The 115343-nt window shown below is 59.9% G+C and carries 91 protein-coding genes, 2 tRNA genes and 1 riboswitch (2 of these 94 cut by a window edge); of the genes, 66 read left to right on the top strand and 27 right to left on the bottom strand.

Annotated elements, in window-relative coordinates:
- The 4 genes from HNR03_RS31980 to HNR03_RS21715 form a co-directional block, all read left to right on the top strand.
- Window positions 1-1084, top strand: partial view of an RHS repeat-associated core domain-containing protein gene (locus tag HNR03_RS31980; RefSeq protein WP_405046071.1) — the 3' end only. The gene continues 3578 nt to the left of window position 1, outside the view; only the last 1084 of its 4662 coding nucleotides appear in the window; the start codon falls outside the window, past its left edge; it ends in the stop codon at window positions 1082-1084.
- On the top strand, window positions 1081-1500 hold the full coding sequence (locus HNR03_RS31975) for a DUF6896 domain-containing protein (protein WP_405046070.1): 420 nt from the start codon (window positions 1081-1083) through the stop codon (window positions 1498-1500). Before HNR03_RS31980 ends, HNR03_RS31975 begins: the two co-directional genes overlap by 4 nt.
- A gap of 432 nt (window positions 1501-1932) precedes the next feature.
- Window positions 1933-2256: a hypothetical protein gene (locus HNR03_RS21720; protein ID WP_259155677.1), complete on the top strand. Its 324-nt coding sequence runs from the start codon at window positions 1933-1935 to the stop codon at window positions 2254-2256.
- 233 nt (window positions 2257-2489) lie between these two features.
- On the top strand, window positions 2490-3329 hold the full coding sequence (locus tag HNR03_RS21715) for a 23S rRNA (adenine(2030)-N(6))-methyltransferase RlmJ (protein ID WP_259155676.1): 840 nt from the start codon (window positions 2490-2492) through the stop codon (window positions 3327-3329).
- 128 nt (window positions 3330-3457) lie between these two features.
- On the opposite strand, the gene msrA is transcribed toward HNR03_RS21715, so the two are convergent.
- From msrA to aceE, 5 genes are all read right to left on the bottom strand, one after another.
- A complete protein-coding gene (gene msrA, locus HNR03_RS21710; RefSeq protein WP_259155675.1) occupies window positions 3458-4105 on the bottom strand; it encodes a peptide-methionine (S)-S-oxide reductase MsrA in 648 nt (215 codons plus the stop codon).
- A gap of 202 nt (window positions 4106-4307) precedes the next feature.
- Window positions 4308-7001: an EAL domain-containing protein gene (locus tag HNR03_RS21705; protein WP_259155672.1), complete on the bottom strand. Its 2694-nt coding sequence runs from the start codon at window positions 6999-7001 to the stop codon at window positions 4308-4310.
- Window positions 7002-7233: 232 nt separating this feature from the next.
- Entirely contained in the window at window positions 7234-8628 is a 1395-nt protein-coding gene (locus HNR03_RS21700) for an alkaline phosphatase D family protein (RefSeq protein WP_259155670.1), read from the bottom strand.
- A gap of 270 nt (window positions 8629-8898) precedes the next feature.
- The gene (gene aceF / locus HNR03_RS21695; RefSeq protein WP_222589485.1) at window positions 8899-10872 is read right to left on the bottom strand and encodes a dihydrolipoyllysine-residue acetyltransferase; all 1974 of its coding nucleotides are present in this window, start codon (window positions 10870-10872) and stop codon (window positions 8899-8901) included.
- 11 nt (window positions 10873-10883) lie between these two features.
- Window positions 10884-13529, bottom strand: a complete 2646-nt coding sequence (gene aceE / locus HNR03_RS21690) for a pyruvate dehydrogenase (acetyl-transferring), homodimeric type (RefSeq protein ID WP_090176415.1) — start codon at window positions 13527-13529, stop codon at window positions 10884-10886.
- Here aceE and HNR03_RS21685 point away from each other — a divergent pair.
- The 17 genes from HNR03_RS21685 (at window position 13524) to HNR03_RS21605 (ending at window position 33160) form a co-directional block, all read left to right on the top strand.
- On the top strand, window positions 13524-13916 hold the full coding sequence (locus tag HNR03_RS21685) for a hypothetical protein (protein WP_090176413.1): 393 nt from the start codon (window positions 13524-13526) through the stop codon (window positions 13914-13916). The genes aceE and HNR03_RS21685 overlap by 6 nt on opposite strands.
- Window positions 13913-16852: a bifunctional [glutamate--ammonia ligase]-adenylyl-L-tyrosine phosphorylase/[glutamate--ammonia-ligase] adenylyltransferase gene (gene glnE, locus HNR03_RS21680; RefSeq protein WP_259155667.1), complete on the top strand. Its 2940-nt coding sequence runs from the start codon at window positions 13913-13915 to the stop codon at window positions 16850-16852. The genes HNR03_RS21685 and glnE overlap by 4 nt, the downstream gene beginning before the upstream one ends.
- A 283-nt stretch (window positions 16853-17135) precedes the next feature.
- Entirely contained in the window at window positions 17136-18170 is a 1035-nt protein-coding gene (gene waaF, locus HNR03_RS21675) for a lipopolysaccharide heptosyltransferase II (RefSeq protein ID WP_259155666.1), read from the top strand.
- Window position 18171: 1 nt separating this feature from the next.
- Window positions 18172-19233: a lipopolysaccharide heptosyltransferase I gene (gene waaC / locus HNR03_RS21670; RefSeq protein ID WP_259155664.1), complete on the top strand. Its 1062-nt coding sequence runs from the start codon at window positions 18172-18174 to the stop codon at window positions 19231-19233.
- Entirely contained in the window at window positions 19233-20354 is a 1122-nt protein-coding gene (locus tag HNR03_RS21665) for a glycosyltransferase family 4 protein (protein ID WP_259155663.1), read from the top strand. Before waaC ends, HNR03_RS21665 begins: the two co-directional genes overlap by 1 nt.
- Window positions 20354-21160: a lipopolysaccharide core heptose(I) kinase RfaP gene (gene rfaP, locus HNR03_RS21660; RefSeq protein WP_090176398.1), complete on the top strand. Its 807-nt coding sequence runs from the start codon at window positions 20354-20356 to the stop codon at window positions 21158-21160. Before HNR03_RS21665 ends, rfaP begins: the two co-directional genes overlap by 1 nt.
- Window positions 21160-21894 carry a lipopolysaccharide kinase InaA family protein gene (locus HNR03_RS21655; protein WP_259155660.1) on the top strand — a complete coding sequence of 245 codons (735 nt, stop codon included), beginning with the start codon at window positions 21160-21162 and terminating at the stop codon, window positions 21892-21894. Before rfaP ends, HNR03_RS21655 begins: the two co-directional genes overlap by 1 nt.
- Complete coding sequence (locus HNR03_RS21650) at window positions 21891-22643, top strand: lipopolysaccharide kinase InaA family protein (RefSeq protein ID WP_222589491.1); 753 nt, start codon at window positions 21891-21893, stop codon at window positions 22641-22643. Before HNR03_RS21655 ends, HNR03_RS21650 begins: the two co-directional genes overlap by 4 nt.
- Window positions 22643-24094, top strand: a complete 1452-nt coding sequence (locus HNR03_RS21645; RefSeq protein WP_259155658.1) for a lipopolysaccharide kinase InaA family protein — start codon at window positions 22643-22645, stop codon at window positions 24092-24094. The genes HNR03_RS21650 and HNR03_RS21645 overlap by 1 nt, the downstream gene beginning before the upstream one ends.
- Before the next feature lie 240 nt (window positions 24095-24334).
- Complete coding sequence (locus HNR03_RS21640; RefSeq protein WP_259155657.1) at window positions 24335-24670, top strand: YceK/YidQ family lipoprotein; 336 nt, start codon at window positions 24335-24337, stop codon at window positions 24668-24670.
- A 310-nt stretch (window positions 24671-24980) separates the two neighbouring features.
- Window positions 24981-26738 (top strand): carbamoyltransferase, encoded by a 1758-nt coding sequence (locus HNR03_RS21635; RefSeq protein WP_090176383.1) that lies wholly within the window; start codon window positions 24981-24983, stop codon window positions 26736-26738.
- Window positions 26722-27852: a glycosyltransferase gene (locus tag HNR03_RS21630; RefSeq protein ID WP_222589495.1), complete on the top strand. Its 1131-nt coding sequence runs from the start codon at window positions 26722-26724 to the stop codon at window positions 27850-27852. Before HNR03_RS21635 ends, HNR03_RS21630 begins: the two co-directional genes overlap by 17 nt.
- Window positions 27852-28748 carry an antimicrobial resistance protein Mig-14 gene (locus HNR03_RS21625; RefSeq protein WP_259155651.1) on the top strand — a complete coding sequence of 299 codons (897 nt, stop codon included), beginning with the start codon at window positions 27852-27854 and terminating at the stop codon, window positions 28746-28748. Before HNR03_RS21630 ends, HNR03_RS21625 begins: the two co-directional genes overlap by 1 nt.
- Window positions 28749-28756: 8 nt before the next feature.
- Window positions 28757-30190, top strand: coding sequence for a PIG-L deacetylase family protein (locus HNR03_RS21620; RefSeq protein WP_259155650.1), 1434 nt, complete (start codon window positions 28757-28759; stop codon window positions 30188-30190).
- Between the two features lie 53 nt (window positions 30191-30243).
- Window positions 30244-31128, top strand: a complete 885-nt coding sequence (locus HNR03_RS21615) for a DUF6625 family protein (RefSeq protein ID WP_259155649.1) — start codon at window positions 30244-30246, stop codon at window positions 31126-31128.
- Window positions 31125-32279, top strand: a complete 1155-nt coding sequence (locus HNR03_RS21610; protein ID WP_259155648.1) for a glycosyltransferase family 4 protein — start codon at window positions 31125-31127, stop codon at window positions 32277-32279. Before HNR03_RS21615 ends, HNR03_RS21610 begins: the two co-directional genes overlap by 4 nt.
- Window positions 32276-33160 carry a glycosyltransferase gene (locus tag HNR03_RS21605; RefSeq protein WP_222589500.1) on the top strand — a complete coding sequence of 295 codons (885 nt, stop codon included), beginning with the start codon at window positions 32276-32278 and terminating at the stop codon, window positions 33158-33160. The genes HNR03_RS21610 and HNR03_RS21605 overlap by 4 nt, the downstream gene beginning before the upstream one ends.
- 74 nt (window positions 33161-33234) lie before the next feature.
- Here the strand turns inward: HNR03_RS21605 and HNR03_RS21600 are convergent, their stop codons facing one another.
- Together HNR03_RS21600 and HNR03_RS21595 are read right to left on the bottom strand one after the other, a co-directional pair.
- Entirely contained in the window at window positions 33235-34458 is a 1224-nt protein-coding gene (locus HNR03_RS21600; RefSeq protein WP_222589501.1) for an acyltransferase, read from the bottom strand.
- Entirely contained in the window at window positions 34458-36320 is a 1863-nt protein-coding gene (locus HNR03_RS21595; RefSeq protein ID WP_259155646.1) for an O-antigen ligase family protein, read from the bottom strand. Before HNR03_RS21595 ends, HNR03_RS21600 begins: the two co-directional genes overlap by 1 nt.
- A gap of 156 nt (window positions 36321-36476) precedes the next feature.
- Here HNR03_RS21595 and msbA point away from each other — a divergent pair, with 156 nt between their 5' ends.
- From msbA to hldE, 4 genes are all read left to right on the top strand, one after another.
- On the top strand, window positions 36477-38279 hold the full coding sequence (msbA, locus tag HNR03_RS21590) for a lipid A export permease/ATP-binding protein MsbA (RefSeq protein ID WP_259155645.1): 1803 nt from the start codon (window positions 36477-36479) through the stop codon (window positions 38277-38279).
- 157 nt (window positions 38280-38436) lie between these two features.
- Complete coding sequence (locus tag HNR03_RS21585; RefSeq protein ID WP_259155644.1) at window positions 38437-39141, top strand: sulfotransferase family protein; 705 nt, start codon at window positions 38437-38439, stop codon at window positions 39139-39141.
- Entirely contained in the window at window positions 39134-39739 is a 606-nt protein-coding gene (gene cysC, locus HNR03_RS21580) for an adenylyl-sulfate kinase (RefSeq protein ID WP_259155643.1), read from the top strand. Before HNR03_RS21585 ends, cysC begins: the two co-directional genes overlap by 8 nt.
- A 102-nt stretch (window positions 39740-39841) precedes the next feature.
- On the top strand, window positions 39842-41266 hold the full coding sequence (gene hldE, locus HNR03_RS21575) for a bifunctional D-glycero-beta-D-manno-heptose-7-phosphate kinase/D-glycero-beta-D-manno-heptose 1-phosphate adenylyltransferase HldE (protein ID WP_259155642.1): 1425 nt from the start codon (window positions 39842-39844) through the stop codon (window positions 41264-41266).
- 125 nt (window positions 41267-41391) lie between these two features.
- Here the strand turns inward: hldE and HNR03_RS21570 are convergent, their stop codons facing one another.
- The 4 genes from HNR03_RS21570 to HNR03_RS21555 form a co-directional block, all read right to left on the bottom strand.
- Complete coding sequence (locus HNR03_RS21570; protein ID WP_259155641.1) at window positions 41392-42360, bottom strand: metal ABC transporter ATPase; 969 nt, start codon at window positions 42358-42360, stop codon at window positions 41392-41394.
- 32 nt (window positions 42361-42392) lie between these two features.
- On the bottom strand, window positions 42393-43205 hold the full coding sequence (locus HNR03_RS21565) for an aldo/keto reductase (RefSeq protein ID WP_090176347.1): 813 nt from the start codon (window positions 43203-43205) through the stop codon (window positions 42393-42395).
- Entirely contained in the window at window positions 43202-44377 is a 1176-nt protein-coding gene (locus tag HNR03_RS21560) for an FAD-binding oxidoreductase (protein WP_259155640.1), read from the bottom strand. Before HNR03_RS21560 ends, HNR03_RS21565 begins: the two co-directional genes overlap by 4 nt.
- Before the next feature lie 202 nt (window positions 44378-44579).
- Entirely contained in the window at window positions 44580-44912 is a 333-nt protein-coding gene (locus tag HNR03_RS21555; RefSeq protein ID WP_008027887.1) for a multidrug efflux SMR transporter, read from the bottom strand.
- A 103-nt stretch (window positions 44913-45015) separates the two neighbouring features.
- On the opposite strand from HNR03_RS21555, the gene HNR03_RS21550 reads away from it, so the two are divergent.
- Together HNR03_RS21550 and waaA are read left to right on the top strand one after the other, a co-directional pair.
- Window positions 45016-45918: a LysR family transcriptional regulator gene (locus HNR03_RS21550; RefSeq protein WP_259155636.1), complete on the top strand. Its 903-nt coding sequence runs from the start codon at window positions 45016-45018 to the stop codon at window positions 45916-45918.
- An 11-nt stretch (window positions 45919-45929) separates the two neighbouring features.
- Complete coding sequence (gene waaA / locus HNR03_RS21545; protein WP_259155635.1) at window positions 45930-47204, top strand: lipid IV(A) 3-deoxy-D-manno-octulosonic acid transferase; 1275 nt, start codon at window positions 45930-45932, stop codon at window positions 47202-47204.
- Between the two features lie 119 nt (window positions 47205-47323).
- Here waaA and HNR03_RS21540 read toward each other — a convergent pair whose 3' ends face one another.
- On the bottom strand, window positions 47324-48763 hold the full coding sequence (locus HNR03_RS21540) for a TolC family outer membrane protein (protein ID WP_222589510.1): 1440 nt from the start codon (window positions 48761-48763) through the stop codon (window positions 47324-47326).
- A 192-nt stretch (window positions 48764-48955) separates the two neighbouring features.
- Window positions 48956-49061, top strand: a riboswitch (TPP riboswitch).
- A gap of 164 nt (window positions 49062-49225) precedes the next feature.
- On the opposite strand from HNR03_RS21540, the gene thiC reads away from it, so the two are divergent.
- Together thiC and cytX are read left to right on the top strand one after the other, a co-directional pair.
- On the top strand, window positions 49226-51115 hold the full coding sequence (thiC, locus tag HNR03_RS21535) for a phosphomethylpyrimidine synthase ThiC (protein WP_259155633.1): 1890 nt from the start codon (window positions 49226-49228) through the stop codon (window positions 51113-51115).
- Window positions 51116-51222: 107 nt separating this feature from the next.
- Window positions 51223-52515 carry a putative hydroxymethylpyrimidine transporter CytX gene (gene cytX, locus HNR03_RS21530; protein ID WP_208670353.1) on the top strand — a complete coding sequence of 431 codons (1293 nt, stop codon included), beginning with the start codon at window positions 51223-51225 and terminating at the stop codon, window positions 52513-52515.
- Here the strand turns inward: cytX and HNR03_RS21525 are convergent.
- On the bottom strand, window positions 52484-53227 hold the full coding sequence (locus HNR03_RS21525) for an RsiV family protein (protein ID WP_259155631.1): 744 nt from the start codon (window positions 53225-53227) through the stop codon (window positions 52484-52486). The genes cytX and HNR03_RS21525 overlap by 32 nt on opposite strands.
- A 227-nt stretch (window positions 53228-53454) precedes the next feature.
- On the opposite strand from HNR03_RS21525, the gene HNR03_RS21520 reads away from it, so the two are divergent.
- From HNR03_RS21520 to HNR03_RS21480, 9 genes are all read left to right on the top strand, one after another.
- Window positions 53455-54072 carry an NUDIX domain-containing protein gene (locus HNR03_RS21520; protein ID WP_090176327.1) on the top strand — a complete coding sequence of 206 codons (618 nt, stop codon included), beginning with the start codon at window positions 53455-53457 and terminating at the stop codon, window positions 54070-54072.
- A complete protein-coding gene (locus tag HNR03_RS21515) occupies window positions 54063-54515 on the top strand; it encodes a DUF1249 domain-containing protein (protein ID WP_090176324.1) in 453 nt (150 codons plus the stop codon). Before HNR03_RS21520 ends, HNR03_RS21515 begins: the two co-directional genes overlap by 10 nt.
- Window positions 54516-54619: 104 nt before the next feature.
- Window positions 54620-55435 carry a 3',5'-cyclic-AMP phosphodiesterase gene (cpdA, locus tag HNR03_RS21510; RefSeq protein ID WP_259155630.1) on the top strand — a complete coding sequence of 272 codons (816 nt, stop codon included), beginning with the start codon at window positions 54620-54622 and terminating at the stop codon, window positions 55433-55435.
- Window positions 55436-56691: 1256 nt separating this feature from the next.
- The gene (locus tag HNR03_RS21505) at window positions 56692-57300 is read left to right on the top strand and encodes a YqiA/YcfP family alpha/beta fold hydrolase (RefSeq protein ID WP_259155629.1); all 609 of its coding nucleotides are present in this window, start codon (window positions 56692-56694) and stop codon (window positions 57298-57300) included.
- Window positions 57301-57354: 54 nt separating this feature from the next.
- A complete protein-coding gene (gene parE, locus HNR03_RS21500) occupies window positions 57355-59259 on the top strand; it encodes a DNA topoisomerase IV subunit B (protein WP_222589517.1) in 1905 nt (634 codons plus the stop codon).
- Window positions 59259-60248 (top strand): esterase-like activity of phytase family protein, encoded by a 990-nt coding sequence (locus HNR03_RS21495; RefSeq protein ID WP_259155626.1) that lies wholly within the window; start codon window positions 59259-59261, stop codon window positions 60246-60248. The genes parE and HNR03_RS21495 overlap by 1 nt, the downstream gene beginning before the upstream one ends.
- A complete protein-coding gene (locus HNR03_RS21490; RefSeq protein WP_090176311.1) occupies window positions 60245-60766 on the top strand; it encodes a TIGR02281 family clan AA aspartic protease in 522 nt (173 codons plus the stop codon). The genes HNR03_RS21495 and HNR03_RS21490 overlap by 4 nt, the downstream gene beginning before the upstream one ends.
- Window positions 60767-60776: 10 nt before the next feature.
- A complete protein-coding gene (gene parC / locus HNR03_RS21485) occupies window positions 60777-63044 on the top strand; it encodes a DNA topoisomerase IV subunit A (protein ID WP_222589520.1) in 2268 nt (755 codons plus the stop codon).
- A gap of 176 nt (window positions 63045-63220) precedes the next feature.
- A complete protein-coding gene (locus tag HNR03_RS21480; protein WP_222589521.1) occupies window positions 63221-63934 on the top strand; it encodes a membrane integrity-associated transporter subunit PqiC in 714 nt (237 codons plus the stop codon).
- Window positions 63935-64171: 237 nt separating this feature from the next.
- On the opposite strand, the gene HNR03_RS21475 is transcribed toward HNR03_RS21480, so the two are convergent.
- Window positions 64172-65704, bottom strand: a complete 1533-nt coding sequence (locus HNR03_RS21475; RefSeq protein ID WP_222589522.1) for an AhpA/YtjB family protein — start codon at window positions 65702-65704, stop codon at window positions 64172-64174.
- A gap of 135 nt (window positions 65705-65839) precedes the next feature.
- On the opposite strand from HNR03_RS21475, the gene serB reads away from it, so the two are divergent.
- Complete coding sequence (gene serB, locus HNR03_RS21470; RefSeq protein ID WP_027922002.1) at window positions 65840-67054, top strand: phosphoserine phosphatase SerB; 1215 nt, start codon at window positions 65840-65842, stop codon at window positions 67052-67054.
- A 93-nt stretch (window positions 67055-67147) separates the two neighbouring features.
- On the opposite strand, the gene HNR03_RS21465 is transcribed toward serB, so the two are convergent.
- From HNR03_RS21465 to HNR03_RS21450, 4 genes are all read right to left on the bottom strand, one after another.
- The gene (locus HNR03_RS21465; protein WP_259155624.1) at window positions 67148-68929 is read right to left on the bottom strand and encodes a molecular chaperone; all 1782 of its coding nucleotides are present in this window, start codon (window positions 68927-68929) and stop codon (window positions 67148-67150) included.
- Window positions 68930-69106: 177 nt separating this feature from the next.
- Complete coding sequence (gene asd, locus HNR03_RS21460; protein ID WP_259155623.1) at window positions 69107-69967, bottom strand: archaetidylserine decarboxylase; 861 nt, start codon at window positions 69965-69967, stop codon at window positions 69107-69109.
- A 9-nt stretch (window positions 69968-69976) separates the two neighbouring features.
- Window positions 69977-70801, bottom strand: a complete 825-nt coding sequence (locus HNR03_RS21455; protein ID WP_259155622.1) for a rhodanese-like domain-containing protein — start codon at window positions 70799-70801, stop codon at window positions 69977-69979.
- 43 nt (window positions 70802-70844) lie between these two features.
- Window positions 70845-72383, bottom strand: coding sequence for an HDOD domain-containing protein (locus HNR03_RS21450; RefSeq protein ID WP_259155621.1), 1539 nt, complete (start codon window positions 72381-72383; stop codon window positions 70845-70847).
- A gap of 166 nt (window positions 72384-72549) precedes the next feature.
- Between HNR03_RS21450 and motA the strand changes: the two genes are divergently transcribed.
- Together motA and motB are read left to right on the top strand one after the other, a co-directional pair.
- Window positions 72550-73401, top strand: a complete 852-nt coding sequence (gene motA / locus HNR03_RS21445; protein ID WP_259155620.1) for a flagellar motor stator protein MotA — start codon at window positions 72550-72552, stop codon at window positions 73399-73401.
- A 3-nt stretch (window positions 73402-73404) separates the two neighbouring features.
- Window positions 73405-74436, top strand: coding sequence for a flagellar motor protein MotB (gene motB, locus HNR03_RS21440; RefSeq protein ID WP_259155619.1), 1032 nt, complete (start codon window positions 73405-73407; stop codon window positions 74434-74436).
- Window positions 74437-74855: 419 nt separating this feature from the next.
- Here the strand turns inward: motB and HNR03_RS21435 are convergent, their stop codons facing one another.
- The 4 genes from HNR03_RS21435 to rsgA all read right to left on the bottom strand — a co-directional run bounded on the left by HNR03_RS21435 (window position 74856) and on the right by rsgA (window position 77954).
- The gene (locus tag HNR03_RS21435) at window positions 74856-75341 is read right to left on the bottom strand and encodes a toll/interleukin-1 receptor domain-containing protein (RefSeq protein WP_259155618.1); all 486 of its coding nucleotides are present in this window, start codon (window positions 75339-75341) and stop codon (window positions 74856-74858) included.
- Window positions 75341-76300, bottom strand: a complete 960-nt coding sequence (locus tag HNR03_RS21430; protein WP_259155617.1) for a caspase family protein — start codon at window positions 76298-76300, stop codon at window positions 75341-75343. The genes HNR03_RS21435 and HNR03_RS21430 overlap by 1 nt, the downstream gene beginning before the upstream one ends.
- A gap of 3 nt (window positions 76301-76303) precedes the next feature.
- Entirely contained in the window at window positions 76304-76711 is a 408-nt protein-coding gene (locus HNR03_RS21425; RefSeq protein ID WP_259155616.1) for a TIR domain-containing protein, read from the bottom strand.
- Between the two features lie 211 nt (window positions 76712-76922).
- Entirely contained in the window at window positions 76923-77954 is a 1032-nt protein-coding gene (rsgA, locus tag HNR03_RS21420) for a small ribosomal subunit biogenesis GTPase RsgA (RefSeq protein ID WP_222589531.1), read from the bottom strand.
- A gap of 107 nt (window positions 77955-78061) precedes the next feature.
- Here rsgA and orn point away from each other — a divergent pair, with 107 nt between their 5' ends.
- A complete protein-coding gene (orn, locus tag HNR03_RS21415; protein ID WP_090176271.1) occupies window positions 78062-78604 on the top strand; it encodes an oligoribonuclease in 543 nt (180 codons plus the stop codon).
- Window positions 78605-78797: 193 nt separating this feature from the next.
- Entirely contained in the window at window positions 78798-79409 is a 612-nt protein-coding gene (locus tag HNR03_RS21410) for a trimeric intracellular cation channel family protein (protein ID WP_007945604.1), read from the top strand.
- Between the two features lie 97 nt (window positions 79410-79506).
- Here the strand turns inward: HNR03_RS21410 and queG are convergent, their stop codons facing one another.
- Complete coding sequence (gene queG, locus HNR03_RS21405; protein WP_259155614.1) at window positions 79507-80571, bottom strand: tRNA epoxyqueuosine(34) reductase QueG; 1065 nt, start codon at window positions 80569-80571, stop codon at window positions 79507-79509.
- Window positions 80572-80634: 63 nt separating this feature from the next.
- Between queG and HNR03_RS21400 the strand changes: the two genes are divergently transcribed.
- The 12 genes from HNR03_RS21400 (at window position 80635) to HNR03_RS21345 (ending at window position 95625) form a co-directional block, all read left to right on the top strand.
- Entirely contained in the window at window positions 80635-82134 is a 1500-nt protein-coding gene (locus HNR03_RS21400) for an NAD(P)H-hydrate dehydratase (protein ID WP_259155613.1), read from the top strand.
- Window positions 82122-82592 (top strand): tRNA (adenosine(37)-N6)-threonylcarbamoyltransferase complex ATPase subunit type 1 TsaE, encoded by a 471-nt coding sequence (tsaE, locus tag HNR03_RS21395; protein WP_222589534.1) that lies wholly within the window; start codon window positions 82122-82124, stop codon window positions 82590-82592. Before HNR03_RS21400 ends, tsaE begins: the two co-directional genes overlap by 13 nt.
- Entirely contained in the window at window positions 82593-84029 is a 1437-nt protein-coding gene (locus tag HNR03_RS21390; RefSeq protein WP_405046069.1) for an N-acetylmuramoyl-L-alanine amidase, read from the top strand.
- 8 nt (window positions 84030-84037) lie between these two features.
- The gene (mutL, locus tag HNR03_RS21385) at window positions 84038-85936 is read left to right on the top strand and encodes a DNA mismatch repair endonuclease MutL (RefSeq protein ID WP_222589535.1); all 1899 of its coding nucleotides are present in this window, start codon (window positions 84038-84040) and stop codon (window positions 85934-85936) included.
- Window positions 85936-86907 (top strand): tRNA (adenosine(37)-N6)-dimethylallyltransferase MiaA, encoded by a 972-nt coding sequence (gene miaA / locus HNR03_RS21380; RefSeq protein WP_222590327.1) that lies wholly within the window; start codon window positions 85936-85938, stop codon window positions 86905-86907. Before mutL ends, miaA begins: the two co-directional genes overlap by 1 nt.
- A gap of 94 nt (window positions 86908-87001) precedes the next feature.
- Window positions 87002-87262 carry an RNA chaperone Hfq gene (gene hfq, locus HNR03_RS21375; RefSeq protein ID WP_007902656.1) on the top strand — a complete coding sequence of 87 codons (261 nt, stop codon included), beginning with the start codon at window positions 87002-87004 and terminating at the stop codon, window positions 87260-87262.
- A 12-nt stretch (window positions 87263-87274) separates the two neighbouring features.
- Window positions 87275-88576, top strand: coding sequence for a ribosome rescue GTPase HflX (gene hflX, locus HNR03_RS21370; RefSeq protein ID WP_259155611.1), 1302 nt, complete (start codon window positions 87275-87277; stop codon window positions 88574-88576).
- 96 nt (window positions 88577-88672) lie between these two features.
- Window positions 88673-89842, top strand: a complete 1170-nt coding sequence (hflK, locus tag HNR03_RS21365) for an FtsH protease activity modulator HflK (protein ID WP_222589537.1) — start codon at window positions 88673-88675, stop codon at window positions 89840-89842.
- Window positions 89842-90711 (top strand): protease modulator HflC, encoded by an 870-nt coding sequence (gene hflC, locus HNR03_RS21360; RefSeq protein ID WP_059405812.1) that lies wholly within the window; start codon window positions 89842-89844, stop codon window positions 90709-90711. Before hflK ends, hflC begins: the two co-directional genes overlap by 1 nt.
- A gap of 304 nt (window positions 90712-91015) precedes the next feature.
- Entirely contained in the window at window positions 91016-92203 is a 1188-nt protein-coding gene (locus HNR03_RS21355) for an ATP phosphoribosyltransferase regulatory subunit (RefSeq protein WP_090176247.1), read from the top strand.
- Between the two features lie 55 nt (window positions 92204-92258).
- Window positions 92259-93551 (top strand): adenylosuccinate synthase, encoded by a 1293-nt coding sequence (locus HNR03_RS21350; protein ID WP_010464193.1) that lies wholly within the window; start codon window positions 92259-92261, stop codon window positions 93549-93551.
- Window positions 93552-93690: 139 nt separating this feature from the next.
- Window positions 93691-95625, top strand: coding sequence for a methyl-accepting chemotaxis protein (locus tag HNR03_RS21345; RefSeq protein ID WP_222589538.1), 1935 nt, complete (start codon window positions 93691-93693; stop codon window positions 95623-95625).
- A gap of 96 nt (window positions 95626-95721) precedes the next feature.
- Here the strand turns inward: HNR03_RS21345 and HNR03_RS21340 are convergent, their stop codons facing one another.
- The 4 genes from HNR03_RS21340 to HNR03_RS21325 form a co-directional block, all read right to left on the bottom strand.
- On the bottom strand, window positions 95722-97287 hold the full coding sequence (locus tag HNR03_RS21340; RefSeq protein WP_259155609.1) for an iron ABC transporter permease: 1566 nt from the start codon (window positions 97285-97287) through the stop codon (window positions 95722-95724).
- The gene (locus HNR03_RS21335) at window positions 97287-98297 is read right to left on the bottom strand and encodes an extracellular solute-binding protein (protein ID WP_259155608.1); all 1011 of its coding nucleotides are present in this window, start codon (window positions 98295-98297) and stop codon (window positions 97287-97289) included. The genes HNR03_RS21340 and HNR03_RS21335 overlap by 1 nt, the downstream gene beginning before the upstream one ends.
- A 191-nt stretch (window positions 98298-98488) precedes the next feature.
- A tRNA-Leu gene (locus HNR03_RS21330) sits at window positions 98489-98575 on the bottom strand.
- Window positions 98576-98741: 166 nt separating this feature from the next.
- A tRNA-Leu gene (locus HNR03_RS21325) sits at window positions 98742-98828 on the bottom strand.
- A 226-nt stretch (window positions 98829-99054) separates the two neighbouring features.
- On the opposite strand from HNR03_RS21325, the gene rnr reads away from it, so the two are divergent.
- The 11 genes from rnr to HNR03_RS21270 all read left to right on the top strand — a co-directional run.
- Window positions 99055-101685, top strand: coding sequence for a ribonuclease R (gene rnr / locus HNR03_RS21320; RefSeq protein WP_259155606.1), 2631 nt, complete (start codon window positions 99055-99057; stop codon window positions 101683-101685).
- Complete coding sequence (rlmB, locus tag HNR03_RS21315; protein WP_027921975.1) at window positions 101682-102449, top strand: 23S rRNA (guanosine(2251)-2'-O)-methyltransferase RlmB; 768 nt, start codon at window positions 101682-101684, stop codon at window positions 102447-102449. The genes rnr and rlmB overlap by 4 nt, the downstream gene beginning before the upstream one ends.
- Window positions 102450-102763: 314 nt before the next feature.
- A complete protein-coding gene (gene rpsF / locus HNR03_RS21310) occupies window positions 102764-103186 on the top strand; it encodes a 30S ribosomal protein S6 (protein ID WP_003217491.1) in 423 nt (140 codons plus the stop codon).
- 28 nt (window positions 103187-103214) lie between these two features.
- Window positions 103215-103445: a 30S ribosomal protein S18 gene (rpsR, locus tag HNR03_RS21305; RefSeq protein ID WP_002551829.1), complete on the top strand. Its 231-nt coding sequence runs from the start codon at window positions 103215-103217 to the stop codon at window positions 103443-103445.
- A gap of 36 nt (window positions 103446-103481) precedes the next feature.
- The gene (locus HNR03_RS21300; RefSeq protein WP_090176231.1) at window positions 103482-104375 is read left to right on the top strand and encodes a hypothetical protein; all 894 of its coding nucleotides are present in this window, start codon (window positions 103482-103484) and stop codon (window positions 104373-104375) included.
- A 19-nt stretch (window positions 104376-104394) separates the two neighbouring features.
- Window positions 104395-104841 (top strand): 50S ribosomal protein L9, encoded by a 447-nt coding sequence (gene rplI / locus HNR03_RS21295; RefSeq protein WP_033055552.1) that lies wholly within the window; start codon window positions 104395-104397, stop codon window positions 104839-104841.
- Between the two features lie 119 nt (window positions 104842-104960).
- Window positions 104961-106355, top strand: coding sequence for a replicative DNA helicase (dnaB, locus tag HNR03_RS21290; protein WP_007902695.1), 1395 nt, complete (start codon window positions 104961-104963; stop codon window positions 106353-106355).
- Window positions 106356-106539: 184 nt separating this feature from the next.
- A complete protein-coding gene (locus HNR03_RS21285; protein ID WP_259155603.1) occupies window positions 106540-108843 on the top strand; it encodes a YgiQ family radical SAM protein in 2304 nt (767 codons plus the stop codon).
- A gap of 308 nt (window positions 108844-109151) precedes the next feature.
- Window positions 109152-112427, top strand: a complete 3276-nt coding sequence (locus HNR03_RS21280; RefSeq protein WP_259155602.1) for a DUF2126 domain-containing protein — start codon at window positions 109152-109154, stop codon at window positions 112425-112427.
- Window positions 112428-112515: 88 nt separating this feature from the next.
- Window positions 112516-115002: a circularly permuted type 2 ATP-grasp protein gene (locus HNR03_RS21275; protein ID WP_259155601.1), complete on the top strand. Its 2487-nt coding sequence runs from the start codon at window positions 112516-112518 to the stop codon at window positions 115000-115002.
- On the top strand, window positions 115002-115343 hold the beginning of the coding sequence (locus HNR03_RS21270; RefSeq protein WP_259155600.1) for a transglutaminase family protein. The gene runs 549 nt beyond the window's last position; 342 of the gene's 891 nt are visible here — the first part of the coding sequence; its start codon is at window positions 115002-115004; its stop codon lies beyond the right edge, outside the window. The genes HNR03_RS21275 and HNR03_RS21270 overlap by 1 nt, the downstream gene beginning before the upstream one ends.

The following is a 115343-nucleotide window of genomic DNA, read 5'->3' as shown; positions in this document are numbered from 1 at the left end:
AGGCGACCGCCATTACGACTACGACGCCTTCGGCAACCTGATCCGCGAACGCCGCGGCACCGGACAAAAACTCGTCACCGAATACCGCTACGACTGCCAGCACCGACTCATCGGCGTCACCACCCCGGACGGTCGCACCGCCAGCTACCGCTACGACGCCTTCGGCCGCCGCATCGCCAAAACCGTCGACGGCAAAACCACCGAGTTCTTCTGGCAAGGCGACAACCTCATCGCCGAAAGCAGCCGCGAACACTACCGCAGCTACCTCTACGAACCCGGCACCTTCCGCCCACTGGCCATGCTCGACGGCAAAGGCCCGAGAAAAGCCTGTCCGTTCTACTACCAACTCGACCACCTGGGTACGCCACAGGAACTGACCGATTTTGGTGGCGAGATAGTCTGGTCAGCGAAGTACAACGCCTACGGCAAAGTCATTCGCCAAACGTTCGGCGGGGGCGAGCAACTTGAACAACCGTTGCGGTTTCAGGGGCAATATTTCGATGCCGAGACGGGCCTGCATTACAACCGGCATCGGTATTACAACCCGGATGTGGGGCGATATCTGACGCCGGATCCGAGTGGATTGGCAGGTGGGTTAAACGGGTATCAGTACACAAGGAACCCGACGGGGTGGGTTGATCCGTTGGGGTTGAGTGATTGTCCTGGGGGAGATGGGTGTCGCAAGCCTTCGTTTGGGGATGAGGATCCGGTTGCGAAGGTGAAGGTTGATAAGCGGGAGCCGAATCTGCCTTCCCTAATATATGACGTTGACCCGAGCAGTTTAAATCGAACGCATGCGTTATCAGGTAAAGGCTCTACAAAGCGTGTAGAAAATATCGCAAAAGACATGCGCGAAGGTGGTTTCCATTCTAACTTCCCTATTGATGTCGCAGAAAATGACGGAAAACTGTATATCCTCGATGGGCATCACCGTGCGTCGGCAGCTAGACAGACATCGACTAAAGTAATAATAAATCTTGTGGCCGACATAGCGGGACATAAAGGAAACCTGAACAGCATTGAAGAGGTTTTAAAGTCTGCAAGCAACACTGGACATGACAGACTGGAGCATCGAAGACGATGAATTGCAGTAACGAGAGCCTTGATCAGCTTATATTCGACTACCTTTTTATGGTGGACAAAGCAACCGCACTACTCGAAGAGAAATTTGGCAGCCGATGTATTTTAAGGCTGTGGCGGACGAATAAGATCGAGCGATGCGGAACAATTATCGGCGACATTACTTATGAACTTCATGGCGTAGGCTGCGCCGTGTATTTTCCTGATCTATGCGTAGACTTTGACTACGGCCCGGACGGCAGGACAGATGGATTTGATGTTTGGAGGCTCTACATCTTTGCTTGCGAGTTACCGACCAAGTATAAAAAATATGCTGACAAAAAAGTGCTAGAGACGGACTTCAACGGATATTTGACATTAGGTAAATTTGAAAGAATGTCAAAGTCCCCGGGCGAACTATACTGTTTGAGGACTGACTAGTTTTAGGCCGATAAATTGGCCATGCAATTGCTACAGATCAAGTCGGACAGCAAAGGGACGGATTTGTTTTTGCTGCCAGCTTCGAAGGTGTTGTTATAGAACAACAAATAAATCCGTCCCCTTTTTGGTCAGTCGTATCGGTTTCCATGAACTGGTTTGAAATGCATTCCATCGATAGTCTCTGGTGGTCACTGAAAATTCAGTGGCGGGGTGTAGGAGCCCTTCAAAGTCGTTGGAATGTATTGGCGTCGAAGCTTGGTTTGCGGCCGTTAACGTGCGTCCGTAAGATCAGTTGCGGCGGTTGTGCGCGGGCACGCTTCGGCGTGGTCGAGTTTTCCAAAGGCCTCGATACTCCTACCCCGCGCATAACTGCCACCCCAGCCTGTAGGAGGGTTGATGGCAGTTCCTATTTACTGCCTCTGGAACTTGAAAATGAAAAATCTTCACCCCGACCCACCCTACGAAAAACCAATCCCCCACCCCAAAAGCCGCTTCATGGCCCTCACCAGCAATTGCACCGACATGCCCACGCTGTTCGTCGATACCCACGCGCCGCTCGATGTTTTATACGACGCCGCCAACTATCGAATCCGAGCCGTTACCCAAGTGCTGGAGAACATGTCGATGCGCGGCTCCGTCGAGTGTGAGTCGTTCATTCTTAGTGATTTTGCGTTGCTCTGCGCCATTCCATTGCGCGATGGCTGTGATGTGTTGGACGTGATTGGGCGGCGGTTGCGGGCTCGGTCTTCGGAGTAGCGCCGCAGAGTGATCGTTCCCACGCTCCTGCGTGGGAATGCAGCCCGTGACGCTCTGCGTCACATTCGATGCCCGACTCGACACCGGCGGCGCGACTGGAACGCGGAGCGTCCCTTGAGGCGTTCCCACGCGGGAGCGTGGGAACGATCAGCGTGTGGAGTGGCCGCTCGGCTGTGAGGCCCTGACGTTCGGCGCCGTACAAGGTAAACTTCCCGGCCTTCGCAGGAGCAATCATGAATTATCGTCACGCCTTCCATGCCGGCAATCACGCCGATGTGTTCAAACACCTGACTTTGACCCGCCTCATCGCCTTGATGTCGCGCAAGGAGCAGCCGTTTGCCTATCTCGATACTCACGCCGGCATTGGTCTGTATGACCTGCAGGGTGATCAGGCGAGCCGTACCGGTGAGTACCTGGAAGGTATTGCGCGTTTGTGGGATCAGCCGGATTTGCCGGCGTTGACCGCCGACTATATGAAAGTGCTGCACGACATGAACCCGGATGGCCAGTTGCGCTATTACCCGGGATCGCCTGAGTTGGCGCGGCGCCTGACGCGGCCGCAGGATCGGGTGATGCTCAACGAGAAGCACCCCGAGGACGGTGTGTTGCTCAAGGACAACATGGCCGGCGACCGTCGGGTGAAGGTGCATCTGGGCGAAGGCTGGCATGTGCCTCGCGCGATGTTGCCGGTGCAGGAGAAGCGGGCGGTGATGTTGATTGATCCGCCGTTTGAACAACTCGATGAGATGCAGCGCTGCGCGGCTTCGCTGAAAGAGGCGATTGGCCGGATGCGGCAGACGGTGGCGGCGATCTGGTACCCGGTGAAGGACCAGCGCTTGTTGCGGCGTTTTTATCAGGACCTGGCCGGTACGGGCGCGCCGAAGTTGTTGCGTGTGGAGTTGTTGGTGCATCCGCTGGATACGCCGAACAGTTTGAATGGTTCCGGGTTGGCGATTGCGAATCCGCCGTGGGGCCTGGAAGAGGAATTGCGTGAGTTGCTGCCGTGGTTGTCCAAGAAGCTTGGGCAGACCCAGGGTGGGTGGCAGATGGATTGGTTAATCGCCGAGAGTTGATGCCCGACCGATCGTTCCCACGCTCCGCGTGGGAATGCAGCCCGGGACGCTCCGCGTCCCAGCCGAAGCGGACGCAGAGCGTCCATTGAGGCATTCCCACGCAGAGCGTGGGAACGATCAGTACGAGGTCAGATCGGGCAGGTCACGCCTGTACCGCCAATCCCGCAATACCCTTCAGGGTTTTTGGCCAGGTATTGCTGGTGATAGGCCTCGGCGAAGTAGACCGTCGGCGCTTCGTCGATTTCAGTGGTGATTTCGCCTTTTCCAGCCTTGGTCAGTTCGGCCTGGAACACGCCCTTGCTGTGCTGGGCGGCGGCCAGTTGCGCCGGGTTGGTGGCGTAGATCACCGAGCGGTACTGGGTGCCGATGTCGTTGCCCTGGCGCATGCCCTGGGTGGGGTTGTGCAATTCCCAGAACATCTTCAGCAGTGCTTCGTAGCTGACTTTTGCCGGCTCGTAGACCACCAATACCACTTCGCTGTGGCCAGTCAGGCCCGAGCAGACTTCTTCATATGTCGGGTTCGGGGTAAAGCCGCCGGCGTAACCCACCGCCGTGCTGACCACGCCTTCGCGCTGCCAGAACTTGCGCTCGGCGCCCCAGAAGCAACCCAGGCCGAAGATCGCAAAATCCACGTCCATCGCGAACGGGCCCAGCAGTGGGGCGTCGTGGACGAAGTGTTTTTCCGGCACGGTCATTGGGGTTTCACGGCCGGGCAGAGCTTGTTCTTTGGTAGGGAGCACGTTTTTGTTCACCAGGATTTCCGAGCGCAAGACCATTAGCAGTCCCCTCAGTCAGGTTGAGTTGTAAATAAACAGGCTGCCAGTGTGCCCAATGCTGCCAAGTTACGCACTACCCCTGTAGGAGTGAGCCTGCTCGCGATGGCGGTGTGTCAGTCAGAATCCACGTCACTGACACACCGCCATCGCGAGCAGGCTCACTCCTACAGGGGATTGGGGTGTCACACGAGGATGTGGGCTGTCAGACGAGCGGGCCGCGCGGGTAGCGCTTGAGCTTTTCGATCAGCTCGGAGCCCGGGATAGGGCGGTCGAATAGGTAGCCCTGGCCGACGTCGCAGCGGTGGCGGCGCAAGAAGGCCAGTTGTTCGGCGGTCTCGATGCCTTCAGCCACGACCTTGAGTTTCAGGTTGTGGGCCATGGCGATCACGGCGGAGGTGATTTCCATGTCGTCCTGGTTGTCCGGGATTTCATGGATGAAGCTTCGATCGATCTTGATGATGTCGATCGGGAATTTTTTCAGGTAGCTGAGCGATGAGTAACCGGTGCCGAAGTCATCCATGGCCAGGGTCAGGCCCAGGCGCTTGAGCTGATCGAGCTGCAAGTGGGTGTCTTCGGTGGCTTCCAGCAGCAGGCCTTCGGTCAGTTCCAGCTCCAGAAGGTTCGCCGGCAGCGCTTCCTCCTTGAGGATGTTGGCAATCGACGACACCAGGTCCGGGTCGGAAAATTGCTTGGGCGACAGGTTGATCGCCACTTGCAGATTGCCCAGGCCCGCGGCGGTCAGGTCTTTGCTCATGCGACAGGCCTGGCGGGCGATCCACTTGCCGATCGGAATGATCAGCCCGGTCTCTTCGGCGACGCTGATGAACTGGTCCGGGCGGATCATGCCTTTTTCCGGATGGTTCCAGCGCAGCAGCGCTTCCATGCCCAGCAAGCGGCCGCTGCGCAGGCAGAGTTTGGGCTGGTAGAACACGTCCAGCTCATTCTGGGTCAGGGCGCGGCGCAGGTTGTTCTCGACGAACAGTTTGTAGCTGGCTTCGGCGTTCAGCGCTTCGGTGAACACCTGGACCTGATGTTTGCCGTTGGCCTTGGCCTTGTGCAGCGCCAGGCCGGCGTTACGCATCAGGGTCTGTGGATCGCGACCGTGCAGCGGCGCGCAGGCCAGGCCGACGGAGCCGGTGACGCTGATCAGTTGGTTATCGACGAACATCGGCTTGTCGAGGGTCGCGAGCAATTGGTTGGCGACTTGCTGGCCCATCGAAAGGTCGGTGTTGTCCAGCAACACGGCGAACTCGTTACTGGCAAAACGCGCCAAGCTGCCACTCGGGCTCAGGCTGTTGCGCAGACGTCGGGCCAGGCTGATCAACAACTTGTCGCCGGTCTGGTGGCCAAGGCTGTCGTTGATCCGCTTGAAGTTGTCGATGTCCACCAGCAACAGGCTGATCGGGGTATCGCTGTCTCGGGCGAAGCGTTCATCGAGGTTGCGGATGAACGCCGGGCGGTTACCGAGGTTGGTCAGGTTGTCCGTGTAGGCCAGGCGCTCGATGCGCTGCTGGGCGAGTTTGGTCTGGGTGATGTCTTCGTAGATGCCGATGTAATGCGTCAGCTCGCGGTTGTCGCCGTAGACCTTGGAAATCGACAACTGGCCCCAGTAGGGTTCGAGGTTTTTACGCCGGCTCTTGAACTCGCCCTGCCAGCTGTTGCTCTTGGCCAGCGCCGAGGGCGCGTCGAACAGCAGCTCGCTGAGGTTTTCCAGCGCCGGCAGTTCCGACAGCCGCTGGCCGTGGACTTCTTCGGTGCTGTACTGGGTGATCGCCGTGAAACTCGGGTTGACGTATTCCACCACGCCGTCGCAATTGACCAGCAAAAAGGCGTTGGCGCTTTGCTCGACGGCACGCTGGAACAGGTGCAAGGCGCTGGTGGCGGTGCGGCGATTATGGTTGTTGATGACCTGGGCGAACTGGTCCGCCAGCTCGCCGGCGAAGGCGATTTCGTCCGACTGCCAGGCACGGGTCACGCCGGTCTGCTCCAGACAGAGCACGCCAACCACCTGGCCATCCACACGGATACTGGCGTCGAGCATGGCGTTCACATTGCGCGGGCGCAGGCTTTCGGCCATTTCCCGGGTACGCGGATCGCGCATGGCGTTGTGCGCGTCGATGGCGCGGCTGCTGTGCAAGGCCTCGAGGTAATCCGGGAAACCGCTGACATCGATCGGCTCGGGCAATTGATACTCCCCGGAGGCGCGGTGATAGGCTGAGATCGGCACCAGCAGCGAACCTTCGAGGTTCCACAGGCTGGCGCAGTCGATTTCGTAGATATCACAGGCGCTGCGGGTGATCAGCTCGGCGGCTTCTTGCAGGGAATTGTTGCTGCTGTAGCGCTGGCGAGTCAGCAGCAGGATCAGGTCTTGCTGGGCGCGCACCCGATCCAGATGCTGCAGTTGTTCAAGTTGGGCGCGCTGATTGAGTTCGAGGGCGATTTGCAGGCGCGAGTTCTGGGTTTCCAGGTCCAGCGTCGGCAGCAGTTGTCCGTCCTCGAACAATCCGTCCACGACCATCAGGTAGCCGCGCAGCAGGTGTCGATTGTGTTGTCGGTAGGCTTCGCCGAGTTCGAGCAGGCTCAGGGAGCCCTTGGCGGTGTGCAGTTTGTAGCGGATCAGGTAATTGGGGCCGTCGCTGAGTTGCTGCTGAATCGCGTCGTGCAGTTGATAGCGCGCTTCGGGCTCCATCAGGCTGGCGTAGGGTGAGTCGACCAGGGCGCAGAGCTCCACGGCCGGCACACCAAACTGTCTTTCGCAATTGGGATCGAGAAACAGGAGCGCCCAGCTAGCTTCATTCAGCCGTTCGAAACGCAGCATGCCGAGCCGCGAGGGCACAGGCAATTGCGTCACTACCTCGGCCACCATACGGCTGGCGGCATCGGGTTGGCTTTTCATTGAGGGAAACTCGCTTCGAATGTGCTGATCGCGCCGGGCTCTCGCCCTCTTAACTGTTGCCTGCGGCAAGGTTGCATCATTGCGACACTGACTGACAAGAGACATGAAGGCCAAGTGCTATAAGAATATGTCGGCAGCGGTGCGGATTTCTCCAGCCAGCGACCGAAACTAATGCTTTTGCGCAAGAAATCGCAGCCACAGGCGTCGCCCAAGGCTGCGATTTTTTTTGCGGTTAACGCAAAGGGATCGTGACCGATTGCAGTGGCTTGCCATCGCGGTCGTGATAATTGACCCGTATCTGCGCCTGCTCAATGATCAGGTGGGCAAAGTTGTCCTGGCTGATCACGTCGCTGGTCAGTTGATGCCGATAGTCTCCGGCGGCGGTTTGCGCCAGTGGCTGATCAAGCATGAAGGTCGACGCCTTGGCATACGGCAGCAATTTACTGTTGCACAGCGGCGAAGACACGATGGTGTGCACTTCGAAGTCTGGATCTTCGCTGTGGCTCAGGCGACTGGTGAGGGAGCCATGGACATCGCCGGAAATGAACAGGACGTTTTTGATGCGCTGTGTACGAATGGTCTCCAGCAGTCGTAGTCGTTGTTCCGGAAACGCTTTCCAGGCGTCATCGCCGTGCGATTTGCGGTCGGGGTAGAACATCACGCTGGTGACCACGCATTTGACCCTGGCCGGGCTGTGGACCAGCCATTTGCGCAGTGCCTGCTCCTGCTCCTCATCGAGTATCCGTCGATCATCGGCCGACAGATTGCGTCGGGTGCGGCTGTCAGTGACAAACCATTCAATGTCACCTTCGGTGAACTGATACCAATACTGTTCCAGTTTTTTGCTCGGTTGTCCGCTGGGCAGAAGTTCATGTGCCGGGCTGTGGCTGGCTTGATACAGCTCATAGGCGGCCATGGCATTTTTATATAAATAGTCGTCTGCCTTGCTTTTGTTGGCGGGCCAGTTGTCTTCTATTTCATGGTCGTCGAGGATCATGTAAGTCGGCGTGCCGGACATTAACTTTGCGATATGCGGCTGGGCAAACGCCGTTCGATACTTGCTGAGTATTTCCTTGTACTCCCGGTCAGGCGCAATAACGTTCAAGTCGTCGACGTAGATTTGGTCGCCGGTCATCAGCATGGCGCTGATGGGCGGTTCAGCCTGCTGCGCGAGCCGGGTGATCGAACCGAAGATCCTGTCTCCCAGATGCGGCGTCGATGGTACTCCTGCGGTCATTCGCAGATAGCGACACGAGCCAACGATATACGCCCGCGGTGTTGTGGTTTTGCTGGACTGTGTACGGAAACGATACGTCACCCGAGGCCATTGCAGTGGTAACTCCTGAACCGTTTCGACGGTGTGCACCGGGCTCATGGGGCTCAACCATCCGGCTTGATATTCGTACTCGGTGTCGCTGGATAAATCATTGAGAGCGATCACATCGGACATGTCGCGCAGGATGGACAATTTGGAAAAAACACCTTGGGACCAACGCACTTCTCCTTCACGCCGGTAGCGGATGCCGGCAAAGACCAGTGAGTCATCTTGATGTTCACCGCGCAGAAAAATACGCACGTGATTAGTTGTGGTGTGGCCAATGATTGGGCCAACAGTCGGTTTGAACATGTTCGAATCCATTCGAAATAACGCTAACTAAGTAAAGGAAGTTCTTGGGATTTATTAGAAGTTCCTGTTGAACTAAGCCTAGTTATTGGACGAAGAAAAATATCGCGCGAAAGTGGACCGGAGTTGTGGGCGGGGTCAGCTGGGGCCGTAGGAAAATGCTTTATTCCAGGCAAAAAAAGCCCCGCCAAATTGGCGGGGTTGAGGTACGAGCGTGGCGCTCGGAAAACGTGGAACGCGAAAGGCCCTCCGATGAAGGAGGGCCGGTCGTTGTTACAGCAGGATGGTGCGGATGTCCGCCAGCAGGCTACTCAGACGCTGGGTGAAGCGTGCAGCAGCGGCGCCGTTGATCACACGGTGATCGTAGGACAGCGACAGCGGCAGCATCAGTTTCGGCTGGAAGGCTTTGCCGTCCCAGACTGGCTGGATGGTTGCCTTGGAGACACCGAGGATCGCCACTTCCGGCGCGTTGACGATCGGCGTGAAGCCGGTGCCGCCAATGTGGCCGAGGCTGGAAATGGTGAAGCAGGCGCCTTGCATGTCGTCGGCGGTGAGCTTTTTGTCGCGGGCCTTGGCAGCCAGTGCGGCGGCTTCGGCAGCCAGTTGCAACAGGCTCTTCTGGTCGACGTTCTTGATGACCGGTACCAGCAGGCCTTCAGGAGTGTCGACGGCGAAGCCGATGTTGACGTACTTCTTGCGGATGATCGCTTTGCCGCTTGGTGCCAGCGAACTGTTGAAGTCCGGCAGTTCCTTGAGCAGGTGCGCGCAGGATTTAAGCAGCAGCGGCAGGATGGTCAGCTTGACGCCAGCCTTCTCTGCAACGGCTTTCTGGGCGATACGGAACGCTTCCAGCTCGGTGATATCAGCCGAGTCGAACTGAGTCACGTGCGGAATGTTCAGCCAGCTGCGATGCAGGCTCGACGCGCCGATTTGCATCAGGCGAGTCATCGGCACTTCTTCGGTTTCACCGAAGCGGCTGAAGTCTACGACCGGAATCGGCGGGATGCCCGCGCCGCCGGTTGCGCCAGCAGCGGCTGCCGGTGCTTCCTTGGCCTTCTGCATCATGGCTTTGACGTAAACCTGCACGTCTTCTTTCAGGATGCGACCGTGCGGACCGCTGGCGCCGACGGCGCTCAGCTCGACACCGAACTCACGGGCCAGTTGGCGTACAGCCGGGCCTGCGTGAACCTTGGCGCCCGGCTTGGCCGGTGCAGCCGCCGGTGCGGCAGGCGCAGCGGCAGCAGCAGGAGCCGCTTCAGCCTTGGCCGCCGCAGGAGCAGCAGCAGGCGCGGCAGCTGGTGCCGGAGCCGCGGCCGGAGCAGCGCCTTTGACTTTCAGCTTGAGGATCAGATCGCCGGTTCCGACTTCGTCGTCCAGCTTGACGGAAACGCTTTCCACCACGCCAGCGGCTGGCGATGGAATTTCCATGCTCGCCTTGTCGGATTCCAGGGTGATCAGCGACTGGTCGGCTTCAACGGTGTCGCCGGCCTTGACCAGGACTTCGATGATCTTGGCCTTGCCCGACGAACCGATGTCCGGGACGTGAATGTCCTGAACGCTGTCCGCAACCGGTGCAGCCGGGGCCGCAGCGGCAGGTGCCGGAGCAGCGGCGGCCGGTGCCGCCGCCTGAGCTGGAGCGGCCGCAGCCGGTGCCGCAGCACCCGCCACTTCCAGGTCCAGGATCAGGTCGCCAGTGCCGACTTCGTCGTTGAGCTTGACGCTGATGGCCTTGACCACGCCAGCGGCAGGCGACGGGATTTCCATGCTCGCCTTATCGGATTCCAGGGTGATCAACGATTGATCAGCTGCGACGGTGTCGCCGACCTTGACCTGAATCTCGATGATCTGGGCCTTGCCCGACGAACCGATGTCCGGCACGTGCACTTGCTGAACCGAAGCGGCAGCAGGTGCGGCAGCTGGAGCAGGAGCGGCGGCAGCGGCAGGCGCCGCAGCAGGTGCAGCTTCAGCCTTGGCAGCCGGCGCAGCGGCAGCCGTCGGGGCCGCAGCAGCGGCACCTTCGACTTCCAGCTCCAGCAGTTCGTCGCCTTCTTTCAGGCGATCGCCCAGCTTCACTTTCAGGCTCTTGATGATGCCGGCCTTTGGCGCAGGCACTTCCATGCTCGCCTTGTCCGACTCAAGTGTCAGGATGCTCTGATCGGCTTCGATACGGTCGCCGACCTTCACAAACAGTTCAATTACTTCACCTTCACCGCTGCCGATGTCAGGTACGCGAATGAGTTCGCTCACAGAGTGTCTCCTCAGCAGTCCAGTGGGTTGCGTTTTTCCGGGTTGATACCGAACTTGACGATGGCTTCAGCCACCACCTTGGGTTCGATGTCACCACGGTCAGCCAAGGCTTCCAGGGCTGCCAACACCACGAAATGACGGTCGACTTCGAAGAAGTGACGCAGCTTCTTGCGGCTGTCACTGCGGCCGAAACCATCGGTGCCCAGGACTTTGAATTCCTTGGACGGGACCCACTGACGAATTTGTTCAGCGAACAGCTTCATGTAGTCGGTAGAGGCGATGACCGGACCTTTACGGCCGTTCAGGCACTCTTCGACGTAGCTCAGCTTAGGCTTCTGGCCAGGGTGCAGACGGTTGGTACGCTCAACGGCCAGGCCATCGCGACGCAGTTCGTTGAAGCTGGTAACGCTCCACACATCGGCGCCGACGTTGAACTGTTCACGCAGGATTTTCGCCGCTTCGCGGACTTCACGCAGGATGGTGCCGGAGCCCATCAGCTGTACGTGGTGCGCCGCTTCGCGGGTGTCTTCCTCGAGCAGGTACATGCCCTTGATGATGCCTTCCTCGACACCGGCCGGCATGGCGGGCTGCTGGTAGGACTCGTTCATCACGGTGATGTAGTAGAAAACGTCCTGCTGCTCTTCGGTCATCTTCTTCATGCCGTCCTGGATGATCACCGCCAGCTCGTAGCCGTAGGTTGGATCAAAGGTGCGGCAGTTCGGGATGGTGGCAGCCAGGATGTGGCTGTGACCGTCTTCGTGTTGCAGGCCTTCGCCGTTCAGCGTGGTCCGGCCGGCGGTGCCGCCGATCAGGAAGCCACGGGTACGGCTGTCGCCAGCGGCCCAGGCGAGGTCGCCGATACGCTGGAAGCCGAACATCGAGTAGAAGATGTAGAACGGCAGCATTGGCTGGTTGTGGCTGGAGTACGAAGTACCGGCAGCGATGAAGGAGCTCATGGCGCCCGCTTCGTTGATGCCTTCTTCGAGGATCTGGCCCTTCTTGTCTTCCTTGTAGAACATCACCTGGTCTTTATCGACTGGCTCGTAGAGCTGGCCGACGGACGAGTAGATGCCCAACTGACGGAACATGCCTTCCATACCAAAGGTACGGGCTTCGTCCGGGATGATCGGGACGATGCGCGGGCCGATTTCCTTGTCCTTGACCAGTTGCGCCAGGATGCGCACGAAGGCCATGGTGGTGGAGATTTCACGGTCGCCCGAACCATCAAGAATGGCCTTGAGGGTGTCCAGCGATGGCGTCGGAACGCTGAAGCTCTGCGCGCGGCGCTGTGGCACGAAACCGCCCAGTGCAGTGCGGCGCTCGCTCAGGTAACGGGCTTCGGCGCTGTTTGGCTCAGGCTTGAAGAACGGCAGGTTTTCCAGCTCTTCGTCGCGCACTGGAATGTCGAAACGATCGCGGAACAGCTTCAGGCTTTCAACATCCACTTTCTTGGTGTTGTGCGCTGTGTTCTTCGCTTCGCCGGCACCGGTGCCATAACCTTTGATGGTCTTGGCCAGGATAACGGTCGGTTGTTCTTTGTGGTTGACCGCTTCGTGGTACGCCGCGTAGACCTTGTACGGGTCGTGGCCGCCACGGTTGAGTTTCCAGATCTCGTCGTCGGACAAGTCTGCAACCATCGCCTTGAGTTCTGGCGAGTTGAAGAAGTGTTCACGCACGAACGCGCCGTCTTTGGCTTTGTAGTTCTGGTACTCGCCGTCGATGACTTCGTCCATGCGACGTTGCAGGATACCGTCGACGTCTTTGGCCAGCAGCGGGTCCCAGAAACGGCCCCAGATGACTTTGGTCACGTTCCACTGGGCACCGCGGAACACGCCTTCGAGTTCCTGGATGATCTTGCCGTTGCCGCGAACCGGGCCGTCGAGGCGCTGCAGGTTGCAGTTGATGACGAAGATCAGGTTGTCGAGCTTCTCGCGGCCAGCCAGCGAGATCGCGCCCAGGGATTCCGGCTCGTCGCACTCGCCGTCGCCCAGGAAGCACCAGACTTTCTGCTTGCCTTCAGGAATGAAGCCACGGGCTTCCAGGTACTTCATGAAGCGTGCCTGGTAGATCGCCTGGATCGGGCCCAGACCCATGGATACCGTCGGGAACTGCCAGAAGTCAGGCATCAGCCAAGGGTGCGGGTAGGACGACAGGCCCTGACCGTCCACTTCCTGGCGGAAGTTGTTCATCTGGTCTTCGGAGATGCGGCCTTCCATGAACGCACGGGCGTAAACGCCTGGCGAGGTGTGACCCTGGAAGTAGATCAGGTCGCCGCCGTGTTCGTCGGTCGGGGCCTGGAAGAAATAGTTGAAGCCGATGTCATACAGCGTGGCGCTGGAGGCGAAGCTGGAAATGTGACCGCCCAGGTCCGAATCTTTCAGGTTCGTACGCATCACCATGGCCATCGCGTTCCAGCGTACCAACGAGCGAATGCGGCGTTCCATGAACAGGTCGCCAGGCATGCGTGCTTCGTGGGTAACGGGAATGGTGTTGCGGTATGGCGTGGTGATGGCGTAAGGCAGCTGCGAGCCACTGCGGGTCGCCAGTTCGCCCATACGGGTCATTAGATAGTGAGCGCGGTCTTCGCCTTCTTTGTCGAGAACCGATTCCAGGGCGTCCAACCATTCCTGGGTTTCGACGGGATCGAGGTCTTGCATGGCTTGCTCCAGGGCGGAAAGGCTTCCAGAATCGGTTGCCTGAGTTTGCGACTGGCCTTGTGGGCAGACGATATAAATTCTTGGATTGCCGAGAGGTTGTTCCGGCGGCGTGTAGTTTTACTACAAATCATCGGGCATTTCAGCCTTTCGAATGTATATACGAGTAGTAAAACTACAGATGAGCGGCTTGTGGCCTCCAGCTGCGTTGTGAGAATAATCGTTAAGGTTGGTCTTTTGCCAACCGAAAAAGGTGAAAGCTTGATGCTGTCTGCCAAAAATAAAGAAATTTCAGCTATTTCTAACCTTTGTTCGACAGTCGATCACGTAGTGCATTTCGCAAAATCACTACATGCAGCCCTTTACACGCCGATCAAGGATAGACCATGAGCCTTCCCACGCTTGCTGAACTGCCCGACATTCTCCTGCCGTTTGTCACCCGTGCCGAGCAGTCGTTCCGTACCGCCGTCGCGGCGCTGGACGACGATCATGGTCTTTCCTCCTGGACCCCCGATCGCTGGGCACAATTTGCCCGCGTCACGGCCGCCAGCGACTTCGTGATTGAACAATCTGTTCGTGACCCTTTGATGTTGCTGACGCTGGTGCAGTCCGGCGAGCTGGACCGCAGCTTCGCGCCCGGCGAGCTGTGCGGGCAGGTTGCTGGCGCAGTCAACGCCGCCGAGACCGAAGACGAACTCGGCCGCGCCTTGCGCCGCCAGCGCGCTCGTCATCAAGTGCGGATCGTCTGGCGTGACCTGACCCGTCAGGCTGATCTGATCCAGACCTGTCGCGACCTCTCGGACATGGCCGATGCCAGCATCGATCAGGCTTATCAATGGTTGTACTCGCGCCATTGCCAGCAGTTCGGCGTGCCCACCGGTCGGCGTAGCGGCGAGCCGCAACAGATGGTCATCCTGGGCATGGGCAAGCTCGGCGCCGTCGAGCTCAACCTGTCGTCGGACATCGACCTGATCTTCGCCTATCCCGAGGGCGGCGAAACCGTCGGGGTGAAGCGCCCGCTGGACAACCAGGAATTTTTCATCCGCCTTGGCCAGCGCCTGATCAAGGCGCTGGACCCGATGACCGTGGACGGTTTTGTATTTCGCGTCGACATGCGCCTGCGCCCTTATGGTTCGGCAGGTGCGCTGGTCTTGAGCTTCAACGCTCTGGAGCAGTATTACCAGGATCAGGGGCGCGACTGGGAACGCTACGCGATGATCAAGTCGCGGGTGGTGGCCGGCGATCAAGTGGCCGGCGCGCAGTTGCAGGAAATGCTGCGCCCGTTCGTTTACCGGCGTTACCTGGACTTCTCGGCCATCGAAGCGCTGCGCACCATGAAGCAGCTGATCCAGCAGGAAGTGCGGCGCAAGGGCATGGCCGACAACATCAAGCTTGGCTCCGGCGGCATTCGTGAAGTCGAGTTTATCGCCCAGGCTTTCCAGCTGATTCACGGTGGTCGCGACCTGAGTCTGCAGCAGCGTCCTTTATTAAAAGTACTGAGCACGCTGGAAGGTCAGGGTTACCTGCCGCCCGCGGTGATCAGTGAGTTGCGCGAAGGTTACGAGTTTCTGCGTTACACCGAGCATGCGATCCAGGCCATCGCCGACCGCCAGACCCAAATGCTGCCGGACGGCGCACAGGATCAGGCGCGCATTGCCTTTATGATGGGATTTGCCGATTGGGCGGCGTTCCAAGAGCAACTGATGCATTGGCGTGGGCGTGTGGCCTGGCATTTTGGCCAGGTGATCGCCGATCCCGATGAAGAAGAAGGCACCGAAAGCGAAGTGGTGGTTGGCGGCGAATGGCTGCCGCTGTGGGAAGAAGCCCAGGATGAAGAGGCCGCTTGCCGTCAGTTGGAAGAGGGCGGTTTTGCCGATGCCACCAAAGCCTTGAAAGCGCTGGCCAGTTTGCGCAGCAGCCCGCAATTGCGCGCGATGCAACGTCTGGGGCGCGAGCGCCTCGATGCCTTTATTCCACGGTTGCTGGCCCAGGCGGTCGAGCATGCCAACCCGGACCTGGTGCTGGAACGCGTGCTGCCGCTGGTCGAGGCCGTGGCCCGCCGTTCCGCCTATCTGGTGTTACTGACCGAAAATCCCGGCGCGCTGCGGCGTTTGCTGACCTTGTGCGCGGCGAGCCCGTGGATCGCCGAGCAGATCACCCGCTTCCCGCTGTTGCTGGATGAATTGCTCAATGAAGGCCGGCTGTTCAAACCGCCCCTGGCGCCGGAACTGGCGGCCGAGTTGCGCGAGCGCCTGACGCGGATTCCCGAAGACGACCTCGAACAGCAAATGGAAGCCTTGCGCCATTTCAAACTGGCGCACCGCTTGCGGGTCGCCGCTTCGGAGATCGCCGGCAGCCTGCCATTGATGAAAGTCAGCGATTACCTGACCTGGCTGGCCGAAGCGATCCTCGAACAAGTGCTGGCCCTGGCCTGGCGCCAGACCGTGGCCAAATATGGCACGCCGCTGCGCACCGACGGCACGTTGTGCGATCCCGGCTTCATCATTGTCGGTTATGGGAAAGTCGGTGGTCTGGAACTGGGGCATGGTTCGGACCTGGACCTGGTGTTCATCCATGATGGCGATCCGCAGGCCGAGACTGACGGGGCGAAACCCATCGACGGCGCGCAATTTTTTACCCGGCTGGGGCAGCGGATCATTCATTTGATTACGACGCAGACCAACTCCGGTCAGCTGTATGAAGTCGATATGCGGCTGCGGCCGTCGGGCGCGTCGGGGTTGCTGGTGAGTTCGGTAGGGGCGTTTGCCCGTTATCAGGAAAATGAAGCCTGGACCTGGGAACATCAGGCGCTGGTACGGGCGCGGGTGCTGGTGGGCAGCAAGGATGTCGGCCAGGCTTTCGAGAAAGTCCGCGCCGCGGTATTGGGTAAATCGCGCGACCTGGCGACCTTGCGTCAGGAGGTCAGCGAGATGCGCGCCAAGATGCGCGATAACCTCGGCAGCAAGAGCACGGCGGCCGGCACCGGGGCAAATGCCTTCGAGGCCACGGCGCCATTCGACCTCAAGCAGGACGCCGGAGGTATCGTCGATATTGAATTTATGGTGCAATACGCGGCCTTGGCGTGGTCCGAAACACATCCGCCATTGCTGCGCTGGACGGACAATATCCGCATTCTGGAAGAGCTGGAACACGAAGGGCTGATGCCTGCCGAAGACGCCAGCCTGCTGCGAGAGGCCTATAAAGCCTACCGTTCCGCCGCTCATCGGCAGGCCTTGCAGAAGGACCCGGGAGTGATACCGGGTGATCAGTTCGTGGACGAACGACGCCAGGTGATGCGGATCTGGCGTGAGCTGGGATTGAGTTAAGCGACACGATTCAAATGTGGGAGCGGGCTTGCTCGCGAAAGCGGTGTGTCAGATGACATTGTTGGTGACTGACACACCGCTTTCGCGAGCAAGCACGTTCCCACAGTAGGTCTGTGTTGTTTTGTAAAGTGAGGCAGCTAAGCTGCACCGCACTGGATGTGCACAAAATTGATCCGACGAGCCCCAACCGGCTCGTCCAAATGACCTGGCAGCCAAGGCTGCGGGTGCTGGATTCTCGAGGCGGGGAGGCGTATGCCTCCCCGGTTTCGTTTTTGGAAACCACATGAAAATTCTGATCGTTGGGCCCAGCTGGGTCGGTGACATGGTGATGGCGCAGACACTGTTTCAGTGCCTCAAGCAACGCCACCCGCAGTGCGAAATCGACGTCCTGGCCCCCGAGTGGAGCCGGCCGATACTTGAGCGTATGCCCGAAGTCCGTCAGGCCTTGAGCTTTCCGCTCGGCCATGGCGCCCTGGAACTGGCGACGCGTCGACGCATCGGCAAATCCCTGGCCGGTCAGTACGACCAGGCGATCCTGTTGCCCAACTCCCTGAAGTCGGCGCTGGTGCCATTCTTCGCCGGCATCCCGAAACGCACGGGCTGGCGTGGCGAGTTCCGCTACGGCTTGCTCAATGATGTGCGCACCCTGGATAAAGAACGTTACCCGCTGATGATCGAGCGCTTTATGGCGCTGGCCTTCGAGCCCGGTGTCGAGCTGCCGAAACCGTATCCGCGGCCGAGCTTGCGGATCGACCCGGTCACTCGCGAGGCGGCACTGGCCAAGTTCGGCCTGACCCTGGACCGCCCGGTGTTGGCGCTGTGCCCCGGTGCCGAGTTCGGCGAGTCCAAGCGCTGGCCGTCCGAGCATTACGCCAAGGTCGCCGAAGCGAAGATCCGCGAAGGCTGGCAAGTCTGGTTGTTCGGCTCGAAAAACGATCACGCGGTCGGCGAAGACATTCGCGCGCGGCTGATTCCGGGCCTGCGTGAAGAATCGGTGAACCTCAGCGGCGGCACCTCCCTGGCTGAAGCCATTGATCTGATGTCCTGTGCTGACTCGGTGGTGTCCAACGACTCCGGCCTGATGCACGTTGCTGCGGCGCTGAACCGCCCGCTGGTCGCGGTCTACGGCTCGACATCGCCGGGTTTCACGCCACCGTTGGCCGAGCATGTCGAGATTGTGCGCCTGGGCCTGGAATGCAGCCCTTGCTTCGATCGCACCTGCCGTTTCGGTCATTACAACTGTCTGCGCCAGCTCATGCCGCAAGCCGTGAACGAAGCTTTGCAGCGGTTGCAGGGCACTGTGATCGAGGTCAAATAGTTTGCGCGTTCTGCTGATCAAGACTTCATCGCTAGGCGACGTGATTCACGCGTTGCCGGCGCTGACCGACGCGGCGCGGGCGATCCCCGGCATCCAGTTCGACTGGGTGGTGGAAGAAGGCTTCGCCGAAATCCCGACCTGGCACCCGGCCGTGAGCAAGGTGATTCCGGTGGCGATCCGTCGCTGGCGCAAGAACCTCTGGCAAACCATCAAAAGCGGCGAGTGGAAGCGCTTCAAACAAAGCGTTCGCGCTTCGAAATACGATCTGGTGATTGATGCTCAGGGCCTGCTGAAAAGCGCCTGGCTGACCCGCTATGTCAAAGCACCGGTCGCCGGGCTCGACAAGGAATCGGCACGCGAACCGATTGCCGCGCGCTTTTATTCCCGTCGCCTGGCGGTGGGACGTGGGCAACACGCGGTTGAGCGGGTGCGTCAGTTGTTCGCCCTGGCATTGGGCTACGACTTGCCCAAAGGGCTGGGCGATTACGGCCTGAATGTCGAGCGCCTTGTGGAACTGCCGCGCAAGAATCCTTACGTGCTGTTCCTGCATGGCACCACGTGGGACACCAAACACTGGCCGGAAGCCTATTGGCGTGAATTGGCCGAGCGGGTCGGTTACCTCGGTGTCGCGGTGAAGCTACCGTGGGGCAATCCGGTCGAGAAGGCCCGGGCCGAGCGCATCGCCGCCGGGTTCCGTCATGTCGAAGTGTTGCCCAAGCTGAATCTGGCCGGCGTCGGCAAAGTATTGGCCGGCGCCCAGGCCTGTGTGGCCGTGGACACTGGCCTCGGTCATCTGGCGGCCGCGCTCGACGTGCCAACCTTGTCGCTGTTCGGGCCGACCAATCCGGGCCTGACCGGCGCCTACGGCAAGGCGCAGATTCACATCGCCAGCGATTTCCCCTGCGCGCCGTGCCTGCAAAAGAAATGCACCTATCAACCGACGGCCGATGATGCCCGTCGGTTCGACCTGAAGCGTGAGTGGCCGCTGTGCTTCACGCGCCTGAACCCCGAGCGTGTCGCGACTCGACTGAGCACGTTGTTACTGGCTGAGGAGCTGCGCTGATGCAATTGGCATTCGTCTTGTACAAGTACTTTCCATTCGGGGGCTTGCAGCGCGATTTCATGCGCATCGCCCTGGAATGCCAGAAGCGCGGCCATCAGATTCGTGTGTATACGCTGATCTGGGAGGGCGACGTGCCGCCGGGTTTTGAAGTGCTGGTCGCGCCGGTCAAAGCGTTCTTTAACCATCGCCGTAACGAAAAGCTCAGCGAATGGATGGAAGCGGATCTGGCCAAGCGCCCCGTGGATCGGCTGATCGGTTTCAACAAGATGCCGGGCCTGGACGTTTACTACGCCGCCGACGGCTGCTTCGAAGACAAGGCGCAAAACCTGCGCAACTCGCTGTACCGTCGCTGGGGTCGCTACCGGCACTTCGCCGAGTACGAGCGCGCGGTGTTCGCCAAGGACGCAAAGACCGAAGTGCTGATGATCTCCGAGGTCCAGCAGCCGCTGTTCATCAAGTATTACGACACGCCGCTGGAACGCTTTCATTTGCTGCCACCGGGCATCTCCCAGGATCGTCGCGCGCCGGCCAATGCGGCCGAGATACGCGCCGAATTCCGTCGCGAATTCAACCTCAAGGACGATGAATTGCTGCTGGTGCAGATCGGCTCCGGGTTCAAGACCAAGGGTGTCGATCGCAGCCTCAAGGCGCTGGCCGCATTGCCCGCTGATCTGAAGAAACGCACCAGGCTGTTTGTAATTGGCCAGGATGACCCCAAATTGTTCCAGATGCAGAGCGCCACTTTGGGGCTCGGCGACAACGTGACGTTCCTCAAGGGTCGCAGCGATATTCCGCGTTTCCTGCTCGGCGCCGATCTGTTGATCCACCCGGCGTACAACGAAAACACCGGGACCGTGTTGCTCGAAGCCGTGGTGGCCGGGTTGCCGGTATTGGTAAGCGCAGTCTGTGGTTACGCCCATTACATTGCCGAGGCCGACGCCGGTCTGGTGCTGGACGAACCATTCGATCAGGCGCAACTGACGCAGTACCTGACCGGCATGTTGAACGACCCTCAGGCACGGGCGGCCTGGAGCCGCAACGGTCTGGCTTTCGCCGAGACGGCCGACCTCTATAGCATGCCGCAGCACGCGGCCGATGTGATTCTGGCGGAGCACGCTTAATGAAGTTGATGCTGGCTGAACCGTTCAAGAGCCTGTGGGCCGGACGGGATGCGTTCACTGAAGTCGAAGGCCTGCAGGGTGAGGTTTACCGTGAGCTGGAAGCACGCCGGACGTTGCGCACTGAAGTGAACGGCAATGGTTTCTTCGTGAAGATTCACCGTGGCATTGGCTGGGGTGAGATTTTCAAGAACCTGCTGACCGCCAAATTGCCGGTCCTCGGCGCAGGCCAGGAATGGAAAGCCATTCAGCGCCTCAAAGAAGTCGGCGTACCCACCATGACCGCCGTGGCTTATGGCGAGAAGGGCAGCAACCCGGCGGACCAGCACTCGTTCATCGTCACCGAAGAGCTGGCGCCCACCGTCAGCCTCGAAGACTTCAGCATCGATTGGGTCAAACAACCGCCCGAGCCCAGGCTCAAGCGCGCGCTGATCGCCGAAGTCGCCCGCATGACGGGCATGATGCACCGCGCCGGGGTCAACCACCGCGACTGCTACATCTGCCACTTCCTGCTGCACACCGATAAACCGGTGACGGCCGATGACTTCAAACTCTCGGTGATTGATCTGCACCGCGCCCAGACCCGCCCGGCAATTACCCGGCGCTGGCGCGACAAAGACCTGGCAGCGCTGTATTTCTCAGCGCTGGACATCGGCCTGACCCGGCGCGACAAGCTGCGCTTCCTCAAAGGCTACTTCCAGCAGCCATTGCGCCAGATTCTGGCCGAAGAAGCCCCGTTGCTTGCCTGGCTTGAAGGCAAAGCCAACAAGCTTTACGACCGTAAACAGCGATACGGAGACGCGCTCTGATGCCGGGCTGGAAACTGGGGTCTGCTTACAGCGATCTGGCGCAAGATTTTGGCAGCCTGGACGCGGTGTTCGCGCTTCAGGGCGAGAGCGTGACCCTCGACCCGTTGTCCGAGGTCATCCGCGTTAATCGCAATGGCGTCAATTATTACGTCAAGCGCTACGTGGGTGCCGGCAAAGGTCTGCGCCGCTATCTGGGCAAACCCCGGGTCAAGTCCGAATGGCAGAACCTCAAACGTTTCGCCAAGTGGGGTATTCCCACCGCTGAAGTCGTGGCCTGGGGCCTGGAGCGGCGCGGTGCGGCGTATGCCCGGGGTGCGATGATTACCCGCGAACTGCCCAACACCGAAGACTTGTCAGCCCTTGCTGGCCGGCACGACCCCAGGCTCGCGGATCGCGATTGGGTGGATACCGTCAGTCGTCAACTGGCCGGGTACACCCGGATCATGCACGACAAGCGCTTTACCCATAACGATTTGAAGTGGCGCAACCTGTTGGTCGACGATGAACCCAAGCTGTTTCTGATCGATTGCCCCAACGGCGATTTCTGGCGCGGCTTCTGGCTCAAATACCGAATTACCAAAGACCTGGCCTGTCTCGACAAGGTGGCCAAATATCACCTGTCGGCAACCCAGCGTCTGCGTTTTTATCTGCAATACCGCCAGTGTGATCGGCTCGATGCCGACGACAAAAAACGCATCCGGCACGTAGTGAGATTTTTTAAGGGGCGTGAATGACCGATTTTCTGGCCGCCGAAGACCGTGCGCTCCTTGAGCATCACGGCCTCGGCACCTTCGACGAACTTTGGGCCAAGCAGCTCGATGCAGTGGATGAACCCAATACCGTTAGTGATGGCTGGAGCAGTGTGTTTCGGCTGGACCTGGAAGGTCATGGCTATTACCTCAAGCGCCAAAGCAACTACCTGACCCGCACCTTGCGCGCGCCCTTCGGCGAGCCGAGTTTCGCTCGTGAGTTTCGCAACATCAGTCTCTATCAGAAGCTGGGCATTCCGGCACTGCAGGCGGCGTTTTTTGGTGAGCGAAAATTTGATGGCGAAGTCCGTGCGGTGCTGCTGACTCGCGCCCTGGATGGCTGGGATGATCTGGATTCGCTGTTGCAGTTCTGGTCGGAGCTGAGCGAGGAGCAACACTTGGCCATTATGAAAGCCTGTGGCGAACTGGCGCGGCAGCTGCACGGCGTGCGCCAGGTTCACGGGTGTTTCTACCCCAAGCATATTTTTTTACGACCCACGGAAGACGGTTATGAGGCGCAGCTGATCGACCTGGAGAAAACCCGGCCGTTACTGTTTGGCCAGCGTGACCGGATCAAGGACCTGGAACCGTTGCTGCGCCGCGCCCCGGAATGGACCGATGCGCAGTTGCGCGAGTTTTTGGCGGTCTATCTCGAACAGCCTCAGGACAGTTCGTTGGTGGACAGTTGGATGTCGCGCCTGACTGCCCGGCGCAGTCATAAGGAGACACGTTGATGCGTTTGTCCGAGCTGAAAAACGCCGGCCGCAGCCCGAGCCTGCCGATGAGTATTTCCCTGGCCGATGCTGCCGGCCCCGGCCAATTGCAGTTGTTGAGTTTGCTACGCGTATTGCCGGGACAGCGTTATGTTGGTGCCGGCGTCTGGCGTGGCCGGCCGGTGCTGGCAAAGTTGTTGGTTGGCAGCAAGGCGGCCCGGCATTTTCAGCGTGAACTGGCCGGTGTTCGCTTACTGGCCGATCAAGGCCTGACCACGCCGCAACTGCTGGCGGATGGTTTGAAAGAAGGCGAAGGCGGCTGGCTGTTGTTTGACTTCCTCGAAGGCGCCGAGAGCCTGGGGGATACCTGGAAACAGGTCGAGCACTTGCCGGTGCTGGCCGATATGCAAGGGGCCGTGCTGGCCGAGGCGTTGGGCGCTATCGGCCAAATGCATCGCAAGGGGCTCTGGCAGGAAGACCTGCATCTGGACAACCTTTTGCGTCAGCGCGGTCGGCTGTATCTGATCGATGGCGGTGGCGTTTGCGCCGAGACCCCCGGCCAACCGCTGTCACGGCAGAAAGTCCTGGAGAACCTCGGTGTGTTTTTCGCCCAGCTACCTAAATCGCTGGAGCCATTCACCGAAGAGTTGCTGGTGTATTACCTGTTGAGCAATGGCGAACACGCCTTGCCAATGGAAGCGTTGCAGAAGCAGATCGACAAGGTTCGCAGCTGGCGCTTGAAGGACTACCTGATCAAGGTGGGCCGCGATTGCACGCTGTTCAGCGTTCAGCGCGGGCCGTTCGGCCTGCGGGCTATTCGTCGCGAGGAAGAAACGGCGATGCTGCCGGTGCTGGATAAGGCCGATGCATTGCTCGATCAGGGGCATCTGTACAAGACCGGCGGTGCGGCGAGCGTAGGAAAAGTCGATGTAGCGGGTCGGACGTTGGTGATCAAACGCTACAACATCAAAGGCTTTGCGCATTGGCTCAAACGCTTCTGGCGCCCGAGCCGTGCATGGCACTCGTGGCGCGAAGGCAATCGCCTGGCATTTCTGGGCATCGCTACGCCCAAGCCGTTGGCGTTGCTGGAAAAGCGGTTTCTCTGGTTGCGCAGTCGGGCTTACCTGATTACGGAATACCTGCCGGGACCGGACATCATCGAGCGCTTTGCACCCTACGTTGAGAGCGGTGATGCGCCCGAGGCAGAACTGGCGGCACTGGATCATTTGTTTGCCGAGCTGATTCGCGAGCGCATCAGCCATGGCGACTTCAAGGGTCACAACCTGTTCTGGCAGCAGGATCGCTGGGCGCTGATCGACCTGGATTCGATGTGCCAGCATGGCTCGATGGGCAGCTTTGCCCCGGCTTATGCGCGGGATCGGGCGCGGTTCATGCGTAACTGGCCTGAAGAAAGCGCCCTCTACAATGTCATCGATCAGCGGCTTCCCAAAGACATCTCTGGCGCTGCCTGAATCGGGTCTTCGACCCTTCGCGAGCAAGCCCGCTCCCACGGTAACTCTGCGCCGCACACATATTTTGTGTGTGGCGCAGATCCCCTGCGGGCGCGGGCTTGCTCGCGATGAGGCCAGAACAGTCAGCCGAGATTAAGGGGACAAGTTCTTGTGAACTGTCCTACATGATCCACAGACTCCATGAACTGTGCCCTGAATAGCCACGATGCTAGTTTGCCTGACGTTCACGGAGGGCAGATTTTGACGATAAAAATGGCTGTTGCGATGGGGGCTTTTTCACTGGCTTTAACGGGCTGCGGAACAGCGCTAACAGTGCTGCAAGACGACGAAGACGCCGCCCGCGGCCTGCGAAAACACAAGACTTACTGCCAATCCATCCCCCGTGTTTACAGCGGTCTGGCCTATAACTTCTGCATCCTGCATGCTCCGCCGGATCCCACGGGCGTCCTGGTGCCCTTGGTACTGCTCGATCTGACGCTCTCGGGCGTCTGCGACACGGTGTCCTTGCCCTATACGATTTTCCGCCAGGCTACTGACGGCAATCTGGGTATTTACTGGCGGGCAGGGCGTGGATAGCTCTTTCGTATTCCGGCGTCATGTGTCTAGTGCAGAAACAGGTTTTCCCTGTTTCAGAAAGCGAAAAGCCCCGATGAAACTCACCGAGGCCATAGCGCCGACCGGGATCTCCCAGTCCATTAGAGTGCGAGCCTATGACGACATTTTTCTGCTGTCAACGCGTGGGCTGCGGCTCACCAGTTCCCGCTAGAGGCTTGCCGTCGCTTTTAAGCTATAATCCCGCCCTTTAGCTGTCTCTCGCCCCTTGCGAGGGCACATTAATTTTTGAGGCGCTTGTCGCCTGCATGCAGACTAAAGAGGCTAGACCCCTGTGGCATTGACGATTCTTGGCCTGTCCGGCGCCCTTAGCCATGATCCTTCCGCAGCCTTGTACATCGACGGCAAGCTGGTCGCTGCGGCTGAAGAAGAGCGCTTCGTGCGCGATAAACATGCAAAGAACCGCATGCCTTACGAATCGGCGAAGTTCTGCCTCGAACAGGCGGGTATCAAGCCGTCCGACGTTGACGTGGTCGCGATCCCATTCGCCCCGATCAGCATTTTCGGCAAGGCTCGCTGGCAGTACGCCAAGCGTTACTGGTACGCCCCGGACCGCGCGCTCGACGCGATCCTGATGGGCAACCGTCGCTACAAGCGCTATCGCAACAAGATCGTCTGGTGCCTCGAGCAACTGGGCTTCGATCCGAAGAAAATCAAGATCGAGCCGGTCGAGCACCACCTGGCCCACGCCTCCAGCGCTTACCACTGCTCCGGTTTCAAAGAGAAAACCGCGATCCTGGGGATCGATGGCAAGGGTGAGTACGCCACGACCTTTTTCGGTTACGGCGAAAACGGCAAGATCCACAAGATCAAGGAATTCTTCGATCCGGACTCACTTGGCGGCCTGTATGGCGCGATCACCGAGTTCCTCGGTTTCGACATGCTCGATGGTGAGTTCAAGGTCATGGGCATGGCGCCCTACGGCGACGCCAGCAAATACGATTTCTCGCGCCTGGCGTCGTTCGAAAACGGCGAACTGGTGATCAACACCGACTACGCCAACGTCATCGGGCTGCGTCGCTACAAAGAGAAGGGCAAAGGCTACTACTTCTCGCCGAAGCTGATCGAGTGGCTGGGGCCCAAGCGTGAAGGCGACATCGCTGACGAGCCGTACATCCACTACGCGGCGAGCATTCAAGCGCTGTTCGAAAAGATCGCGCTGCAGATGATCGACCACTACCTGGGCGACGTGCTCAAGGAAACCGGCAAGCTGGCCTACGCCGGCGGCTGTGCGTTGAACGTCAAGCTCAACCAGAAAATCATCGCTCGCGATGACGTAAAAGAATTGTTCGTGCAACCTGCGTCCGGCGATGCCGGCACCGCGGTGGGCGCTGCAGCTTACGTGTCCAACGCCCGTGGCGTTCCGGTCGAGAAGATGGAACACGTCTACCTCGGCCCGTCCTACACCAACGAAGACGTGCTCGCTGCCTGTGCTCGTCACCCGAGCAAGCCGGTCTGGCGCAAGCTTGAGAACATGCCGGAAAACATCGCCAAGATCATGGTCGATGGCAACCCGGTGGCCTGGTTCCAGGGACGCATGGAGTTCGGTCCGCGTGCCTTGGGCGGTCGTTCGATCATCGGTTGCCCAAGTGCCGTTGGCGTCGCTGACCGTATCAACCACCAAATCAAGTTCCGCGAGCGCTGGAGGCCTTTCTGCCCGTCGATGCTCGACACCGTCGCGCCGCAGATGATCAAGATCGATCACCCTGCGCCGTTCATGACCTTCACCTTCGAAGTGGCTGAAGAGTGGAAGACCCGCGTGCCGGAAGTTGTCCACGAAGATGGCACTTCCCGGGCCCAGGTGCTCAAGCGCGAATACAACCCGCGCTACTACGACATGATGAAGGCGCTGGAAGTATTGACCGGCAACGGCGTGTCGCTGAACACCTCGCTCAACCGTCGCGGCGAACCGATGATCTGCTCACCCACCGACGCCCTGAACATGTTCTTCGGCTCGGACCTGCAGTACCTGATCATGGAAGACATTCTGGTGGTCAAAGAGGGTGCGAACGCTTATGACACGCTCGGCTGAACGCCATGTGCTGCAGTTCTGTCACGGCTATGACGGGCCGTTTCTGGACTGCGCCCGGCAGTACGCCAGCCTGTTCGCCGGGACTGGATATCGCGTGACAACGGTGTTCCTCACCGGGGCCGCCGACAGCGACGTCGCTGCAGGCTGCGCTTCCGATGAAGTGCTGTTCATGGAGTACAGCTCAAAGGCCATCCGTGGCCTGAAGCTGGGCGCCATCAGCGATCTGCGCAAGATCGCCGCCTCACGCAATTTCAGTTTCTGCATCGCTCACCGGTTCAAGCCGATCTACATCGCCTTGCTCGGCACCTCGCTGCCGGTGATCGGTGTGCACCACGCGTTTGGCGATTACAAACGCGGCACCCGCAAACTTTTCGCCAATCTTTTCCGCAAGCGCCTGAGCCTGCTCGGGGTTTCCGATGCGGTGCGTGATGACATGCGCAGTTGCCTGCCGAAATGGCCCGCCGAGCGGATTCAGACACTCTATAACCGCATCGATGTGCCGGCGTTGCAGACCAGCCAGGTGTCGGTCCGCGAGGCGCGGGAAACCCTCGGCCTGTCGGCGGATGCCTGGATTGTCGGCAACGTCGGGCGGCTGCATCCGGACAAGGACCAGACCACGCTGCTGCACGGTTTCGCCGCAGCGTTGCCGGGCTTGCCGGCCAACAGTCAGTTGGTGATCCTCGGTAGCGGTCGACTCGAACAGGACCTCAAGGCCCTGGCCCGTGAATTGGGTATCGGCGACCGCGTGCTGTTTCTCGGTCAGGTACCGGATGCGCGCCGCTATTTCCGCGCATTCAACGTGTTTGCCTTGAGCTCCGATCACGAACCCTTCGGCATGGTGCTGCTGGAAGCCATGGCTGCCGGCGTTCCGTTGCTCGCCACTGCGTGCGGTGGGGCGAAGGAAATCGTTGAAGGGGTGGGCATTCTGTTCCCGCTGGGCGATGCCGAACACTTGGCCCAAGGGCTGCAACATCTGGCCGCGATGGACGACCAGCAACGTCACCAGTGCGCCGAACTGATGCTCGATCGCTTGCGTGAGCATTTCTCCGACCGCGCGGTACGTGATGCTTTCTGGCATTTGCCACAGGTCACAGAACTGGCGCAGAGGGGCTGATGCTCAACCGATTTCAAGGCTGGCGCGAACGTGGCTGGGCGGTGGTCGATGCCTCGACTTATGCCCAGGCCTGGCAGCGTTTTGGCGGCAGCGTCGCGACTCATCCCCTGGTGGTTGAACGCCTGGCGCAGTTGGCCGAGATCCCGGTGCGGTACCTGGCCTGGGAGCAAAACGGTGAAGTCAAAGCTTCGATTCCGACCTGGGGGCGCGACCTTGCGCTGTCCAAGGATGTGCTCAAGCGCCGCGGTAAAAAGGGCCTGTTCGACCTCGGTAATGCCGAGCTGATCTTGCCGGCCGCCGCAGATGCTCAAGCACCTCTGCGCCATCGCGGGCGATATTTGTCAGCCTTGAGCGAAGGCCGCTTCACCGACATCAAGTTGCAGGCCGAACAACTGGCGATGGCCCGTACACCCGAAGAGTTGTCGAAAAAATTTCGCTACAACCAGCGCCGTGAATTGCGCCTGCTGGAAGAGGCGGGCGGGGTGGTGCGTCCGGTCGCCGATTTCTCCAGCGCTGAGCTGGCAGCGATCTACTGCGACCTGTTCCAGCGGCGCTGGGGCTTCCCGGCCACCGGGGCCGAGCGCATGGGCGAGGTGATCGAGCTGCTGCGCGACTTCCTGATAGGCTCGGTGATTTTCCTCAACGATGCACCGATTGCGATTCAGCTGGTGTATCGCGTCGAGGCGCCGCAGTGGATCAGCGTTGAATACATCAACGGGGGCGTCGACCCTCAAACGCGTGAGTTCAGCCCCGGCAGTGTGCTGAGTTTTCTCAACACTCAAAGTGCCTGGGAGCATGCGCGGGCCCTGGATAAGCCCTTGCGGTTTTCCTTCGGGCGCGCCGATCGTGAATACAAGGACCGCTGGTGCAATCCCGTGCCGGTCTTCACCGTGTGAGACAGCCCATGAGCCGCAAACAGCAACTGCTCAAACGCCATCGTCGCAACAAGCGCATCGGTCTGTTGATCGCACTGGTGCTGCTGATTGCCATCGGCGTGTGGGTGGCCTGGTGGTTGCCGCCGGTGTTGGCGGTGTTGGGCTGGATTGCTCACGAAGCCTGGTTCGCCGACCATTTGTTCTATTCGCCCAAAGACGATTACCAATACAGTTTTGCGCCGTACACCCAGCAGCCCAAGGTTCATCTGGACGGTGAGCGTCTACGGCTGGACGAAGGCGTCATGCTGGTCGATGACGCGACTCTGGTGCTGGCGCTGCGGATAAAGAGCACGTGGCTGGGACGCTTTATCGATCCGGTGGTTGAGTTGGCGGGCGGCGAGAGTCCCGACCGGCAAACCTTCGAACGGGGCGTCAACGGTCTGCGTTACCTGAACCTCAGCGGTCAGGCGCAGGTGCTGTCGCGAGGCGAGTTACGTCTGCGTGGGCGGTTCTGCCGATTGTTCGGCGAGCCCGTACTCTGGGCATTCGAACAACCCGATTATCGACGCCAGCGCGTGATGGTGATTGCGCCCCACGCTGACGATGCAGAGTTGGCGGCCTATGGTTTATACAGTCAGGCCGATGAAGCCTGGATTGTCACGCTCACCGCCGGTGAAATCGAAGCTGAACACTATCGACAACTGGGCCTGAACAAGGTCGAGGCAGCACGCCTCAAAGGGCGTTTGCGCGCCTGGGACAGCATCGCGGTACCGCGTTGGGCCGGTGTGCCTGAAGCGCATTGCGTTCAGTTGGGTTATTTCTGTCTGCAATTGGCGGCGATGCAGGCCACGCCAGCTCAACCGGTGGGTTCGCGGGAAGCGGATCTGAGCGACACCCGAGTGTTTCGCCAGTTGAACCCATTCGCCCTGCCAGGCGATGTCGACGGCGCTGCGACCTGGAACAATCTGCTGGCCGATCTGCGCGAGCTCTTGCTGCGCGCGCGGCCCGAAGTGATTGTGTTGCCACACCCGATACTCGATCCGCACCCTGATCATATCTGCGCCCAGCAAGCGGTCCTCGAAGCCTTGCAGGGGCTGGAGTGGCAGCCGACGACACTGCTCGGCTATGCCAACCATTTGCACGACAACGACCGTTGGCCAATGGGCGATGCAGGCCACGGCATCGCACTGCCTCCTGCCTTTGACTCGGTCGCGCCGATGGAGCCGTACTGCCTGCCGCTGTCGCAGGACTTGCAGAGAGATAAAGCCATGGCGCTGGGCATGATGCATGACCTGCAACCGCCCATGCCCTTCAAGCGCCGTGTGCGTCGGTTGATACAGCGACTGCTGGCCCGTAGAGCACTGCCGCTGTATGGCGAAAACGAATTTTTTCGTAAGGCGATCAGGCGTCACGAGTTGCTATGGCTTTTGAAGCATACTGAAACACCTAGGCAGCAGAAATGAAGTTCTGCGCGGCCTAGCATGGCTGCGACTCAAACTACTGTAGTGATTCTTCTGTGATCAACCCATGCCCACGAATAGTTTTTTTGATTCCGTATTTCGGCTGTTGGCCGTTCTGGATGCCGTTCTTTCTGGAGAGTTGTCGTCGTAACCCCGATATCGACTGGTTGCTGTTCAGCGACTGCGGTATCCCGGAGCATCTGCCGCCCAACGTCACGGTCGAATGCATGAAATTCAGTGAGTACTGTGGGCTGGTGTCTGATCGGCTCGATATCGACTTTGCACCGGATGCGCCTTACAAACTCTGTGATATCAAACCGGCGCTGGGGCATATTCATGCCGACCGCCTGCAAGGCTATGATTTCTGGGGGTTCGGCGATATTGATCTGGTGTATGGTGACCTTCGTGGTTATTTCACCTCGGAGCGACTGGCCGGTCATGACCTGTTCTCGACTCACGAGCGGCGGGTCGCGGGCCATCTTTGCCTGATGCGTAACAACACCCGAAAGCGCGAGTTGTTCATGAAGATGAAGGACTGGCGAAAGCGCTTTACCGACCAAGTGCACCACGCGCTGGACGAGGGCGCATTCAGCCGAATCTTCCACTGGCGCAAAAATTTTCCCGAGCCCTTGTTCACCTGGGTGGGCAAGCTCAATCCGTCTCGACGACGCAGTGAATTCACCGAGGCGTTCAGCACCCCGGGAGGCTGCATCAAGTGGCACGACGGCACGGATGATTTTCCGCGCCACTGGTATTGGCGCAATGGCTGTTTGAGCAACGATCGCGATGGCGATCGCCGGTTTCCGTATTTCCACTTCGTCTGCTGGAAGCGCAATGAGTGGTCACGGTTGCCTTCACCCGATCCAGGCGAGGTCCGGCGTATTGCCGCCGACGCGACCTGGGTCATCGATGCGACTGGTTTTCACCGGGGAGAGTTATGAGTCAACGGTCAAAGGTTCTGCAGTTGCAGCCTGACTACAACGTCAAAGCCCATGATTTTGCCGACCTGGCGGAGCAGATCGTCAAGGCTTTGCCGAGCGAGCGCTATGAAGTGACCGCCGCGTTCCTGCGTGGCAAGCCCGGGCCAGGCGAGGCCGTGAGCCGGGCTGACCGTTCGGTGTATTTCGAGTTCTCCGACAAGTCCCTCAAGGGCATGCGCCTGCGGGCGATGTGGCAGCTGTACAAGTTTTGCCGCGCGGAAAAATTCGACGTGGTGATCTGCAACCGCTTCAAACCCGTGAACATGATGCTGACCCTCAACCGTTGGTTGAAAGTGCCGCTGTGCATTGGCATCTCCCACGGCTTTGGCGAGTACGACCGGTTTTACCGGCGTCGCCAGACCCAGCGCCTGATCGATCGGCACTGGCGTTTTGTCGGCGTATCGCCGGCCGTCAAACAGTACCTGCTGGACTGCGACTGTGGTTTCACCGACCAGAACACCTACGCGATCACCAATGCGATCGACATCGAACAGGCCGAAGGCTTACAGCACAGTCGTGAGCGCGCCCGCGAGTTGCTGGGCATCGATCCGTCGGTGCGCTTGATCGGCGCGTTGGGTCGTCTGGTGCCGGTCAAGGGCCACACCTATCTGCTGCAGGCGTTTGCCGCGCTCAAAGACAAATACCCGAACACCCAATTGGCGATCATCGGGGCCGGCCGCGAAGAGTCGAAACTGGCAGCCGAGATCGAGCGCCTGGGCCTGACCGGTCGCGCACACCTTTTGGGCTTCAAGGAAATCGCCTTGCAGTACATTCGTGCGTTCGATATCTGGACCATGCCGTCCCTGGCTGAAGGCCTGGGCCTGGCGCTGCTGGAAGGCATGAGCGGACACCTGCCGGTTATCGCCTCCAATGTGCCGGCAATGCTGCCGCTGATCCAAGGGGCTGGCGGGTTGGCGATTACGCCGAAGGATGTGCCGAGCCTGGTCACGGCGCTGGATAACTACCTTGCCCTGTCGGATGGCGAACTCAAGGCCAAAGGTGAGCAGGCGTTCCTTTATCTGCAAAAAGAACATGACATCGAGGTGTTCCGCCAGGAATACCTGAACCTGATCGAATCCGGCCTTGAACAGGCTCGCAAGGAACAACCATGAGCGACGCGCAACCTCTCGTAACGGTCATCATCGCGTCGTATAACCACGCTCGCTACATCGAGGAAAGTATCCTCAGCGTTCTCAATCAGACCTATAAGAACATCGAGCTGTTGGTGGTCGATGATGGTTCCAGTGACGACAGTGTCGAGCGCATCAAGGTATTGCAGGAAAAGTACGGCTTCGATTTCCGGGTTCAACAGAACCAGGGCCTGACGAATACCCTCAATGCCGCCATTGCCCGCTCAAAGGGCAGCCTGATCGTGCCATTCGGTTCCGACGACATCATGCTCCCGGAACGTATTGCGACGCAGGTGGCCTACATGGATGGCAAGCCTGAGGTCGGTATCTGCGCCGGTAACATCGAGCTGATCGATGCCGACGGCAATCTGTTTCCCGAGAAGCGCCAGCGCCGCGATGTGCCGTTTCGGCGCCTGGACTTCGATGACATGTTCCTGGAGCGCAAACCCTATCCGCCCGCGCCGACCCTGATGATCCGTCGGGAAGCGCTGGACAAGGTGGGTGGGTTCGATCCGAACATTCGGCTGGAAGACTTGCTGATCGAATTGAAGGTGACCCGTGCCGGGTACTTCATCGATGGCCTGAATGTATTGATGGCGCGCTATCGCAAGCACCCCACCAATTCCTACAAGAACCACCGCTTCATGGTCGACAATATCCTGCGCTCCTACGCGCTGTTCAGCGATCATCCGCTGTACGACGAGGTGCGCTACAAGTTCCTCAGTTCAATGTTTCTCAAAACCTCCAACCGCGATCGCAAGTTGGCTCGCGAGCTGCTGGCACAGATCCCGTTCAAAGCCTGGAACAAGAAGACCTGGCGTGGTCTCGGGCGGCTGTACTTCTCGCCGCTGGAAAAAGACTAAGGTCTTGACGCAATATTCTTAACAGCTGGCGAAGCCTGCATTCGGCTGCGCCAGCTGCTAGAGGGTATGTGAGATCAGCGAGCGATCTTTTCCGTCAGGCCCTTGTCGACCTTCCTGCTCCTGCTTTGCCGCAACCACTGCAAGACTTTCTTGCCTGCGTTGATGCCCGGCTGTTCGATGTACAGGAACGTCAGGCTGCTGATGACTATCAACAGGCAGCTGCACACGGCCAGCAGCGTCAGAAAGGTCGAAGTGTCGCGAGCATCCAGCTCCAGCATGGGCGGCAGTCGCTGCACCAATAACCAAAGCACGAACCCGTGCAGCAAATAGGTGCTGTAGCTGATTTCCCCGAGCCAGCGGATGCTGCGCGGTTTCAACAGGCCGAACAGGTTGTTTCCGGACGCCACGATCACGAAAAACAACGACATGAGCAACAATGGCCTAAGGCTGAAGGCGCGGTTGAATGCCGTGAATGCAATGGCCAATGCCAGCAATGCGACAATGCCCGCCATTCGTGTCTGACTCCAGGCCATCAGTTGTGGCCGGCGAATCCAGTACGCGGCTCCGATGCCGCCGAGGAAGCTCGCCAGGAAGTGTTTTTTCAACGAATGTTCCCAGCCGACCACCTGGTAAAGGGCATAGATGCCGATCAGGCACAGCACCACTTGCATCCAGGTTGTGCGATAGATAAACACCATGGCGGCGAGCGGCAGGGCGAGGTAGAAAAACATCTCATAGCCCAAGGTCCAGGTGACGTTGGAGATCAACATGCCGGTGCGGTGGTACTGGTTGACGTCCGGTAGGGCGAAGGTCAGCCAGGCCAGAATCTGTCCGAGCAGACGGATGCCAGGTTCCTTGAGTTCCCAGTTCTGCAGATAAAACACCGTGACAAATACGATCAGCATCAGCGGCAGGTACAACGGGTAGAGGCGAAACAGGCGAGACACGGCAAAGGCAAGCCAGTCGTGTTGACGTCCTTGGGTGAGCAATCGGTTCCAGAACAGGAAGCCGGTGATCATGAAAAACAGCGCGACGCTGCCCTGGCCGAGTTGTGCGTAAAAATTGCTCGGCGGAAAATCGATCACGCCGGTGCGCAGGAAGATCCAGGTAATGATCGAGTGATGCACAAACACGCCGAACGCCAGATAGCCGCGCAACCCGTCAATGCTGGCGTAACGGCTTTCGCCGGAATGCTTCAGGTGACGAGCTATTTTCGGGACGGCGCGCAACAACAGGGCGGCGGTCAGGATGGCCAGCAGATAGGCTGCCGGCGCAATGAGTGGGTTGGTTTCGGTCATCAATGAGACCGAGCCGGGAGACTCCCGGCCAGCACTTGCCTGTGCAGATTATCGACAGCGGATTTTGACGCCGTCATGGCATATCCCTGGAGCAACGCTTCGAAGTGATCTTCGAACAACCAGCGTCGATCTACCGTGTAGCGTTGCATGTGGCGCAGATTACGCTGACGCAGCGACAGGCTCAGGGATGAAGGGTAGATGCGCATGTCGGCCACGTCGATCAAGCCGAACTCGCCATCTTCAAGCACCAACACGTTGCCCAGGTGCAGCGAGCGGAAATACACACCTTGCTCATGCAGTTGAGCCATGAACTTGCCGAATCGCTCCACCAGAGCCTGACGCACTGCCGGAGCTGTAATGCCTTGCATCACCTGGCGCAAGGTGTTGCCCGGGAGTGGCATATAGTGCACGGCGCTGCTGCCATCGTGGAGCCGGTACAGTTCAAGAATTTTCGGGGTGGGAACCCCCATGTCGCGCAATTGTTCGCTGTTGACGGCAAAGCGTTCGGAGTACGGGTTGAAGCTGCCCGAGGTGTACCAGCGGCGGCGACGGAACAGCTTGAGGAAGCTGCCATCAACCAGACGCAGGACTTTAGGGCCCAGGCCATCTTCTTCGATTACCTGCGCATTGGCCGTCAGCGCTTGCAGGTCTGTCGGCTTCAGTGCCTTGACCGGCATTGCCAACAGGCGTCTGGCGCGCAGGTTGATGCTTAGGGCTGCGACCAGTGCCAACGGAATCCATAGCAGAAACCAGTGCTCTTTAGGTCGCGAGATAATGCCGCCACCTTCGGTCAGGCCCGCACCAATCCCGAATATCAACCACGTCGAGGCAATGATAAACAGCGGTTGCACGCGATTACGCCAGCTGCTCAGCAACGCCCAGGCCTGAAAGAACAACCACGGGAGCAGGCCTATAATGCCGACGTAATACAGAACGCCCAAGGCAAAGCTATGAGGCTCCTGGAAGTTCGTTCCGACCCCCGGGTCTATGGCCAGATCAGCGTTGTAGCCATGACCGATCCACGGGTGTTCAGCAATTTTGTTCAGCGCCAACTGCCAGATTTCGAAACGATAAGAGTCGCCGCGCTCGATGATCATCCGTGAGAACAGCACTGCTACGGTTGCCCCGCTGGCGAGCAGCACGCCAAGCAAGACTATGGACCGGCGACCCCAGCAGATGAAACTCAGCCAAAACGAGGCGATGGTCAGCGCAACCAGCGGGGTTCTGGAGCCGGTCGCAATGACGGCGGCGAACATCACGGCCATCGCCGGGATGCTCAGCCAGAGCACCTGCTTGCGCTTGCAAGTCATGCTCAAACTTAACCAATACGCGCAGAAAAATCCGAATACGTGAGAGCTGAGCAAGGGATTGTCGAACGCACCGCCACCGATCAGGCGTAGCCCAGGCTCGTAGATACGAGAAAACATGAATAAGTAGTAGGCCGTGCAGATCAGACCCACGATTGCGGCGGTGAGCAACAGTGGTTGAATGATTTCACTGCGATAACGCACCAGCAAATAACACCCTGCGAACAACAACAACGTATGCAGCGGTGGCTTGAATTCGCCGAAGAAGCTTTTGCTGTCAGGGGTCCAGCATAAACTCACCATAGCCCAGGCGACGAACACCAGCGCTGCAATGAAGATCGGTTGGCGTAGCAGCTCCTTTAGTGCACGAGGCCGCAGGCAAAGGGCAACCAATGCCGGAATGCTGAACAGTCCATAAAAAAGCTTGTGGTGCAAACTTCGGCCCGGCAGGAAAAACATCGCGCACAAGAGCAGAAAATAGCCAACGGGAAGAATCCAGAGGCAAATGAAATCGAAAACTCGATTGGACACGTTGTTTAAACCGCTTAGCTGCATGCTGAAAGATTCAATCCTGAAGTTGATCGGCCATTTCGGGGTGATGGCTATTTGATGCTGAACAATACGTCTAACAATAACAGCCTTTGTGCGATTGCCAGAACCCTGAGGAAGCTGTGCTAAAGTCAGCGTCCTTTTTATCGACATTCGCGTGATATGACCGACTCCAGTCTCTCCGCAAGCCCTTCGAGCTTGAAAATCTACTTCCGCCTGCTCGGTTATGTCCGGCCGTACATCAGTCTGTTTCTGATCAGCATCGTCGGTTTTCTGATTTTCGCTTCGACGCAGCCGATGCTTGGCTACATCCTCAAGTATTTCGTCGACGGTTTGTCCAACCCCGAGGCGGCACTGTTTCCAAACGTGCCTTACCTGCGTGATCTGCAACTGCTGCAGGCCGTGCCGTTGCTGATCATCCTGATTGCCGCATGGCAGGGATTGGGATCTTATCTGGGCAACTACTTTCTGGCCAAGGTTTCCCTCGGGCTGGTGCATGACTTGCGTGTGCAGCTGTTCAATAACCTGCTGGTCTTGCCCAATCGATATTTCGACAAGCATAACTCGGGTCATTTGATTTCGCGTATCACCTTCAACGTGACAATGGTCACCGGGGCGGCCACAGATGCGATCAAGGTCGTAATCCGTGAAGGCATGACGGTGATCTTCCTGTTCGCTTCGCTGCTGTTCATGAACTGGCGCCTGACGCTGGTCATGGTTGCCATCCTGCCGCTGATCGCTGTCATGGTGCGCACCGCGAGCAAGAAATTCCGCAAGCAGAGCAAGAAAATCCAGTTGGCCATGGGTGACGTGACGCATGTGGCGTCGGAGACCATTCAGGGTTATCGCGTGGTGCGCAGCTTTGGCGGCGAAGTCTACGAAGAAAAGCGTTTCTTCGAAGCCAGTCAGGGCAACACCGACAAGCAACTGCGAATGACCCGTACCGGCGCCATCTACACGCCGTTGCTGCAATTGGTGATCTACACCGCGATGGCGGTACTGATGTTCCTGGTGCTTTACCTGCGCGGTGATTCGTCGGCGGGCGACATGGTTGCCTACATCACTCTGGCCGGTCTGCTGCCCAAACCGATTCGCCAATTGTCCGAAGTCAGCTCGACCATCCAGAAAGGCGTGGCCGGTGCCGAGAGCATCTTCGAGCAACTGGACGTCGCGCCTGAAGTCGATACCGGTACCGTCGAGCGTGATGCCGTCAGCGGCCGTCTGGACGTGCGCCACCTGAGCTTCACCTACCCCGACACCGAGCGCCAGGTGCTCGATGACATCAGCTTCTCGGTCGAGCCGGGGCAAATGGTGGCGTTGGTCGGTCGATCAGGTAGCGGCAAGTCGACGCTGGCCAACCTGATTCCGCGCTTCTATCACCACGACAAGGGCGAGATCCTGATCGACGGTGTCGAAGTGGAGCAGTACAAACTGCTGAACCTGCGCAAGCACATCGCCCAGGTGACCCAGCACGTCACGCTGTTCAGTGACACCGTGGCCAACAACATTGCCTATGGCGATCTGGCCGGCGCGCCCCGTGAAGACATTGAAAAAGCAGCTCGGGATGCTTATGCGATGGACTTTATCGCGCAACTGCCCGAAGGCCTGGACACCCAGGTCGGCGAGAACGGCGTGCTGCTTTCCGGCGGTCAGCGCCAGCGTCTGGCAATTGCCCGGGCGCTGTTGAAGAACGCGCCCCTGCTGATTCTGGACGAGGCCACGTCGGCCCTCGATACAGAGTCGGAGCGTCACATTCAGGCAGCGCTGGATCAGGTCATGAAAGGCCGGACCACCCTGGTGATCGCGCATCGCTTGTCGACCATCGAGAAGGCGGACCTGATTCTGGTGATGGACCAGGGGCGGATCGTCGAGCGCGGCACCCATGCCGAACTCCTGGCGCACAATGGTTACTACGCCCGACTCAATGCCATGGGCCTCGATGCCCCGGCCGAAGACATCGCCTGACAAATGGTCACCGGGCGTGCAATGCGCCCGGTGATTTGTATCCAGACCTTTACCCTTCTTGACCAAACCTGAATAAAACTGCGTGCCGCGCTTGCTAAGGTTCCTGAACGAATCTTGACTTCAACGAGAGGGTCATCCCTTTCGCGCGGGTAATGCCATGTTTCAACGTTATCTCTGGAAAATCCTGCCCAAGCCGCAACGGGCCTTCCTGCTGGGGCGCCTGTCGGTGGTGGACCGTCAGGCAGTGAACAAGTCGATGTCGGGCAACCTGCGTTTCCCTCGGGCCTTCGAGCAGCATGCCTGTCTGTTCATCCACGTCCCTAAATGCGCCGGGAGCAGCATCTGTGCGGCGATATTCGATAACTGGAGCCCTGGGCACTTGCCGTTGTACTGGTACGAGCAGCAGTTTCCCCAGCAGTATGCCGCCAGTTTCAAGTTCGCCTTCGTTCGTGATCCACTGGAAAGGGCCTACTCGGCCTACGCTTTTTTACGGGGCAACGTGTTGGGGCAGCGTGATCACGCAGCGCAGCAACTGGTCAGTCACTACCGCGACTTCGATGACTTCGTCAGGCGCTGGCTGCACCCGGAAACCATCAACCGGCAATTGCACTTCGCCGCGCAGACAGACTTTGTCACCGACTCCCTGGGGCATCTGGCCCTGGATTTCGTTGGTTATCAGGAACACCTGGAACGTGACTTCCAGCTGGTTTGCGAGCGGTTGGGTCAGTCGGTGGCATTGCCTCACCTCAACGCCTCCCGGCAACGACTTGCAACGCCGGCCCGGGATTTCTGCACGGCGCGCACACGCCGGCTGGTGCGGCGAGCGTATCAACGTGACTACGAGATGCTCGGTTATGAATGAGTCGCTGTCGATGCCCGTTTCCGGCATCAGGCCCTACCATTTGTCGCTGACCCGAGAGGCCCGCGCTTCAATCAAATGCCAGCGCCCGCGTTGTCTATGGCTGACGGGGTTGTCCGGGGCGGGAAAGTCGACGTTGGCCAATGCCCTTGAACTACAGCTCAATCAGCATGGGCTGCACACGTTTCTGCTCGATGGCGACAACCTGCGCAATGGCCTGTGCCGTGATCTGGGGATGGGCGCTGACTGTCGTCGGGAAAACATCCGGCGCATGGCCGAGGTGGCACGGCTGATGGTCGACGCCGGCCTGATTGTGATCGTCGCAGCCATTTCGCCGTTTCGCGCCGAACGCGAGGCCGCGCGGCAATTGTTCGCCAAGGGCGATTTCATTGAGGTGTATGTGAGCACGCCGTTTGCGGTGTGTGCGCAACGTGATCCTAAAGGGCTGTATCAAGCGGCACGGGAGGGCCGAATCAAGGATTTCACCGGTATCGATAGTCCATACGAGGCGCCGCTGTCTGCCGAGTGCGAGATCGACACCGAAAAACGGGCGCTGGCAGCTGCTTGCAGGCAGTTATCGTCATTTCTGCTCAATAAATGACCAGATTTTAGTGTCGAATCATCCGGTTGCAGCCGTCGCGCAAGCCAGTGCCCACCCTGTGGTAATATCGCGCCCCTGTTCATTTTGTATGTGGGTTGCTCCATGAAGTTGTCCATGCCGCGATTCGATCAAGCCCCTGTCTTGGTGGTCGGCGATGTCATGCTCGACCGTTACTGGCATGGTGGTACCTCACGGATTTCCCCTGAGGCACCGGTGCCGGTGGTCAAGGTCGAGCAAATCGAGGACCGCCCGGGCGGTGCCGCCAACGTTGCGTTGAACATCGCCGCCCTCGGTGCTCCGGCCTCGCTGGTCGGCGTGACCGGCGACGACGAAGCCGCCGACAGTCTGGCCAACAGTCTCAAGGGTGCTGGCGTTCGCGCCTTGTTCCAGCGCATCGCGCACCAGCCGACCATCGTCAAGCTGCGGGTCATGAGCCGTCACCAGCAATTGCTGCGTATCGACTTTGAAGAACCGTTCGCTACCGATGCACTGGCGCTGGGCGAGCAAGTCGACGAGTTACTCGAAGGCATCAAGGTGCTGGTGTTGTCCGACTACGGCAAAGGCGCGCTGAAAAACCATCAGGTGCTGATCCAGGCCGCCCGTGCCCGTGGCATTCCGGTGCTGGCCGATCCCAAGGGCAAGGACTTCTCGATCTATCGGGGCGCGAGCCTGATCACCCCGAACCTCAGCGAATTCGAAACCATCGTCGGCGGTTGCGCCGATGAGCACGAGCTGGTGAGCAAGGGCGCGCAGCTGATGCACGACCTCGATCTCGGCGCATTGCTGGTGACCCGTGGCGAACATGGCATGACCTTGCTGCGTCCGGACCATCCGGCGCTGCACTTGCCGGCCCGTGCCCGTGAAGTGTTCGACGTGACCGGTGCCGGCGACACGGTGATTTCCACCCTGGCGGCAGCGATTGCAGCGGGCGAAGAATTGCCTCACGCGGTGGCCCTGGCCAACCTGGCGGCGGGCATCGTGGTCGGCAAACTCGGTACGGCGGCCATCAGCGCGCCGGAGTTGCGTCGTGCTATCCAGCGTGAAGAAGGTTCCGAGCGCGGTGTGCTGGGCCTGGAGCAGTTGCTGCTGGCGGTCGCCGATGCGCGTGCGCATAAAGAGAAGATCGTGTTCACCAACGGTTGTTTCGACATCCTGCATGCCGGCCACGTGACTTATCTTGAGCAGGCTCGGGCCCAGGGCGATCGTCTGATCGTCGCGGTCAACGACGATGCGTCAGTGAGCCGCTTGAAAGGGCCCGGTCGTCCGATCAACAGCGTTGACCGTCGCATGGCCGTACTGGCTGGTCTCGGCGCGGTGGACTGGGTTATCAGCTTCCCTGAAGGCACCCCGGAAAACCTGCTGCGCGAGGTCAAGCCGGATGTGTTGGTCAAGGGCGGTGATTACGGAATCGACCAGGTGGTCGGCGCGGGCATCGTGACCGCTTACGGCGGGACGGTGAAAGTGCTGGGGCTGGTTGCGAACAGCTCGACGACTGCAATAGTCGAGAAAATCCGCAAGTCCGAGTGACACGTTGATCGTTCCCACGCTCTGCGTGGGAATGCAGCCCGGGACGCTCTGCGTCCCAGAGCGGACGCCGAGCGTCCATTGAAGACTTCCACGCCGACGGTTCGACCGGTTCGACGTGAGAACGATCAAGAGCTGACTTTCTTGCGCGGCACAATCTTCTTCAGTAATAGCTTCGCTTTCCCACGCAGCCGCGCCAAACCGGAAGCTTTCCCCGGCGGGCTCAATCCCTGCTGTCGCATCCAGTCCTTCCAGCGAATCCGCTCATCGCGCACCAGCCAACCTTCCTGCTGGGCAAAACTCTCTGCCAGATACAACCCACGCGTACTCGCCGGGTATAGCTGATCCTTTTTCAAGGTATACAGCTCGGCCATCGGCTGGCCGTCCTGCAGAGGCATCAGGTACAAATCGGGGCGCTTGCGATCGAGCCGGGCCACCAGCTGATCACCCTCCAGTCGTTCGTCGACATGGAACAGGCTCAGGGATTTGACTTCCTTGGGCACCTCCAGACGCAGGTCATAGATCAATTGCAACGAAGCCGTCGGCAGATGCACATAGGCATGCGGACGTTCGATCAACTGCATCTTGGCGCAACGCACCGGCCGCGCAGAGCCGGACAACGGTGTCAGGCGAAAGGGCAATGCCTCGCGGTAATGCAGCGCGGACGAGTAGGGCGCCGGCAACCAGGTGTCATTGAAGCGTCCACCGAGCCAGCCTTCCGGGGTTTCGAGCAGACACTCTTCGGCTATCTCCTGGATCGCGGTGTGCAGCGGCAGGTTCAGTTCGTGGGCCGGCACGTAACCAGAGATCAACTTGAGTACCACGTCGCCACGGTCCTGCCGACGCTGACGCACCAATACCCAGTAATCGCGATTTTGCCAATGCAGGGTCAGGCGCACCGAGACCCCGAGGTTGGCCAGTTCCAGGGCAAAGCGCTGAGGGTCGGCCACCGCCACCGGGCGGCGACGTTGCAGGGTCTGGGAAAAATTGAGCGGCATCCCGACGCTCTGATAGCTCAGGCCTTCGGGAGTCGCTTCGACGTATAACGGCAGGGTCTTGAAGTTGCTCGGGTTCTTTCTTATGAGCGTACGCGGCATGTCGGCTCCTGCTTAAGGCCGCGTCGGCGGCATCAGTTTCTACGAAGGACCTGGGCAACGGTCGCGACGTTGTGGGCGAGGTGCAGCGGATTAATGGTCCCGACAATAGCACTGGCAACGCCGGGATGTTCAAACAACAGCTCGAAGCTGGCGCGCACCGGGTCTACACCCGGGCTCAGGCAGACGTGACCGCTGGCGAGGGCTTTCTTGACCAGAATGGCTTTACCGTGAGCAGCAGCATAGTCAATGACCGGCTTCTCGTTCTGATCGTTCAGATTGTAGGTGACCATGGCGCAATCACCTTGTTCCAGAGCCTTCAAACCGCCTTCTACGGTTTTGCCGGAAAAGCCGAAGCCGCGAATCTTGCCTTCGGCCTTGAGTGCGGCGAGGGTCGCATAGACCTCGCTGTCATTGAGGATCGCCAGGTCGTTGCCGTCGGAGTGCACCAGCACCAGGTCGATGAAGTCTGTTTCCAGGCGTTGCAGGCTGCGCTCCACTGACAGTCGGGTATGCGCGGCGCTGAAGTCATGGCTCGACTGGCCGTCGCTAAACTCTTCACCGACCTTGCTGACGATCACCCAATCCTGACGCTGGCCACGCAACAACGGCCCGAGACGTTCTTCGCTGCGGCCATAGGCCGGGGCTGTGTCGATCAGGTTGATGCCCATGTTGTGCGCAAGCTTGAGCAACATCCGCGCTTCGTCGTCATCGGGAATCTGGAACCCGCTAGGGTATTTCACCCCTTGATCGCGGCCGAGCTTGACCGTGCCCAGGCCCAGCGGCGAAACCAGCAGGCCGGTGCTGCCCAGTGGGCGATGCAGTTCGTGCAGGGTCGGTTGGCTCATGGCAACAGTTGCTCCCAGGCGGGGATGCCAATCGGTGGTTTTGGCAGATCGGGTAGCGGCGTCGTAGGGCCGGGTTGAATGCCGTCACGCGCAAGGCTTGCGATCACCCGGTCGGCGAAGTCTGGCGCCAGTGCCAATTTGGTCGGCCAGCCGACCAGCAGTCGACCTTCTTCGGCCAAAAATGCATTGTCAGGACGGGTCAGCCCCGATTGCAGCGGCTCGGCGCGGTCCACGCGCAGGGTCGCCCATTGCACCGTGCTCAGATCAATCCATGGCAGCAACTGGCCAAGTTCTTTCTGCGCGGTGGCGATTTGTTCGGCGGGTTCGCGAGCAACACCTTCGGCTTCAGCGATATCGCCGCCCAGGTACCAGACCCATTGGCCATCGGCCGCCGGGTGGGTGGTCACGGTGATGCGCGGCTTGGTGCCGCCGCCCAGGCAATGGGCGTACAGCGGTTTGAGGCTAGGGCCTTTGGCGATGATCATGTGCAGCGGCCGGCGCTGCATGGCGGGCTGGCTCAGGCCGAGTGCTTCGAGCAGCGCTGCCGTGCCGCCACCGGCGCTGAGCACGATGCGCTGCGCACGGATCTCGCGCCCGTCGACCTTCAGGCCCACCAGAACGCCATCCTCCAGCAACGGTTCAATCTTCTGGCCGGCGAGCAAGCCGTCCCCCGCCAGGTCGGCGAGGCGCTGGATCAGGCTCGGTACGTCGACCACCAATTCTGCCAGTCGATAGACTTTGCCCTTGAAGCGCTTGTTTTGCAGGGCCGGCGGTAGTTGGTCGCCCTTGACCTGATCGACGCGGCCGCGCACGGCTTTGCTGGCGAAGAAACTGGTGAGGTTGCCGGCGAGGGTGCCGGGGGACCAGAGATAGTGGGCTTCGGACAACAGGCGCACGCCGGACAGGTCCAGCTCGCCGTCGCCGGCCAACGCCTCACGCCAACGGCGCGGCATGTCGGCGATGGCTTCCGAGGCGCCGGTCAGGGCGCCATGCAGCGCGTATTTGGCGCCGCCGTGGATGATGCCCTGAGACTTCACGCTCTGTCCGCCGCCGAGGCTGGCGCTTTCCACCAGCACGGTCGAAAAACCCTGACGGCGCAGGCGCGCATTCAGCCAGAGGCCGGCGACACCAGCGCCGACAATCAGAACGTCGGTGGAAATAACGGATGGCATGCAGCGACCTCAATGTTCAAGACGAGGGCGCAGTATACAGACTCGAAGATTGGAGGTTTTGCTGGCGATCAATCGATGGCAGCACACAAACCCTGTGGGAGTGAGCCTGCTCGCGATAGCGTCATGCCAGTCGACATTTATGTAAGCTGACACACCGCTATCGCGAGCAGGCTCACTCCCACAATGGATTGCGCTTCGAACCTTAATGGCCGGCGGTTTTGGAGAAGAGCTGGATCACGACAACACCCAGTACGATCAGCGCCATCCCCAGCATCGCCGGCACATCCAGCTTCTGGCCGTAGATAAACAGCGCCGCCACGCTGACCATCACGATTCCCATGCCGGCCCATACCGCGTAGGCAACACCCACCGGAACGCTGCGCACCACCAGGGTCAACATCCAGAAGGCAATGCCGTAGCCGACAATCACCAGAATCAGCGGCAACGGGGTGCTGAAGCCTTTGACGGCTTTCATCGAAACGGTTGCGATCACTTCGGCGCAGATGGCAATGGCCAGATAGTAGTAAGCGGTCATGGGTGCATCCTCGTGTGAAGTGTTGCTTTGTGTGGTCGGCATTCTAGAGATTCCTCAGATGCGGTAAAGTCATTACCTATCTGTTCTGACGATGGGTTGCCTCATGAGCATGCAATGGAATCTGGAGCATCTGCGGCTGTTTGTCAGCGTAGCGGAGCAGCGTTCGTTTTCGGCGGTTGCGCGGGATCAACGCAAGGCGCAATCGGCGGTGAGCAGTTCGATTGCCCAGCTGGAGGACGACCTCGGCGTGAGCCTGTTCGACCGCAGCAGTGGTCGTCAGCCCAAACTTACCGAAGCCGGCAACGCCTTGCTGGAGGAGGCGCGCGAAGTGCTGCGTCAATGTGAACGCCTCAATGGGCGGGCGTTGGCGATGATGCGCGGCCAGGAGGCACGCCTGCGTGTGGCTCAGGATGAGGCGATGCCCTATCAGCCGATCATCGAGAGCTTTGAAGCCCTGGCGGAAAAATTTCCCAGCCTTGAAGTGCAACTGACCAGCGCCGCCCAAGGCGATGTGGCGCGCAAGCTGGTGGAGCGCCGGGCCGATCTGGGCTTGCTGTTCTATCACGATCAGATTCCCGAAGCCCTTGAGCGGCGAGTGCTGGGCAGCGTCGAGATGGTGACCGTGTGCGGTGTCGGACATCCGTTGGCCAGGCAGATGCAGATTGATTGTCAGCAAATGGCGCAGCATCGACAGCTGCTGATGTCCACACAGTCCAGCGTCTACCCCGGCAGTGAGCCGGCCAGCCCGCAGGTCTGGCGGGCCGACAGCTTCTACGTCATGGCGGAATGGCTGGTGCGCGGCCTCGGCTGGGCCTGGCTGCCGCGGCACGTAGTGCAATATCCGGCGTATCAGGGCCTGATGGTCGAACTGGACAGCGAATGGACTCCACCGGCGCTGGTGGTGGAGCTGGTCTGGCGCCGTGATGAACCCCTAGGTCCGGCGGCGCGTTGGTTGGCGGAACGTTTTACGGTGCACTTGCAGGCGATCGGTCAAAAAAGCCGATAAACTCCGCCGCCATGAATAGAACTCTCTACACCGCGCTGTTTTACCTGGGGCTGCCACTGGTAGCGATTCGGCTGTGGCTGCGCTCGCGCAAGGCACCGGCGTATGCCAAACGGATTGGCGAGCGATTCTCCCTTGGCCTGCCGGCGATGAAACCGGGCGGCATTTGGGTGCACGCGGTGTCCGTGGGTGAAAGCATTGCGGCGGCGCCGATGATTCGCGCCTTGCTGCAACGTTATCCACAGCTGCCGATTACCGTGACCTGCATGACCCCGACCGGGTCCGAGCGCATCCACGCACTGTTCGCCAACGAGCCGCGCATCCAGCACTGCTATTTGCCTTACGACTTGCCGTGCGCCGCCAAGCGATTTCTCGATCGGGTCCGGCCGACACTGGCGGTGATCATGGAAACCGAGCTGTGGCCAAACCATATACACCAATGCGCCAAGCGCGGCATTCCGGTGGCGCTGGCCAACGCGCGACTGTCCGAGCGTTCGGCCAGGGGCTATGGCCGCTTCAACAAGCTGACTCAACCGATGCTTGCCGAGATGAGCCTGTTCGCGGTGCAGACCGAAGCCGAGGCCCAGCGCTTCCGTGACTTGGGCGCGCGTGCAGAAACTGTCGAGGTCACCGGTTCGATCAAGTTCGACCTGACCATCGACCCTGCACTGCTTCAGCGCGCTGCCGAACTGCGGGCGCAATGGCAGGCTCAGGAACGTCCGGTGTGGATCGCTGCGAGCACTCACGAAGGCGAAGACGAAGTGGTGCTGGCGGCTCATCGTCGGTTGTTGGCCAATCATCCCGATGCGCTGCTGATTTTGGTGCCACGTCATCCAGAGCGATTCAATTCAGTGTTCGAGTTGTGCCGGCAACAGGGGTTTGCCACGGTGCGTCGTTCCGCTGGCGAACCGGTCACCGCCGGCACGTCGGTGTTGCTGGGCGACACCATGGGCGAGCTGCTGTTTCTGTATGCGCTGGCGGACAGCGCATTTGTCGGCGGCAGTCTGGTGGCAAACGGCGGGCATAATCTGCTGGAGCCGGCGGCACTGGCCAAGCCGGTGCTGAGTGGGCCGCACCTGTTCAACTTCCTCGAAATCGCCGCGCAATTGCGCAGCGCCGGGGCGTTACAGGAAGTGGAAGATGCCGAAGGTCTGGCGCTGGCCGTGCAGCGGCTGTTCGAATTGCCGCGCGATGCGCAGCGGATGGCGGAGGCGGGGTTGAAGGTGATGCGCACCAATCAGGGGGCGTTGCAGCGATTGCTGGATGGGTTGGGGCGGCTGATCGATTGATCGATCGGGTCGTCTGAAACAAAAAGATCGCAGCCTCGTTTCACTCGACAGCTCCTACAGGATTGATGCAAATCCGGTGTAGGAGCTGTCGAGTGAAACGAGGCTGCGATCTTTTGTTTTTACTGCGTCGGATTAGCCTTCAACTGCGCCGCCGCAGCCTTGGCCAGGTCCGGTGGCAGGAAGTCTTTATCCGGGTTGTAGTCGGCCTTCAGATAACGCCCCAGGTCCTGCAAATCCCCGGGATTCAACGTGCCCGCCGCCTGCTTCAAGCGCAGGTTGTCGAGAATGTAGTCGTAACGGGTATTGTTGTAATTGCGCACCGAGGTGTACAGCTGACGCTGCGCATCCAGCACGTCGACAATGTTTCGCGTGCCCACCTGATAACCGATTTCGGTGGCTTCAACCGCACTCTGGTTGGAAATGATCGACTGCTTGCGCGCCGCCACCTGCTCAACGTCGGTGTTCACCGCGCGGTGCAGGTTGCGGGTGCTTTCCACGATCTGCCGACGCAGGGATTCGCGCTGCTGCTCGGACTGATCCAGTTGCGCATACGATTGGCGCACCTGGGAACTGGTCAAGCCGCCGCTGTAGATCGGGATGTTCAGTTGCAGGCCCACTGTCGTTTGCGAGACGTTGCCACCATACGGTTGGGGGAAGGCGTTCGGGTTGCTGAAACCCAGGGCGTCGTTGTCACCTTTCTCGTATTTCGCCACGGCGTCGAGGGTAGGCGCATGGCCGGCCTTGCGTTGCTTGAGGGTTTCTTCGGCCGCGCTGACGGCGTAGTTGCTGGCCAGCAGATTGAGGTTCTGCTTCGCCGCCGTATCGACCCAGGCCTTGGCGTCGTTCGGCGCGGGCGGCAGGATCGGCAACGTATGGGAAATACCCCAGATCGAGTTGTACTGACGGTTGGTCAGGGTGATCAGAGCTTCGAAAGCATCATCCACCTGACGCTGCGCGAGGATCCGGTTGGCGCGCGCGGTGTCGTAGCTCGCTTGCGATTGCAACACGTCAGTCTTATCCGACAGGCCGACGTCAAAGCGTTCGTTGGACTGATCGAGCTGGCGTTTGAACGCGGCTTCCTCGGCCTTGGTCGAGGCCAGGTTGTCCTGGGTGCGCAAGACGTTGAAGTAACTGTTGGCGGTTTGCAGGATCAGATTTTGCTCGGTTGCCGAGAGTTGCAGTGCAGCCTGCTCGTTGACGTCTTTGGCGGCCTGGAACTGGAACCAGCGATCAGCGCGGAACAGCGGTTGAGCCAACGTCGCCTGGTAGGAGTGGGCGTTGCGGTTGGCGGTCGCCGAAGGCTGATCGATGACAGTGCGCACGTTGGCCATTTCTGCGCCGCCCGAGATATTGGGCAGCAGCCCGGCGCGAGCCTGAGGCACGACTTCTTTCTGTGCGCCATATTGAGCAACGGCGGCGGCGAGGTCGGCGTTGTTATCCTTCGCTTCCTGATACACGCTGACCAGATCGTTTTTGGTCGATAAGGGCGCTTCTGCTGCCCAGGCCATTCCATTGGACGCACAAGACACGGCAAGGGCCAGTGAGAGTTTGCGCAGCATGAGGCCATCCCTAAAAAAATTATGCTGATAATTTGAGCGCCAAGGCTACGGCGCGGCCCACACAGCGTCAAGGTGCGGCATGGCTTGCGAGTGTAGTGGTGGCCACGTTCGGCAACAATCCGTTAATTGCGCCATTCATCATGGTGTTTACCGCGGTGTTGGCGTTCTTTGCTGGTTGTGTCTAGACTGGCCGGGTTCTTGTCGGGGTGCCTTGCTATGAGGCTGAGATCGAATAATTTCGGATCCCGTTGAACCTGATCAGGTTAGCGCCTGCGTAGGGAACAAGATTTCTCGTCACCCGGCGAGTCCTCTTGTGCTTCGTCCGGGATGTTGTTCGACAATCGAACACCCCTCGAGCACTGAGCACAGCACAGCTGGTTTTCCCAGCGCACGTGCGTCCATTCGTTTACAGGTTCGCTCCGACAAAAAATCCACTGCCTGGATGTGTTCGGAGAGCCCGTGATGACGATAAAACTAAAAGACCATACGAACCTGAGTGACTCGGCCCAAGTCGATCAACAGTCGGTTCAGCCGTTTACCCGCTCGCAAAAAATCTACGTTCAGGGCTCCCGTCCGGACATCCTCGTGCCGATGCGCGAAATCAGCCTCGATGTGACCCCGACCGACTTCGGCGGCGAGGTCAATGCGCCGGTAGTGGTGTACGACACCTCGGGCCCGTACACCGATCCCAACGTCATCATCGACGTGCGCAAAGGCCTGGGCGATGTGCGCTCGCCATGGATCGAGTCCCGCGGCGACACCGAGCGCCTGCCCGGCCTGAGCTCCAGCTTCGGTCAGGAACGCCTGGCCGATGCCGAACTGACCAAGCTGCGTTTCGCCCACGTGAACAACCCGCGCCGCGCCAAGGCCGGGGCCAACGTCAGCCAGATGCACTACGCGCGCAAAGGCATCATCACCGCCGAGATGGAATACGTCGCCATCCGCGAAAACATGAAGCTGGAAGTCGCCCGCGCCGCCGGTCTGCTGGACCAGCAACACGCCGGTTATAGCTTCGGTGCCAGCGTGCCGAAAATCATCACCCCCGAATTCGTCCGCGACGAGATCGCCCGCGGTCGCGCGATCATTCCGGCCAACATCAACCACACCGAACTGGAACCGATGATCATCGGCCGTAACTTCCTGGTGAAGATCAACGGCAACATCGGCAACAGCGCCTTGGGCTCGTCCATCGAAGAAGAAGTGGCGAAACTCACCTGGGGCATTCGCTGGGGTTCGGACACGGTCATGGACCTGTCCACCGGCAAGCACATTCACGAAACCCGCGAATGGATCATCCGTAACTCGCCAGTGCCAATCGGCACAGTGCCGATTTACCAGGCCCTGGAAAAAGTCGGCGGTGCGGCCGAAGACCTGACCTGGGAGCTGTTCCGCGACACCCTGATCGAACAGGCCGAGCAGGGCGTCGACTACTTCACCATCCACGCCGGCGTGCTGCTGCGCTACGTGCCGCTGACCGCCAAACGCGTGACCGGCATCGTCTCCCGTGGCGGTTCGATCATGGCCAAGTGGTGCCTGGCGCATCACAAGGAAAACTTCCTCTACACCCATTTCGAAGACATCTGCGAAATCATGAAGGCCTACGACGTCAGCTTCTCGCTGGGCGATGGCCTGCGTCCGGGTTCGATTGCCGACGCCAACGACGCCGCACAATTCGGTGAGCTGGAAACCCTCGGCGAGCTGACCAAGATCGCCTGGAAGCACGACGTGCAGTGCATGATCGAAGGCCCGGGCCACGTGCCGATGCAGTTGATCAAAGAGAACATGGACAAGCAGCTCGAGTGCTGCGACGAGGCGCCGTTCTACACCCTCGGCCCGCTGACCACCGACATTGCGCCGGGTTACGACCACATCACGTCGGGCATTGGCGCGGCGATGATCGGCTGGTTCGGTTGCGCGATGCTCTGCTACGTCACGCCGAAGGAGCACTTGGGCCTGCCGAACAAGGATGACGTGAAGACCGGGATCATCACCTACAAGATTGCCGCGCATGCCGCCGATCTGGCCAAAGGGCATCCGGGCGCGCAGATCCGCGACAATGCCTTGAGCAAGGCGCGGTTTGAATTCCGTTGGGAAGACCAGTTCAACCTGGGCCTCGATCCGGACACTGCGCGCTCGTATCACGATGAAACCCTGCCGAAGGATTCGGCCAAGGTCGCGCATTTCTGCTCCATGTGCGGGCCGAAATTCTGCTCGATGAAAATCACCCAGGAAGTCCGCGAATACGCGGCCAACCAACGGATCGAAACCGTCGATGCCGAAGTCGCCCAGGGATTGGCGGAACAGGCCGAGCGGTTCAAGCAGGAAGGCAGTCAGCTATACAAGAAAATCTAGCCACAAGTGGCAAGCTGCAAGCTGCAAGAAGAAGCGGATTTCGTACTGCTTCTATCTTGTGGCTTGCGGCTTGAAACTTGCCTCTGCTCCTATTTGAGATAACACCCTTGAGCATTCAACCCAGTACTTATTCTCCAGACATCGCCGTACCGACGGACAAGCGCGTCTTCGGCGGTCGCGATCTGTTTTCCCTGTGGTTCTCCCTCGGCATCGGTTTGATGGTGCTGCAGACCGGCGCCTTGCTCGCGCCGGGTCTGGGCCTGTCCGGCTCGTTGCTGGCGATCTTCCTCGGCACCTTGGTCGGCGTTCTGCTGCTGGCCGCCGTCGGTGTGATCGGCAGCGACACCGGCCTGTCCTCGATGGCCGCGCTCAAACTCAGCCTCGGCAAACGCGGCGCCAGCCTGCCGGCCGTGCTGAACCTGCTGCAACTGATCGGTTGGGGCTCGTTCGAAATCATCGTCATGCGCGACGCGGCCAGCCTGCTCGGCGCGCGGGCCTTCAGCGAAGGCAGCCTGCTGTCGAATCCGCTGCTCTGGACCTTGTTCTTCGGCGCACTCGCGACCTTGCTGGCAGTCAGCGGGCCGTTGACATTCGTGCGGCAGATCCTGCGCAAGTGGGGCATCTGGCTGTTGCTGGCGGCGTGCATCTGGCTGACCTGGAACCTGTTTGCCAAAGCCGATCTGGCCGCCTTGTGGGCGCAGGCCGGTGACGGTTCGATGCCATTCGCGGTTGGTTTCGACATCGCGATCGCGATGCCGCTGTCGTGGTTGCCGCTGATTGCCGACTACTCACGTTTCGGCAAGCGTGCGAAAAACGTGTTCGGCGGTACGGCGTTGGGTTTCTTTATCGGTAACTTCTGGCTGATGAGCCTGGGCGTGGCATACACCTTGGCGTTCGCGCCGAGCGGTGAAGTGAATGCCTTGTTGCTGGCACTGGCCGGTGCAGGTCTGGGGATTCCGCTGCTGCTGATTCTGCTGGATGAGTCGGAAAATGCCTTTGCCGATATTCACTCGGCGGCGGTGTCCAGCGGGATTCTGTTGCGCTTGAAGGTCGAGCATCTGGCCCTGGCGATCGGCGTGATCTGCACACTGATTGCGTGCCTGGCGCCGTTGGCCCAGTACCAGAACTTTTTGCTGTTGATCGGCTCGGTGTTTGCGCCGCTGTTCGGCGTGGTGCTGGTGGATCACTTCATCTTGCGCAAACGCAGTGCTCAAGTGGCGTCAGCCGCATTGCGCTGGCCGGCGTTGCTCGCCTGGTTGGGCGGGGTGAGCACTTATCACTTGCTGGCCAATCTGTATCCGGACATCGGCGCAACCCTGCCGTCGTTGATTCTGGCAGGGTTGCTTCAGCTCGTGCTGGGTCGGGCTTTCAGTTACGGCCGGGAAACAGCTCAGGCTTGAGAATGCCGTTCAAGCGTGGGTAAGGGATCTTCAGTTCGATATGGCCCAGCGCGTAAGGCGCGATGGTGCTCACTTCGTACTTGAGGATCACTCCACCGTAGGTCAGCGCCACGTTCTGGGTTTTCTGGAAATGCCAGCTCTTCAGGAACTCCGGCTCCTGATCGAGTTTGGTGCTGATCAGCCAGCTGTTGTGCGCCACTTGCGCGGCTTTCCAGAACGCCTCTTCCTGTCCCGGCAGCAACATATCCGACAGCGTCAGCACTTTATGCTGCTGGCGCGAATAGTTGATGAAGCTGCGTCCCGGCGTGCCTTGCGCGTTGCCGGTGTCCAGGTAACTGGAAAATTCGACAATCACCAAGCCGTCATGCTGCTCACGTACCTTGGCTTGCAAGTAGCTGCTGGAGTGCGGTGCGGCGGTGCGCAGGAACTGATCGCGATACGCGGCCAGGGTCGGCGCTGCCGGGGCGTCCGGGGTGCGGGTCAATAGCAACAGGTTTTTTTCCACCAGGCCATCCAGTTGTGGCTCGGCCGGGAAGTGCACGGTGTCGATGTTCACCAGCGGGCAATCAGGAGTGGAGCAACCCGGCTTCAATGTTTCCGAGGCATCGCGGGTGGTCTCCAGCGGTGTCCGGTAATTGGGCTGGAACAAACTCTGGCAGGCACCCAGGGTCAGGGCGATTGCGGCCACGGAGGCGATTTTAAAAAACGACATGGGCGTCCTTCACAAAACAGGGAAAGGCGAAAAGTTATCCGCTTCGACTCTCAACGAAGCGGTCAGTTCGCCACTAAGCTAATTAGAGTTGGTTTCGCCCTCACCGTCTATCTCGCTGACTGGAAAGGGGCTGCATCAAACGGTGCGAGCGCGTTAGGATGGCGCGAAGTCGAGGTTGCAAGTCACCAAAGGAGCCTCGTAACGGACTGCAGTAAACGAGGATAGTCATGACTGATTTTGCCAACGCCATTCCGACCGCCGTAGATATCGTTCGGCGTGAAAAGTGCTACGAGGGTTTCTACAAACTCGATCGTGTGCACTTGCGCCACGAATTGTTTGCCGGGGGCATGAGTCGTGAGATCAATCGTGAAGTGTTTGTCCGTCATGATGCCGTGTGCGTGCTGCCATACGATCCACAGCGTGATGAAGTGGTGCTGATCGAGCAGTTTCGTGTAGGCGCCATGGGCAAGACTGACAATCCATGGCTGATCGAACTGGTCGCCGGTCTGATCGACAAGGATGAAGTGCCAGAAGAAGTTGCTCACCGCGAAGCGCAGGAGGAAGCTGGGCTTGTGTTCGGGGCGCTCTGGCCGATGATCAAATATTTTCCATCGCCGGGCGGCAGCAACGAGTTTGTGCATTTGTACCTGGGGCGTTGTGACAGCACCGGCGTCGGCGGCCTGTATGGGCTGGAGGAAGAAGCAGAAGATATCCGCGTCACGGTCTGGGCATTCGAAGATGCCTTGCAAGCCGTACGCGACGGAAGAATTGCCAACGCGCCTTGTATCATTGCTTTGCAATGGCTGGCTTTGAACCGCGTTGAAGTGAGGGGGCTATGGTCGTAAACAAGCTGCGCGATCGCTACCGGGTTGACCTTGTAGGGCTGCAAGCCTCTTGCGAGGCCAACTACGCGCGTCTGATGCGACTGCTGCCGGACATGCGCAACGAGCCGGCGGCGCGGCGCATTGCCGTAACTAACGGTGACCAGATGCTCGGCGTGCTGGCCCTCGAGGTGCTTCAAGTCTGTCCGTACACCACGACGCTGCAGGTCCGGCAGGAACATAGCCTGCCATGGCTGCCAGTGCCGCAACTGGAAGTGCAGGTCTATCACGACGCCTGCATGGCTGAAGTGGTCAGCGCCGAACATGCGCGACGCTTTCGTGGCATCTATCCTTATCCGAATGCCTCGATGCATCAGCCTGACGAGAAGGCTCAACTGAATATGTTTCTGGGCGAATGGCTGAGCCATTGCCTGGCATTGGGGCATGAGTACGAAGTCGTCCGTTAACGTGAGTTGTGAACTGTGTCCGGTTCACAGGTTTCCTCTTTTGATCGTCCCCCAGCATAATTGCGGCACTCATCCATCCCGTGATTCAGCCTTGGGAGAACGCCTTGCCGAGCGTATCCACATTGACCACCGCCGATTCGGCGTTATTGGTGCAACTCTCTGACAGTCATCTGTTTGCCGACGCGAACGGGACGCTGATGGGCATGAATACGCGCGACAGTCTGCAAAAAGTCATCGAGTTGGTGCGGCTTCAGCAGCCACGGATCGATCTGATCATTGCCAGTGGGGATTTGTCTCAGGACGGGACGCTGGAGTCCTATCAACTGTTTCGCGATTTGACGCGGCCGCTTGATGCGCCGGCGCGTTGGATTCCCGGCAATCACGATGAGCCGCGGATCATGGCCGAGGCGGCGGTACAAAGCGCTTTGCTGGAGTCGGTGGTGGATGTCGGCAATTGGCGGGTCACGTTGCTGGATTCGGCGGTGCCGGGGTCGGTGCCGGGGTTTTTGCAGGATGAGCAGTTGCAGTTGTTGGTCCGTTCATTGAGTGAGGCGCCGGAGCGGCATCATCTGGTGTGTTTTCATCATCATCCGGTGTCGATCGGGTGTGCCTGGATGGAGCCGATCGGGTTGCGTAATCCTGATGCGCTGTTTGCGGTGCTTGATCGTTTTCCGCAGGTGCGTGCGGTTTTGTGGGGGCATGTGCATCAGGAGGTTGATCTTGAGCGTAATGGTGTTCGGTTGATTGCTTCGCCTTCGACGTGCATTCAGTTTGAGCCGGGGAGTGATGATTTCAGTGTCAGTGATGAGGCGCCGGGGTATCGGTGGTTGCGGCTTTTGCCTGATGGGCGGGTTGAGACTGGCGTTGAGCGGGTTTCCGGGTTTGCCTTCCAGATTGATTACGGTTCTAACGGGTATTGACGGTTTTGGTTTTGGTCTTGGCGGCCTTTGGGCCGACCATGTTGTGGGGTGACCGGGTACATATCCGTTGCTGCGGTAACGGCGGCTTAGGGTTTCGCCCTGACGGCGACTCACTTTTTTTGACAAACGCCTCAAAAAAAGTAAGCAAAAAAAAGGCTCGCCCCGGCGTCCGGCCCCTCGCTTAGGCTCGGTGTTCCTTCGTTCCGGCATTCATCTGGGGGCATCGCCTCCGGTCTGCTTCGCGACGACCTCCTCTCGATGTGTGCGGCTCCGCCGCACGGCGCTACGCGCCTGCCCCCCAGATGAACGCCTCCACTCAGCCTCCCGAAGGGGCGGGTAGATCAAGATCAAAAGCTGCAGGCGAGCTACCGCTCGGCCTGTTGAGTGGTGAAGAGCGGGGGTACACCTCGATTTACTGTGGGAGCTGGCCTGCCGGCGATGGCGGCCTGACAGCCGACCAATCTCTCGCAGGTGTACAAAATTCAATTGTGGGAGCTGGCCTGCCGGCGATGGCGGCCTGCCAGCCGACCAACCTCTCGCAGGTGTACAAAATTCAATTGTGGGAGCTGGCCTGCCGGCGATGGCGGCCTGCCAGCCGACCAGTCTCCTGCAGATGTACACCAAACCCTGTGGGAGCTGGCCTGCCAGCGATGACGGCCTGACAGCCGACCAGTCTCCTGCAGGTGTACACCAAACCCTGTGGGAGCTGGCTTGCCAGCGATGACAACCTACCAGCCGACCAATCTCCTGCAGATGTACACCAAACCCTGTGGGAGCTGGCTTGCCAGGGTAGAAACCGGGGACATCCTTTACGTTTTAAACCGGAGACATCCTTTACAGGTGTACAAAATTCAATTGTGGGAGCTGGCCTGCCAGCGATGGCGGCATGACAGCCGACCAGTCTCCTGCAGGTGTACACCAAACCCTGTGGGAGCTGGCTTGCCAGCAAAGGCGGCCTGACAGCCGACCAATCTCTCTCAGGTTTACAAAATTCAATTGTGGGAGCTGGCCTGCCGGCGATAGCGGCCTGACAGCCGGCCGATCTCTCTCAGGTGTACAAAATTCAATTGTGGGAGCGAGCTTGCTCGCGATAGCGGCCCGCCAGCCGACCAATCTCTCGCAGGTGTACACAAAAACCTGTGGGAGCTGGCCTGCCAGCGATGGCGTCCTCGCTGGCGCCCCATTTTTTGCGGATGTCCCCGATTCTCCTGACTCCCTGTAAACTGCGCCTTTTTACCGACGTACAGGGAGCTCAAATGTCCGGTTCGATCCTTTATATCCACGGTTTCAACAGCGCGCCAGCCTCTAAAAAGGCCACTCAGTTGATGCAGGTGATGGATCGTCTGGGTCTGAGTGATCAGTTGCGTGTACCGGCCTTGCATCATCATCCCCGTGAGGCCATCGGTCAGTTGGAGAGGGCGATTGAGGAGCTGGGGCGGCCGCTGCTGGTCGGCAGCTCACTCGGCGGCTACTATGCGACTCACTTGGCTGAACGCCATGGTTTGAAGGCTCTGTTGATCAACCCTGCGGTCAGTCCGCACCGGATTTTTGACGGGTTCCTGGGGACGCAGAAAAACCTGTATACCGATGAAGCCTGGGAATTGACCCACGACCATGTAACGGCCCTGGCTGAGTTGGAAGTGCCGGCGCCCCAGGATCCGCAGCGGTTTCAGGTGTGGTTGCAGACCGGCGACGAAACGCTGGACTATCGCCTTGCCCAGCAGTATTACCGAGCCTGTGCCTTGCGCATTCAGGCCGGTGGCGATCACGGTTTTCAGGGTTTTGCCGCGCAGTTACCGGCAATGCTCAGTTTTGCCGGCATCGGCGCAGATTTGTATCAGGCGATTGATTTCACAGCACTGTGAGCCTTCACCTCTTTTTCCTTGAACATATTTACAGAAGACGGACGACGAGACCCCATGGCCACTCCCAGCGCTAGCTCCTATAACGCAGACGCCATCGAAGTCCTCTCGGGCCTCGACCCGGTGCGCAAACGCCCCGGCATGTACACCGACACCAGTCGGCCGAACCACCTTGCCCAGGAAGTCATCGACAACAGCGTCGACGAAGCCTTGGCCGGGCATGCGACGTCGGTGCAGGTCATCCTGCATGCCGATCACTCTCTGGAAGTCAGCGATGACGGGCGTGGCATGCCGGTGGACATTCACCCGGAAGAGGGTGTGTCAGGCGTCGAGCTGATCCTCACCAAGCTTCATGCGGGCGGCAAGTTTTCCAACAAGAACTACCAGTTCTCCGGCGGTCTGCACGGGGTGGGTATTTCGGTGGTAAACGCCTTGTCGACCGAAGTCCGGGTGCGCGTAAAGCGTGACGGCAACGAATACCAGATGACCTTCGCCGACGGTTACAAGAAAACCGAGCTGGAAGTGATCGGCACCGTTGGCAAGCGCAACACCGGCACCAGCGTGTTCTTCGCGCCGGACCCGAAATACTTCGATTCACCGAAATTCTCCATCAGCCGCCTCAAGCACGTGCTCAAGGCCAAGGCCGTTCTGTGCCCGGGGCTGCTGGTCAGTTTTGAAGATAAGGCCACCGGCGAGAAGGTCGAATGGCATTACGAAGACGGTCTGCGTTCTTACCTCGTCGATGCCGTCAGCGAATTCGAGCGCCTGCCGGACGAGCCGTTCTGCGGTAGCCTGGCCGGTAATAAAGAAGCGGTCGATTGGGCGCTGTTGTGGTTGCCGGAAGGTGGCGACAGCGTTCAGGAAAGCTACGTCAACCTGATCCCGACGGCGCAGGGCGGTACGCACGTCAACGGTTTGCGTCAGGGCTTGCTCGATGCCATGCGTGAGTTCTGCGAATTTCGCAGCCTGCTGCCGCGCGGTGTGAAGCTGGCGCCGGAAGACGTCTGGGAGCGCATCGCCTTCGTCCTGTCGATGAAGATGCAAGAGCCGCAATTCTCCGGCCAGACCAAAGAGCGTCTGTCGTCCCGTGAAGCGGCGGCTTTCGTCTCCGGTGTGGTCAAGGACGCCTTCAGCCTGTGGCTCAACGCCAACCCGGAAACCGGCATGCTGCTGGCGGAACTGGCCATCAACAACGCTGGCCGTCGTCTGAAGGCCAGCAAAAAGGTTGAGCGTAAGCGCATCACCGCAGGTCCGGCGCTGCCGGGCAAACTCGCCGACTGCGCCGGGCAGGACCCGATGCGTTCCGAGCTGTTCCTGGTGGAAGGTGACTCCGCCGGTGGTTCGGCCAAGCAGGCGCGCGACAAAGAGTTTCAAGCGATCCTGCCGTTGCGCGGCAAGATCCTCAACACCTGGGAAGTCGACGGCAGCGAAGTGCTGGCCAGCCAGGAAGTGCACAACATCGCCGTGGCCATCGGAGTCGATCCTGGCGCGGCGGACATGAGCCAGCTGCGCTACGGCAAGATCTGCATCCTCGCCGACGCCGACTCCGACGGCTTGCACATCGCCACGTTGCTTTGCGCCTTGTTCGTCCAGCATTTCCGCCCGCTGGTGGATGCCGGTCACGTCTACGTCGCGATGCCGCCGCTTTACCGCATCGACCTGGGCAAAGAGATTTACTACGCCCTGGACGAAGCCGAGCGCGATGGCATTCTCGATCGCCTGGTGGCCGAGAAGAAACGCGGCAAGCCGCAGGTCACCCGATTCAAAGGCCTGGGTGAAATGAACCCGCCGCAGTTGCGCGAAACCACCATGGACCCGAACACTCGGCGACTGGTGCAGCTGACGCTGGACGATTTTGCCGCGACCTCGGAAATGATGGACATGCTGTTGGCGAAGAAACGCGCCGGGGATCGCAAATCCTGGTTGGAATCCAAAGGCAACCTGGCCGAGGTTCTTGGTTGATGCGGCTTGGCTTAGTCCTGGCGTGTGGGTTGCTGCTGACCTCGTTGACGGTCTCTGCCGAACCGGCGCCGGAGCTGCGCGTGTTGTCCGAACATGCCGTCGATGGCATGCGCGGCGGCAATCTGTCGGGGCTGGCCCAGTGCGGCAAGGACCTGTGGACGGTTTCCGATCGCGACGATGATCAGATCTACCGTCTCGACACGACGGCCAACACCTGGCAAGCCGAAACCGTGCATATCGACGTACCTCCGGTGCCGGACACCGGTTTGCCCTGGGGGTTGCGGGCGCGGACCTGGGCGGCCTCTTTCGTGCGGGGCGGGGATCTGGATTTCGAAGGGATCACCTGCGACAGCGCGGGCAATCGTTACATCGTCAGCGAAGGCCATGCGGCCGTCCTGCAAGTACCGGCAACAGGGCCGGCAAACTGGCTGAAAATTTCGCCCATGATGGTTCGCGAAGCTCGGGCCAGCGGCATGCTGCTGCAATTCAATGCAATATTCGAAGGTCTGGCGATCAATCCGGCAGGCGACCAAATGTGGCTCGCCGCGGAGCGCCAAAGCCGGGGGTTGCTGCTGATCAAGCGCAAACAGACTGTCTGGGATTGCGACGGTCGTTGTGTGCTGTTGAGCGAAGCCGGCATGGAAATGCAGCCGCCGCAATTTCCCAAGGCCAAACCGGTCAACCGGGATTTTTCCGACCTGTCATTGTTCGAGGGCAAGCTGTTTACCCTTGAGCGCAACGCCTATCAGATCTGTCGTCGAGATCCACAGACTGCCAAGGTCGAGCGCTGCTGGTCGTATGCCGCCGAGTTGTTGCAGGAAAACCGACGGTATTCGCAGAACTACGGTCTGGAAGAGGCATTGATCATCGACGCCGACGGTGCCTGGATTGGCGTCGACAACAACTTTGGCCCCCGCGCCGATGGCGAGGTCCGCCCGGTTGTCTGGCGCTTCGCAGCGCCTGAAGGTGGCTGGAGCGCCCAGCTTTGAGCCAACAGACGCCAGGAAAACGTGCCGGTCGCGTTTTTATGGTGTTGGCCTGGTGCGCTGCACTGTTTTTGGCGACGCGGTTTTTCGGGCAGTGGGAGGCGCGTCAGCAGAACCCCAATGTCGTCGTCACCTCGCAGCAGGGCGAAGGTTTTATCGAGGTGAAGCTGGCCAGTAACACACAGGGGCATTTCGTCGCCAGCGGCCAGATCAACGGCCAGGCGGTGAATTTCATGCTCGATACCGGGGCGACCGATGTGGCGATCCCGGCAGAAATGGCCGAAAGGCTGAAGCTGGAACAAGGCTTCGGGGTCACCCTGAGTACGGCCAACGGTCGCACGGAGGGGTATCGAACCCGCGTCGACCGGCTGCAACTGGGCGATATTGTGTTGCGTGATGTGCGCGCCATCGTCGTGCCAGGCCTGGATGGCAATCAAGTGCTGCTCGGAATGAGCGCGCTGAACAAACTTGAATTTACCCAGCGCGGTGGCACCATGCTGCTGCGCCAGACAACGAACTGATGAGGCCCGCATGAGCGACTCCCTTGATCTCAGCCTGGACGGTGTAGAACGCCGGTCACTGGCTGACTTCACCGAAAATGCCTACCTCAACTACTCCATGTACGTGATCATGGACCGTGCCTTGCCGCATATCGGCGACGGCCTGAAACCGGTACAGCGACGCATCATCTACGCGATGAGCGAGTTGGGGCTGGACGCCGATTCCAAGCACAAGAAATCGGCGCGTACCGTCGGTGACGTGCTCGGTAAATTCCACCCGCACGGCGACTCGGCCTGCTACGAAGCCATGGTCCTGATGGCCCAGCCGTTCAGCTATCGCTACACGCTGGTCGACGGTCAGGGCAACTGGGGTGCGCCGGATGATCCCAAGTCCTTCGCCGCCATGCGTTACACCGAAGCGCGGCTGTCACGTTATTCCGAAGTGCTGCTCAGTGAACTGGGCCAGGGCACCGCGGACTGGGGCCCGAACTTCGACGGTACCCTCGACGAGCCTCTGGTGTTGCCGGCACGTTTGCCGAACATCCTGCTCAACGGCACCACCGGCATCGCCGTGGGCATGGCCACCGACGTGCCGCCGCATAACCTGCGCGAAGTCGCGACGGCGTGCGTGCGTTTGCTTGATGAGCCCAAAGCCACGGTCGAACAGCTCTGCGAGCACATCCAGGGGCCGGATTACCCGACCGAAGCGGAAATCATCACGCCCCGCGCCGATCTGCTGAAAATGTACGAAACCGGCAAGGGCTCGGTGCGCATGCGCGCCGTGTATCACATCGAAGACGGCGACATCATCGTCACCGCGCTGCCGCATCAAGTCTCCGGCGCCAAGGTGCTGGAACAGATCGCGGCCATGATGCAGGCCAAGCCGTCCAAGGCTCCGCAGATCGCTGACCTGCGAGACGAGTCCGACCACGAGAACCCGTGCCGGATCGTGATTATCCCGGGCGCGCGCAAGAACTTCGACCACGATGCATTGATGCAACACCTGTTCGCCAGCACCGAGTTGGAGTCGAGCTATCGGGTCAACATCAACATCATCGGCCTGGACGGCAAGCCGCAGTTGAAAAACCTGCGTGCGTTGCTGGTGGAATGGCTGGCGTTCCGCGTCCAGACCGTGCGCCGTCGCCTGCAATTCCGCCTGGACAAGGTCGAGCGTCGCCTGCACCTGTTGGACGGTTTGTTGATCGCCTACCTCAACCTGGATGAAGTGATCCACATCATCCGTACCGAGGAACACCCCAAAGCCGCGCTGATCGAGCGTTTCGCCCTGAGCGAAATCCAGGCCGACTACATTCTGGACACCCGTTTGCGTCAATTGGCGCGACTGGAAGAAATGAAGCTGCGCGCCGAGCAGGATGAATTGCTCAAAGAACAGGCCAAGCTGCAAGCCCTGCTGAGCAGTGAAGCCAAGCTGAAAAAACTGGTACGTACCGAACTGATCAAGGACGCCGAAACCTACGGCGACGACCGTCGTTCGCCGATCGTCGAGCGTGCCGAGGCCAAGGCCCTGACCGAGCACGATCTGCTGCCGAACGAGAAAGTGACCGTCGTGCTGTCGGAAAAAGGCTGGGTGCGTTCGGCCAAGGGCCATGAAATCGATGCCACCGGGCTTTCCTATAAGGCTGGCGATGGCTTCAAGGCCTTGGCGCCGGGACGCTCGAACCAGTTTGCGGTGTTTATCGACTCCACCGGTCGCAGCTATTCGGTGGCCGCCCACACGTTGCCATCGGCGCGGGGGCAGGGCGAACCCCTGACCGGCCGTCTGACACCGCCACCAGGGGCAAGCTTCGAATGCGTGCTGATGCCGGAAGACGATTCGCTGTACGTGATCGCCTCCGACGCCGGTTACGGTTTCGTGGTCAAAGGTGAAGACCTGCAAGCCAAGAACAAGGCGGGCAAGGCGCTGTTGAGCCTGCCGAACAATTCGAAGGTCATTCTTCCGCGTCCGGTAACGGACCGCGAGAATAATTGGCTGGCCTCGGTGACCACCGAAGGTCGCCTGCTGATCTTCAAGATCAGCGATCTGCCACAATTAGGAAAAGGCAAAGGCAACAAGATCATCGGAATCAATGGTGAGCGTGTGGCCAGTCGCGAAGAATATGTCACGGACATCGCCGTACTGCCGGAGGGCGCCACGCTGGTGTTGCAGGCCGGAAAACGTACCTTGTCACTGAAAGCGGACGACCTCGAACACTACAAAGGTGAGCGTGGACGTCGAGGCAACAAACTGCCACGTGGCTTCCAGAGGGTAGATGCGCTGCTCGTCGAAAACCTCAATTAAGCGTGCTAGAGCGATCGATCTACGATTTAACGCGTAGATCGACGCTTTGGCGCTGGAGTCGGAACGCATATTCACGGATGATATGGCCTTTCAAGCGCCGGCGTGGCCGAGCGTTCTTCATTTTTATTGAGTATTTTCACTGTGGTGAGCCTTGTGGCAACCACCTGGATGGGACGATGACTGCTCTGCGCCTTCCTTTTATTTTGATGCTCGCTGGCGTTCTTGGCCTGGCGGGTTGCAGCGTTCACCAACCGGTGTCGCTGTATCAGCTGGACAGCGGTAGTCCGGCTCCGCCTGCGCAAAGCGCGGGCATGGCGGTATTGCTGGGCCCGGTAACGGTTGCGGATTACCTGCAACGTGAAACCTTGCTGCAGCGACAGCCCGATGGCAGCCTTCAGGCCTCGACCGACGGTCGTTGGGCCGGGAGCCTGTCGTCAGACATCGATCAGTTGTTGCTGCGTCAGGTCGCCGCTCGCCTGGACAGTCAGCGTGTTGTCCTGGCGCCGGCTACCTTGGGCTTCACGCCGGACGTTCAGGTGCTGCTGACGATTACCCGTCTGGATTCGGGCAAATCGCAGCCAGCGATCCTGGATGCGCAATGGCGTCTGATCGACCGTCGTGGTCAGGTTCGCGATAACCGCATCATTCATTTGCAAGAACAGCATGCTGGCGGTACGGCGGCTCAGGTTCAGGCGCAGGGCGTGTTGCTGCAGCGTCTGGCCGAGCAATTGTCGGTGGCCCTCAAGCCGCTGGCTAACCAGCCACCCATTGCCGAAGCACCACGCAAGTCTGCTCCGAAACCTGCCGCACCAGCGGCCGAGCAGGAGAAACAGCCGAAGATCCCGATGGCCTCGCCAATCCGCACGGATATGGAAGTGTTCAGGTTCTAACGCTGGATTGATTCAACACAAAGCCCGCACAGATGCGGGCTTTGTTGTTTCTGCAGGGTGCAGTTATCTATTGTTCGTCCTGGCCCCATCGCGAGCAGGCTCGCTCCCACAGATGATCTCGGCGCCCCACAAATCCCATGTGGGAGCGAGCCTGCTCGCGATGGGGCCGGGACAGGCAACAAAAAGCCCGCAGACGATCACTCATCTGCGGGCTTTTTCACTTCTGGGCTTTAAGGCTTACGCCCGACGCTCGTGCATCCGCGCCAGTTGCCGTTCCAGCATCGACGGATAAGGCTCCATCAACCGTTCCACGCAGCAAGCGCCCTCAGGGCTGGCAATCGGACGAATCCGCGCGCGCTGACGGATCAGCGCATCGTCACCGATCTTGCGCTCCACCAGCAGCAGATTGCGGCTGTGTTGCGACAAGGCCAGGGCGTCCTGAGCGGTTTCGGTCAGCAGCAGGTCGATCTGGCTCAGACCGAACAACTCGTCGCCCAACGTCAGGCCCAGCTGCAGCTGCAGGGTAATGCCACTGTCAGCGACTTCGATCTGCAACTGATGGCCCAGGGCCCGCAACAGCTCACCGCAGCAGATCGCGTTGGTCAGGTAGTCGTCGCCGCTGTCTTCGGTGTGGAACAGCATCAGCGTACTGCCGTCGTTCAGCGTGTGCAGCTCGCTCTGGTACAGCGAGGCCGCCTGATCGAGGCAATCGCGATAGCGTTTCAGCAGTTCTTCCAGGCGGGTACGTGGCAGGCGACGCAGTTGATCCTGGGCGCCCAGCTGCACGGCCAGTACTGCGCTGTGCTGTGGCACGTTCGAGACGACCGGTTTTGCCTGTGCTATCGGTGCGCTGGTTGCCGATTCGTCAATCAAGTCGGCAAACGCGTCATCGTCATCATCGTCTTCGACAGTGCTGACACTGCGCCGTGGCGCAGGCTTGAGACCCGCCACAGGTTTGGTTTCGTCAAAGCTTGGGTCGCGCAGGTTGCGCACTTCGAAGGTCGGCTCGTTATCGTCCGCGTCTTCGTATTCGCTATCGTCCACCTCGGGCTGCGGTGCCGGCGCAGGCTCGGCCGGTTCCGGCGCGAAGTTGGCATGCAGCTGGCGAGCGAGGTCGCCGACTTCATCCTGACGTTCGGTAGCCGGGGTGTATTCGTCGATATTGCGCAGCCACACGCGCAGCTGCAGCAGGGGTGTTGAGATATTACGCCCCAGGCGCAAGCTCAATGCCAGGGACAGGGCCAGCAGGATCGCACTCAAAATGCCCATGCTTTGCAGGCTGATGGTCATCGGCTGCTGGAACTGATCCATGTCCAGGCTGATGCGCAGTTGCCCGGCAGTCACGTCCTGGAAGGTGATCTTGCTCTGGTACATGCCCTCGGCTTCGCCCAGCAGGCTGTGCTTGGGACGTTGACCGGCTTCGGCGAGGATGCGGTTATCCACGCTATAAATAGCCGCGTGAGCCACCAGCTTGTTTTTGGTCAGGTTGTTGAGCAGCACGTTGAGGCTGAGGATGTCGTTGGACACCAACAGCTCCGTGGCGGAGGTGGCGGTCTGCGTGGTCAGGCTTTCGCCCAGCGCATCTGCCTGCTCGTGCATGGCCTGCTTGAACTGCAAACCCATCACACAGGCATAGATGACCAAGGCCAAAGCGACCAGGATCACGTTATGGCTGGCAATGCGCAATGCAATCGGTACACGGCGATGGCGCAGTGCCCGGAAGATCAGCAGAAAGAAGTTATCGGTTTTTACTGGCGTGGGCCGGTTCACTTGAGCTCGGCTCTTTTGTCCGTGAAGTTGACGCGCAGTATAGCGACAGGCCCTAGACCGGCAAAGCGTTGACGGTGCCCGATGGTCACTGAAAGTGGGTAGAATGCGGTTTTTTTCCACCTGCGGGGGTGCGCCTTGCGCGAAATCGTCCTGATAAACATCACGGGAGTCGACCGTCCGGGTCTGACTGCGGCCATAACTGGCGTTCTGGCCCAGGGTGGTGTGAACATTCTCGACATCGGTCAGGCGGTGATCCACGACACCCTGTCGTTCGGCATCCTGGTTGAGATTCCTGACACCGAGCAAGGCAAATCAGTGCTCAAGGACATCCTGTTCAAGGGTTACGAGCTTGATCAACAAGTCCGTTTCACCCCGGTATCCGAAGAGGATTACCAGCAGTGGGTCGGCAACCAAGGCAAAAAACGCCACATCGTGACCCTGTTGACCCGCAAAGTGACCGCCGGTCAATTGCAGGCCGTGAGTTCGATCACCGCCAAATATGGCCTGAACATCGATCATATCGACCGTCTGTCCGGTCGCATGCCGCTGGACACCCCGGCCGACAAGGGCAAGGGCTGCATCGAGTTTTCCGTGCGTGGCGAAGCGGCCGATCCGCAGGCGCTGCGGGCTGAATTTCTCAGTGTCGCGCAAGAACTGAACGTCGACATCGCCTTCCAGGAAGATTCGCTGTTTCGCCGTAACCGCCGTCTCGCGGTGTTTGACATGGATTCGACACTGATCGAGGCCGAAGTCATCGACGAGCTGGCCAAGGCCGCCGGCGTGGGCGATCAGGTGTCTGAAATCACTGAACGCGCGATGGCCGGCGAGCTGGATTTTCGCGCCAGCTTCAAAGAACGCCTGGCCTTGCTCAAAGGGCTGGACGTCAGTGTGCTGGACTCGATCGGCGCATCCCTGCGCCTGACCGAAGGCGCCGAAACACTGTTCGCCGAGCTCAAGCGTCTGGGCTACAAGACTGCGATCCTGTCGGGTGGCTTCACCTACTTCGCCAAGCAATTGCAGGCCAAGCTGGGTATCGACTACGTGTTTGCCAACGAACTGGAAGTGGTCGACGGCAAGGTCACCGGCGTGGCGGTCGAGCCGATTGTCGATGCGCAGCGCAAGGCTGATCTGCTGCGCGAGCTGGCGCACAAGGAAGGTTTGCGGCTGGAGCAGACCATCGCGGTCGGTGACGGTGCCAACGATTTGCCGATGCTGGCGATTGCCGGTCTGGGTGTAGCTTTCCGCGCCAAGCCGCTGGTGAAGCAGTCGGCGAAACAGGCGATTTCCACCCTCGGGCTGGATGGGGTGTTGTACCTGTTGGGCTTCCGCGATCGTGACGGGCAGCTCTGATTAACGATCAAAAGATCGCAAGCTCCTACAGTGCACGCAATCCTCTGTAGGAGCTGTCGAGTGAAACGAGGCTGCGATCTTTTGCTTTCGGGATCAAAGCGACTTCCACAACGAATCAAACTCCTCCTCAACGCCGCTTTCAGCGGCGTTGTCGTTTCTGCTCGCTTCCAGGGAACGGTAAGCAAACTGATTGAAACTGTTGGTACTCGCCACCCGCCGATCTAGCCCGGCCCGGCGTTCCTGGCCGTTGGTGTTGATCAACACTTTGTTGCCTTCCTGGAACGGCAGACGCGGGGCGAGCAGGGTGGCGGGCAGGTCGATGGCGCTGATCTCGGGCAGCAACAGGCCGCGCAGGTATTGGCTGTGATCGTCCCGCGAGCGCACCAGTTGCAACCCGCACGGCTCGGCGTAAGGCGCAACCTGTTCGATGCCCATCTGCGTGCCGCCGCCACGCACCTGACGAATCCAGCGCACCACCGCAATGCTCCAGCCTTTATTGGCGGAGTCCTCGATTCCGACCATCTCGCCGGCCTGTAGCTCGGCGGGCACCGCGCCGGGCCACGCCAGGCAATATCCGCCGGGGCTGTGATTGATGATCGGCAGGGCATAGGTCGGAAAATGCCGATTGCTGTCGGCGGCATCCTTGCCGTCGTCGTTCTGCAATTGCGGGTATTCAATCTCTTCATAAGGCAGCAAGGCATCGGCGCTTGCGTTGGGCGCAGCATCGAACGCCTGGCTCCATTGGTCCTTGCCTTGGCCTGTCAGGGGCAATGCAGAAAATTTCGCGAGTCGGGTGCCGGGGTTTTTCAGGATGTCGCTGAATGAACGTTGCCCGCCCAGGTAAAAGTGCAGCGCGCTCATGCCCACGCACAGGGTCAGGGTGCCTTGGCCGACGGTACGCTGAAAGCTGCGCTCGGCCGCCTGCCCCCATGCGGCGTGCAGGTGTTGCAGCGTATCCAGGGGCAAGCCGGCGGGTACCGGCAGCGGCGTTGAGCCACTGTTATTGCCCTGCAGATGCGCTTCGATAGCGGCGACCAGGGGCTGAGGATCAACCCCCAGCAAACTGGCCTGCTGCTCGGCCCTGAATTTGGAGCGATAGCGGGGCCCGACGTCGAGGTCCGGTGCGACGGCGAACAGCCCGTCGGCGGGGTTGGAGGGCTGCAGTTTGATCCATTGGCTCCAGGGCTCCAGTACCTCGGCAAGTCGGGCGATCTGGTTCTGGCGCAGCTGATTGCAGCGTGCGGCGCCCAGCAGCAGGGCGACCACGTAAGTCTGTTCGATGCTCAGGGTTCGCGTCTGGCTGGCCAGTTCATCGCGCAGGCTCAAGTGCTGGAGTTTATGCGCGCAGGCGATCCGGTAAAGCTGATGCAGCTCCAGCCACAGACCTTCCGGCACCGGGCAGTAGAGTTGCGTCGCACGGATCAGCGGGCCATTGAGGCAATGGATCGCCCGCTGTAGTGCTTGTGCCAGCAATGGCGCCCGATCTTTGCTGAAACGCGGTGTGATCCGCACGACGATCTGTTTGTAGCCGGTCGCCAAGTGATTTTGCAGCGCCTGGCAGAGGTTGGCGATTTTGCGCGAGCGCTCGTCGAGCACAATGGCTTGATGCAGAAAATGCCGCTCCAGGTGTTTGCAGACGAAATACACCTCGGGTCGCAGCAGTTCGAGCAGTTGCAGGCGATTGTCGCTGGGGGTGAGCAGCTGGTTGAGTTCGCTCAGGCCCTGATAGAGCAAGCGAGCGGTTTCGCCGATGTTGGCCTTGGGCAGGTCGGCGATCCAGCGCTTGAGGTCGCGTGGCGTGGGTTCACAGAACGACAGACGCTGTTGCGTCGGGATCGGGACACGTAACAACAGGTGGGGGCTGGTCTCATTCATGCCGTGGAAAAACTCCGACCGGGAAATGGGCAGTGAATGACGTGACTGTAGCAGTTATGCGCCTCGACTGTTTGTCTGTCAGGCGCGTGTCGCTCGGGCTTTTGTGGGCGAATCGAGCGACGGTGCAACCGTAATGTCCGCCCCGTCGAACTCATTCGGCGGGGCGGATCAGTTCGCTCAGGCCTTTGGCAGACCCAGCGCCTGGCCCATTTGAACCGGCGACAGGGCACCAAGTCCTTCAACCCATTTCACCTGGTCCGGCCCGAACAGCACGACCGCGGTCGAACCCAGTTTGAAGCGACCCAGTTCGGCGCCTTTTTCCAGATGGATCGGTGCGCGGGCAGCTTCGTCGTAACGGAAGGTTTTCAGTTCGCGCTTGGGTGGCGTCACCAGCCCGGCCCATACGGTTTCAATCGAAGCCACGATCATTGCGCCCACCAGCACCACGGCCATCGGCCCGCGCTCGGTGTCGAAAATGCACGCCACGCGCTCGTTGCGGGCGAACAGCTCCGGTACGTTTTCAGCGGTGGTCTGGTTGACCGAGAAAATCCGCCCCGGGATGTAGACCATCTCGCGCAGGGTGCCGGCCAGTGGCATGTGCACGCGGTGGTAGTCTTTTGGCGACAGGTAGATCGTCGCGAAATCACCGCCCATGAACGGCGCAGCATTCGCCGCATCGCCGCCGAGCAATTCCAGGACACTGAAGCTGTGGCCCTTGGCCTGGAACACACGACCGTGTTCGATCGGACCGAGCTGGCTGACCGCGCCGTCGGCCGGGCTGAGAATCGCGCCCGGGGTTTCGTCCAGCGGGCGAGCGCCATCTTTCAGTGCGCGGGTGAAGAACGCATTGAAGTGCTCGTACGCAGTCAGATCCTCGACCAGCGCCTGAGACATGTCCACCTGATAACGCTTGGCGAACCAGGCGGTAAAGGCGTTCTTGAACCAGCGTACGCGGCATTCGGCAATGCAGCCGGCCAGTCGCGACAGCAGGTGATGAGGCAGCAGGTATTGGCTGAGGATAAACAAACGCTTATTCATTAACTGTCCTTAAAAACCTTGAGTTTCTACGGGCGTATCAGGGTGGTTGCCCCATTCGCCCCAAGAGCCGGCGTAGCCTTTGACCCGCGGATAACCGAGGGATTTGGCCACTAGATAGGTGAAGCCAGAGCGGTGGTGAGTCTGGCAGTGGGTAATCACTTCTTTGTCTTTGGTGATGCCGAGTTGTTCCAGGATCTGCGGCATGTCCTGGCGGATGCGCAGGTTGCGCGCCTGATCCATGCCGGCGGTCCATTCGAAGTTCACCGCGCCGGGAATGTGCCCGGCCTTGGCCGCCAGCACCTTCTCGCCCGAGTACTCCAGCGGGCCGCGCGCGTCCCAGATGGCCAGGTCGGCGGCACCGAGACGGCTTTGCAGGTATTCACGGGTGGCGGTGGGTTCGTCGTTCAGGGTCAACGCAACCGGGCCTCCTGCGGATGGCGGGATCTGGATCGACATTGGAAATCCTTCTGCCAGCCAGGCCGTCAGGCCACCGTCGATGTAGTGGTATTTTTTATGACCGATGACATCCAGCAGCCAGATGAAGCGTCCGGCCCAGCCGCCGCCTTCGTCGTCATACACCACGTAGACGGCATCGGGGTTGTGTCCCAACTCGCCGAACAACGCTTCGAGTGCGGCTTGCGGCGGAATCAGCCCTGGCGCAGGCGCCTGGCCGAGTTGAGTACGCTTGGGATCGACAAAGCGCGCTCCGGGAATATGCCCTGCGGCATAGCGGGCGCTGCTGGTCAGGTCCACCAGAATCAGTTCGCGGGACTCAAGGCGAGGGAGCAAGTCGCTCGGCTCGATGACCAGCGCCAAGCCAGAGAAGTCAGACATGTGAGGTCTCCAGAGCACAAAGGGAGAGGATTGTAACGCAGCCTTATTGGCCGCGGTGGCTAAAGCTGTGCAGGGCCTTTTCGATGCACTGCGCGGTTTTGCCGAAGGCTTGCACGGTGATCTCCGAGAACGGCCCGCCGCCCTGATCGGCAACAACGACCATGATCACTCGACCGTTGTTGACCAGTGAGCGCAGCAGCAAGTGTTCACCGCGAAACTGCGCGCGCAAGCTGGCGGGTAATAAAGCTGAAAACTGCGCGTTGTTCGCCGGCGTCAGGCGCACTTGGGCCTGTTGCGAGAGCAAGCGTTGCAGCACGGTGCTCTGGCTGACCACAAAGTTCAGACCTGCTGCTTCCTTCGTCAGTCCGGCCGTTTGATGCACGCGCAAATTGGCGTGGGTACGGTCAGCCATCAAAATCATCACCCGCCGCATGCCGCACGCGACCAGTGCGTCCCGGGCCGAGGTGGTCAAGTGCATGGCGTTGGTGAAACGGCTCGGCTCGACCAGCAGTTCGGCGCATTGCTTGCGCCAGTTCGCCAAGTCTTCGGCGGTGGGCGCCGGGGCCGGGAGCAAACCGGCGTGAATGCGGTTCATGCCCGTAGGCCAGATTAGCGAGACAGCCGGGTGCCAGAGGTCCGGCATGGCGTGCTGGTGCGCGCTGTTGACCGCCTGCTGGTGCAATTGCTGTTGCACCTCGGTTAGCGGCATTTGCAGATAAAGGCTGGTCAGGTACTGCCAGCGCTCACAATGCGGGCTGTCCCAGGCATGTTGCGCCGATAGCGCCAGCCCATTGGCCAGCAACACAGTATTCGCGGGCTGATTGAGCCAGCGGCGCAGGGTCGGATCGTCATCGAGGCGGTTTTGCTGGCGCAGCGGATGGTCGACGTCGCGGGCGATGCGCAGCACTTTGACCAGTTCGCGCTGCTCGTTCAGCAGCAGTCGATAGCCTTGCTGGACCCAGATCGGCAGGCGCCAGATATCCACCAGTGCCAGGCAGATATCCAGCAGGCGCACGCCGAACAATTGCTTTTCGACGGTGCGTGCCGACTCGCCTTTATGAATGACCCGCAGTTCCCACTCTTCAAGCAGTTGTGGATGAGTCAGCGCCATCGGCCACAGCGGTGAAAGAAACAGCAGGCTGCCCCAATGAATGTCCTGCCACAAACGCGCCAGACGGCTGGCAAAAAAACCGTTGGCCTGTTGGGTTGCGTGCTGACTGATCAGTTGAAGCTGACGCAGCGCAACCGGTATCTGTGACAAAGGTTCGGCGGGAAGACGGGCGAGCAATTCTTCGGTGCGTTTCAAACCGAGGCGATTGAGGGCCACCTCAAGGTTTTCAGCCGGCTCGGCCATGCTGCCGTGGGTGTGGCGGTTGGCTTCGCGAATCACGCTCAAGGCCAGTGCCGGGCTGCCTTGCAACAGCTCGGCGATGTCGCGAAGTGAACTGCGGTTATCGGCAATGGCCTTGCAGACCCGGTCGTGACTGTCTTGCGGAACCGGCAGGCGCACGCCGTCAAGCAGTTTGACCCAGCCTTCAAGCGTGGTCGGTTTCGCGGTGGGAATGTTCGTTTCGTTAGCCATGGTTGGACGCGATCATCGTCTGCATTACCTATGCCTGGAGCGGGCCAAATTGGCTTTTCGCCTGAACTGGCTATAGTCTGGCGCAGTTTTGCCGATAAGTAGAAGAAGAGATTTTTTAACTTCCGAATATGACCTTGAACCCGACTCAGTAAGTGCTCTCCTACCTATGGCTAAAATTATCGGCATCATCGTCGTATTCGCGAGCGTGCTCGGCGGATACGTGCTTTCCCACGGCAAGATTGCCGCCCTTATTCAGCCTTTCGAGGTGATGATTATCGGTGGCGCGGCCCTTGGCGCATTCCTCCAGGCCAACCCCGGTCATATGACGATGCACGTGCTCAAGAAAGCATTGGGCATGTTCAGTTCGCGTTTCAACCACACCTTCTACCTGGAAGTGCTGGGGCTGATTTACGAAATCCTCAACAAGAGCCGTCGCGAAGGCATGATGGCGATTGAAGGCGACATCGAAGATGCCGCCGCGAGCCCGATCTTCGCCAAGTACCCGGCGGTCCTGAAAGATGAGCGCATGACCGCGTACATCTGCGATTACCTGCGCATCATGTCCTCGGGCAACATGGCTCCCCATGAACTTGAAGGCCTGTTCGACATGGAACTGACCAGCCTCAAGGAAGACCTGGATCATCCGTCACATGCAGTGAACGGTATCGCTGACGCCATGCCTGGTTTCGGTATCGTCGCGGCTGTATTGGGCATCGTGGTGACGATGGCCTCCTTGGGGGAAAGCGACCAGAAGGCGATCGGCCTGCACGTGGGTGCGGCACTGGTTGGTACCTTCTTCGGTATTCTCGCCGCCTACGGCTTCTTCGGTCCGCTGGCCCATGCCCTGGCTCACGATGCCAAGGAAGAATTGAACGTCTACGAAGCCATCAAGGCTTCGCTGGTGGCTTCGGCGTCCGGCATGCCGCCATCGCTGGCGGTGGAATTCGGCCGCAAGGTTCTGTACCCGGCGCACCGTCCAAGCTTCGCTGAGCTGGAACAAGCGGTTCGCGGTCGCTAAGTCATGGAAAATAACCAGCCGATAATCATCAAGCGCGTCAAGAAATACGCGGGCGGGCATCACGGGGGTTCCTGGAAAATCGCCTTCGCTGACTTCGCGACGGCGATGATGGCGTTCTTCCTGGTGCTGTGGCTGCTGTCCACCGCAACGCCGGAGCAGAAGATCGCCATCGCCGGTTACTTCAAGGACCCGGTCGGCTTCACCGAAAGCGGCACTCCATTCATCATCGACCTGGGCGGTTCCCCGACCCTGGCACCCGATAAAACCCTCAATCCCGAGGTGAAGTCCGAGCCGCAGCCGGACAAAGTCACCGTTGACACCGACCAGGTCGAAGGCATGGCCGAGCAGGTGGAGAAGGAGCGCCTTGAACTGTTGCTGCAAGAGTTGCAGAACAAGGTCGATGAAAATCCGCAGCTGCAAAAATTCAAGGACCAGATCCTGTTCGAAATCACTCCGAACGGCTTGCGCATCCAGATCATGGACGCCGAAAACCGTCCGATGTTCGACTCAGGCTCAGCTCGCCTGAAACCGTATTTTGAAGACATCCTGCTGGCCATGGCCGACACCATTAAAGCGGTGCCGAACAAGATCAGCATCAGCGGCCACACCGATGCCAAGCCTTACACCGGCACGGGCGACTTCGGTAACTGGGAGCTGTCGGCCAACCGAGCCAACGCCGCTCGCCGTGCGCTGGTTGCCGGTAGCTATCCGGATTCGCAGGTTGCCCGCGTTGTGGGGTATGCGTCGTCGGCCTTGTTCGATCGCAAGAATCCGTTCAACCCGGTCAACCGCCGTATCGACATCGTCGTGCTGACGAAGAAGGCCCAGGAGGCCATCGAAGGTTCGCAAGGCGCAGAGCCTGCCCCGGCGACCACGCCGGGTGAAGTCCCTGCCAAACCGGTCGATCCAAATGCGTTGCCACCGGACCAGCAACCGGTACCGGCCCATGAACTGCGCGAACGCTTGAACCTGTTCGAGGATGCGGCGCCGAAACCGGGTGCACCGGCCAAACCGGCTGATTCACCAAAGCAGTGATCGACAACAATCAAGCCGACAGAGATGTCGGCTTTTTTGTGCACTTCCGATCTTGGGGTTTGGGGGTGGGGTTGGGGTGGGGTTGGGGTGGGGTTGGGGCCAAAGCAAAACGAGGCGGCCTACGGGCCGACCTGTTTGCTCAACGCTTGCGCGTAGTGATTACCGATCGTTCCCATGCTCCGCGTGGGAATGCATCCCGTGACGCTCCGCGTCACCCTTGCGCAAGACTCAAGCCTTGTGTCGACAGCGGAACGCAGAGAGTCCCCGGCGGCATTCCCACGCGGAGCATGGGAACGATCAACAACCGGCTGATTCTCCAAAGCGGTGATCCACAACAATCAAGCCGACAGAAATGTCGGCTTTTTTGTGCCTGTTGTTTCGTCCTGAATTGGGTTCACACCTATTTCCGGACTTGACACTCAGAAACCGCGCTTGATGCGGTTCTTGAGGTGGTCGTGGAACAGGTCGGCATTGCGTCTGTAGGTCCCGTATAGGGATTCGCTGATCGAATCCAGCGCCATTGAGCGCTTGGTCGCCACTTCTTCTCGATAGGCATCGATGAAAAACTCCAGATCCCTGTCGGTGCTGAGCTTTGGCCATTTATCGAGGTACAGCGGCAGTGTCGTCGGCTCTGTCCTGAATGAGCAGATCCGTCGGTTACTGATCGTCGCTTCGCCGATTTCAAAGGGCACCCACCATGACAATGCGGTCTGGTCCGAGACCACTGCTATCAGATGCGTGCACGCTGTGATGTTGCGGGTGATGACTCCGGTGATGTCGTCAGTGGTCTGTGATTCAGGATCCAGCACGTCAAAGTAGGTCTTGATGTTGGCCTGGATCAGGCGGGAGCTGATGGCGATAGCGTGTGGCCGGTCGGTATGGCGATAGCTGATAAATACTGGCATCAGAAGTGTCCCTTGATTGCGAGTTCGCGGTAATAGGCGCCGAGGGCCGTGAGGCGGCAGCCTGTGGAGTTGAGGGCGGCGTAGTACATGTGCTCGGCGTCTACCGGCTCGACCAGGCTATGGCGATTGCACTTTTGCAGTTGGGCGAACACGTCGCCGTGCTCTGGGTCGTACGAGGCTTCTGTGGGTTCGTAGCTTGGGTCCAGCGCAAAGACATGACTTGGTTCCGGGAACCAGTCCTTGAGCTTGCGCAGGGTCTCTTCGGCAATCAGTGGCGTGACTTCGCGCAATGGAACGAATTGCGAGACGTTGGTTTTGAACACGGGCCGTTGTTCCCACGCCCCCAGCGCGTTATCGACGAACGAATACACACTGCCGGGCGTCACCTTGCCCAGTACATTGGCGGCTCCGCCATGCAGTGCCTGGAGCAGCAGCCCGGTGAAGACGCCGTGGCCGCCACCTTCCAGAGCCACCTGTTCTTTCTTGCAGGCAGTGAGGATCGTCATGCCTTCGCCGATCACGCTGCTGCCGCCTCGCAACCCGCGCATGGCGGCTGCCGCACCGGCCTGACAGCAATCAAGGATGATGATTTTGTTCTTGATATGGGTGGCATTGTCCGCCCAGTTCAGGATGTCGCTGATGCGAATGCCTTCGACGCCCTGACCGAAGTCCTGCGGAATCAGCAGGCCCTCGTCGATGCTGGTATCGAACTGGCCGTGGCCGGCGAAGTACAGCAGCGCGACATCACAATCACCAGAAAACAGGCTCTGGATATGCTGCTTCAAAGTGGTGTGAGTCAGGTTTTCCTCGGATGAGGTCAGCACCTTGCTGCTGAAATTGGGCCGCCCGTTGGCGTGGCGTTCCAGCACCGAGGCCATGGCCATCGCGTCGTTGTTGCAGCCACTGAGTGGCGAAACATGGCGGTAATGATTGATTCCAATGAACAGTCCCTTGCGCATGGTTCAACCCGCCGCGTGAGTGCGAATGGCGCTGATGATGCTGTTGGTGTTCCAGGCGCATTCGGCATGTGCCGCCCGGCGTACCACGGTGGAGATCCGCTCGGCACCAAACGGTTTGACCGCAATGATCACCTTGCCCATGCGCCGGGCGATCTCGATTTCCTTGTTGATCCACTTGCTGTAGGTCGAATACATCCCCGCCATGATCAGCACTGCCGAGCACGCTCGAATCTTGTTTTCGATGGCTTCTTCCAGCTCTTCATCGGTTTTTGCGCCAACGATGGGGTTGTCCGGCGGCACTGAAAAGTTCTTGAACGCGAAGTCGGATTTCGCGTTCAGCAGGCGCACGAGATTGTCGTGGGCGTGCGGGTAGTTCCACGAATGGCTAATGAACAAATGGTAGGTTTGCATGGCTATCCCTCGGTATCGCCAGAGTGCGAAGAGGGCTTGAATGTATGCATTTGGGTGGCGGCAACAAGGCCTGCGCGGTTAAAGAGACGTGTCCTTCAAACAGGCGCGAAGAGGCCTTACAGAAAGGTCTGACGTTTAATTTGCAAGGGTTTTTGTAGGACGGACGAGCCACCCACCGCCCCGAAAGGCTCGGGGCGGTGGGCGTGTCTGTTTAGTAGCTGGTTTCGGGCAGGCTGGCGATGATCGAGCGGTAGCTGTTCATCCGTTGCTGCTGCACGCGACCTTCTTCGAGGGCCTTGAGCAGGGCGCAACCCGGTTCGCGATCGTGCTTGCAGTCGCGGAAGCGGCAAGTGCCGATCAGGTCGTTGAACTCGATGAAGCCGGCTTCGACATCGGCACGGCTGACGTGGCCCAGGCCGAATTCGCGGATACCCGGGGAGTCGATCAACTCACCGCCGCCGGGGAAGTGGAACAACCGCGCGGTGGTGGTGGTGTGGGTGCCTTGGCCGGACAGCTCGGACAGCGGGCCGACACGGGCTTCGACTTCCGGCAACAGGCTGTTGACCAGCGAGGACTTGCCGACGCCGGACTGGCCGACGAAGACGCTAATGCGTCCGTCCAGTTGCTTCTGCAGTTGTTCCATGCCGTTGCCGTGGTGCGCCGACACTTCCAGCACCGGGTAACCGAGTGTGCGGTAAACCGCCAGCAAGGCATTCAGCGCCGGGGCGTTCTGCTCGTCGATCAGGTCGAACTTGTTGAGCAGCAGCAGCGGACGAATCCCGGCGTGCTCGGCAGCGACCAGGTAACGGTCGATCAGGTTCGCATGAGGCTCGGGCAGCGGGGCGAAGACAATGACGATCATGTCGACGTTGGCCGCTACCGGCTTGAGCTGGCCACGGCTGTCCGGGCGGCAGAGTTCGGTTTTACGTGGCAATTGCGCCACGATCACCCCGATGCCCTGGTTGCCGGCACGCCAGACCACCTGATCGCCGGTCACCAGCGCTGGGAGGTTGGCACGCAAGTGGCAGCGGAACACTTCGCCGGCCAAATCGCCTTCGAGGGCTTCGACTTCGACCTGCACACCGAAGTGCGCGATCACCAGGCCGGTCTGTTCCGGGCCCAGATCGCCACCTTCAAGTGCCTCGACAGCCGAGGACTCGCGTTTGGCGGCGCGGGCAGCGCGTTCGCCCTGAATCTTTTCGATGCGCCAGTTTTGACGACGATTGAGTTGGCGTTTGGCCATGGGTGTTCCGTATGAAGAATGCAGCGATTAGGTAAAACGGCAGCGAGTTTAGCACGCCCGGGCGCCGCCCTAGGCTAAACTGCGCAGCATTGCCTAGGAGCCGACACATGCAAAACCCGCAGAATCTGATCTGGATCGACCTGGAAATGACCGGTCTGAACCCTGATACCGACGTCATCATCGAGATGGCCACCATCGTCACTGACAGCGACCTGAACACGTTGGCCGAAGGTCCGGTGATCGCGATCCACCACAGCGACGAAATCCTCGCCGGCATGGATGAGTGGAACACCCGTCAACACGGCGGCTCGGGCCTGACCCAAAGGGTTCGCGACAGCCGCATCAGCATGGCCGAAGCCGAAGCGCAGACCATCGCCTTCCTTGAACAATGGGTGCCGAAGGGCAAGTCGCCGATCTGTGGCAACAGCATTTGCCAGGACCGTCGCTTCCTTTATACCCACATGAAATCCCTGGAAAGCTACTTCCACTACCGCAACCTTGATGTGTCGACGCTGAAAGAGCTGGCGGCGCGCTGGGCGCCGGATGTGCGCGACAGCTTCAAAAAGGGCAGCACCCACCTGGCCCTGGACGACATCCGCGAATCGATCGCCGAGTTGCAGCACTACCGCAAGCATTTCATCAAGTTCTGATCCATCGGAGCCTGTTCCGGCCCCATCGCGAGCAAGCTCGCTCCCACCGGATTGCACGGTCCCTGTGGGAGCGAGCTTGCTCGCGATAGGGCCAGTACAGTCACCCGTGGTGATTGGCTGGATTCTCTGGTGCCCTCTTTTGGGGCTTCAGTGAAGTGAGTAGACTGCGCGCCTTCCTGCAAGGACCGCCACCATGTTGCTGATGCTTTACCTGATTGCCATTACCGCCGAAGCCATGACCGGCGCCCTGTCTGCAGGTCGGCGCGGCATGGACTGGTTCGGTGTGGTGCTGATCGCTTGCATCACGGCCCTCGGCGGCGGCTCAGTGCGCGACGTGCTGCTCGGCCATTATCCGCTGACGTGGGTCAAGCACCCGGAATACCTGGTGCTGACCTCCATCGCGGCCATGTTCACCGTCTTCGCTGCACGCTGGATGCGTCACCTGCGCTCGCTGTTTTTGGTGCTCGATGCCGTCGGCCTGGTGGCGTTTACCCTGATCGGCTGCATGACCGCCCTGGAAATGGGCCACGGCATGCTGGTGGCCTCGGTCAGTGGTGTGATCACCGGGGTTTTCGGTGGCATCCTGCGCGACATTTTCTGCAACGACATCCCGCTGATCTTCCGGCGCGAGCTGTACGCCAGCGTCTCGTTCGCGGCGGCGTGGTGCTACATGCTCTGCATTTACCTGCAACTGCCGGGTGAACAGGCGATTTTGATCACCCTGTTTGGCGGGTTCCTGTTGCGCTTGCTGGCGATTCGTTTTCACTGGGAAATGCCGAAGTTCGTTTACAACGACGAAGCCTGACCTCCACGGGATCCCGGTAGGAGCTGTCGAGAGCAACGAGGCTGCGATCTTTTTCAACAAGATCAAAAGATCGCAGCCTCGTTACTCTCGACAGCTCCTACAGAAGTCCGTGTTGTTTCAGGGCCCACTCGACGTGTTCGCGGACTAATTCGGATGGATAGTCGCGGCGTGCCTTCAACGCTTCCAGCACCGGAATGCTCGACGGCGCGTTCCCCAGGCCCACCGCCAGGTTTCGCAACCAGCGCTCGTAACCCGCCCGGCGCAACGGAGAACCTTCGGTGCTGCTGAGGAATTTGTCCTCATCCCACATGAACAGTTCAGCCAGCTCGGCGTTGTCCAGGTTGTGCCGTGGCTTGAAGTCGCTTTCTCCGGAGGGACGGGCGAAGCGATTCCACGGGCAGACGATCTGGCAGTCATCGCAGCCGAACACCCGATTGCCGATCAGCGGGCGCAAATCTTCCGGGATCGCGCTTTTCAGTTCGATGGTCAGGTACGAGATGCAGCGCCGGGCGTCCAGTACATAGGGGCCGACGAAGGCGTTGGTCGGACAGATGTCCAGGCACGCGGTGCAGCGGCCGCAATGCTCGGTGCTGTGTGGCGGGTCGACCGGCAGCGGCAAATCGACAAAGAGTTCGGCGAGGAAGAAATAACTGCCGGCCTTGCGGTTCAAGACCAGGGTGTTTTTGCCTATCCAGCCAAGACCGGCCTGTTCGGCGATGGCTTTTTCCAGCACCGGAGCGCTGTCGACAAAGGTGCGGTAACCGAATGGCCCAATGACCGCCTGAATTTTTTCGGCCAGTTGTTGCACGCGTTTACGGATCAATTTGTGGTAATCGCGGCCCAAGGCATAACGCGAGACATAGGCTTTGGTCGGTTGAGTCAGGCGTTTGGCCATTTCAGTGTCGCCCGGCAGGTAATCCATGCGCAGGGATACCACTCGAAGTGTGCCGGGCACCAACTCTTGCGGGTGCGAGCGTTTGCTGCCGTGAGCGCCCATGTAGTCCATTTCGCCGTGGTAGCCGGCCGCGAGCCAGCGTTCCAGGTGCTGTTCGTGCTCGGCGAGGTCCAGGCCGCTGATGCCGACTTGCTGAAAGCCCAGCTCGCGGCCCCAGTCCTTGATGGATTGGGCGAGGGCGGGGAGGTCTGTGTTAATAGCAGGCATGAGGCGAGAGAAACCGGAGCTGAGGTGCGTATAATTCTGCCAGACATCGGAGCCCGAAGACGCATGCCGCACACTAAAGATGATTTACCCGACGCGCTGTACAGCGCCGCGCAAGTGCGAGCCCTCGACGCGAGCCTGATCGCGGCCGGTACGCCGGGCTTCGAATTGATGCAGCGTGCTGCCCGGGCGACGTGGCGGGCGCTGGTCCGTCATTGGCCGACGGCGAACGAATTGACGGTCGTGGCCGGTCGCGGTAACAACGCCGGCGACGGTTATCTGGTGGCGGTGCTGGCCCGGCGTGCCGGCTGGCATGTGCGGGTGTTGGCGGCGGGCGATCCCCAGCATTTGCAGGGCGATGCGGCGTTGGCTCACGCCGAGGCCGTTTCGGAAGGCGTCGCGGTACAAGCCTGGGGCCCGCACTCCGAGCTGCGTGGTGTGGTGTTGGACGCCTTGCTCGGCACCGGTCTGACCGGCGAGGTGCGAGAGCCCTATGCCAGCGCAATCACAGCGATCAATGCCAGTGGCTTGCCCGTCGCAGCGGTGGATATTCCTTCCGGACTGAGTGCCGATACCGGGCGCGTACTCGGCGTGGCCATTCGTGCTGATCTGACCGTGACCTTCATTGGCTTGAAGCTGGGGCTGTTTACCGGTGACGCGGCTGATGTGGTGGGGGAGCTGGTTTTCAATGATCTGCAAGCGAGCACCGAGACCATCAGTGGGGTCGCTGTCAGCGCTTGCCGTCTGTCGGCCGGTAACCTGCCGCGTCTGGCGAGCCGTGCGCCGACGTCTCACAAAGGCAAATTCGGCCATGTTTTGCTGATTGGCGGTGACCGTGGCTTGGGTGGTGCGATCCTGCTGAGTTCGCAAAGTGCCCTGCGCAGCGGTGCAGGCATGGTGTCCGTGGCCACGCGCAGTGAGCATGTTCCGGCGGCGTTGGCCAGACTCCCTGAGGTGATGGTGCTTGGGGTTTCGTCGGCCAATCAGCTGATGGGACTGCTGCAAAAGGTTTCCGTACTGGTGGTTGGCCCGGGCCTGGGCCAGACTTCCTGGGGGCGCAGCCTGTTGTCGGCGGCAGCCAATGCACCGTTGCCGCAAGTCTGGGATGCCGATGCGCTGAATCTGCTGGCACAAGGGCAGGTGAGCTTGCCCAAGGACTGCGTGATCACGCCGCATCCGGGGGAAGCGGCGCGATTGTTGGGGATAAGCACCGCCGAGGTTCAGGCCGATCGGCCGGCCGCGGCCCATGCATTGAGCAAAAAATATACAGCGGTAGTGATTTTGAAAGGCGCTGGCAGTCTAGTCGCCAGTCCTGACGGGCGTCTGGCGGTGTGTCATCAGGGCCACCCGGCAATGGCTGCCGCTGGTTTGGGCGACGTGCTGGCCGGTCTGGCCGGCGCGTTGCTGGCCCAAGGCATGGACGCCTTCGATGCTGCCTGCCTGGCAGTCTGGTTACACGCCAATGCCGGCGCGCAAGTCGGTAAATCGGGCCGTGGGCTGGCGGCCAGTGATCTGATTCCGGCCATTCGTCAGTTGTTGGAGGAGCAAGCACCGTGTCTGAAGTAACCCTGTATCTGGCTGATGAAGAGGCGATGACCGCATTTGGCGAACGCATTGCAAAAACCACCCAAGGGCACGGTCTGATTTTTCTGGAAGGGGATCTGGGGGCGGGGAAAACCACGCTGTCACGGGGCATCATCCGTGGCCTGGGGCACGTAGGGGCGGTCAAGAGTCCGACGTTCACCTTGGTCGAGCCTTACGAGATCGGCGACATCCGGGCCTTCCATTTCGACCTCTATCGATTGGTCGACCCTGAGGAGCTGGAGTACCTGGGCATCCGCGATTATTTCGAAGACGATGCGCTTTGCCTGATCGAATGGCCCCAGAAGGGTGCAGGCTTTTTGCCAAAGCCCGACCTGACCATTACCATTAGCCCGCAAGACAGCGGGCGTTCGCTGAAAATTTTGTCCCAAGGCTCGCGTGGCGAGTCCTGGTGTGCCGCTTTGGCATTGGAAACCAATTAAATGATGGGGTTAGGTATGCGCTTTCGCGCGATGGTAGCTGCCGTAGGAGTGTTGTTTTTGGCGGTGACCGTCGACGCTGTGGCCGAGACAAAGGTCAACAGCGTTCGCCTGTGGCGGGCTCCGGACAACACACGGTTGGTGTTCGACCTGACGGGGCCGGTGCAACACAGCGTATTCACTTTGAGCGCCCCGGACCGGCTGGTCATCGATATCAATGGCGCGACCCTTGCTGCGCCGCTGAAGCTCAACACCTCGAACACCCCGATCACCGCCATGCGTTCGGCCCAGCGCACGCCGACGGACCTGCGGGTGGTCATCGACCTGAAAAAAGCCGTCACCCCGAAAAGTTTTACCTTGGCGCCAAACGCCCAATACGGCAATCGCCTGGTGGTCGACCTGTTCGATAGCGCCGACGCCGCCGCGCCGATTCCCGTGCAGACCAACGTTGCGACGGTAGCGCCGGTTCCGGTGACTCCGGTGACTCCGACGGAGCCGGCAGTGAAGCTGCCGCCCGCGCCGGCTGGCAAACGCGACATTATGGTGGTGATCGACGCCGGCCACGGTGGTGAAGACCCGGGGGCCTCAGGCTCTCGCGGCCAGAAGGAAAAAGACGTGGTATTGGCCATCGCCCGTGAATTGCAGCGTCAAGTCAACGGCATGAAAGGCTTCCGCGCAGAACTGACCCGCACGGGTGACTACTTCATTCCGTTGCGTGGCCGTACTGAAATCGCCCGCAAGAAGGGCGCCGACCTGTTCGTTTCGATCCACGCCGACGCCGCGCCTTCGGCTGCTGCCTTTGGTGCATCGGTGTTCGCCTTGTCCGATCGCGGCGCAACGTCGGAGACTGCCCGTTGGCTGGCCGACAGCGAAAACCGTTCCGACTTGATCGGCGGCGCCGGCAACGTCAGCCTCGACGACAAGGACCGCATGCTTGCGGGCGTATTGCTGGACTTGTCGATGACCGCATCCCTGACCTCCAGCCTGAACGTTGGCCAGAAAGTGCTGAGCAACATTGGCCGGGTCACGCCGTTGCACAAGCAGCGTGTGGAACAGGCCGGGTTCATGGTGCTGAAGTCGCCGGACATTCCATCGATCCTGGTCGAAACCGGGTTCATCTCCAATGCCAACGAAGCGTCCAAGTTGGCGGCAGCGAATCACCAGCAGGCGCTGGCGCGTTCGATCAGCAGTGGCGTGCGTCAGTTCTTCCAGCAGAATCCACCGCCGGGCACTTACATCGCCTGGCTGCGTGATTCCGGGAAAATCGTGCAAGGCCCTCGCGATCACCGGGTGAGCCCGGGCGAGACGCTGGCGATGATCGCCGTGCGTTATCAGGTATCGCCGGCCACCCTGCGCAGCGCCAACAACCTGCAAAGCGATGAGCTGAAAATCGGTCAGACCTTGACCATTCCCGGCACCGAACTGGCGGCCAAGGAATGAATCAGGTGCTGACCCAAGCAGCTCGCATCGAGCTGCTCAGCCCAAGGCTGGCGAACCAGATTGCCGCGGGTGAGGTGGTTGAGCGCCCGGCGTCGGTCATCAAGGAACTGCTGGAAAACAGCCTCGACTCCGGTGCCCGGCGCATCGATGTGGACGTGGAGCAGGGCGGCGTCAAGTTGCTGCGGGTTCGCGATGATGGCAGTGGCATTTCTGCCGATGATTTGCCGCTGGCCCTGGCACGACACGCCACCAGCAAGATTCGAAATCTCGAAGACCTCGAGCAAGTCATGAGCCTCGGGTTTCGCGGTGAGGCCCTTGCTTCGATCAGCTCTGTTGCGCGCCTGACCCTGACATCCCGCACCAAGGATGCCGATCAGGCCTGGCAGGTCGAGACCGAAGGCCGGGACATGGCGCCTCGGGTGCAACCGGCCGCCCATCCGGTGGGTACCTCGGTCGAAGTGCGCGACCTGTTCTTCAACACACCGGCGCGGCGCAAATTCCTCAAGACTGAAAAAACCGAATTCGATCACCTGCAAGAAGTGATCAAGCGCCTGGCGTTGGCGCGTTTCGACGTGGCGTTCCATTTGCGTCACAACGGCAAGACCATCCTCAGCCTGCATGAAGCCCATGACGACGCGGCCCGCGCCCGGCGTGTGGCGGCCATCTGCGGCTCCGGTTTCCTCGAGCAGGCGCTGCCGATCGAAATCGAGCGCAATGGTCTGCATTTGTGGGGGTGGGTCGGGTTGCCGACGTTCAACCGCAGCCAGGCGGACTTGCAGTATTTCTTCGTCAATGGCCGTGCGGTCCGCGACAAGCTGGTGGCCCACGCGGTACGCCAGGCCTATCGCGACGTGCTGTTCAACGGCCGGCACCCGACATTCGTGCTGTTTTTCGAAGTCGATCCGGCGGGTGTCGACGTCAACGTCCACCCGACCAAACACGAAGTGCGCTTCCGTGACGGGCGCATGGTCCACGATTTCCTCTATGGCACCTTGCACCGTGCCTTGGGCGATGTGCGGCCGGAAGATCATTTGGCCAGCCCGGTGGCGACCGCCATTGTGCGACCCACCGGCATCGATGCTGGCGAATTCGGTCCGCAAGGCGAGATGCGTCTGGCGGCCAATGCCTTGCTGGAACAGCCTCAGGCGCAGCCGTCGTTCAATACGCCGGCGGGCTCGGGCGCAGGCGCGGGTTATCAATATCAATACACCCCGCGGCCTCAGTCCGGTGTCCCGGTGGCTGAAGCGCAGGCCGCGTACCGTGAATTTTTTGCACCGCTGCCAGAAGCCAACGCCGTCGCATTACCGGCCGGACAGGACGATATTCCGCCGCTGGGTTATGCGCTGGCGCAGCTAAAAGGTATCTACATCCTTTCGGAAAACGCCCAGGGACTGGTGCTGGTGGACATGCACGCCGCCCATGAGCGGATCATGTACGAGCGCCTGAAAGTCGCCATGGCCAGTGAAGGGCTGAGTGGCCAGCCATTGCTGGTTCCGGAATCCCTGGCGGTCAGCCAGCGCGAAGCCGATTGCGCCGAAGAAAACGTCGCGTGGTTCCAGCGCCTGGGCTTTGAACTGCAGCGCCTGGGCCCGGAAACACTGGCCATTCGGCAAATCCCCGCATTGCTGAAACAGGCCGAGGCCAACCGCCTGGTCAGCGATGTCCTGGCGGATTTGATGGAGTACGGCACCAGCGACCGGATTCAGGCGCACCTGAACGAACTGCTCGGCACGATGGCCTGCCACGGCGCGATTCGGGCGAATCGGCGCCTGGCGCTGCCGGAAATGAACGGTCTGCTGCGCGACATGGAAAACACCGAGCGCAGCGGTCAATGCAACCATGGCCGACCGACCTGGACCCAACTGGGGCTGGACGATCTGGACAAACTGTTTTTGCGCGGTCGTTGATGAGCCAGCTCCCTCCTGCGATTTTCCTGATGGGCCCGACTGCCGCCGGCAAGACCGACCTGGCCATCGAACTCACCAAAGTCCTGCCTTGCGAGCTGATCAGTGTCGATTCAGCGCTGGTTTACCGCGGCATGGACATCGGCACCGCCAAGCCTTCCAAAGAACTGTTGGCCGAATTCCCACACCGTCTGATCGATATTCTCGACCCTGCAGAGAGTTATTCGGCGGCGGATTTTCGTCGTGATGCCCTGGAAGCAATGGCCGAAATCACCGCGCGGGGTAAAATTCCGCTGCTGGTCGGCGGCACAATGCTCTATTACAAGGCTTTGGTTGAAGGCCTGGCCGACATGCCGGCGGCTGATCCCGATGTCCGGGCGCAGATCGAAGAAGAGGCTGCACGCCTTGGCTGGCCTGCGCTGCACGAACAATTGGCGGTCATTGACCCGGTATCTGCAGCGCGTATTCATCCGAACGATCCCCAGCGGCTCAGTCGAGCGCTGGAAGTTTATCGAGTCAGTGGTCAGAGCATGACTGAGCTCAGGTTGCGACAATCTGCGCAAAGTACTGAAGCAGCCGCTTCGGGACTGCAACAATTGCCCTATACTGTCGCGAACTTGGCTATTGCTCCGGCAAATCGCCAAGTACTGCACGAGCGAATTAAACAAAGATTCACGAACATGTTGGAACAGGGATTCATTGACGAGGTCGTAGCCCTGCGTAAACGCAGTGACCTGCATTCAGGGTTGCCGTCTATACGTGCGGTAGGCTACCGACAAGTCTGGGACTACCTGGATGGCAAGCTGACGCAAGCCGAGATGCAGGAGCGTGGAATCATTGCCACGCGCCAATTGGCAAAGCGCCAGTTCACCTGGCTGCGCAGCTGGGCTGATTTACACTGGTTGGACAGCCTGGATTGCGACAATCTGCCGCGCGCCTTGAAATACCTGGGGACCATCTCCATATTGAGCTGAGTCCTTGCAATTGCCGTCTATCCTTGGGGGTGTGATGGCCACAAGCCATCTGTTTACCTATTTTTTATATTGAATCCTTAAAGGAGTGCGGCACATGTCAAAAGGGCATTCGCTACAAGACCCTTACTTGAATACTTTACGTAAAGAGAAAGTTGGGGTGTCCATCTACCTGGTCAACGGGATCAAACTGCAAGGCACGATCGAGTCTTTCGACCAGTTCGTTATCCTGCTGAAAAACACCGTCAGCCAGATGGTTTACAAACACGCTATCTCTACAGTGGTGCCGGTTCGTCCAATTCGTCTGCCTAGCGCAACCGAATCCGAAGCAGGTGACGCTGAGCCAGGTAACGCCTGATAGGAGTCTCCTTTGTTCTTTGAGCGCCACGGTGGTGGTGAGCGAGTAATCCTCGTTCACTTGGATGGACAGGACCCTGAGGCGCGCGAAGATCCGCAGGAGTTTCAGGAATTGGCTAATTCGGCCGGCGCCGAGACCGTTGCGTTTTTTAACGTGCCGCGTCATCGGCCAACCGCCAAATTCCTGATTGGCAGCGGCAAGGTCGAGGAGCTGCGCGACCTGGTCCATGCCGAAAAGGCAGATCTGGTGATTTTCAATCACATCCTCACGCCCAGTCAGGAACGTAACCTCGAACGTGTTTTCGAGTGTCGCGTGATCGACCGTACCGGTCTGATTCTCGATATTTTCGCCCAGCGCGCCCGTACCCATGAAGGCAAGCTCCAGGTAGAACTGGCCCAGCTTGACCACATGAGCACCCGGCTGGTTCGTGGCTGGACTCACCTTGAGCGTCAGGGTGGCGGTATCGGTATGCGTGGCCCGGGTGAAACCCAGCTCGAAACCGACCGCCGCTTGCTGCGGGTTCGCCTGAGACAGATCAAGGGCCGGCTGGAAAAAGTGCGCAGTCAGCGCGAGCAGTCGCGACGCGGCCGTTCGCGTGCGGACATTCCTACCGTGTCCCTGGTGGGGTACACCAACGCCGGCAAATCCACGCTCTTCAATAACGTGACGAAATCCGACGTGTACGCGGCTGACCAGTTGTTTGCCACGCTGGACCCGACCTTGCGCCGTCTGGAAATCGACGACCTGGGGCCGATTGTCCTGGCCGACACTGTGGGTTTCATACGTCATTTGCCCCACAAACTGGTCGAGGCGTTTCGGTCTACGCTCGAAGAGTCGAGCAACTCCGACCTGCTGCTGCACGTGATCGATGCGGCCGAACCGGATCGCATGTTGCAGATCGAGCAGGTGATGGTGGTGCTGGGCGAGATCGGTGCCCAGGACTTGCCGATCCTTGAGGTATACAACAAACTCGATTTGCTTGAGGGCGTTGAGCCGCAAATCCAGCGCGATGCCGATGGCAAGCCGCTGCGGGTCTGGTTGTCGGCCAAGGACGGTACAGGTCTGGACTTGCTCAAGCAGGCCGTGGCCGAACTGCTTGGCAATGATTTGTTTGTTGGCACCTTGCGCTTGCCGCAACGTTTTGCTCGACTGCGTGCGCAGTTTTTCGAAGCCGGTGCGGTACAGAAAGAAGAACACGACGAAGAAGGCGTCTGCCTGCTGGCCGTTCGTTTGCCACGAATCGAGTTGAATCGACTGGTGAGCCGCGAAGGATTGCAGCCGATGGACTTCATCGAGCAACACACTTTGCAATAAAAGCCTGAGAAAGCGGTTGTGCCGTGGTGACAGGCATTCTGTAGCATTGGTCGGCGCGCCGTGGGTGCGTCTTTGCTTTATCAGATGGAGAGCGCTATGGCTTGGAATGAGCCGGGTGGCAACTCGAATAATCAGGATCCTTGGGGTGGCAAGCGCCGCAATAACGGCGACCGCAAGGGACCACCGGATCTCGACGAGGCCTTCCGAAAGCTGCAGGAAAGCCTGAACGGGTTGTTCGGTGGTGGTAAGAAACGCGGTGATGACGGCGGTGGTCCGGGCAGGAGTGGTGGCTTCGGCGGCCTGCTCGGCATCGGCCTTGTCGTGCTGGCGGCTATTTGGCTGTACAGCGCAGTCTATGTAGTCGACGAGCAGGAGCAAGCCGTGGTGCTGCGCTTCGGCAAGTACTACGAGACGGTCGGCCCAGGCTTGAACATCTACTTCCCGCCGATCGATCACAAGTACCTGGAAAACGTCACGCGTGAGCGTGCCTATACCAAGCAGGGTCAAATGCTGACTGAAGACGAGAACATCGTCGAAGTGCCGTTGACCGTGCAGTACAAGATCAGCAACCTGCAGGATTTCGTGCTGAGCGTCGATCAGCCGGAAATCAGCCTGCAGCACGCGACCGAAAGTGCATTGCGCCATGTCGTGGGTTCCACGGCGATGGACCAGGTGCTGACCGAAGGTCGTGAATTGATGGCCAGCGAAATCAAGGAGCGTCTGCAACGCTTCATGGATACCTATCGCACCGGCATCACTGTCACCCAGGTCAACGTACAGAGCGCAGCTGCACCGCGTGAAGTGCAGGAAGCCTTCGATGACGTGATCCGTGCCCGTGAAGACGAGCAGCGTTCGCGTAACCAGGCTGAAACCTATGCCAACGGTGTCGTGCCGGAAGCCCGTGGTCAGGCCCAGCGCATCCTTGAAGATGCCAACGGTTACCGTGACGAAACGGTATCGCGCGCCAAGGGTGAAGCGGATCGCTTTACCAAGTTGGTGGCCGAATATCGCAAGGCGCCTGAAGTCACCCGCGAGCGTCTGTACCTGGACACCATGCAGGAAGTCTTCAGCAATACCAGCAAGGTTCTCGTGACCGGCAACAAGAATGGCCAGAGCAATCTGCTGTACTTGCCGCTGGACAAGATGGTCGAAAGTGGTCGCAACACCAGCACTCCGGTGACCGGTGCGGCAGCTACCAGCAATGAAGCGAATGTGCGTTCGGCAGCTGATCTGCAGCAGCCGGCACGTACCAGGGAGAGTCGCTGATGAGCAATAAATCGCTGATCGCCCTTATTGTCGGCGTCGTCGTGGCGATCGCAGCCTGGAACTGCTTCTACATCGTGGCTCAGACCGAGCGTGCGGTGCTGCTGCAGTTCGGTCGCGTGGTTCAGGCTGACGTTCAACCAGGGTTGCACGTGAAAGTGCCTTACGTTAACCAGGTGCGTAAATTCGACGCACGCCTGATGACGCTGGACGCACCGACACAACGCTTCCTGACGCTGGAAAAGAAAGCCGTCATGGTCGATGCCTACGCCAAGTGGCGCGTGAAAGATGCCGAGCGCTTCTACACCGCGACCTCCGGCCTCAAGCAGATTGCTGACGAACGTCTTTCCCGTCGTCTGGAATCGGGCCTGCGTGACCAGTTCGGCAAGCGTACGCTGCATGAAGTGGTATCCGGTGAGCGCGATGCGCTGATGACCGATATCACCGCATCGTTGAACAAGATGGCTGAAAAAGAGCTGGGCATCGAAGTAGTCGATGTCCGGGTCAAGGCTATCGATCTGCCGAAGGAAGTGAACCGCAGCGTGTTCGAGCGCATGAGTTCCGAGCGTGAGCGTGAAGCTCGCGAGCACCGCGCCAAGGGTAACGAGCTGGCAGAAGGCATCCGTGCCGACGCCGATCGTCAACGCCGTGTGCTGCTGGCTGAAGCCTATCGTGAATCCGAAGAGGTTCGCGGTGATGGTGATGCCCAGGCCGCTGCAATCTACTCCAAGGCCTACGGCCAGGATCAGGAGTTCTACGGTTTCTATCGTAGCCTGCGCGCCTACCGTGAAAGCTTCGCGAACAAATCCGACGTCATGGTCCTGGACCCAAGCAGTGACTTCTTCCGTTACCTGGAAAAAGCCAAGCCTTGATACGACGTTGACCTGAATCATCCCCCGCCTGGCGGCTAAAGCCTCGGGCGGGGTGATCCTTTGGGAAAACGTGTGTATGATGCGGCAGCCGGGAAATTCCCGGCTTTTTTGCGTCTGCACGTTTGATTGCTGTTTTTTGTTTTATGCAGGCACGACGGTTTTTCGAGGAAAGTGGTGGGCGAAGCCGGTTCCAGGCTTTTCGCCACGTTGTTTATGCGCGTTGTTTGCACATGGGCCGATCATTTTCTGCTTCACTCAAGGCTCGCCCAACGGCTTGCCGCCCGGATCATAGGGGAATGGCGTAATGGCAACGGTAGACCGCTGGCTGCTGCCAGATGGCATCGAAGAAGTACTGCCACCAGAAGCCGCGCGTATTGAAGTCGCGCGTCGTCAGGTGTTGGATCTGTTCCAGAGCTGGGGTTACGAGTTTGTCGTGACTCCCCATATCGAGTACCTGGAATCCCTGCTGACCGGTGCGGGTTCGGATCTCGATCTGCGTACCTTCAAGGTCATCGACCCGCAATCGGGCCGGCAGATGGGTTTCCGTGCCGACATCACGCCGCAAGTGGCGCGCATCGATGCGCACACCCTGCGTCGCGAAGGCCCGAGTCGCCTGTGCTATGCCGGTAGCGTGTTGCATGCTCAGCCGCGCGCCCTTTCGTCCTCGCGCAGCCCGATTCAACTGGGCGCCGAGTTGTACGGCGATGCCAGCCCGAGCAGCGACGTGGAAGTCATCAGCCTGATGCTGGCCATGCTGCAACTGGCCGATGTGCCGGATGTGCACATGGACCTCGGTCATGTGGGGATCTACCGCGGCCTGGCCCGCGCCGCTGGTTTGTCCGGTGAAGTCGAGCAGCAGTTGTTCGATGCGTTGCAACGTAAAGCCATCGACGAGGTCATTACCTTGACCGAAGGCTTGCCTGCCGATCTGTCGGGCATGTTGCGAGCGTTGGTCGATCTGTGTGGCGGTCGTGAAGTATTGAGTGCTGCCCGTGAACGTCTGGCGGGTGCGCCGGCGCCGGTGTTGGCAGCGCTGGATGATTTGCTGGCGATTGCCGAGCGTCTTTCGGTGCGCTTCCCTGAGTTGCCGCTGTATTTCGACCTTGGTGAGTTGCGCGGTTATCACTACCACACCGGTGTGGTGTTCGCGGTGTTCGTGCCGGGTGTTGGCCAGTCCATTGCCCAGGGCGGTCGTTACGACGACATCGGCGCCGACTTCGGTCGCGCGCGTCCGGCTACCGGATTTTCCACCGATTTAAAAACCCTGGTGACCCTGGGGCGTGCTGAGATCAAGTTACCGTCTGGCGGTATCTGGATGCCTGACAGTACGGATGCGGCACTCTGGCAGCAGGTTTGCCAGTTGCGCAGTGAGGGTCAGCGTGTCGTTCAGGCATTGCCTGGGCAACCTTTGGCCGCCGCCCGTGAAGCGGACTGCGACCGGCAATTGATTCAGCAGAACGGGCTTTGGCAAGTATTGCCGCTGGCTTCTTGAGTTTTCCTGCCGGCTCGCCGCCGGCACCAAGTTTGCGCGAATGAGGACAAGTGTTATGGGTAAGAATGTCGTAGTCCTGGGCACCCAATGGGGTGATGAGGGCAAAGGCAAGATCGTTGATCTGCTGACCGAACATGCTGCCGCCGTAGTGCGCTATCAGGGTGGCCACAACGCTGGTCACACGCTGGTGATCGACGGCGAGAAAACCGTCTTGCACCTGATCCCGTCGGGCGTACTGCGCGAAGGCGTTCAGTGCCTGATCGGCAACGGCGTGGTGGTTGCACCCGACGCTCTGCTGCGGGAAATCATCAAGCTGGAAGAGAAAGGCGTACCGGTGCGTGAGCGCCTGCGTATCAGCCCGTCCTGCCCGCTGATCCTGTCCTATCACGTCGCGCTGGACCAGGCTCGTGAAAAGGCCCGTGGCGAGCTGAAGATCGGTACTACCGGTCGCGGCATCGGCCCGGCGTACGAAGACAAGGTTGCACGTCGTGGCCTGCGCATCGGTGACCTGTTCCATCGTGAGCGTTTCGCCGCCAAGCTGGGCGAGTTGCTGGATTACCACAACTTCGTGCTGGTCAATTACTACAAAGAGCCGGCCATCGATTTCCAGAAAACTCTTGATGAGTGCATGGAATACGCCGAGCTGCTCAAGCCGATGATGCTCGACGTCACCGCCGAGCTGCACGAGCTGCGTCGCGCTGGCAAAGACATCATGTTCGAAGGCGCCCAAGGCTCCCTGCTGGACATCGACCACGGTACCTACCCGTACGTCACCAGCTCCAACACCACCGCAGGCGGCATCGCCACCGGTTCGGGTTTTGGCCCGATGTACCTGGATTACATCCTGGGCATCACCAAGGCCTACACCACTCGCGTTGGTTCGGGTCCTTTCCCGACTGAGTTGTTCGACGACGTGGGTGCCTTCCTGGCCAAGCGTGGTCACGAGTTCGGTGCTACCACTGGCCGTGCCCGTCGTTGCGGCTGGTTCGATGCCGTCATCCTGCGTCGCGCCATCGACGTCAACAGCATCTCGGGCCTGTGCCTGACCAAGCTGGACGTGCTGGACGGCCTGGAAACCATCAATATCTGTGTTGGCTACAAGAACCAGGATGGTGCAGTGATCGACGCACCGACTGATGCCGACAGCTACATCGGCCTGGAGCCGGTGTACGAAGAGATGCCGGGCTGGACCGAATCCACCGTCGGTGCCAAGACGCTGGAAGAGCTGCCGCAAGCTGCTCGCAACTACATCAAACGCGTTGAAGAGTTGGTCGGTGCGCCGATCGACATTATTTCGACGGGGCCGGACCGCAACGAAACCATCGTTCTGCGTCATCCGTTCGCTTAATAAGTCGTTGATGTAAAACACAAAGGCCCCTTAATCGGGGCCTTTGTCGTTTATGCCCGTTGGGCGGCACGACCTTTGCTGTAATTATGCCTTCTGGCGTGCCATCAATTTAATGGCGTCAAAGCAGAGGGATAATCCCGTGTCAGCCATTCTCTCGTTGTTACAAAGCCGTCTTCTGCGGCCCGTGTTCGTTACCCTTGGTATCGCCCTTTTGGTGCAAGTGCTGGTTGCCGTCGCTCTGACCCGGAGCACAGTCACCGCGCTGGAGGCCGATCTAGGCGTGCGCCTGGGTGCTGACAGTCAAAAACTCTCCGGTGAGCTGGAGCAAGCGGGGCGTGAAGTCACGTCGAGCCTGGACAGCCTTTCGACCAATACCCGTCAGCGACTCACCGCCGGCCTGTCCTCGCGTCTGAAGGACGAGCAGGCGCAATTGCGTGGGACATTGGAAAAAGACCTGAAGGACTCCGCCAATGATATGGCGCAGCTTCTGGCCTCGGTCGCACCCCGCGCCATGTGGGACAGCGACGTTCCAACCCTGTCCGAATTCGCCCGTCGGGCCCAGCGTAATCCGAACGTGTTGTTCGTGATCTACGACGACGCCACCGGCCAGCACCTGACACGCTATTTGAATCGCGAGAACCCGATCAACAAAGCGCTTCTGGAGAAAGGCCAAGGCGAGCGCGCCTTGGACAAAGTGCTGGATGCGGCGAAGAGCGATCCGTCGGTCTACTACATCGAAGCCTCGATCAGCCCCAATGGCGTAGAAATCGGCAAGGTCTTGATGGGTGTATCTACCGCTTCGGTGGAAGTCGATCTGGCTGCCCTGGACAAGCGCTTCAGCGCGCTGATCGCCAGCAGTGATCAACTGGTCGGCGATAGCCTCAAAGGCGCGGCGGCTGATAGTGCCGCGGCGATGGGCGCGCGTCTGAAGTCGGCGCAGTCCACGGCCTCTGAAATGCAGGCCAATACCACCAGTACCGTGCAGCAAGCGGCGGGCACTTTGCGCTGGCGCATCGGTATGGGCCTGGCACTGGTCGGTTGCGGCGTGCTGCTGTTGCTGGCTGTGGTGCTGGGGCGTCGAGTGGTCAATCGCTTGAAGATGCTGATCAGCGCCATGGATGATCTGGCGGCGGGCGAGGGTGACCTGACCAAGCGTGTGCAAATCAACAGCAAGGACGAAATCGGCGACATGGCCTCGGCGGTCAATCGCTTCGTCGACAAGTTGCAGCCGATTGTGCGCGAAGCGGGCGATGTGGCTCAGCGCACCGGCGTCGAAATTGGCGCCATGACCCTGCGCAATGCCGGTGCCGATAAAGCGGCCGGCATGCAGCGCGATGAAGTGGCCGAGAGCCTGCGCGCGTTGTCGCAGATGGCCGATGAAGCCCAGTCTGAAAGCCATGCCATGCAGGCAGCCTTGCAGCAAGTGGTGGACATTCGTTCGGCCACGGATGAAAACACCCGGACGTCGGCGAAGGTCGGCAGCCTGATCGAGGCGTTGGCCGGTCAGGTCGATACCGGGGCGAAAGTCATCGAGCGGCTGGCGCAGCAGAGTGAGCAGATTGAAGTGGTGCTGACGGTGATCCACGGGATCGCCGAGCAGACCAACTTGCTGGCGCTGAACGCCGCCATCGAAGCGGCGCGAGCGGGTGAGACCGGTCGTGGCTTTGCGGTGGTGGCGGATGAAGTGCGGGCGCTGGCGAGCAAGACCCAGAGCTCCACCGGCGACATCCAGGCGCACATCGTGGCCTTGCAGCAAGGGGCGCGTGAGGCGGTGGCAGCGATTGGCCAGGCCGGGCGTCAGGCCAGTGAAGGTTTGCTGGTGCTGCGTGACAGTGCGCGGTTGCAGCAATCGGTGCAGGCGTCGGTCGAGCAGGTGCATGCGGCGATTGGTCTGGCGACTCAAGCTGCGGCGCATCAGGCGCAAGGCGCGCAGGCTGTGCGGGGGCGGGTCGAGACCATTCATGCTCAGGCCGAGAAAGCGGCACAGGCGGTGGTGGAAACCACGGCCAGCGGCAAAGTGTTGGATGGCTTGGCGGCGCAGTTGAAGGCGAGCCTGGGGCAGTTCAGGGCTTAAGATTCATATTAATGCGTCAGAAGTCATCGCGAGCAAGCTCGCTCCCACATTGGAATGCGTTCCCCTGTGGGAGCGGGCTTGCTCGCGATAGCGATCTCAGCGGCTCAGATACATCCGCGTCGTCAGCAAATAGACCGGTAATCCCGACACCAAAATCAACAACGCCGCATAAGGCGCCGCCGCCGCAAATTCCACGTTTGCGGTATGCGCCCACACTTCGGTAGCCAGCGTATTTAGCCCGGTCGGACTCAATAGCAGCGTCGCCGTGAGCTCCTTCATCGCATCCAGAAACACCAGCGCAAACGCCGCGCCCAATGCTGGAAAAATGATCGGCAGCGTCACTCGGCAAAACGCGCTGAATGACGACGCCCCCAGCGTGCGGGCCGCTTCTTCCAATTGTGGTGCGGCTTTATTCAGTGCCGTACGAATCGGTGCCTGAGCCAGCGGCAGGAACAGCAGCGCATACGCAATCAGCAGCAACGCCGAGGTCTGGTACAGCACCGGCACATAGTGCAGGGCGAAGTACACCAGCGTCAGCGCAATCACCAGTCCTGGCAGTGCATGCAGCAGATACGGCAAGCGTTCGGCCCAGATTGCCAGTTGCCCTTTATGGCGCACCACCAGCAGGCCGACCGGCACCGCCAGCACCAGGCACACTGCTGCGCCACCGAGGGAAAGTGCCAGCGACGACAACAGCGCTTCGCTGATCGCGGCCACGGGGAATGCGGCTGAGGAACCCACTGCCAGCCAGTACACCAACATGCCCAGCGGAATACCGCTGCCGACGATCGCCAGCGCCAGGCAATAAACCTGGCCAAGCGCCGACCAAGGCCCCAGCCGAACCTGCTCCGCGCGCCGAGCTGCGCCCTGGCCGGTGCGGACATGTCGGCCCTTGCCGCGAACCCGCAGTTCGAGCCACAACAGCATCAGGCACAGCGCCAGCAACACCGCAGACAGCATCGCTGCATTGGCGTTACTGAATTCCAGTTCGAACTGTTGATAGATCGCTGTCGTGAAGGTTTGCAGGCCGATGATGGAAAGCGCGCCGAACTCCACCAGCATGTGCAAGGCGATCAGCAGCGAGCCGGCCAGCAAAGACGGCCACAGTAGCGGCAAGGTGATTTTGAAAAACACGCCCCAGCGATTCTGTCCAAGGGTCCGGGCGGATTCCTCAAGCGAAGGATCGAGATTGCGCAGTGTCGCCGCGACCGGCAGAAAGATCAGCGGGTACTTGGACAGGGTCATCACCAGGATCGCCCCGCCCAAGCCTTCGAAGTGAGCGCTGAGCGAGACCCAGGTAAAACTGCTGACAAACGCCGGTACGGCGAACGGCAAGCACAGGATCACGCCCCACAATCGCCGCCCCGGCAGATTGCTGCGTTCCAGCAACCACGCCAGCGACAATCCGATCACGCCGCAGGCAAGGGTTACACCGACCATCAGTGCCAGCGTATTGCGCAGCAGCCCAAACACATACGGCCGCCAAAGCAGGTGCAGCGCCTCGGCCCAGCCGGCTTGCCAGGTTTTGAGCCCGACATAAGCCAGCGGCAGCAGACTGAGTACGACCAACAGCAAAACCGGTAGCAGCAGCCAGATCGATGGCCGCTTGCGCCGTGGCACGTAACCCCCGCGCTCGGCGGCGGCGGATAACGATGCGCTCATCAGTTCAAGCCAACGTCACGTTCCAGGTCCAGGGCTTCTTCTGCGTTGCCGAGGTCGGCTGGCGTGACTTTCGGCGCTTGCAGCTCGCTGAACGGCTTGAGGCCGCGATCCGATGCCATGCCTTTGTGCAGCGGGTATTCGGCAGTGGTCTGGGTGATCACGCGCTGACCTTCTTCGCTGGCCATGTAGGCAAGGAGTTGCTGGGCTTCTTTTGGATGTTTAGTCGATTTCAGCACGGCAGCGCTGGAAACGGTGATCAGCCCACCGACGTCGCCGCCGGTGAAGTAATGCAGTTTCGAATCGAGCTGGCCTTTTTCGCGTTGCAGGGCGAACCAGTAGTAGTTGTTCACCAGTACGGTGGCGATTTCGCCGTTTTCCACGGCCTTCAGGGCGACCATGTTGTTGCTGTAGGTCTTGCCGAACGCGCGCAGGCCGGTCAGCCATTCTTCGGCGGCATCCATGCCGTGCACTTTGATGATTGCCACGGCCTGTTCCTGGAACGCGCCACTGCTCGGCACGAAGCCGACCTTGCCTTGCCATTTCGGATCGGAGAATTCCATCACCGACTTGGGCAGGTCTTTTTCGTCGATCAGTTTCGGGTTGAAAGCCACCACGCGGACCCGGGCGGTGATGCCGATCCAGGTGCCGTTGCCGGCGACGTAGTCTTTGGGCAGGACGGCAAGGGTGGCGGCATCGGTTTGCGCCAGCAGGCCTTGTTCGCCGAGCTTGTTCAGCGGAGGCGATTCTTCGGTGTAGATCACGTCGGCGGGGGAGCGATCGCCTTCTTCGACGACCTGGCTGGCCAGCTGGTTGCTGCTGCCTTTGCGCACGTTGACGTGAATGCCGGTCTTGGCTTCGAAGGCTTTGGCGACGGCATCGCCGACTTCTTTGTGTTGACCGTTATAGAGTGTCAGGGAAACTGGATCAGCAGCCTGGGTGAGGGGAGTGGCGAGGGCCAGGCTGAACAGGGTGAAGGTCAGGCCGCGGCGCAGGGTATTTCGAAACATCATTCGCAGGGTTCCTCACTGTCGCATTGCAAAAACTTGCAACAATGATAAACGATATTGTTTCTCAAGTGCGCCTTGCCGGGGCTGTCGAGGCGCTGTTAGAGCGGTGCGCCATAACTTTTCAAAGCCTAGAAACGCAAAAACCCGCTTTCGCGGGTTTCTGTGCAATTCCAGATCGACTCTGAAATTTGAATTGGTGCCCAGAAGAAGACTCGAACTTCCACGACCTTGCGGTCACCAGCACCTGAAGCTGGCGTGTCTACCAATTTCACCATCTGGGCATGATCTTCAGCGTTGCCGCTGTTGATGTGGCGCACTATACGGAGAGCGTTTTGATCTGTAAACCCCTGATTTAGATTTAATAAATCAGATGTTTAGAATGCAAAAAACCCGCTTTCGCGGGTTTTTGTGTGAGCCTTGAAATTGATCTAATCTCAAGCTCGAAATTGGTGCCCAGAAGAAGACTCGAACTTCCACGACCTTGCGGTCACCAGCACCTGAAGCTGGCGTGTCTACCAATTTCACCATCTGGGCAGTATCGGCAACGCTAGTGCGTCGTCGATGGCGCGCACTATACGGAGCGTCTTTTTAACTGTAAACCCCTGGAATTAAAAAAACCTGAAAAATGTTACCAGTGGCATTCAAATCATCATTGTGTTGTCGATAAAGTGCTTTAGATGGGCTGTCACAGCCTGAAATTTCCCGTTTCATTACGCCTATGCCAAACTAACCCGCATATAGACAAGGTGAAAACTCTCTAATGGCCGATTGGCAGACCCTCGATCCCGAGGCCGCTCGTGAAGCGGAAAAATATGACAACCCTATTCCTAGCCGCGAACTGATCCTTCAGCACCTTGCTGATCGGGGTTCGCCTGCTAACCGCGAGCAGCTGGTCGAAGAGTTTGGTCTGACCACCGAAGACCAGATCGAAGCCCTGCGTCGCCGCCTGCGCGCCATGGAGCGCGATGCTCAACTCATTTATACCCGTCGGGGCACGTATGCGCCGGTGGACAAGCTCGACCTGATCCTTGGCCGCATCAGCGGTCACCGTGACGGCTTCGGCTTCCTGGTCCCGGACGACGGCAGTGACGACTTGTTCATGAGCCCGGCGCAAATGCGTCTGGTGTTCGACGGCGACCGTGCCCTGGCCCGCGTCTCCGGTCTCGACCGTCGCGGTCGCCGTGAAGGCATGATCGTCGAAGTGGTGTCCCGTGCCCACGAGACCATCGTTGGTCGCTACTTCGAAGAGGGCGGTATCGGTTTTGTTGTGGCGGATAACCCGAAGATCCAGCAAGAAGTGCTGGTCACTCCGGGCCGTAACGCCAATGCGCAGATCGGTCAGTTCGTCGAAGTGAAGATCACTCACTGGCCGACGCCACGCTTCCAGCCGCAAGGCGACGTGGTTGAAGTCGTGGGTAATTACATGGCGCCGGGCATGGAAATCGACATCGCCCTGCGTACTTACGATATTCCTCACGTCTGGCCTGAGGCGGTGCTCAAAGAAGCCGCCAAGCTCAAGCCGGAAGTCGAAGAGAAAGACAAAGAAAAGCGCATCGACCTGCGTCATCTGCCGTTCGTGACCATCGACGGTGAAGATGCTCGCGACTTCGATGACGCGGTGTACTGCGAAGCCAAGCCGGGCAAGCTGCGCCTGTTCTCCGGTGGCTGGAAGTTGTACGTGGCGATTGCCGACGTCTCCAGCTACGTGAAGATCGGTTCGGCCCTGGACGCTGAATCCCAGGTTCGCGGCAACTCGGTTTATTTCCCCGAGCGCGTGGTGCCGATGCTGCCTGAGCAGCTGTCCAACGGCCTGTGCTCGCTGAACCCGCACGTCGATCGCCTGGCCATGGTTTGCGAGATGACCATCTCCAAATCCGGCGAGATGACCGACTACTGCTTCTACGAAGCGGTGATTCACTCCCATGCCCGCCTGACCTACAACAAAGTCAGCGCGATGCTGGAAACGCCGAAACTCACCGAGGCGCGTCAGCTTCGTGGCGAGTACAACGACGTCCTGCCGCATCTCAAGCAGCTTTACGCCCTGTACAAAGTGCTGTTGGCTGCGCGACATGTGCGTGGCGCGATCGATTTCGAAACCCAGGAAACCCGGATCATCTTCGGGACCGAGCGCAAGATTGCCGAAATCCGTCCGACCGTTCGCAACGATGCGCATAAGCTGATCGAGGAATGCATGCTGGCGGCCAACGTGGCCACCGCTGAATTCCTGAAAAAACACGAAATCCCTGCGCTGTATCGCGTCCACGACGGTCCGCCACCGGAGCGTCTGGAAAAACTGCGCGCCTTCCTCGGTGAGCTTGGCCTGTCCCTGCACAAAGGCAAGGACGGCCCGTCGCCGAAGGATTACCAGGCGTTGTTGGCGAGCATCAAGGATCGTCCGGATTTCCATCTGATCCAGACCGTCATGTTGCGTTCGTTGAGCCAAGCGGTGTACAGCGCCGATAACCAGGGCCACTTCGGCCTGAATTACGAAGCCTATACCCACTTCACTTCGCCGATCCGTCGCTACCCGGATTTGCTCACGCACCGGGCGATTCGCAGCGTTATCCATTCGAAGCAGGACACGCCGCACGTTCGCCGTGCCGGCGCGATGACGATTCCGAAAGCGCGCATTTATCCGTATGACGAAGCGGCTCTGGAGCAGCTCGGCGAGCAATGCTCGATGAGCGAGCGGCGTGCCGACGAAGCGACCCGCGACGTTGTGAACTGGCTCAAGTGCGAGTTCATGAAGGATCGTGTTGGCGAGTCGTTCCCGGGTGTGATCACCGCCGTGACCGGTTTTGGCCTGTTCGTCGAGCTGACCGACATCTACGTCGAAGGCCTGGTGCATGTCACCGCGCTGCCGGGCGATTACTACCACTTCGACCCTGTGCATCACCGCCTGGCCGGTGAGCGTACGGGTCGCAGCTTCCGCCTGGGCGACACCGTTGAAGTGCGCGTCATGCGAGTTGACCTCGACGAGCGCAAGATCGACTTCGAGATGGCTGAAAAAACCATCAGTGCGCCGATCGGTCGCAAGAAGCGCGGGAATGAAAAGGCTGAGCCAGCCGCCAAGGCAGCCGCTAAAACCGCTGCAGAGCCGGCCCCGGCGAAAACCGGTCGCCGTCCTGCGAAGGAAAAGGCTGTAGAGGCTTATCGCCCGAGCGATGCGGCGGCAAAAAATGCCGAACTGCGTAAAAGCCGTGAACTGAAACAGGCGTTGCTGTCTGAAGCGAAAAGCGGCGGTAAAGCGGCGTCTGGGGGAAAGACCGGACGGTCGGCGCCTGACAAGGCTTCCGGCAGCAAGCCGAGCAAACACCGTAAAGGCCCGCCGAAAGCGGGTTCAGCCCCAGCCAAAAGCGGCGGGGCGCGTAAACCTAAGGCCAAGTCATGAGTCAGTTGGAAAAAATCTACGGCGTGCATGCGGTAGAAGCATTGCTGCGCCACCACCCGAAACGCGTCAAGCAGATCTGGCTGGCTGAAGGCCGCAGTGATCCGCGTGTGCAGACCCTGATTCAACTGGCGGCGGAAAATCGCGTAGCGGTCGGCAACGCCGAGCGCCGTGAGCTGGATGCCTGGGTCGAAGGCGTGCACCAAGGCGTGGTGGCGGACGTGAGTCCGAGCCAGGTCTGGGGCGAAGCGATGCTCGACGAACTGCTCGATCGCACCGAAGGCGCGCCGCTGCTGTTGGTGCTCGACGGCGTGACCGATCCGCACAACCTCGGCGCGTGCCTGCGTTCTGCCGATGCGGCCGGCGCTCTGGCGGTGATCGTTCCGAAAGACAAGTCGGCCACGCTGACCCCGACAGTGCGAAAAGTCGCCTGTGGCGCGGCGGAAGTGATTCCGCTGGTTGCCGTGACCAACCTGGCGCGCACCCTGGAAAAGCTCAAGCAACGCGGCCTGTGGGTTGTCGGTACGGCGGGCGAGGCTGAGCAGAGTCTGTATCAGCAGGACATGACCGGCCCGACCATCCTGATCATGGGTGCCGAAGGCAGCGGCATGCGGCGCCTGACGCGCGATCTTTGCGACTACCTGGTGCACTTGCCGATGACTGGCAGCGTCAGCAGTCTCAACGTCTCCGTGGCGACTGGCGTTTGCCTGTTCGAAGCGCAACGCCAGCGTAGCGTCAAAGCAGCCGGAACCGCCAAAAAGTCCTAAGTCTGTGGTAATCCCTGTGGGAGCGGGCTTGCTCGCGATAGCGGCGTAACATTCGGCATTAGTGTTGGATGTTGCGCCCCAATCGCGAGCAGGCTCGCTCCCACAGTGGTTTGTGCCGAGGCGAAAACAGGCGGTTGAACGAACTGTTCAAATAATCACCAATTGCCTTGCACCTCTTCGGTCCCTTCTCTACAATTGCGCCCCTTGCTGTGACGGCAGGCACGCATGTGTCTATCGCAAGCAAGTCCATTAGTGTCATTCACTCCTTGTCTGACCGCTTTTGAGCGGCAGGCTACAACCCGTAAGGAGCATTCATGCGTCATTACGAAATCATCTTTTTGGTCCACCCGGATCAAAGCGAGCAAGTCGGCGGCATGGTTGAGCGTTACACCAAGCTGATCGAAGAAGACGGCGGCAAAATCCACCGTCTGGAAGATTGGGGCCGTCGTCAACTGGCCTACGCAATCAACAATGTTCACAAGGCTCACTACGTGATGCTGAACGTTGAATGCACTGGCAAGGCCCTGGCCGAGCTGGAAGACAACTTCCGCTACAACGATGCAGTGATCCGTAACCTGGTCATCCGTCGCGAAGAAGCCGTTACCGGCCAATCCGAGATGCTCAAGGCTGAAGAAAACCGCAGTGAGCGCCGTGAGCGTCGCGACCGTCCTGAGCACGAAGGCGCTGAAAGCGCTGATAGTGATGACAGCGACAACAGCGATAACGCTGACGAGTAATCCACGGACCTTTTAAGGAGCCTATCAAATGGCACGTTTCTTCCGTCGTCGTAAATTCTGCCGCTTCACCGCTGAAGACGTGAAAGAGATCGATTACAAAGATCTCAACACTCTGAAAGCTTATGTATCCGAGACCGGCAAAATCGTTCCAAGCCGCATCACCGGTACCAAAGCACGTTATCAGCGTCAGCTGGCCACCGCTATCAAGCGCGCCCGCTTCCTGGCCCTGCTGGCCTACACCGACAGCCACGGCCGCTGAGACCGGGCAGTCGACACGTAGCAAAGGATTGAAAGCATGCGTGCCTTAGCTGAGTTCATCATGCGCGGCCGTATGCAGGCCACTCTCGTAGTGGCCGGATGCGCAACATTGCCGTTGTTGTATTGGTTGGGTGCTGCCGCTGGATGCCTTGTGCTCTTGCGGCGCGGATTGAAGGACGCCATTGGCGTACTTGCTCTGGGATTGCTGCCGGCGTTGGTCTGGTGGCTTTACTCCGACGACCCACGGGCACTTCTGGTGCTGCTGGGGTCTTCGAGCCTTGCGTTGGTTTTGCGCGCAAGCGAGTCCTGGGTCCGCGTGCTGCTGGTCAGCGTAGCAGTGGGAACGGTGTTTTCGGTGGTGCTGGGGGCGGCTTTTGCGCCCCAGATCGAGATGCTGGCGCAGGCCTTGATAAAGGTCATGCCGTCGCTACTCGGTGATGTCTACCAGAAGTTGTCGGTAGACGAGCAAGCGCATTTTGCGTCCCTGATTGCTCCGGTCCTGACCGGCTTGATTGCGGCCTTGTTGCAAATCGTCAGTGTGCTGAGCCTGATTGTCGGGCGCTACTGGCAGGCGTTGTTGTACAACCCGGGTGGTTTTGGTCGCGAGTTTCGCGCCATCCGATTCCCGCTGGGGCCGGCGATTGCAATGCTGGTGTTGATGCTTCTGGGGCCGAACATCGGTCCGCAGATGGCGATGTTGACACCGTTGTGCAGTGTTCCGCTGGTGTTCGCCGGGCTGGCCCTGATTCACGGGCTGGTGGCGAAGAAGCGACTGGCCAGGTTCTGGCTGGTGGGGTTGTACGTCACGCTGTTGCTGTTCATGCAGCTGATCTATCCGTTGCTGGTGGTCTTGGCCATCGTCGACAGCCTGATTGATTTTCGCGGTCGTTCGGCGCCGAAAGACGCCGATAGCGCGAACGGTGAAGGTTAAAAGTTAAGAGGATTTTCACATGCAACTGATCCTTCTGGAAAAAGTCACCAACCTGGGCAACCTGGGTGACAAAGTAAACGTCAAGGCTGGTTACGGTCGTAACTACCTGCTGCCTTACGGCAAAGCTACCGCTGCGACCGCTGCCAACCTGGCTGCGTTCGAAGAGCGTCGCGCTGAGCTGGAAAAAGCCGCAGCAGACCGTAAGATTTCGGCTGAAAGCCGTGCCGCCCAACTGGCTGAGCTGGAAGTGACTATCACTGCCACCGCTGGCGACGAAGGCAAGCTGTTCGGTTCGATCGGTACTCACGACATCGCTGATGCACTGACCGCCTCTGGCGTTGAAGTTGCAAAAAGCGAAGTTCGTCTGCCGAACGGCACTATCCGTAACGTAGGTGAATTCGACGTAGCCGTGCATCTGCACGCCGAAGTTGAAGCCACCGTACGCGTTGTCGTGGTAGCAGCTTAAGCAGCACTTGTCGGCTGGCACCCTCGGGTGCTTGCCGGTAACATCGGGCACGATCCTGTTTACAGGTCGTGCCCTTTGTCTTTCTGCAGTTCCTGATTTACACAACTATTCAAGTGGCCATGAACGATATCTCCGCACCCGAGCAATACGATCTGCAAACCGCTGCCCTGAAGGTGCCGCCGCATTCCATCGAGGCCGAACAGGCCGTGCTCGGTGGTCTGATGCTGGACAACAACGCCTGGGAACGCGTGCTGGATCAGGTTTCGGATGGCGATTTCTATCGACATGACCACCGTTTGATCTTCCGTGCGATCGCCAAGCTGGCCGATCAGAACTCACCAATCGACGTGGTGACCCTGGCCGAGCAATTGGACAAGGAAGGCCAGACCTCGCAAGTCGGTGGTCTCGGTTACCTGGGTGAGCTGGCGAAAAACACGCCGTCTGTCGCCAACATCAAGGCCTATGCACAGATCGTTCGTGCGCGAGCGACCTTGCGGCAATTGATCGGTATCGCCACCGAAATCGCCGACAGTGCCTTCAACCCTGAAGGCCGCACGGCTGAAGAAATTCTCGATGAAGCTGAACGGCAGATCTTCCAGATCGCCGAGGCCCGGCCAAAAACCGGCGGCCCGGTGAGTGTGAATGACCTGCTGACCAAGGCCATCGACCGCATCGACACCCTGTTCAACACCGACAACGCCATCACTGGCCTGTCCACCGGTTACACCGACCTCGACGAGAAGACCAGCGGCCTGCAGCCGTCCGACCTGATCATCGTCGCCGGCCGTCCGTCCATGGGTAAAACCACCTTTGCGATGAACCTGGTGGAAAACGCCGTGTTGCGCAGCGACAAGTGCGTCCTGGTTTACTCGCTGGAGATGCCAGGCGAATCGCTGATCATGCGTATGTTGTCGTCGCTTGGCCGTATCGACCAGACCAAGGTCCGGGCCGGCCGCCTGGACGATGACGATTGGCCGCGCCTGACTTCGGCAGTCAATCTGCTCAATGATCGCAAACTGTTCATCGACGATACGGCGGGTATCAGCCCCTCTGAGATGCGCGCGCGGACCCGGCGTCTGGTGCGTGAGCACGGCGACATCGCCCTGATCATGATCGACTACCTGCAGTTGATGCAGATTCCAGGTTCCGGTGGCGATAACCGGACCAACGAGATTTCCGAGATTTCCCGGTCCTTGAAAGCCCTGGCCAAGGAATTCAACTGCCCGGTGGTGGCGCTGTCCCAGCTCAACCGCTCCCTGGAGCAACGACCGAACAAGCGCCCGATCAACTCCGACCTTCGGGAATCCGGAGCGATCGAGCAGGATGCTGACGTGATCATGTTCGTATACCGGGACGAGGTGTATCACCCGGAAACCGAGCACAAGGGCATTGCCGAAATCATCATCGGTAAACAGCGGAACGGACCGATTGGTACGTCACGGCTGGCGTTCATTGGCAAGTACACCCGTTTCGAAAACCTGGCGCCGGGCAGCTATAACTTCGACGACGAATAATTTCCGTCGTCTGGTCAGGCCTCATCGCGAGCAGGCTCACTCCCACCTTGGAATGCATTCCCCTGTGGGAGTGAGCCTGCTCGCGATGGGGTCACCGCTATTTCCGACCATAGCCGTCGGAATTGGTTATTTTTTGTGCTATATTCCGCGCCCGCGATTTTTCATCTCAACACCGGTCATCGTCATGCAAACAGCCAAGCCGTTATTTGACTATCCCAAGTACTGGGCCGAATGTTTCGGTCCCGCGCCATTCCTGCCGATGAGCAGGGAGGAGATGGATCAGCTTGGCTGGGATTCATGCGACATCATCATCGTCACCGGTGATGCATACGTTGACCATCCGTCGTTCGGCATGGCGATTATCGGCCGGCTGCTGGAGTCGCAAGGCTTTCGCGTCGGGATCATTGCCCAGCCAAACTGGCAGTCCAAAGACGACTTCATGAAGCTCGGCGAGCCGAACCTGTTCTTCGGCGTCGCGGCCGGCAACATGGACTCGATGATCAACCGCTACACCGCCGACAAGAAAATCCGTTCCGACGACGCCTACACCCCCGGTGGCCTGGCGGGCAAACGTCCGGACCGCGCGAGCCTGGTTTACAGCCAGCGCTGCAAGGAAGCCTACAAGAACGTGCCGATCGTGCTCGGTGGCATCGAAGCCTCCCTGCGCCGCATCGCCCACTACGATTACTGGCAGGACCGGGTGCGCAACTCGATCCTGATCGACGCTTGCGCCGACATCCTTCTTTACGGCAACGCCGAACGTGCGATCGTCGAAGTTGCCCAGCGTCTGTCCTACGGTCACAAGATCGAAGACATCACCGACGTGCGCGGCACCGCGTTCATTCGTCGTGATACGCCCAAAGACTGGTACGAAGTCGATTCCACGCGCATCGACCGTCCGGGCAAGATCGACAAGATCATCAACCCGTACGTCAACACCCAGGACACTCAGGCTTGCGCTATCGAGCAAGAGAAAGGTCCGGTTGAAGACCCGAGCGAAGCCAAGGTCGTGCAGATCCTGGCCAGCCCGAAGATGACTCGCGACAAGACCGTGATCCGTCTGCCATCCGTTGAAAAAGTCCGTGGCGACGCGGTGCTTTATGCTCACGCCAACCGCGTGCTTCACCTGGAAACCAACCCGGGCAACGCCCGCGCGCTGGTGCAAAAGCACGGCGAAGTCGACGTCTGGTTCAACCCGCCGCCGATTCCGATGACCACCGAGGAAATGGACTACGTGTTCGGCATGCCTTATGCCCGCGTTCCACACCCGGCGTACGGCAAGGAAAAAATTCCGGCCTACGACATGATCCGCTTCTCGGTGAACATCATGCGTGGCTGCTTCGGTGGCTGCACCTTCTGCTCGATCACCGAGCATGAAGGCCGGATCATCCAGAACCGCTCCGAAGAGTCGATCATTCGCGAAATCGAAGAGATCCGCGACAAGGTCCCGGGCTTTACTGGCGTCATTTCCGACCTCGGCGGCCCGACCGCGAACATGTACCGCATCGCCTGCAAGAGCCCGGAAATCGAATCCGCGTGCCGCAAGCCATCGTGCGTGTTCCCGGGTATCTGCCCGAACCTGAACACCGACCACTCGTCGCTGATCCAGCTGTATCGCAGCGCCCGTGCCTTGCCGGGTGTGAAGAAGATCCTGATCGCTTCCGGCTTGCGTTACGACCTCGCGGTCGAGTCGCCGGAATACGTCAAGGAGCTGGTGACCCACCACGTCGGTGGTTACCTGAAGATCGCCCCGGAACACACCGAGGAAGGTCCGCTCAACCAGATGATGAAACCGGGCATCGGCAGCTATGACAAGTTCAAGCGCATGTTCGAGAAGTACTCCAAGGAAGCCGGGAAAGAGCAGTACCTGATTCCGTACTTCATCGCCGCTCACCCGGGCACCACTGACGAAGACATGATGAACCTGGCCCTGTGGCTCAAGGGCAACGGCTTCCGTGCCGACCAGGTGCAGGCGTTCTACCCGTCGCCGATGGCCACCGCCACCGCGATGTACCACTCGGGCAAGAACCCGCTGCGCAAGGTGACGTACAAGAGCGACGCGGTGACCATCGTCAAGAGCGAAGAGCAGCGTCGTCTGCACAAGGCGTTCTTGCGCTATCACGATCCGAAAGGCTGGCCGATGCTGCGTGAAGCGTTGACCCGCATGGGCCGCGCCGACCTGATCGGGCCGGGCAAGAATCAGTTGATTCCGTTGCATCAGCCAGCGACCGACAGCTACCAGAGCGCCCGTCGCAAGAACTCAACGCCGGCTGGCAGCCACAAAGTGGCCGGGGAAAAGACCACCAAGATTCTGACCCAGCACACCGGCCTGCCACCGCGCGCCAGCGATGGCGGTAATCCGTGGGACAAGCGTGAACAGGCCAAGGCTGCGGCGTTCGCCCGCAACCAGCAGGCGGCCAAGGAACGCAAGGACGCGGCCAAAGGCAAAGGGCCCAAGCCCGCACGTAAGCCAGTCGTACCGCGCTAAGCCTCGCTTGAGCTGAACAGAACGCCAACCTGATCGTTCCCACGCTCCGCGTGGGAATGCCTCAAGGGACGCTCCGCGTCCAGTGACGCGGAGCGTCACGGGCTGCATTCCCACGCGGGAGCGTGGGAACGATCAAGCCCTCAACCCTCCCTTCGCAACATTTTCGTGCAACTGCGCCCAACCAATTTCCCGCATCGCCCGATTTTGGTGCTGTACTGCCTCAAGCAAAGGAAGAAAGCGCCAGCGCCACGGGATGGCATAAGTCTTGCGCGCTTTCCAATACGCTTAAGGCTCGCAGGAGGCACGCCGTGTCGATTCATGTCGCATTGCACCACGTCACGCATTACCGCTACGACCGCGCCGTCGAGCTCGGTCCGCAGATCGTTCGCCTGCGCCCGGCCGCTCACAGTCGCACGCGGATTCTCTCCTATGCGCTGAAAGTCTCGCCCGAGCAGCACTTCATCAACTGGCAGCAGGACCCCCAGGGCAATTACCTGGCGCGATTGGTGTTCCCGGAAAAAACCTCCGAGCTGCGGATCGAAGTCGATCTGCTGGCGGAGATGGCGGTGTTCAACCCCTTCGACTTCTTCCTCGAGCCCTACGCGGAAAAGATCCCTTTCGCTTATGCCGCGGATGAGCGCAAGGAACTGGCGCCCTATCTGGAAACCTTGCCCCTGACGCCGAAGTTCAAGGCCTATCTGGACGGCATCGACCGCACGCCGCTGCCCAGCGTGGATTTCCTCGTGGCGCTCAACCAGCGTTTGAGCGAAGACATCGGCTACCTGATCCGCATGGAGCCGGGCGTGCAGACGCCGGAACACACCCTCGAACACGCCTCTGGCTCGTGCCGCGACTCGGCGTGGTTGCTGGTGCAACTGCTGCGAAATCTCGGCCTGGCGGCTCGATTCGTTTCCGGTTACCTGATCCAGCTGACCGCCGACGTCAAAAGCCTCGACGGCCCCTCTGGCACCGAAGTGGATTTCACTGACCTGCACGCCTGGTGCGAGGTGTATTTGCCCGGTGCTGGCTGGATCGGCCTGGACGCGACCTCAGGGCTGTTTGCCGGGGAAGGACACATTCCGTTGGCGTGCAGTCCCGATCCGGGCTCTGCGGCACCGATCAGTGGCTTGGTGGAGCCGTGCGAATGTGAGTTCACCCACGAAATGTCCGTGGAGCGGATCTGGGAAGCGCCGCGGGTCACAAAGCCCTACACCGAAGAGCAGTGGCTGGCGATCCAGGCGCTGGGCCGGCAGATCGATGCCGACCTGCTCGAGGGGGACGTGCGCCTGACCATGGGCGGCGAGCCGACTTTCGTGTCCATCGATGACCCGGACGGCGCCGAATGGAACACCGCCGCGCTGGGGCCGGACAAGCGACGCCTGTCCGCCGAACTGTTCCAACGCATGCGCAAGCATTACGCGCCCCAAGGCCTGGTGCATTTCGGTCAGGGCAAGTGGTACCCCGGCGAACAATTGCCGCGCTGGTCACTGAACTGCTACTGGCGCCGCGATGGCGTGCCGATCTGGCACAACAGCGCCTTGATCGCCGATGAGCAGGAAGACTACGGCGCCGATGGCGAACTGGCCGGGCGTTTTCTGGCGAGTGTCGCCGAACGCCTGAAAATTCCGACACGCTTCGTGTTTCCGGCCTACGAAGACAATTTCTATTACTTGTGGCGCGAAGGCACTTTGCCGCTGAACGTCAGCGCCGAAGACTCACGTCTGGAAGAACCGTTGGAGCGTGCGCGCCTGCGCAAAGTGTTCAGCCAGGGCCTGGACAAAGTCATTGGTCAGGTCTTGCCGCTGGCGCGGACCGCCAAAGGTGATCAGTGGCAAAGCGGTCGCTGGTATCTGCGCGACGAACATTGCCGGCTGGTGCCGGGGGACTCGCCGCTGGGCTATCGCTTGCCGCTGGGCTCGCAGCCTTGGGTGAAGGCGGCGGAGTATCCGTTCATTCATCCTGCCGATCCGAACCAGGAATTTTCGGCACTGCCGGACACGATGCAGCTGAACAGCCCGGGCGTGCCGGCCGACGCGGTTGAGCGGACGCCGAAGGTCGATGAGTCCGCCGATTGGCTCACCCGCACCGCTTTCTGCGCCGAGGCCCGGGAAGGGCGGTTGTACCTGTTCATGCCGCCTCTGGAACGGGTCGAAGACTATCTGGAGCTGGTCACCGCCATCGAGGCCACGGCTCAGGAACTGCATTGCCCGGTGTTGCTGGAGGGCTATGAGCCGCCGAGCGATCCGCGCCTGAGCAACTTCCGCATTACCCCCGATCCGGGCGTGATCGAGGTCAACGTGCAGCCGTCCGCCACGTGGGACGAGTTGGTCGAGCGCACCGAATTTCTGTACGAAGAGGCGCGCCAGACCCGATTGACCACCGAGAAATTCATGATCGACGGGCGACACACCGGCACCGGCGGCGGTAACCATTTCGTGCTGGGTGGCGCAACGCCGGCGGACTCGCCGTTTCTGCGCCGTCCGGATCTGCTGCGCAGCCTCATCAGCTATTGGCATAACCATCCGTCGCTGTCTTACCTGTTTTCCGGATTGTTCATCGGCCCGACGTCCCAGGCGCCGCGTGTCGATGAAGCGCGCAACGATGCGTTGTACGAGTTGGAAATCGCCTTCGCCCAGATGCCCGAACCGGGCGAGGCGTGTGCGCCGTGGCTGGTCGACCGGTTGTTGCGCAACTTGCTGATCGACGTGACGGGCAATACGCACCGCGCCGAGTTCTGCATCGACAAGCTCTATTCGCCGGATGGCGCGACGGGGCGGCTTGGATTGCTTGAATTGCGAGCATTTGAAATGCCGCCGCATGCGCGCATGAGTCTGGCTCAGCAGTTGTTGCTGCGGGCGCTGGTCGCGCGGTTCTGGCGTGAGCCTTATGCGCCGCCGAAGCTGGCGCGCTGGGGCACCGAGCTGCATGACCGGTTCCTGTTGCCACACTTTATCGAGCAGGATTTCGCTGATGTGATCGTCGATCTCAATGCCGCCGGTTATCCGGTGCGGGCGGAGTGGTTTGCGGCGCATCTGGAATTTCGCTTTCCCAAGGTCGGCGATTACGCGGTCAGTGGCATCGAGCTTGAAGTACGCCAGGCGCTGGAGCCTTGGCATGTGCTGGGCGAGGAGGGCGCGGTCGGCGGCACGGTGCGCTACGTCGATTCATCGCTGGAGCGCTTGCAGGTCAAGCTCACCGGCCTCGCGCCGCAGCGTTACATGCTGACCTGCAATGGCGTCCCGGTGCCCTTGCAGCCTACCGGGCGGGTTGGCGAATTTGTTGCCGGCGTGCGTTTCCGTGCGTGGCAACCGGCCAACTGCCTGCAACCCACCATCCCGGTTCACGCACCGTTGGTGTTCGACCTGCTCGACACCTGGATGCAACGTTCGCTGGGTGGCTGCCAGTACCACGTCGCCCATCCGGGCGGACGCAACTACGACAGCCTGCCGGTGAACGCCAATGAGGCCGAAAGCCGGCGGATGGCGCGGTTTTTCCGTATCGGGCACACGCCTGGGAAACTGCCTGTACCGATCCTGGAAATAAACGACGAGTTGCCTATGACGCTCGATTTACGACGTTTCTAAACCGTACGCGACGCCCGGATCTTTCGTCTATCCGGGTGTCATGAGCCTGCGTTAGTCTGACCGTTCTTTGCTGTCTGCCGAGCTTTCCATGCCTGACCTGCTTGACCGCTACCCGCTGACGGCGGGCACTTATCACGAACTGCTCGACGACAGCGGTGGCGTACGCCCGCACTGGCGTCGTCTGTTCGACCAATTGCAACGCAGCACGCCAATGCAATTGGTGCAGCGTCAGGCGCTGTTGACCCGACAGATCCAGGAAAACGGCGTGACCTACAACGTCTACGCCGACCCCAAGGGCGCTGACCGCCCGTGGGAACTTGACCTGCTGCCCCATGTGATTGCCGCTGATGAATGGGCACGGTTATCGGCCGGGATCGCTCAGCGCGCACGTTTGCTCAATGCTGTGCTGGCGGACCTCTATGGTCCGCAACGGCTGATCGCCGAAGGTCTGCTGCCGGCGGAACTGGTCTTCGGCCACAACAACTTCCTCTGGCCTTGCCAGGGCATTGCGCCGCCCGACGGGACCTTTCTGCATCTGTACGCCGTGGATCTGGCGCGCACGCCTGATGGCCGCTGGTGGGTCACGGCAGATCGCACTCAAGCGCCATCCGGTGCCGGTTACGCGCTGGAAAACCGCACCATCGTGTCCCGGGCGTTTCCCGAGTTGTATCGCGATTTGAAGGTGCAGCATCTGGCCGGGTTCTTCCGCACGCTTCAGGAAACCCTTGCCCGCCAGGCGCCAAGCGATGATGAGGCGCCGCTGATCGTGCTGCTGACGCCGGGGCGTTTCAACGAAAGCTATTTCGAACATCTCTATTTGGCGCGTCAGCTCGGTTATCCCCTGGTTGAGGGTGGCGACCTTACGGTGCGCGATGCCACGGTCTACCTGAAAACCCTGAGCGGCCTGCGTCGGGTCCACGCGATCATGCGTCGCCTTGACGATGATTTCTGCGATCCGCTGGAGCTGCGCACCGACTCGGCGCTTGGCGTGCCGGGTCTGCTTGAAGCGGTGCGACAGGGGCGCGTGCTGGTGGCCAATGCCCTCGGCAGCGGCGTGCTGGAATCGCCGGGATTGCTGGGCTTTTTGCCGCGGATCAATCAGTTCCTGTTCGGCGAAGAGCTTATCCTGCCGTCCATCGCGACGTGGTGGTGTGGTGAAGCGCCAGTGCTGGCTCAGGCCCTGGAAAAACTGCCCGAGTTGCTGATCAAACCGGCCTTTCCTTCGCAAAGCTTCGCTCCGGTATTTGGCCGGGATTTGAGTGAAAAACAGCGCGAGGCGTTGGCAGAGCGCATGCAGGCGCGGCCTTATGCCTATGTCGCGCAAGAATTGGCGCAATTGTCTCAGGCGCCTATCTGGCAGGCCGAGGATGGTCAGCTGCAACCACGTGCCATCGGCATGCGCATGTATGCGGTGGCGAGCCGCGACGGCTACCGGGTATTGCCGGGTGGTTTGACTCGGGTTGCCGCAGAGGCAGACGCCGAAGTGGTGTCGATGCAACGCGGTGGCGCGAGCAAGGACACGTGGGTGCTGGGTGATCGTCCGCCAAGCGGCGAACAATGGAAAACCCAGCGCACGATCGGCGTACATGATCTGGTGCGGCGTGATCCCTATCTGCCGTCGCGGGTGGTGGAAAACCTGTTCTGGTTTGGCCGCTATTGCGAGCGTTGTGATGACAGCGCCCGACTGCTGCGGATCATGCTTGCACGCTATGTCGATGGAGACGACCCGCAGGCGCTGGAAGCGGCAGTCGATCTCGGCGAGCGCCTGAACCTGTTGCCGGACGAAGGCACATTGCCCGAGCGGTTATTGGCCGCGTTGCTCGGCGACGACTGGCCGTTCAGCCTGCGTTCCAACTTGCAGCGCTTGCAATGGGCGGCATCCCAGGTGCGGGGCAAGCTCTCGCGGGAAAACTGGCAGGCGCTGGTGGAGTTGCAGCGCGAAGCCATGGAGCTGGAAACCGAGGAGCCGGATTTCGGCGAGTTGCTGGATTTCCTCAACCGCCTGGTGATGTCTCTCGCGGCATTGTCCGGTTTCGCCCTGGATGACATGACGCGAGACGAAGGTTGGCGCTTTTTGATGATCGGCCGGCGGATCGAGCGACTGCAGTTTCTCAGTGGCAGCCTGGCGGCGTTTCTGCGCGGTGCCGGCGCGTTTGATCAGGCCGGGCTGGAATGGCTGCTGGAGCTGGGCAACAGCAGCATCACTTACCGCTCGCGGTACCTGGCCGTGGCCCAGTTGATTCCGGTGCTCGACCTGTTGCTGCTCGATGAACAAAACCCGCACGCGGTGCTGTTCCAGTTGAAATTGGTGACCCGCACGCTCAAGCGTTTGAACGATGACTTTGGCGTGCCGCGCGAAGCCGGGCTGCCGCAAATGGTCGAACGGTTGGCGCAGTTCGACTTGGGCTGCCTGGAGAACTCGTTGTTCGGCGAAGCCAGCGTTCGCGCCGCCATCGAGGGGCTGGCCGATTTGCTGCAACAGATCGCCGATGCCAGCGGACAGGTGTCGGATCGCCTGGCGTTGCGCCATTTCGCCCATGTCGATGATGTCAGCCAGCGCACGGTGTCCGTTTGATGAGCGCCCATTACCAGATTTTCCACGACACCCATTATCACTACGACAGCCCGGTATCCCTGGCGCAGCAACTCGCGCACCTGTGGCCGCGCGCCTGTGCCTGGCAACGTTGTACCGAGCGGCAGCTGCAGATCAGCCCCGACCCGACCTCGCGCCGCGATGAGCTGGATGTGTTCGGCAATCCGCTGACCCGGTTGGCATTCGAGAGGCCGCACGATGAATTGCTGGTCAACGCGAGTCTCACGGTCGAGGTATTGGCCCGGCCGACGCTGGATTTCAATCAATCCCCGGCGTGGGAAGAAACCCGCAACGCATTGAGCTATAGCAGCCAGCCCCTTTCA

This window comes from Pseudomonas sp. JAI111, from assembly GCF_024809425.1.
Classification (GTDB): Bacteria; Pseudomonadota; Gammaproteobacteria; order Pseudomonadales; family Pseudomonadaceae; genus Aquipseudomonas.
Note: the sequence above shows the minus strand (reverse complement) of the source record. Positions and strands in the feature narration are given on the sequence as shown.

Bases quoted from the DNA above. Each gene is read 5' to 3' on its own strand.
- HNR03_RS31975 (WP_405046070.1), top strand. From the start codon at position 1,081: ATGAATTGCAGTAACGAGAGCCTTGATCAGCTTATATTCGACTACCTT.
- HNR03_RS21720 (WP_259155677.1), top strand. From the start codon at position 1,933: ATGAAAAATCTTCACCCCGACCCACCCTACGAAAAACCAATCCCCCAC.
- HNR03_RS21715 (WP_259155676.1), top strand. From the start codon at position 2,490: ATGAATTATCGTCACGCCTTCCATGCCGGCAATCACGCCGATGTGTTC.
- msrA (WP_259155675.1), bottom strand. From the start codon at position 4,105: ATGGTCTTGCGCTCGGAAATCCTGGTGAACAAAAACGTGCTCCCTACC.
- HNR03_RS21705 (WP_259155672.1), bottom strand. From the start codon at position 7,001: ATGAAAAGCCAACCCGATGCCGCCAGCCGTATGGTGGCCGAGGTAGTG.
- HNR03_RS21700 (WP_259155670.1), bottom strand. From the start codon at position 8,628: ATGTTCAAACCGACTGTTGGCCCAATCATTGGCCACACCACAACTAAT.
- aceE (WP_090176415.1), bottom strand. From the start codon at position 13,529: ATGCAAGACCTCGATCCCGTCGAAACCCAGGAATGGTTGGACGCCCTG.
- glnE (WP_259155667.1), top strand. From the start codon at position 13,913: ATGAGCCTTCCCACGCTTGCTGAACTGCCCGACATTCTCCTGCCGTTT.
- waaF (WP_259155666.1), top strand. From the start codon at position 17,136: ATGAAAATTCTGATCGTTGGGCCCAGCTGGGTCGGTGACATGGTGATG.
- HNR03_RS21665 (WP_259155663.1), top strand. From the start codon at position 19,233: ATGCAATTGGCATTCGTCTTGTACAAGTACTTTCCATTCGGGGGCTTG.
- rfaP (WP_090176398.1), top strand. From the start codon at position 20,354: ATGAAGTTGATGCTGGCTGAACCGTTCAAGAGCCTGTGGGCCGGACGG.
- HNR03_RS21655 (WP_259155660.1), top strand. From the start codon at position 21,160: ATGCCGGGCTGGAAACTGGGGTCTGCTTACAGCGATCTGGCGCAAGAT.
- HNR03_RS21650 (WP_222589491.1), top strand. From the start codon at position 21,891: ATGACCGATTTTCTGGCCGCCGAAGACCGTGCGCTCCTTGAGCATCAC.
- HNR03_RS21645 (WP_259155658.1), top strand. From the start codon at position 22,643: ATGCGTTTGTCCGAGCTGAAAAACGCCGGCCGCAGCCCGAGCCTGCCG.
- HNR03_RS21630 (WP_222589495.1), top strand. From the start codon at position 26,722: ATGACACGCTCGGCTGAACGCCATGTGCTGCAGTTCTGTCACGGCTAT.
- HNR03_RS21625 (WP_259155651.1), top strand. From the start codon at position 27,852: ATGCTCAACCGATTTCAAGGCTGGCGCGAACGTGGCTGGGCGGTGGTC.
- HNR03_RS21620 (WP_259155650.1), top strand. From the start codon at position 28,757: ATGAGCCGCAAACAGCAACTGCTCAAACGCCATCGTCGCAACAAGCGC.
- HNR03_RS21610 (WP_259155648.1), top strand. From the start codon at position 31,125: ATGAGTCAACGGTCAAAGGTTCTGCAGTTGCAGCCTGACTACAACGTC.
- HNR03_RS21605 (WP_222589500.1), top strand. From the start codon at position 32,276: ATGAGCGACGCGCAACCTCTCGTAACGGTCATCATCGCGTCGTATAAC.
- HNR03_RS21600 (WP_222589501.1), bottom strand. From the start codon at position 34,458: ATGACCGAAACCAACCCACTCATTGCGCCGGCAGCCTATCTGCTGGCC.
- HNR03_RS21595 (WP_259155646.1), bottom strand. From the start codon at position 36,320: ATGCAGCTAAGCGGTTTAAACAACGTGTCCAATCGAGTTTTCGATTTC.
- msbA (WP_259155645.1), top strand. From the start codon at position 36,477: ATGACCGACTCCAGTCTCTCCGCAAGCCCTTCGAGCTTGAAAATCTAC.
- HNR03_RS21585 (WP_259155644.1), top strand. From the start codon at position 38,437: ATGTTTCAACGTTATCTCTGGAAAATCCTGCCCAAGCCGCAACGGGCC.
- cysC (WP_259155643.1), top strand. From the start codon at position 39,134: ATGAATGAGTCGCTGTCGATGCCCGTTTCCGGCATCAGGCCCTACCAT.
- hldE (WP_259155642.1), top strand. From the start codon at position 39,842: ATGAAGTTGTCCATGCCGCGATTCGATCAAGCCCCTGTCTTGGTGGTC.
- HNR03_RS21570 (WP_259155641.1), bottom strand. From the start codon at position 42,360: ATGCCGCGTACGCTCATAAGAAAGAACCCGAGCAACTTCAAGACCCTG.
- HNR03_RS21565 (WP_090176347.1), bottom strand. From the start codon at position 43,205: ATGAGCCAACCGACCCTGCACGAACTGCATCGCCCACTGGGCAGCACC.
- HNR03_RS21560 (WP_259155640.1), bottom strand. From the start codon at position 44,377: ATGCCATCCGTTATTTCCACCGACGTTCTGATTGTCGGCGCTGGTGTC.
- HNR03_RS21555 (WP_008027887.1), bottom strand. From the start codon at position 44,912: ATGACCGCTTACTACTATCTGGCCATTGCCATCTGCGCCGAAGTGATC.
- HNR03_RS21550 (WP_259155636.1), top strand. From the start codon at position 45,016: ATGAGCATGCAATGGAATCTGGAGCATCTGCGGCTGTTTGTCAGCGTA.
- waaA (WP_259155635.1), top strand. From the start codon at position 45,930: ATGAATAGAACTCTCTACACCGCGCTGTTTTACCTGGGGCTGCCACTG.
- HNR03_RS21540 (WP_222589510.1), bottom strand. From the start codon at position 48,763: ATGCTGCGCAAACTCTCACTGGCCCTTGCCGTGTCTTGTGCGTCCAAT.
- thiC (WP_259155633.1), top strand. From the start codon at position 49,226: ATGACGATAAAACTAAAAGACCATACGAACCTGAGTGACTCGGCCCAA.
- HNR03_RS21525 (WP_259155631.1), bottom strand. From the start codon at position 53,227: ATGTCGTTTTTTAAAATCGCCTCCGTGGCCGCAATCGCCCTGACCCTG.
- HNR03_RS21520 (WP_090176327.1), top strand. From the start codon at position 53,455: ATGACTGATTTTGCCAACGCCATTCCGACCGCCGTAGATATCGTTCGG.
- HNR03_RS21515 (WP_090176324.1), top strand. From the start codon at position 54,063: ATGGTCGTAAACAAGCTGCGCGATCGCTACCGGGTTGACCTTGTAGGG.
- HNR03_RS21505 (WP_259155629.1), top strand. From the start codon at position 56,692: ATGTCCGGTTCGATCCTTTATATCCACGGTTTCAACAGCGCGCCAGCC.
- parE (WP_222589517.1), top strand. From the start codon at position 57,355: ATGGCCACTCCCAGCGCTAGCTCCTATAACGCAGACGCCATCGAAGTC.
- HNR03_RS21495 (WP_259155626.1), top strand. From the start codon at position 59,259: ATGCGGCTTGGCTTAGTCCTGGCGTGTGGGTTGCTGCTGACCTCGTTG.
- parC (WP_222589520.1), top strand. From the start codon at position 60,777: ATGAGCGACTCCCTTGATCTCAGCCTGGACGGTGTAGAACGCCGGTCA.
- HNR03_RS21480 (WP_222589521.1), top strand. From the start codon at position 63,221: ATGACTGCTCTGCGCCTTCCTTTTATTTTGATGCTCGCTGGCGTTCTT.
- HNR03_RS21465 (WP_259155624.1), bottom strand. From the start codon at position 68,929: ATGAATGAGACCAGCCCCCACCTGTTGTTACGTGTCCCGATCCCGACG.
- asd (WP_259155623.1), bottom strand. From the start codon at position 69,967: ATGAATAAGCGTTTGTTTATCCTCAGCCAATACCTGCTGCCTCATCAC.
- HNR03_RS21455 (WP_259155622.1), bottom strand. From the start codon at position 70,801: ATGTCTGACTTCTCTGGCTTGGCGCTGGTCATCGAGCCGAGCGACTTG.
- HNR03_RS21450 (WP_259155621.1), bottom strand. From the start codon at position 72,383: ATGGCTAACGAAACGAACATTCCCACCGCGAAACCGACCACGCTTGAA.
- motA (WP_259155620.1), top strand. From the start codon at position 72,550: ATGGCTAAAATTATCGGCATCATCGTCGTATTCGCGAGCGTGCTCGGC.
- motB (WP_259155619.1), top strand. From the start codon at position 73,405: ATGGAAAATAACCAGCCGATAATCATCAAGCGCGTCAAGAAATACGCG.
- HNR03_RS21435 (WP_259155618.1), bottom strand. From the start codon at position 75,341: ATGCCAGTATTTATCAGCTATCGCCATACCGACCGGCCACACGCTATC.
- HNR03_RS21430 (WP_259155617.1), bottom strand. From the start codon at position 76,300: ATGCGCAAGGGACTGTTCATTGGAATCAATCATTACCGCCATGTTTCG.
- HNR03_RS21425 (WP_259155616.1), bottom strand. From the start codon at position 76,711: ATGCAAACCTACCATTTGTTCATTAGCCATTCGTGGAACTACCCGCAC.
- rsgA (WP_222589531.1), bottom strand. From the start codon at position 77,954: ATGGCCAAACGCCAACTCAATCGTCGTCAAAACTGGCGCATCGAAAAG.
- orn (WP_090176271.1), top strand. From the start codon at position 78,062: ATGCAAAACCCGCAGAATCTGATCTGGATCGACCTGGAAATGACCGGT.
- HNR03_RS21410 (WP_007945604.1), top strand. From the start codon at position 78,798: ATGTTGCTGATGCTTTACCTGATTGCCATTACCGCCGAAGCCATGACC.
- queG (WP_259155614.1), bottom strand. From the start codon at position 80,571: ATGCCTGCTATTAACACAGACCTCCCCGCCCTCGCCCAATCCATCAAG.
- HNR03_RS21400 (WP_259155613.1), top strand. From the start codon at position 80,635: ATGCCGCACACTAAAGATGATTTACCCGACGCGCTGTACAGCGCCGCG.
- HNR03_RS21390 (WP_405046069.1), top strand. From the start codon at position 82,593: ATGATGGGGTTAGGTATGCGCTTTCGCGCGATGGTAGCTGCCGTAGGA.
- miaA (WP_222590327.1), top strand. From the start codon at position 85,936: ATGAGCCAGCTCCCTCCTGCGATTTTCCTGATGGGCCCGACTGCCGCC.
- hfq (WP_007902656.1), top strand. From the start codon at position 87,002: ATGTCAAAAGGGCATTCGCTACAAGACCCTTACTTGAATACTTTACGT.
- hflK (WP_222589537.1), top strand. From the start codon at position 88,673: ATGGCTTGGAATGAGCCGGGTGGCAACTCGAATAATCAGGATCCTTGG.
- hflC (WP_059405812.1), top strand. From the start codon at position 89,842: ATGAGCAATAAATCGCTGATCGCCCTTATTGTCGGCGTCGTCGTGGCG.
- HNR03_RS21355 (WP_090176247.1), top strand. From the start codon at position 91,016: ATGGCAACGGTAGACCGCTGGCTGCTGCCAGATGGCATCGAAGAAGTA.
- HNR03_RS21350 (WP_010464193.1), top strand. From the start codon at position 92,259: ATGGGTAAGAATGTCGTAGTCCTGGGCACCCAATGGGGTGATGAGGGC.
- HNR03_RS21340 (WP_259155609.1), bottom strand. From the start codon at position 97,287: ATGAGCGCATCGTTATCCGCCGCCGCCGAGCGCGGGGGTTACGTGCCA.
- HNR03_RS21335 (WP_259155608.1), bottom strand. From the start codon at position 98,297: ATGATGTTTCGAAATACCCTGCGCCGCGGCCTGACCTTCACCCTGTTC.
- rnr (WP_259155606.1), top strand. From the start codon at position 99,055: ATGGCCGATTGGCAGACCCTCGATCCCGAGGCCGCTCGTGAAGCGGAA.
- rlmB (WP_027921975.1), top strand. From the start codon at position 101,682: ATGAGTCAGTTGGAAAAAATCTACGGCGTGCATGCGGTAGAAGCATTG.
- rpsF (WP_003217491.1), top strand. From the start codon at position 102,764: ATGCGTCATTACGAAATCATCTTTTTGGTCCACCCGGATCAAAGCGAG.
- rpsR (WP_002551829.1), top strand. From the start codon at position 103,215: ATGGCACGTTTCTTCCGTCGTCGTAAATTCTGCCGCTTCACCGCTGAA.
- HNR03_RS21300 (WP_090176231.1), top strand. From the start codon at position 103,482: ATGCGTGCCTTAGCTGAGTTCATCATGCGCGGCCGTATGCAGGCCACT.
- rplI (WP_033055552.1), top strand. From the start codon at position 104,395: ATGCAACTGATCCTTCTGGAAAAAGTCACCAACCTGGGCAACCTGGGT.
- dnaB (WP_007902695.1), top strand. From the start codon at position 104,961: ATGAACGATATCTCCGCACCCGAGCAATACGATCTGCAAACCGCTGCC.
- HNR03_RS21285 (WP_259155603.1), top strand. From the start codon at position 106,540: ATGCAAACAGCCAAGCCGTTATTTGACTATCCCAAGTACTGGGCCGAA.
- HNR03_RS21275 (WP_259155601.1), top strand. From the start codon at position 112,516: ATGCCTGACCTGCTTGACCGCTACCCGCTGACGGCGGGCACTTATCAC.